Source organism: Paenibacillus sp. GCM10028914 (assembly GCF_042666275.1).
Taxonomy (GTDB): domain Bacteria; phylum Bacillota; class Bacilli; order Paenibacillales; family Paenibacillaceae; genus Paenibacillus_AQ.
The window spans coordinates 230,686-346,028 of the sequence record NZ_JBHTFO010000015.1 but is presented as its reverse complement, the minus strand read 5'-3'; the positions used below and the strand labels follow the sequence as shown (position 1 = coordinate 346,028).

Here is a 115,343-nt window from a genome sequence, read left to right as displayed (position 1 = left end):
TGGCAGCAATGTAAATAATAGCGCTCCAGCCAGTTTCTTTGAGAATATCGGAAAAATAGGTAATCCACCAAAAGTACTTCGGTTCGCTGTTAAACAAGATCTCACGGTCCTGAAATCCGAGTGCCATAAACAGCTGGTTGATCACCCCGCCTTCACCTAACCAATTAAGCATGATCCCGCCAAAAATCGTCCAGGCAATAAAATGCGGCAAATACGAAATGGTTTGTACCGTACGCTTAAACCTCATATTCCGAATTTCATTGAGCATCAGGGCAAATAAAATAGGAACAGGAAAGCCCAGCAGCAGTTTGATGGTGCTCATACCCAAGGTATTGCGAATCGAGCGCCAAAAGCGATCATCTGTCATAAAGTCTTGAAAGTGCTTCAGTCCGACAAACGGTGACTCCAGCATGGGTTTCGCAATGCTATAGTCCATGAATGCAATCACCAGCCAAAGCATGGGAATATAGCAGAAAATAAACATCCAGATAATACCTGGGATGACCATGCTTTGCAATTGCCATTGCCGAAGAATTGCTTTTAGTTGTCCTGTCCTGTATTGGAACATGTTCCGTGCCCCCTTCTACTTCATCGTAAGAAAATCAGCAAAGGAAAAAAAGGCCATCATTTTTGACCCTATCCCAATTTTTTAGATTTGTTCTAACCGATCTGTTCAATGAAGTATGCTGTGATTAAATGAAAGGGGTATTTGAAGAATGAACAAACTTATATGGGAGCAAGATTTTTTAAATCGTAATACCGATTTGAGTGCATGGAATATTCGTTCTGGCAATGACCTGCTTGATCATGAAGGCAATCCCATATCCCCTGGTTGGGGTAACGGAGAGTTGCAGTATTACACGGGACTCGCAGACAATCTGTTCATCAATGAATTTGGATTAAATCTCTGTGCACGCCGCGAAGTTATTGAAGCAGATGGGAAGCACTTTGACTATACCTCCGCCCGTTTGGACACAAAAAATCATTTCTCCTTTCGCTACGGCAAACTTATCGTGCGCGCTAAGCTCCCTGTAGGTCAGGGACTTTGGCCTGCCATATGGCTGCTTCCGCAGCATGACACTTACGGCTCTTGGCCCGCTTCTGGTGAGATCGATATTATGGAATCTAGAGGCCGCCTGCCACAGCAAATATGGGGAACACTGCATTACGGAAAGGACTGGGACAATAAAGTTATCGATGAATTCTCTTACGAGTTTAAGAACGGTACGATTAACGAGTTCCATGATTATGGGCTGGAATGGGACGAAGGTACGATCCGGTGGCTGGTTGATGGGTATTGCTTCGCTGAGCGTCAATTAGAAAATGGCATCATGCCGTTTGATGAGCCTTTCTATCTAGTCCTCAACCTTGCTGTAGGTGGTTGGTTTGATCATGTGCCTGTAGATGAAGCTGCATTTCCTGCAGTCATGACGGTTTCATCTATACAACTATATGAATAGCAGACTACATAAAAAAGCTCTGGTCTAGTAACAGGCCAGAGCTTGAGAATGTTTTACTTTTTAAGGTGATACGGAACTGTCGTAACAATAACATCTTTCCGATACAGCAGATAGGTACGTATCATAAAGCTGGTTTGATTATGAAGCAGGTTTTGCCAGCTTTTCTTCGGAATGAACTGAGGAATGACTACTGTTACTTGATAGTTCGATTCAGCTGCTTTCCGTTGTATGGTATCTATAAATTTGCTTAATGGATGTATGATGCTTCGATATGGAGAATTTATAGTCACTAGCCTTACATCAGGTCTCCACTTCTTCCATTTTTCCTCGAACCGAGTTAACTCTTCTCTTTCAAAAGGAATGTACACCGCGATAATCTGATCCGCCGATAAAGACTTCGCATAGTTTAAAGAATGCTCAACAACATGTGTAATACCTGATACCGGTAAAATTACAACATTACCTTTTATCTCAATGGGTGGTTCACAAGTGGTAATCCGTAATTGTTCACCAACGGCATCATAGTGCTTTTTAATGCGTAGGAACAAGTAAACGATTAATGGCAGGAATATCAGCACAGGCCAAATCTGCACAAATTTCGTTACGAAAAAGATAAGGAATACGGTAAAGCTGATCAAAGCGCCGATGGTATTAATAATTAATTTTGTCACCCAACCTGCTGTCTTCTCCCGAATCCATTTTACCATCATCCCTGTCTGGGATAGGGTGAAAGGTATAAACACCCCCACAGCATATAACGGAATTAAACTCTCGGTTTGCCCGTGAAAGACAATAATCAGAACTATAGATAATACCCCAAGAATTAAAATCCCATTTGAGTAACCAAGGCGGTCTCCCCGAACGGTAAACATTCTTGGAATGAATTTATCCTTAGCAAGATTGACTGCAAGGAGTGGAAATGCTGAATATCCCGTATTCGCTGCTAGGATTAGAATCAATGCAGTTGTCCCTTGTATAAAGAAATACATAATATTACGGCCGAAGGTTTGGCTCGCAATCTGGGATACGACTGTTTCCTGCGCTGTTGGCGTTATACCGTAATAATAAGCTAGGAATACGATACCCGAGAACAATACGGCGAGTAATATGCCCATGGCCATTAATGTTTTGGCTGCATTTCTGGGCGCAGGATCTTTAAAGTTCGGTATGGCATTCGATATTGCCTCCACCCCGGTGAGAGCTGAGCTACCAGATGCAAAAGCTCTTAGCAGGATGAATAAGCTTATACCTGCAACCGGAGTTCCGATTGGAGCATGAAACTCAGGAGAAGCGTTACCCATCAGAATATTGTACATATTTACTCCAAGTAGAATAAACAAGGCCAATACGAACAAATAAACGGGATAAGCAAGCACGGTAGCCGACTCGGTAACTCCCCTTAAGTTCAGTATCGTTATAAGGATGACAAACGCTACCGCAATGCCGACTTTATGCTCATGCAATATTGGGAAAGCGGATGTTAAAGCATCCGTCCCTGCCGAGACACTTACTGCAACAGTAAGGATATAATCTACCAACAGAGAACCACCAGCAACTAAACCGGGATATATTCCAAGGTTCTCTTTAGATACGACATAAGCTCCCCCTCCGTGAGGATAAGCAAATATGATTTGACGGTAAGATAAAATTAAAGCCGTTAATAGTACCAATACTCCAATCCCAATAGGAATCGAATACCAAAGTGCAGCCCCGCTGATCGTAATCAGAACAAGCAGGATTTGTTCTGGTCCGTATGCTACAGATGAAAGTGCATCTGAGGAGAGTATTGCTAATGCCTTTTTCTTGTTCAGTTTTTGTTCTCCAAGTTCATTCGATTTAAGAGGCCGACCAATCAATAGTCTTTTTATTGCTGCCATCGTTAATGTCACCGCCTAGAGTTATTAAATATATCGTTTGAATTCGCCCTCATCACGTCCTGCAACACGATTTAGGCATAACAAAAAAAGCCGCAGGAAAGCTGGAGCTTTCCCGTGGCTTGAAAAAATAAGACACGACAAATTCCTCTTTCTTAACGCTTACGAGGTTAGCTGACGGATTCGGGAAGGAAAGTATCCCTACACATGCAGTAGCTAGCCAAGTGATTCACCCCGGAGATGAGGATGGTCTCATCTTATTGGTTCCCCCGCTTCTGATTTCAGAATTAAGCGATTTAGGAATATTCGGTTTTCATTCCAATTTGTAATGCACATTCATGATTACGAATGAATCTTACTCCTTCTTGGCACTTACTGTAAAGAAGCAAAGAAGCACATTTCAGTCAAAAAAAACGAATAAAAAGTCCATGATATCGATTACAAATGGTCTTCACCATGATTATCTTGAATTATCTCTGCCTCACTCTATTTTCCAAGTATACAAAAAATTAAAAAGCAGACCTTAAGGTCTGCTCATTGTATTTATTCTCCCACTCATGTTATTGAACTAAATTTCTTCTTTTTAAAAGACCAAAACATGATTGGGATTAACATTATAGCGAGGATACTCCCGGCAAAAGAGAGTGCAGAAAAACTGGAGTGCGCAACAACCATACCAGATAATGCCCCTCCCGAGGCACCTGCCAGAGCTATTAGAACATCTACAGATCCTTGTACTTTCGCTCCATTAGTAGAGTTGGTTGAATCGACAATTAAAGCAGTTCCACTAATCAATCCCATATTCCAACCGAGACCCAGAAGGGATAATGCTACGATTAACATAACCAGTGAGTCGGCAGGTGCAAGCGCAGCAATTATTCCTGAAGTAAGTAATGTTACACCAGAAGCAACTGCCATGACCTTACGTCCGATTTTATCAACCAAAATTCCAGTAACTAAGGATGGGAGATACATGGAGCCTATGTGGAAACCTAAAACCAAACCTACTTCTCCCAACCCATATCCATGATGTTTCATATGTACAGGAGTCATCGTCATGATAGCAATCATGACAATCTGGGTTACAATCATAACCGAAGCGCCAAGGACTATACCTCTTCTCTCTGCATACATTTCTTTTGGCTCATCAATGTTTCTTGTAGCTTTAACGGAGCTTTTGGCAAGTTCATTCGCGATTAATAGTGGATCTGGACGAAGGAAAATCAGCAAGACTAATCCAGCTAGAATATATGCTGCCGCAGCTAAAATAAATGATCCTCCTAAACGAGGTACACCTATCGAAAGAGCGAAATCACCCATAATATTCACTAAATTCGGACCGGTAACAGCGCCCAGTGTTGTGAATACCATTGCCATACTTACAGCGGTTGCCCTTTGCTTTGATGTCGCTAAATCCGTACCCGCATAACGGGCTTGTAGATTTGTTGCAGTCCCTGCACCGTAAATAAAAAGTGAGGGGAAGAGTAACCAAATGCTATTAAGAATGACAGATATGATTACACCAATTGCTCCTATGCCACCTGTGATAAAACCTAAACCCAATCCGAGTCTTCTCCCATGTTTCTGTGAGAACCTTCCTACCAACAGAGCCGCGACTGCTGAACCCAACGTAAATAAGGCAGTTGGAACGCCAGTATAGTTATCTGTGCCCAGCATTTCCTGAGCTAGTAGTGCACCAACCGTTATTCCAGCTGCAAGTCCAGCACCTCCAAATATTTGCGAAAATATCACAGTCACAAGTGTACGGCGATAAAGATTTCGCTGTTTATCCGGGGAATGAATATAGCTTTGTATTATTTCTTGTTCTTTGGTTGATGATCGTGATAAATCCATCTTACACTTCCTTTCACAAGCTGAACTCGGATCAAAGATCAAAAGTAGTTTACCTTTCCAGAGAAAGGATATCAAACACTTTTTTCCATTTAATCATATTTTCTAATCGTGAACTCGATAATATAAAAAACGGCAACCAATCGATTCGGCTGCCGCATATTATTCGTAAAAGTTTATATATTTCATCACTTCTGCGATACCTTTCATTTGAAATAATAGTTGATTGTTTAGTTTCTCCAAAGCTAATTGAAAAGAATGTTCGATTCTACCGTAATTTTGCGTGTCTAAATCATTTAAAAGTTTCTTCATATTTTCAATATAATAAACTGTTTTTCTCAAACTCCTGATGACCAATATCTTACGCAGTTGCGGTATAGAAAACACTCTATATCCATTTTCATTATTTCTTTCTGAATGGATTAAACCTTCATTTTCCCAATAGCGGATAGCAGAACTATTTACTCCTGCTATTTTTGCTACCTCTCCAATACTCATAAATTCTTTTAATTTCATATTTTTATATTCCGTAAAATTGGAATCTTTAATCTTAGTAAGTATTTCTTCTACTCTTTGTTTCTCCACTTGTATATGAAATTGTTGTTCATTTACTAACCATAGAGCTTTTTCAAAATTCGCGTCCTTAATTATTCTCATGACCTCATAAACAACGGGGATATCATACCCTTTTAATAAGGCTCTAATGGTAATAAACGCTTGAACGTGTATCGATGTGTAAAGGCGGTGATTGCTTTTTGTCCTTGGCACATCAGGAATGAGATCTTGTTCTTCATACCTTCTCAAAGTTGTTGTACTAACTTTTAAAATACTTGCAATTTGTTTAGGGGAATATGTCTCCATTTCTGAACTCCTAACTTAAAGTCAAACCTTCAAGTGCTACAATAATATATTTTATTTAAAATCCCAATATATCAAGGACAAAAAACCGCAAAACTGAAAGATTGCATGAATGTTATATGATAATAATATAAACAATTTAGGAGTGAGAAACTTGGAAAAAGTCATAAAACTTATGGATGATTCAAAAATAAAAGTTGGTTTAGTTGGAAATTCAAATTCCAAAACAATTATGCTTCCAGTTGCAAAAGAATCTGTTTATGGCCAAGAAGCCGAAAACTTAAAGTTATGGGGAGTAGACCCTAAATTAGGAGAGCATTTTATTAATGGTTTAGTCAACCAGTTTAAGATATTATATTTTGACTACGAAGGGCATCGTTTAATTCACCCGAATCCAGATAATCTTACACCTGAAAATATTGTAAAAGATTTTTTATTAATTGCTGATGAAATGAATGTTGAGAAATTTAGCTATTATGGTTACTCATGGTTAGCTTTAGTTGGATTGCAATTAGCCATTCGGACTGACAGATTAGATAGCTTAATCATGGGTGGTTTTCCTCCATTGGATGGACCATATAAAGAAATGATGGTGGTGACAAATAAAACATACGAACAAGCTTTAAATAATCAAAAGTCCTCTAATATTGATCAAGATCATCTCAGTCCAGAAGAGGTTGATTGGGATAACATACAGGTAAAGATCGACACGAAACAGACTAAACAGTTTGTTACGATGTACAATAATCTAATGGAATTTAATGATCGTGACATTCAACATAAATTAGATATTCCAAAACTGGCGTTTTCCGGGGAAAAAGACACCATTGTTTATGGAGATAATTTTGGAAATGTAACAGTAGATATTATCGGTATTCTTCAAAAAAATAAACAAGAGCTAGAACATCATGGTTGGGATATAGAAATCTTAACAGGAGATGATATGAATCACACTAAAGCAATGCAGCCTATAACGGTTCTGCCATTGATTAAGCCTTGGTTGATTAAAAATTTGAATTTATCTCATTAAATTATTATTCTAATAGCCGTTTCTTTAAAATAGGCAATCGAGGCACCATAATGGCTATGAAATAAGCACAAACGGTACTAATCAGCGCACCAACGATGACATCTGCAGGATAATGAACACCAACCCATACACGAGAGAGGCCTACCAAGAAGGCCAGCGATATCCAAATATATCTCCATCTTTTATGAAAGATACAAAAAGTCACACAGAATGAAAAAAATAAGATGGTATGATCACTAGGAAAAGAGTTGTTGACTGTTTTTTCTATTAGTTGGTTAACATGAGGTAGCTCCACAAATGGTTGTTTATTCGAATGTAATTGTCCAGCTATCTTTCCTAATATCTCAGCAAGCATGAAACTAATCATCGCTGAGATGACCATCATCCTATTACTGAGTTTTCTAGAGAACCAGAACAGTATTGTTAATAGAGCTAAAATATAAACCATGTATTCAGCAAGAAAAATAAAAGTAGAGTTTAAAAAAGCATATTCCTTACCTATATCATTGATGAATCTGAATAACTCCACATTTATTTTCGATATGTCCATTATTAATACTTCCTCTCTTATGTTCATTTTCAGTTTCATATGAAGAAGTATAAATAAGCATCAGGCATTTCATAATCGATTAACCTTACACTCTCCTTACAATTTAGTAATAAAAGGAAATGGTGATTCTGTTAAAACCGCAACCTCTATAAAACAAAAAAAAGCAACCCCCTTCAAACCAGGATAGGTTGCTTTTACTCAGTTATTTCTTAACTTTGTTGTTTGGTGGATCATACAATCCCGAAGTACCTTTGAACCACTCGAAAATATGCGATATGCAAACCTTAAGAACGGCATAACCCGGAACGGCTAACAGAACACCAACCACTCCAAATAAATTTCCCGATGTCAGAATGACAAAGATAATGGTAATGGGGTGAATTTTAAGTGTTTTGCCCATGATCTGAGGCGATATGAACTTGCCCTCAATTAACTGGACGATCGTCCATACAGCAACCATCTTCAGCAGCATTATCGGAGATGTAACAAGTGCTACGATCATTGCTGGAGTAATCGCAATTGCAGGCCCTAAATATGGGACAATGCTAGTAAACGATGCAATAATCGCTAGGATAAGCGCATAATCCAGCCCAATGATCATGTAACCTATGTAGAGTAGAATACCGATGCAGAAGCTGACGATGATCTGACCACGGATAAACGAACTGATCTGGTGATTAATATCTTGAAGCACATGCAATATACCGGAGCGACTCTTCGTTGGCAGGAAGGATAATATTTTCTTCGGGAGCTTCTTGCCATCCTTCAACATATAAAACAGAATAAAAGGTACCGTTACGATAGCCAATACAGTTTCTGTAAAAGCGCCGAGAAATCCTCCTACTTTACTCCATGTTTGGTTAAAGAGTTCCGATGCTTTCTGAGTTATCGTGCTCCACCATTCTTGAGAGTTGAAGCTGACAGCCTCCTGAATCTGACTAAACAATTGGCTGCCCGTAAGTTCTTCAAATTGCTGCTGAACATTCTCACTATATTGCGGGAAATTGTCAATCAGCCCCGTTATCTGGTTGCGCAGCACGGGAATAACTGCAAGGACGACCACCGTCAGAATACCTGCAATAGCAAGATACAGGATTAAGATGGACCATCCCCGTTTGATATTTCTTTTTTCCATCAAATCCACAAGCGGGTTGAGCAGATAATATAGTATTCCGGATAAGATGATTGGCAATACGATTGTCTTGATCAACACTTGCAGCGGATACAGAACAAATGAAATTTTGCTCAATACCAGTACGTTGAGTCCCACCAGCAGCAGGATAAGCAATAGAAGTACAAACTTGTTGTTTAGAAATAATCTCTTGAAGCGATCCGGCCAAATGCGGGGTTGTTCCATAAATGTCCTCCCTCAGTTAGTATCTATATTAAATATTGTAATAACACACCATCCAAAGATACTTATTCATTTCACTTATTGATATTAAGTCATCTACTTCATTATACTGTGCTGTTTGTGAGAAAAGAAGACATCCCCTTCGGGATGTCTTCTTTTTAGTTCTCAATCATTAATCTCATTATTCCCATCGATACTGCAACAATTCAAGCATTTGTTCAATATAGACGAAATAAAAGAAATAGATGAATTAATATCATTTTCTCCGTCTATAAAAGAAAAATTGTAATAATGTTTGGAAGAACAAAAAAATCATAGCACTAAAAATTGAAACGGTCAGGTAATATGAAATGAAGTGAATCCTTAAAAAGAATATGCTGATCATAACTCCGCTCACAACACCCAGCAACAAATAAGCTAATATGATCGTTAAGAGACCTTTAACCCCTTTCAGTTTAAATCTCTTATAAACTATGCTATCAATCACAGGTGATAGTATTACGCCTACAATGATGAATACGAAAAAATTAGGCACAAAATTGACTGCGAATATACCACTATAAGAATAGTAATTAATATGGGGAAGCCTTTCATTTATAGGTGTATATATGATCCAAGATGCATATAAGGTAGCTGCTATAGCTGAAACAATAGCAGCAATTATTTTCATGAATACTAATCTGTAACTCTTATTAGGAATATAAATTTTGAATTTCCTCCTTCTGACTGCATTATTTATACTGTTTCTCTGCTCATATAGACGGAGGACTTGTTTATTAGGTTGCGATATAAAAGAAAAACGCTTATATACTAAGCGTTTTTCAGGAAAAATATATCTGAGATTATTTTCGGAGAAATCAGTATTAGCCGAGTACAGTCAATTGGCCTGCCGCTAACTCCACAACATCTGATTCGACGCTGATCCACACACTTTGTGCAGAAGGATTATGAACCATTCTGTAATCGGCAGAGAATCGGAGCTGCCTCAATGCATGTATATAAGATACTATTTCAGCATTAGTAGCAAACCAAATGTCTTCTTTCCCAGCAACAATCTCTCCAAACCGATCTAGCAGTTCCCAGTTGTTGTCGTCCTCAAATTCATAACTATGTCCCCAAACATACAGCAATGCCATCTTAGTAAAACTCTGTTTTAAATTGATCAATTGATTGGCATACTCTACCATATGCCAGTGGCGGCAGGTTGGATGCCATCTAAGGAAGTCTGACGGCATATCAAACCTATTATGGTGTTCTACAGTCCGAGCGTATTCAATCCCAAGCGAAGGTAATACCGAGACCAGTTGATCGTTATATGTACCAAAAGGATAACTCATACCACGCACGGGATAACCAACAAGGGATTCCAGCCCCTTTCTGTCCTCCATAATTTCCTGAACCATTTGCTCCAAAGGCGACTGTTCTAGAAAAGGATGACTGACGGTATGAGCAGATACTTCATGACCTGTGAACAGGGGACGCACCTCCTCCCGTGAAAGAAACCCCTCTGTTCCAAGCGTACCGCTGTTTAAGTGAAATGACCCTTTTAAACCATACTCATTGAACTTCTCGACTACTCTCCTGTCATGAATCTGTCCATCATCAAAACTAAGGGTGATAGCCTTATGAACTCCCCCCGGAAAACGATCATATCGAATTCGCATACAGATTTCTCCTTTTAAATGTTATAGACAAGCATATACTATATTTCTCAGTCTGGGATGTACATAAGGCTCCTGATTGTTCCGCATATGCTGGGCATACATGACGGTTAACTGACGCGATGGATCCATGATGGCCAAAGAGCCAGCAGCCCCGCTCCATCCAAACTCACCGAGTGAGCTAAGAGAACCACTAATCTGTCTTGAGATATGGGTTCGAACGCCCAATCCGTAACCATAACCGGCTAGCTGTGACCAGGAGAAATAGCCGCGTGTTCCTTCATTTAACTGGTCCGTTCGCATAAGGTTCACTGATTCCGGCGACAGAAGCCTTACTCCTTCAGGACTCGTACCCAAATTGGTTAGTGTATTCAAAAATAGAACATAGTCGCTTACAGTCGAATATAGTCCGGCTCCCCCGCTCTCATATTCCGAGCCCAGTTGATAATTGTTGCCCTCGTCGTATATTGGCTTACCTAGAGTATCGTTATATTCGTATTTGAGAGCCAAGCGGGTACGCTGCTTTTCCGAAAGATAAAAGCCGGTATCGTGCATACCTAGTGGACCGGTAATTTCTTCATAAACATAATCGCTGAATCTTCTTCCTTCCACCACCTCAACTAAAGCGACAAGAACATCATGACACAAACTGTAAATCCACTTGGTACCAGGTTCACACAGCAACGGCTCTTTCGCGAGCGCTGCCACAACATCACGGGTCGGAGCTCTGCCGTTCGTTCCCCTCACAACCTCTTCAATCGAAGGCGAATTAATGTCATAGGAGAAGCCTGCCGTCATGGTAAAGAGATCACGCACTAGGATAGGTTTCTTTGCCCTTTCAAATATGACCTCACCATGGGGCAATGTCTTCTTCACATTCATGTCTGTATATTCGGGAAGATAGGCTGAGATCGGGTCATTTAACAAGATCTTTCCCTGCTCCACTAGCTGAAGCGCTGCCGTACAAGTCATAATTTTTGTTAAAGAATAAAGATGGATTATTCGCTGGTCGTCAATAGGAGTAGTCATATTCAAGTCTTCATAACCACTACGGTAACGAAACACCTCTTTGTTTCCGTATAGAACAAGAACTTCTGCCCAGGGTATGCGCCAAGCTGTAATTCGGTCGATAAAAGTTGATAACGGTTTGAATTCCATCGTAGATAATCCTTCCTAATTAATAATTACTCATAATCAATAACCACCATCTGATGACACTCCAGCTTAGGAATCGTGTAATAGACCTTATCACTTTCGTACTTGAAAGAGAGCTCTTGGTTCTGTGGTGCTAGATATACATTCTTCACGCGATGGGTAGTACGAATAGATACCTGAACATCAAAGATCGGCACAATATCCTCAATCACTTCAATGTTGTTACCGCGGCGAACCGGTGATGCATATAACAAGTGATTGACTAGCCGTTTCTCTTCCTTCTGTTCCTGCAGGGTGGTCACGCCTTGAGCAGGCAGATTGGTGTTTAGCGCCTTGTCAGGCAATAGGCGGTTCAGCGCGTACAGGACCATCTCTTTCAAAATCAGACTTCCTTGGTTCGCGTAATCCTCAAACACATTCCAGGCCAGATAAATTCCGCTACTACTCTCTACCATGCCTGGTCCTCCATAAACCTCGCTGCATGGCGTATGCTTGTGAGAGCAGAAGGTAAAGACATCGCGATTAAAGTACGGGTCTTTCCTGCTTCCAAGCTCAGTTCCACCGACAAGTTCCAACTTCTGGCCTTCTGAATACATAACAAAAGAAGCTTCCCCTAAGCTCTCAGGCTTGAACAAAGGACTGAAATAATCAGGACGGTATGGGTTAACCCCTAGATACCTAGCTCCAAAGTCAATGGCGAAGGAAGTGCCGTCAAGATTTAGACCCGACCAACCTGTGGCTAGAATCTTGCCTCCCTGGTTCAAGAACATATTCAACTTAGTCTTTAGATCGTCATTTACCGCCACATAATCTGGCAAAATGATTACTTTATATGCCGAAAAATCATTTTCCATATCAATAACATCAAATAGGATTTTACCCTCCAGCAGCATTCGTACAGCACCTGCATCAGAATTGGACTGACTTACGTCTTCTTTCACTTTCGGGTGTACACCAGTTGCTTCCAATGACAAAAGTGCTACATCTGCAACGTTCGTTGCATTCACGCACCATACTTCTTTACTCTCGACCTCTTGATAAGCCTTGCCGATTAATTCATAAGTTGCAGGATCCATACGACCATTAGGATGCAGCTGATCTCCAATCGAACATTTTGCACCATTCGCGAGGCTGAGAGCGGTTTCATAACGGAGTGCGTTTGGATGTTTATACCCACCGAATTCTCCCCACGCCGTATGAAATTTTCCTGTCATACCAAGAAAATCGTACCCAAGCGTTTGTACATACCTGGCCGAAAGCGGGAAATGATCGTAACCCCATCCGCCCGTAGGCAGAGACTCTAGTTCCAAATGGGTATTCATAGCAGCCAAGTCACGGCGACCGCGCTTGATATGTCCGCCGTTATGGAAGATTGGCAATCCTGGCTTTAACGATTCTACGGTTTCCTTTACCCTAGCCGTGTAATTTGCGTATGTGCTCTCCCAAAGGATTTTCATCACTTCCTCTTCACGAGGATCATGCCCCTTACGACGTATAGCATCTACGCAGTTATGACAGTAACATTTGCGTATACCAACAATATCGAGAAACACTCCGTCTACATCATATCGCTGTACAACTTCCCGAATCTGTTCGAGCAAGATATCGAGATATGGAGAATTCATACAAAACTGATGATAGCCTGGCTCCATGAAGCCATCGGCCCAGTTCGTTCGATCGTTCTTGTCACGGATGAGCCACTCCGGATGGCGCCTTGCTAGTTTTTCATCCAATCCGGCCGATAGGTATACTGGCGTTTTTACGTTAATTTCATGGGCTGCCTCAATCTGGGCTGCAAGCAAATCATAGCTTAAACCCGGATGCATCTCATTAGCCTCAGATGGATGATACGCCCAACCATGATGACACTTGGAGAACACCGTTATGGAATCTACATGCCCTAGCTTCAGCATTTCTTGAAACTGTCTTTTGTCAAAACGGTCCCCGATTGGGGTAATGGCTTCGGATGTGTGGAAATCCAGATGAACTTGACGGAATCGCATGATTTCTCTTCCCTTCCTAATTCGTATATCCCTAATATATCCTTTATTAGGATTGAACGAATAGGTGCATAGACGACTTTTTATAGCACAATTTCGACCACTTATTATCACTTGTGCGTGATATAATGATAATATAAACGACTACTGGAAGGGGCTTCCTGTTATGATGTGCCTGGAGCTAACTATACCTCCGCTTCCTCAATTAGTGACCATCGGTCACTCAATCTGGATACCGGGGCAACAGCACCTAAGCCGTTCCTTTGATGTGTATGACATGCTGTTTGTGATGAAGGGTACCTTGTACATTTCGGAAGATGATGTGCCTTTCGAAATCACTGAAGGCACCATGCTTGTGCTCGAGCCAAACCGCTTGCATATCGGACACCGTCCTTGTGAGGAAGAGACCGAAATTTATTGGTTTCATATGGCCCACTCTGCGCCTGTCCGATCGATAGATAGTGGACAAATTCCATGGTCGGCTCCTTTTACGAAGGGTTCCAACCTTGATGTCACTCCGCACCAACAGGTCATGTATATCCCTAAATTTACAAACCTGCATATCCCAAACATTCTCCCGTTTCTGCAGCGAATGGTGGAACTTCATGAAAGCCTATCACCCGCAACATCCTTACCGCTGCAATTGCAGCTGACCGGCTTGTTGGCAGAATTGCAGGCCGCTGTGCGCTTGCAATATGCTCCTCGCTCCAGAATACTGTGTGATCAGACGATAAACTATCTTCAGCAGCATTTAACTCGACCCTTCGATGCTAAACACATGGAGGAGACGCTTCATTTCCATTTCGATTATCTCGCCCGCTGCTTGAAGAAACACACAGGGCTGAGTCCGCTTCAATACCTTCACGAGTTGCAGATCAATAAAGCTAAATCTCTATTGGCAAATACAGGTCTCCCCGTATCCGAAATCGGTATGCAAGTCGGTATAGAGAATACCAACTATTTCATACGCTTATTTCGTAAGAAGATGGGAATGACACCCGGGCAATTTCGAATCATCCGATTCGGCCGGACATGACAAAAGCAGCAGGAACGAATTAATGTTCCTACTGCTTTTTTTATTAAGGAACTTGAATATATTTTTCCCGGTACTCCGTAGGCGTACAGAAGTAACTCTTCTTAAACTGGCGAGCGTAATAATTCTGGTCCCGGAAGCCGCTCTCTTGAGCAACTTGTAAAATGGACAGGTCAGGATTACGTAAAAGCGTACAGGAGTAATCCAGCCTCCGCCGGATCACATAGTCCATGGGCGTCGTTTGAAAGTTCCTTGCGAATTCGCGAAGGAACTGCCTTTTTGATAAAAAGGCTTTTTCCGCGAGCATATCCAGATTCAAGGGCTGTTGAAAGTGTTCTTCCAAGTATGTAATGGACTCCGCAATTCGCAGCGCTTTATTCTCAGACCACCCATTGTTAGCCACATAATAACGTGAGAGAAGCCCAATGAGGGCGGTAAAATATGAGCGGATCATAGATCGATAACCTTCTGGTCTTTGATCATACTCATCCAGAACTAAATCAAGCAATCCAGTTACTTGCCGTAATTGTTCATCATTCAGGGTAAGCATTCCTTGAAAGTTCATTTCCTTCCGATAGAATGGTTCGAAATAAAATAAAGCTTGAAAACCGGGCATTAGCTTCAGTTCCTGTAGTTGAGCAATCTGATCGGGATGAAACATAACGTTGACATATTGAATATGATCCACATTCTTATATCCGTGAGATACATTGCCGTGTATAAAAAAAACTTGTCCAGCGGAGATCGGGTACTCCCTTCCTTCAATAATGTGAGTTGCGGTACCGCCAAGAATGACAACTAGCTCGGAATAGTCATGATGATGAATACTAAAATCATGGGTTAGAGGGCATTTCTCTATGCGAAAAATAAAATCTGGTTCCAGCCCTTGGTCTCGGTAAAAGCTTTTTCTATTCATGTCGCTATTATGCTAAAGAAGGTCACTATCGTCAAGGAATTGTAGATAATGTTGCAGTAACATTGGGGATGAAAGACATAAACCGGAGGTGCCTTATGCATCGTTATCAATTCCGCGCGCAATGCCGCGAATATATCGATCCAGTTCAATTGTTCAGCGAAGCACTGCCAGTGCTTCAGAACAGGATGAAAGAATTCAGTAGTAGTCATCTGAGTCTGTTCCATTTCGGCTCACAGCTGTTCCTCTATTATGAAAGCCCTTTCCTATCTGTCGATCCTCACGAACTTTTTCCTCACTGTGAAGACGGTTTGGAAACATGGCCCGGAACGGATAAGCCAAGAAAATGGGTACCGATGATAGATATTTTTCACTACCAGAAGCCGGTTAACGAGAGTCATTGGCTAAGGAAGAACCCCTCAGCTAAACCCTATGCCCGAATCGCACACCTCAAACAGGAGGAAATGGCTAGCTACGTATTTTATCATTACCAGTATCAAGAGGAGAAGCCAGGCGACGGTGATAAATACGGCATTATTGCTCTACATGAGAATCTGATGTTTTTCTACTCAGAAGATCCGGCTACTGTTGAAACGCCACCTTACTCAGGTAGTCTCTCGACTTCCAATACACCGTCTGACTGGGCGGGAACAATGGAGCCTCACTTCATTCCATGGGGCCAGCCTACAGAAGCAACCCAGATCTGGCTTCAAATTCCACTTATAATCCGGGCATAACAAATGCTAAACGAAAGGGGTATTCTAAATATGCGAATTGAACATTGCCTAAACGGCGAATGGGATTTCATGCCACTGTACGGGCACGGGACCGGTTACGAACTCCCTGCCGATCTTGTTTATGAAGAGCAAAAAGTTCAAGTCCCCTCCAGTTGGAGAAATTCTTACGAAAGACTTCCTGGAAAGATCTTCGGGGTGATTCCTGAGCACGAGTATGAACCATATGATTTATTCAATTATCCGAAAGAGTGGGCACAAGCAGACGCAGGAGTTCTTCACCGTACCTTCCGGGTGCCACAAGACATGGATGCTAATGGGATGCGTATCTTCCTTCGGCTGGACGGAATCATGCAGAAGGCTGCTATTTACTTGGACCATCACCTTATTGCCATGTGGGATGATGGTTACCTGCCGCTCTCTGTAGAAATCACCGAATTCGTCACTAGTGATACCGAACATGATCTTCATGTGGTGTGCGGCAATTTTGACAAGGTTGATATTCCGTCAGGGCAGAAAAAAATTACGGGGCTTTCCGGCTCTTGGTTCGGTTCTATTGCCAGAGGTATTTGGCAGGATGTATATCTGGAAAGTAGGCCCGATGTCTCGCTAGCGGATGTATCCATTCGCACATCAGTTCGAGAGAACCGGTTGGATGTAGATGCTGAAGTGATCCATCCTTCGGTGTCGACCTTGAAGACTTCCTATAAAGCTATTCTTTATGTTCGGGAGAACGGAGATTCGTTGTCCTCCCCTATTCTTCAAGCTGAAACGGACTCGTTAGTCATGAGTGACCAGGGAGATTCGAGCCGGATTACGTTCAACCTTGATTGGGAGGCCCCTAAATACTGGAATCCTGAACAACCAAATCTCTACAAGCTAGAACTGCTACTCCTCGACGGTGATGAGATCATTGATCGGCTGGAAGAAAGGTTCGGTTTCCGGGAAATTTGGACCGAGGGTCCACAGTTTATTCTTAACGGCACTCCCATCAACCTGCGCGGCGACTCCTGGCATTTCCAAGGCGCGATTCAACAAACGCAGGAATATGTACGTAACTGGTACGGCATGTGCAAGGAGGCTGGTGTTAACTGCGTTCGGCTTCATGCAGAACCCCACCCGACTTATTATCTTGATATCGCTGATGAGATGGGTATGCTGATTGTGGATGAAACGGCTATTTACGGTTCAAGCAAATCCATGGCAGCAGATCATCCGGATTTTATTGCGAACTGTAAAGCCCATGTTCGCAGACTGGTGGAGCGTGATCGTAATCATCCGTCCTTGATCATGTGGAGCGTACAGAACGAGATGCGCTGGGTTGATGGACGGGATATTTTCAAACAACATATTCCTTCTATGATGGACCTCATTCGTGAGTTGGATTCTACACGCCCGATCATCGTCGAAGGTGATAACCGTCTTCTCTCCAAAGGCCTCACTGAGGTTGAAAGCAGACACTATAACATTGATGGCACCATTGACGGGTGGGATCGGAAGGTACCTCTTGTGTTCGGCGAACATGGTGGATGGTGGTATGTCTGCCCGCAGAACAGCAGCATGTATGTCGGGCTAAGTGCATATCGGAATACAGATGAATGTGTAAAAGGTCTTGCGGAGAAAGAGCGGCTGTTCGTGGAATATGCTAGGCGACAAGGCGTTTCTGGAATATCCACCTTCAACTTTGCCCATTACTTCATGCGGGCCATGCCGGAACGGGATATTGTGCTTCCTCCATCCGATTTAAATACGGTGGGTCCGAAACCGAAAGTAATTCCAAAATACTCTCTAACGCTGAATAACGGCCTTCTTCCAAAGGAATATCCGCTATATATAAAGAACCCATCTTTCCCGATCATGGAAGCTTCTTTCAAGCCAGCCACCATGATACCAGCAGAATACAATCATTCGTTCTTCGATGATGAGCCGATTCTACGAAGCTTCGATGTGTATAACGATACATTCCATGCATGTAACACCCGAATTAAATTTGAGGTGCTACAAGAAGGCGAGTTTTTACACAAGGAACAATTAGAGTTCTATCAAGGGCCGGCAGACCACAGAAATATAACGGTCTCATGGAAGCCTGAGCCTGTCAGTGTTGTATCATCAATGCAGCTCCATGCCGTGATGTTTCACGATAACGAGCCTGTTCATGAGCTGAATTTACAGTATAAGTTATACCCTTCGTCAATGAAGACCGATCCCGTAGAGGTCGAGCGCCCTGTCGTGTTTATGGGACGTGATCAGGAGTTCCATATCATAAACACACTTGTACCAGGCTGCATACGAATCATGCCGAAACAGGTCAAAGACCTTTCCCAAGATCATCTGCTCATTGTGGGCAGCAGACTTGAGGATGAGGATGGCCTTGAAATGTCTCTCCAAGAGTACGTGGATACGGGCGGACGTCTCCTTCTGTTAGAACAGCAGCATCTGTCTCTAGGAACTCTGGCAATATCTCGGCAAGACTTTATAAGGGCCCATGCAGGAAGCTATGATCATCCTGTTCTTCAAGGACTAGATAATGATGATTTTATGTTCTGGGATGAAAAGATCCTTGAGAATGGCCCAACGCCAATCATCCATGCCGCTTTCGAGAAACCGATCAAGGGAAATTTCAATATGATCTTGGAATGCAGTGCGGGCGATTTCGGAGACGGCGGAGATCTATGGTCACCTCTTCTTGAATACCGCGGCGGAAGAGGTCTATTTATCGCCAATCAACTACAGATCATGGATCATTTTCATAAGGTTCCTGCAGCCGCCTGCTTGCTTCGCAATATAGTGGCCTACGCAGGAAATACGGAAACATCCACTGTCCGGACTGGTGCATTCGTAGAACCGGGAGGATCAGCCGAGCAATTTTTGCGAACCATTAGCCTTTCTTTCGATGTACTGGAGAGTATCACGAGCGACCTCCAAAAAGAATATGGTCTACTTTGTGTTCAGCCCGAGCTTCTGTTGAATTCAGTAACAGCCGATGCCTTAAGCGAATATGCGCACCAAGGCGGTAAAATCGTGGTTTTACCCGCAGAACCCGGACAAGAAGCCGCGCTATCTAAACTATTGAATCGTCCTGTCTCCATTACGCAGCACGAGACTTACCACCTGGAGGCGAATTACGATATACCAGCAACCCAAGGATTAAGCCCAGTTGATCTCTTCGGCTTTGACAAAGTGTTCCTATCGCCAAGAGAAGTCGTGAATCGTCCTCTCGCTTCTTATAGTCTGAAAGCTGACAATACTTTGGTGATTTGCACAAGTGTGGAAGGCACTGCCTGGAAGGATTTTTTTGTGAATGAGCATACTTCCGAATACAGCAGGCTGGCATTGGTCGAGCTCAACAAGGAGAAGGCTCGTCCTGCTGGAGATTTTGTTATTCAGGCAAACACGGAACAAGGGCTGATTGTGTTATCTCAACTGCTGCTTGACGTGAAGAGCGATAAATCCATTCGCCTGTATTCGCGTCTGTTAGCTAATCTCGGAGCTGCCTTCAACGACACGCTGCTAAGTGATACCAAAGGCGATAAGCATTGGTCTGTTGAAAAAGTGATGGCACTGCCTTGTAAGCCATGGGTAAATTTTGAGGAAATGAAGGCCTATTATACGGATCCAGAATTCTCCCTGAACAATCTGGGAGAAGGTCTTTACGGCTGGATGCTCAAGAAAGAACGAAGACCTTCGGACGGAACTTTTCGGATTGAAAATACCCATCAAGAACGCTGGTTCCTGAGCTGTTTCGTTCATTTACTGGATTCAGCATGCAATCCAGTCGATGGAATCCTAAGCGGAAAGCTTCAAGTGAACACGAATTGCCGATATGAGATTTATCTGAACGGAAGCCTTGTTCCCGACCCGGAGAAACATATTGAACTGCAGACCGGTATCAACCGACTCATCGCCATCATTCATGGATCTGCTGAGGAACTTCGATTCGGAATGGTATTTATGAATTCTGACGGTTCCTACATGAGAAACCTAAAGTATAGCCTGACCCTGGATGAAGTTGAGCCTAAATAAGATGTGTGAGGTTAAGGTTTAACTAATAACCGAAAGGCGGATTACTTGTTTATGAGTCATGAAACTGCAATTGAACGTCTGCTTACAGAGGCGAATGAAAGCTTGTTGTTTGACAATCATGCTGTCTCGTCATGGGACATTCCTGGATTTTATATGGATGCAGAGGGACATAGAGCAGCAAAATTATTAATGGAGAAGGACGCCAAGACAGCTTATACAACTGCGCTAGCTTATAAATTAACGGGAACAGCTGCCTACGCTAATAAATCGAAGGATATCTTGATGGACTGGGCACAAGTCAATAAACAAATCACAGGTCCTGATGGACCTCTTGTATCCGCCTATCTAGGGGTTGGTCTAATTTTAGCCGCTGACTGGATTAAAGGTTTCGAGGGCTGGAGCAATCATGATCGCAATACATTTAAGGAGTGGTTGACGCAGGTATGCTTGCCGGAGTGGGATCATATCCCCCTCCGCAACAACTGGTGGAGTTGGAGCTTATATGCTCAATTAGCTCTATATCGTTTTATGGATGATCATATCAGTTTTGCCAAAGAGGTAACTGCCCTTAAAGAACATCTCGACCATTCCCTTTCCATAGAAGGATTCATTCCGGAAGAAGCATCGAGGGGGAAACATTCCATGTGGTATCATTATTTCGCTCTTGCTCCGGTTACGGCAGGTGCTAAGCTGGTCCTGGATACGACAGGAGAAGATTTATTTCATTGGAAATCTCCAGGCGGTAAAAGCCTCCAGCATGCCATCGAACAATTCTTTCATTATGTCAATGGTCATATGAAGGAATGGCCGTATGACGAGGATCCGATCTATCCGGAACAGCTCTCTGCTGGCACTTGGCCACTCGATTTGTATGAGGCCATGGCTGTTGTGTATCAGAATCCCGACTTTGAACGTTTTGTCGCCCCATACCGCCCGATCAAGGGCAATGTCAATCTAAACAATGGACTTTATCATTCATACGCCTGGGTCTATCCGGAGCTGCAGTTAAAAGTTTAGATATAAGAAAAAGCCTTCCCGAATCTAATCGGTAAGGCTTTCTTTTATTGTCTATTCTTTCACTACTCCCTGCCCATCTCGAAGCAGGTAGGCCGCAGCTTCTACTGTAATATGTTTCCCGCTTTGGGCTTGAACCTCATTAAGGAAAGGCTCAATATTCCCGTTACTTAGCTTCTTAAGCAAACTGTTTACGATCCCATGATTATCAATCCAGGACTTTTCTTGGAAAAGTGTGACTAACGCTTTGAGCGAGCTGATGTCTGCATATGTTGAGAAATTAACCGTATATTCCTGTTCATTCCCGGCATCGTCTATGGCGGTTACCGTGAATGTGTGGGCTCCCAAAGGCAGCGTATAAAGCGGGACTACTTCTCCCTGCTCAATCTGCTGATCATTGAGCCTTGCAGTGACTTGCAATCTATCATCTCCAGACATTTCATCGACAACTGTCCATGACAGATTGAGGGACTCCGCTCCTGTATAGTCTCTATCAACCGGCTCTGTCACCGAAATAGTAGGAGCCGAAGCGTCAAGATTAAACTCTAGCGTTTTGGCAATCTCCACATTTCCGCTTTGATCCACCGATCGGTAGAGAATCGAATAACGTCCATCCTGACTAAATGTCAAAGAATCTTGATATGGCAGCCAGGTGGAGCCTTCATCTAGGCTGTATTCTGTAGAGATAGCTTCAGACTCTCCAGAAGTATTCAATGAGACATGAACGGGACTGTTATACCATCCGTTCAGTCCATCTGGTTCTGCTGGGCTCACCACAGCCGTCGTCTCGGGAGCGGTCTGTTCAATCCCTTCAATCAAAGAAAACTTGATGTCATCGAACCACATTTCACTGAACCCGCCTACATAGAAACCTACCGTTCCAGATGTATTATGACTAGTATCCGAACCTTCAAGTCTAAGCTCACCGTTCACATATACGCTAATGTCCGAGTCTTCGACGCGAATACGAATGTTATACTCCGTGTCCGGCTTCAGGTCCTGATTAGGCAGGTTCGTTGTTTTCAAAGCTACCCATGCTCCGTTATAAAGAATCCATTGTGACGTGCCGTCTGCCAGCTTCTTGTAAGCAATTTTACCTGATGTGCTACCGATGGAACGATCATACACATAGAGTGTACCCGTATCCGGCATGACAGCTGGCGTCTTCAGTGTGAAAGTAAGGTCATAATCCGTAAATAGTTTGGGATTATGTGCCGAGGCACCTTTTAGTATTTTATACTTTTTGTTGCCATCTACAGTTACGATACTGCGATTCGGATCCACCGGCCATCCGTTCGCTCCCGAATCAAAATCCGTAAAGTGCATCACATTGGATACCTGAATACGTACGGATGCAGTAGCTTCCGGGTTGGCGACCGATGTTACAGTGATTTCAGCCTCGCCTTCCCCTAAAGCGGTTACTAGTCCACTTTCGTCCACGGTAGCAATTTTCGGTTGTGTAGAGTGAAAGACAACCTCTTTGTTCTCAGCATCAGGCGGATCAAATTGGACTTGAAGCTGCTTTTGTTCCCCCATGACCATGTTGATATTACTCTCACTAAGTATCAGACCTGACACATTCATACTTGGAACCATGAATTTGATGTCATCGAATAGGAGTTCACTAAAGCCGCCGGCATAAAACCCAACCTTGCCAGATGCGTTGAATGTCGAATCACTGGCTTTTAGCTTAAGCTTGTTATCAACATAAACGCTAATCTCCGGACCCTTAACGATAACCTTCATATTATATATGGTATACGGCTGTAAATCTGGGGCATCCAGCATATTCTGCTTCACAGTACCCCAGGCCCCATTATACAAAAGCCAGGAAGAGGTTCCGTTCGCATACTTCCGATAGCCAATTCTACCACCGCTTCCACTAGGATTCAGCCGGTCAAACACATAGAACGTAGCGTCATCCGCAATGACTTTCGGTGTCTTCAGTTTGAAGGTCAGCTCATAATTATTATAGTCATTATCGTTTAGCGTAGTTGCTCCTTTGAGGAGCTTATACATATGGTTGCCGCCTTCTACCTCAACAATGCTCCGATTCGGGTCACTCGGCCAAGTGTTTCTACCATTCTCGAAATCGGTATAGTCGATAATTCCATCCCCGACTTCAACGGTAACTTGAACCTCATCCTTTAAGCTCGGAGTATCAGCAGAAACTGCAGTAACCGTAGCTTCTCCAATATTAACACCCTTCAGCTTGCCGTCTTTATCCACCTTTACAATGGAAGGATCGCTCGACGTATACTGAATCGCAGGGTTCGTTGCGTTCCAAGGAAGTACTGCTGAATACAAAGAGTACGACTTCCCAATCCCGAGAGTTACGTTGTCGTCATACAATTTGATACCATCAACAGCAATTCGATCTGGAGCCAAATATGGACCGACTTTACCTACCGTTCCCATCTCGCTGAAAGGGATCGCTTGGAATCCAGGGATCTTCTGGAACACTTCCGCATCTGCCTTCAAATTCAAGTCCCCATTAGCCAGATCAACGAAACCAGGATCATGATCTGTGATCCAGTTGTTCGCATACTGGAGCAAGTTACGCTTGTCGTTTGCTCCCTGCTCATTAGCTAGGCTGCTTAGTTTCCTCGTTGGGTTATAGATCACATTGTTCTGGAATGTATTCGTATCCGGGAAATAACGATTTTCCGTGAAGAAATCCGCCAGCTCCGGGTATTTCTCAAGATGTGGTGTTCCTTCGAAATTGTTGTTCTTTTCGAACAATGCTTTCCATTTTGGCATATAGTTTTTGGATATCTGCTGTTCCGGTTGATCACCTAAATACATGTCTGAATATTCATACGGCACTTTCGCATCAATAAAAAGGTTGTTCTTGGTCTTGATGTGAGCGCCTCCGTTATTTAAAATGGCATCGTTACCCATTCCGTTAAATATATTCTCTTCAATGGTAATCCCCATTGTAAAGTTATCTGGATATATGCCTTGAACCCCTTCTTTCCCTTCCCCTATATTATGAAAATAATTCCGACGAATCACCGATCCTCGTTCCTGAGGGGACTCACCCAGATTCATATAGATGGCACCGAGATCTGAGAAGGTTGTGCAGACGTCATAAATTTCGTTGTATTCCACGAGATGATCATTACCAAAGACCAGCATCCCTGGATGTGGAGCATCATGAATTTCGTTGTGGGAAACCTTGTTCCCTGCACCGGTCAGGAAGACACCAGGATTATAGGCTTTATGGTAGTAGGCAAAATCATGGATATGATTGTTATCTACTACATTATTGCCTGGCTCAAGCGTCTTTTTATCTCCCCCATTCAGAATGACCCCCGTACCTCCAATATGATGAATATGGGAGCCCGTCACCGTATGATTCACTCCGTCCACTTTTGCGAAGTCGTCATACAGCCAGCGGCTCTGGGTATTAATCAGTACGCCTCCATTGGAAAAATTCCGTATTTCTAAATGATCCAATTTGACCCCTTCACCGCCCATAATAACTGCGGCCGAGTCACGGCCATTCTCCAAAATCAGATCTTCAAAGGTCACATGCGAAACATTGACAGCATTGATCATCGGTGTTTTAAGCATAGTAACCGTGATCTCAGGTTGATCACCTTCAAAAGCAGCAGTAGGCATGAAGTAAAGAACACCCTGCTTCCGGTCAATGTAATACTCACCTGGCATATCGATTTCCTCAAGCAAGTTCTGTGCAAAATGGAAGTCCGGATACCAGTTGGTAAACAGACCACTCATCTCCCCATATGCCAAGGTAATCGTCTTTTTATTTGTATCGATTGCAGCGACTTTGTTGTACGACCATTCCCAGCTGTAACCAAAAATACCATCCAACCAAATGTCATCCGCTTCTTTCCAGAGATCTGGTCTTTCGTATGTGTAGGAAAAGGTACCTCCGCGTGTCTGCAAGTCCGGATCTTTGCGGGTAGGTCCAGGATCCGTGATGGTGCCCATCTGGACCGTTCCGTTATTTGGCCAGCGGGCAAGAGTCATGCCTTCACCTTCGACATAAAGTTCCATCGGAGGAACCTGACTGACATCATTAGCTAAATAATAACCGTGCCGGCTCATTACACCGTAATCGGTGATTCCCTGAGCCTTTAAGTCTGCCTGCAGAACCTTCGCTCTAGCATCAGGACTGATGATTCGATCCAGGACCTTCGTGTCAGTTACCGGAGTAAACCAGTCTTTTTGCAGATCCAGACCGCCGCTTAACCGAACGCTTTCCCCAGGATAAGCCTTGTAGGTTATCCGTTTATCTTCCGTGCCGGAATCCTGTTCCTCCAGAAGAAAACTTTCGCTTCTATTATAGGTACCGCCCCTCAAATAGACCGTAACACCGCCTTCTGGCAGTCCAGATCCCTTCTTTAATTGCCGGATAGCATCCCTTGCCTTTTCAAGTGTACGGAATGGAGCAGCTTCAGTTCCAGAATTAGAATCATCACCATTATTCGAAATATAAAAGACAGCACCAGGGTTCCCCGTATCCTCCGCATACGTACTCGTAACCGGCAAACAACCCACTAACATAACGATGATTAATGAAATGATGATCCTTCTTTTCATCATCTTTAATAATCCCTCCCTATTCATTTCATTTTTATAAAACGGAAAATTATATCACTACCCTTTCACAGACCCAATCATGGTTCCTTTTTCAAAATATTTAAGTAAGAACGGATACAATACGAGCACTGGCAATGAGCTGACAATAACAGCCGCCATTTTCAAACTCTCAGGAGCAGGCGGTTTTGTAATCGTTGCTGTAGTAAATGGGTCAAGCTTATTCTCGATAAGTATCTGGCGGACAACCTGCTGCAACACGAATTTGGATGAATCGGTGACATAAAGCAAGTTATCCATAAAAGCATTAATATGATAAACCAGATTCCAGAGCCCGACTGTCACAAGAGACGGAATGGAAAGCGGGAGCAGAATACGGAAAAGTATCCGCAAGTCCCTTGCCCCATCAATCTTAGCTGCTTCGATAAGTGCATCTGGAATCGAACGAAAGAACGAGATCATAACAAGCACATGGAAAGCATTGGCTGCTGAAGGCAACACATAGACCCAGTATGAATTAAGAAGATGCAGTTCTTTCATTAATAGATATTGAGGCACAATTCCACCATCGAAGATCATAGTGAACAACAGCAGCATGATAAGTAATTTTTTCATAGGTAATTCAGGTCGGGAGAGCGGATAAGCCGCACAAACGGTAACAAGAAGTGTTAACGTAGTCCCTACTACCATCCGGAACAGCGTATTTGCATATCCCGACCAGATTAAAGGATACTCGAGGAGCTCGCGGTATGCTTGCCATTCAAAATCCCGGGGGTAAAAATGAAATCCGCTTCGAAGAGCTTCTCCCCTTCCGCTGAAAGAGACGGATATAACATGAATGAACGGGTACACGACAATGAGTGCCAGCATCGACAACGTAAGGTAGATCATGGCGGGTGCAATTAGATCTTGCCATCTTTTTGTTTTCATGACTGTCTTCCTCCTGCCTTTACCATAGACCGCTCTCACCACGGCTCAATTTTCGCACGGTAAAATTAGCTCCCAGAATCAGCAGAAGTCCAACCAGCGATTTAAACAATCCTATGGCCGCCGTATAACTGTACTGGAACTGTTGCAGACCGACCCGGTAGACATAAGTATCGATAACGTCACCGGTTTCATAATTGACCGGGTTTAGCAGATTGATGATTTGTTCGAAATTTGCACTTAAAAAACCACCCAGACTCAGGATGAACATAATAGCGATGGTTGGCATAATGGATGGAATATTAATTCGAATGATTCGCTGCCACCGATTGGCTCCATCGATTTTGGCCGATTCATGAAGCTCCGGGTTGATAGCCGCTAATGCAGCAAAATAAATAATCGAGCCCCAGCCGATATCCTTCAGGATCGAGGAAATGACCACAATCGGACGGAAATACTCCTTCTTTCCCATAAAAAAGATGGGTTCCCCTCCGAACCATTTCACAATTTCTCCTACAACGCCGGACGTTGGAGAGAGAAAATAAATAATCAATCCGGACATGATTACCCACGATACGAAATGGGGCAAATACATGGTCGTCTGGATAAATCTCTGGAAATATCTTGACCCGACCTCGTTAAGCAAGATCGCAAGAATGATCGGTGCCGGAAAAGAAAAGATCAGTTGATACAGGTTCAGGAGCAAAGTGTTTTTGAGCAATCGATAAAAATCGCCATTCTGAAACAACTCCTGAAAATGGGTGAATCCCACCCACGGACTTCCCCATATTCCGTCGACTACCCGGAAATCCTTGAAGGCAATGACGACTCCGTATAAAGGGCCGTATTTAAATACGAAGAAGAACGCGAAGGCGAATAGAAATAGTAGGAGCAGCTCTCCGTGTTTTTTTATCGTTTTCATGTCGCACTTCCTTGTAAACCGAACGACTAGACCTTCCCGTAAGGGCAGTTTCAGCCCTTACGGATACTTAGGCCAAGTTCGAGTTATTTTTTGAATTGAGCTTGGTACATTTCATTGGCTTCCTTAGTTAATTCATCGCCGCCTTTTGCCTTCCATTCCGTTACAAATTTATCGAAATCATCCAGAGGGATTTCACCACTGATAATTTGCGCAAAATATTTTTGCATGAGTGACGTAAGATCTTGTTTGTATTTTCCATCAGAAGGCAACGCCGAGAACAGCAGCGCATCAGTCCATCCTGGAGCTGACGAATAAGTTCTAATCGCCTCATTCAGCTTCGGATCGGAATATTTGTCGCGATAAGCCTGGGTTGTAATGTTACCGAGAGAGAACAAACGGACTCCAAGTTGATCACGCTGCTCCTGCTTCTCAAAACCAGGCAGGAATTTAGTAGCTCCAGATGTAGCACCGCTCTCGACAAAATCCCATTGGGTTCCTTTAACACCTAGGCTGGTCATATTGATCGTCTCTTCATCACTGCTCTGTGCCTGTAAAATTTCAAACAGCTTTTCAAGCTTCTCAGGCTGATCCTTCACTTTATTACCGATGACAATAAAGTTGCTCTTAATTCCCCAATCCCATGAGCCATCACCACCAGGTCCTTTTGGATTTCTGGAAATTTGCAGCTCAGCATCCGGATTCAATGACTTCATTTCTACAAGTATAGGAGAGTCCGGTAACGCACCTTTAGCAACCTGCTCTTCAATGACGCCAATCCGGTTATTATAGAGTTTCTTACGATATGAATCTTGTGTATCCGTGATAAATTCCGGATCAATGACACCGTCCGCATACCACTGTTGCAGCTTCGTTAAAGCTTCCTTTGTCTCAGGCATGATCGATCCATTTACGATCTGACCATCCCTTTCCATCCACATGGTCGGCTCCACGCCGAATGCCCCGAAGATGGAATAGAAACCTGAAGACCACGTAGAAGTAGCCGTTCCTGTCAAACCATAAGTATCCTTAACGCCGTTACCGTCCGGATCCTTTTGTGCGAAGGCATAAACAGCCTCCTCGTATTCATCCAAGGTCTCAGGCAGTTTATTGATACCGACTTTATCCAGCCAGTCCTTACGCCACAACGTAGCTAGATCATATGGCTTCAAATCGATAAACATCGGGATAGCCCACAGCTCGTTATTTGTTGTAACTGTTTGGAACAACTCTTTCTTTTTCTCAATGTCTGCGTAATACTCTGGCATTTTCTCTTTCAACATGTTCTGATCTATACTCATTAACACACCTTGGTTTTGGTAAGCGATTACATTAGAAGGATCACCGAGCATAAATATGTCTGGTACTTCCCCGGATGCGATACTGGCATCCGTTACCTTCACTGGTTTGATCTTTACATTAAACTTCTGCTCCAGCCACTTCTGAACCTCTGAGTCATTTACAACTCCTTCAGCCGCGAAATGGATGCCCCAAGTGATTTCGATCGGCTTGGAATTTGCTTCCGGCGTTCCCCCTGAATTTGGAGTCGGGCTTGCGCTCTCTGTCTTGGAAGTACACCCAGAAAGTAAGCTTGCCGCTAAACTCACTGTTAGCAAGATGGCGCTTACAAATTTGATTCTTTTATTCAAAAGAACCTACCCCCTGTTATTGGATTATTGATATTAAATTCGATGTTACGCACCCCATGTTAAGACCCGGCCGGGTATTGGGAACGGTTTTTACATACCTAACATTAAGCTTTCACCATGCCGTAACACAATCCTCTCATTCGATTATTTTTATGTTTTTGGCTTCGGAAGCCATTTTGAGCTTCTGACGTTATTCCGTTTTTTGTATGTTTTTCAATTTCTATCTGTGCTAATCCCGCTTTTGTGATATATAATTGACTGCACACTTCTTTTTACGAACAATCACACTTTATATTTGTAAGCGCTACCAGATAGAGAAAGGGGGATTGCTATGCGGGGAATTATGGCTATTAAGAATAACTCCATGTTCGTCAAACTACTCCTATCCATGACCGCCATTGCCTTAATTACGGTTGTGCTCATTTCTACAATCATTTACATGATTTCAGCCGATAACAGTGTTCGTAACGCCATCGGGTATAACGAATCCGTCTTGACCCAGCAGCAAGAGTTGATTCATAAAGAACTAACCACCATTAGAAATGCAGCAAACAACCTACTTATGGCTCAATCCTACTTGTACAAGACAATCGGAGGCAAACTGTCCGTGAGTTCACTAATCGATTTATCTACCCTTGTGGAAGAGCAAAAAAAGCTTAGTCCATATATCGATTCCATTTATTTGTACTACGAACCGCTCGAGCTTATCCTGACATCACGCCCGGAGGTCAAGACATCGTCAATATCAAACTTTGCTGATCAATCCTGGCTTTATATCTTAGAACAAGACTCAGGATCTCGTACAGTTTGGTTAACCGGAAGGGACAATGGTTTTTCTTCCAATAATCCTGCGACTTCCCTAGTTCAAAAGATGCCACTAATCGGCAATGTGGAGGGCGCCATCGTCATTAATTTGAATCTGGATCGACTCTTCGCTGATTACTTAAGTCATTACAAGAACAAAAAAGGCACAACCATGGTGATCGGTCCACAAGGTGAACTACTGTATTCCGATGCTCTTGACAGAGAAACGCTCCTTCAGCACTTGGATACTGAGCAGATAACATCAGATGACGGCTACTATATCAGCGAATCCAATCAGATCTTAACCTATACTAAATCGAATATTACAGGTTGGCGATTCATTGATATCACCGAACGTTCCGTCCTTCTACAAGGCATGGACCGTATTAAAATCATCGTTTGGAGCGTAGCCATCATATACATAACAGCTGCTGTTGCTATTTCCTATTATTTATCGAGAAGATTATATCGTCCGCTTCAAAATGTGATTTCCTATATCGTAAGCTCTGAAGAATCCGAACGGCGTGACAAATCTGGCACTCCAAGCAGCACTGACGAGGCTGGCTTTATCCGTCATTCATTTGAGCAGATGACCCGTAACCGCGACATCTTAATGAAAGAGAAGCGAAAAGTGGATGAACTCCTTAACGGCAATCGTACGGCCATTAAGGAAAAGTATTTGAACGATCTAATCCAGGGCGTCGGCTTTGAAGAGCCTTCAAGCGGTCCCGATCATGCAGCAGAGCTGCTTGGATTAAAGCTTAATTTCGATCGTTTTGCCATCCTGACCATCGAACTGGAAGAACATGATCCGATGAAAGGATCGGAGGATATATTCCATTCCCATCTGCTCCAATACGGTCTGATGGAAGAGCTGGGAGAAGATATCGACGGAGAGGTCTTTGTCAAAGACAGCAGGCATACGGTTATTCTACTATCGTTACAGCCAGATGCAGATGACAACTTTCCGTTAGAACAAGCGAGCAGACTCAAGTTATATTTCCTTAGTCATTATGATATCTCTGTGACCATCGCTGTAAGCCGCGTTCATTCCGGTGAGCCGTCCGTGAGTGTGGCTTACAACGAGACTCAAGAGGCACTTAATATGAAAATATACATTGGTAAGGGCGAAATTCTACCCTTTTCTATCCTTGATGAATGGAAATCAGAAGAAAGCTCCTACTATTATCCTTATGAACTTGAATCAAAGCTGCAACAATCCCTACTACAGACGGATAAAGAGGAATGTACTGCAGTTATTAGGGCCATTACCCAACAGGTGCTAGAGCAAAGGCTGAGTAGAGCCAATATTCAACAGCTATATGTGCAATTAAGTGGTGAGCTGATTAAAACACTGGTTCAGACCGGTGGTGATGTGTCCGCTGTTTTCGAAGAAAGATCATCCTATACAGATACACTAGCACGCGCAGAGACCGTTCAGGATATGGAAGAATGCGTCTTGTCTATATGCAGTAAAATCATCGACTATCATAGGGAGAAGCGCTCCAAAATGACGGATGTGACGCTTCTATTGGCAACGGAATTCATGGACAACAATTACAACAAGAATATATCTGTAGATATGGTGGCGGAACATGTAAAACGCAGCTCGTCTTACCTGGGACGCATCTTCAAGGAATCAAAAGGCATGACCGTTAATGATTATCTCATCCAGCTTCGTATAAAACGAGCTATGGAGCTATTGAAGCAGACCGATGCCTCAGTTGAGGAGATCTGCCGTGAGATCGGTTACGCGAACGTCAGCTATTTTAACAAAATCTTTAAGGCCAGAACAGGACTTACCCCGGGACAATTCCGACACCAACAAGCGACGGAACAACGCTTAGCCGAGGGAAAGGGTCCGAAGACATCCTAATCCCGGTCTGTTAAAGAACTGTGCCCAAAAGAAAAAGCGGTAGAATCAAGTAAAGATTGATTCTACCGCTTTTAGTATACTTGGTGTTTTATAGAAGATGCTTTGCTTCTACAGAAGGATAGCAATTGCAGTAAGGTCAGCAATATCTATCTTACCGTCTTTATTAATATCTGCATGTTTTACCTTGTTCCAATCTGGGCTTTGTTCATTCTTACCATAATGACTTGCAACAATGGCTAAATCTCCAATGGATATCTTGCCATCGTTATTCACATCCCCTGTAATACCTCCTGCATCGATCGAATTAATGGTGATCTTTACAGCAGCAAGTGCCGCATTTGTTTCTATCCCTTCACGATCGCTAAGAATAGCTTGTGTTACAGCAATATCACCTGTGGTCTGTTCTGAAGTCGCTTTTGCAACCAAAGTCATCTTAATAAAAGGCTCATTAGTCGAAATTGCATGTTCTGTCCCTAAACTAGCGATAAGTAAGTGAACCTTGCCATCCGTCTCTCCTGCTTCAACAATACTAACATTCTCGAGTAAAGACTCAGCGGATTTAAATTCGAATTTCTCTGCGTCATAACTGATTGTGATGTCATGTGCTTGCACAGGGACAGAAACCTGTTTCAAGCCTAATAAAACGTCGAATGATTCTCCCATTTGCACCTGCGCTGGGCTTTTCAAGGTTACTTGATTTTCTTTGACAGGTTCGCTACCTTCAGTTGTGATATGCAGTTGATAACTCTTCTCCGCAGTACCATCTTCAGATATAACAACTACATCAATTTGATTATCGCCATTAGTCAAATTAACGATTACGTCCCCTTTGGAATTCGGTTCATTTCCGTTTACAGTAACCTTGGCGTTGGCCTCAACAGAAAAAGCATTAACTGTAGCAATATTAGTAGAAACGGAAGCGGTATATTCAAGCGTATTAGCATCGAAGTCAAATGGCACCTCTGCTTCCTTAACCTCTAAAGTTAGCAGGTCGGCATTTGCAGACAAGGCAGACGATTTTTTGTTTTCTTCCCAGTAAAACAGTTCTGCCTCTCCGCCACCAAGATCTAAATTGATGGTGTACTTATCGTTGCCGATTGAAGTGAGCTGCACCGACTCTACTTCTCCAGTATGCTTATTTATCTTTTTAAGATCCGCAGTCGGGCTGGAGAAAGTTAATGTAATTTCCTGGCTAGTATCCTCTAACGAACCATGCTGCATCTCTGGCCGTAAACCATTGCCTGTAACAAGTCCATTTACAACCATAAAATATTTAGGATCCGTTGCGGTGAAGAAGTCTGTCGTATCATAGCCTGGAAGAGCTTTGAAGTAACCAACTGCCACGTCTCCTTTAAGTCCATCATTTTGAGTCCCCGTATTGACAGAGGATATATCGGTTAGATGATATTCCGGATTGGAATTAGATGTGAACTCTCCAAGCTGCCAACCAGAAGGCGAGGTATTATTTACAACTGAACCGTTACTCATATACTGTCCTGGTTTTACCCTCACATCTATATTATTTAAACGAACTAGGTGAGGACCCCAATTTTGTGCTTGTTTGAAAATCTCAGCATATTCGTCATAATGATGTGTCGGATATCCATATTCATCGAACAGAAAGGCATATAAATGATCGAACTCAAATCTAAATAAATTCAGCCATTTCATACCCATCGCCAGGCTTAAGTTCGTTACAGCATATTTCTGCGATTCTGTCATTTCATACCAACCGGATGAGAACTGCTGAATGCCTATTTTATAACTTCCGAGATATTGGCCGAATCCGATTGGCTTTTGCCCTGTTCCATCTTGACCTAATAGTGCCAATTTTCTTTGATAGTTTGCCAAATCCAAGATTGTTTTGGTGGAATTATAATCTTTGACTAATCCTTGCGTATCCCAAATGTAGTAATCGAATGTTAGTAAATCTGGATTTGCATTCTCTAGGAAGCTTTTTAATTGTTGCTGACTCCACTGATTATAATATTGATTGGAATGAACAAGCACTCTTGGATACAATTCTTTACTCAGTTCAAACCAATTTCCAAAATATTCTTCTTGCTTGGTGGAATACTCTCCTTCATCTCCAAAATTAAAGCTAACCGCATTATCAATGTTCGCGATTTGCTCCGGTGTTAGGAAATGGTCTCGATTCTGCGGATTGCCCGTCATCGAATTCGTTCCAGTAGGAGCTTTAGCCAAATTCCACTGAGCCCCTGGAAGTTGATCTTGCAAATAACTGTTATATAATGGAGGATCATAATACGTCGTACCTGTTAGGTTCATTCCGTAAAATTCACTGGCAGTCGGAACTTCTCTGCCATATCCATCTGAAGGCATCCATGTTTGAATTTGTAATCCTTTCTCGATCAAGACTTGACTAGCTAACGATAATCTCGGATTCACGTAAAGTTCCGATGCTGGAATCGGTTCTCCCTTACCTTCTGGTTCTCTCGTATCACGATAAACGTTCATTTCACCAATCACAGGCAGGGAGGAAGCATTGGTTGTAAGTACTTCAAGCTTCACAAATTTTGCTTTAACCGGTGCAAAGAAGAAAAATACTTTCTCATCAGCAACTCCCAATGCATTTCTAATAAAATGAGACGGCTTTTGAAAATTTCCTTCTGGAACAATTTCTGTATAATTGCTTCCGTCTGTGCTGACATATAATTTATACGCTACAATACGATTGGCAATGTCAGTGATATCTGCCAAGTAGTCCATTTTGCTAATGGTATAGGTATCACCAAGTCCAATTGTAATGGTTTGCCGATCTGCTGCCGCTGCAATCCATTTTGTTGCAGGGTCGCCATCAAACGCTTTGCTTATTTCATTACCTGGCTTTTCGCTCGAAGCGCTTACATTTAATTTGGATTGAGGAATCAACACTCTGCCTCTAGCGTCTTGTTCCGGTACTACCTTGACTGTACGGGTTTTGGACACCTTAAATCCTTGGCTATCTGTTACCGTATAGGTTATGGTATAGGTTCCTTGATTGCCCGTATCAACAACGCCATTCGTCACAATACTGCTCGTTAGATCGCCATCAACGAGGCTAAATGCCGTTGCGCCAGGCTCATTATAGGAATCTCCGAAATAAACGGTCATTAAACTTTCTCCATTTAAACGAAGAAGTGGGTCCATCATATCAGACATATCCGAAGCGCTAAGTGTCTGATTAAACAATTTCAGTTCATCGATGATTCCATCCCAATAACCTCCGGAGCCTTTAAATGAACCAACTCTATAATCACCATCAGTCGGAGTAATCGTTGTTGATCTCTGTGTTACCAGTTCCCCATTGATATAGAAGCTTAGGTTTTTGGCTAGGTAATCATAGGTCACTCCTACGTGGTACCATGCACCCATGTCAACATTTGTAGGAATAACGATCTCTGTCCCACCCAGAAGGGAGTAAAATTTACCTGATGAATTAATTCCAAGCCAATTTCGTCCCGTTCCATTCTTATCTTCCTGCGATAAAATACTGTTATTTGTTCCATTCGGCTTAACCCATGCGCTTAATGTGAAACTTGATGTCCCTGGATTGAGTATGTTCGGAATCTTAACGAAAGCACTGTTTTGCTTGTTTAATAGTAAACCCTTTCCCTTTCTACCATCGGTTAAGGTCGCATTTCCCTGTAATACACCATCATGTTGACCTAAAGTATCAGGTGCCGTTGTCCCCGTTAATGAATCAAACCTCCACTCTCCTACTAAATTACCTTGCTCACTAATTCCCTCCCTGTTTGTCGTAGAATCCTCACTTGTTTCTGATCCAAAAGCCACACTCGACTGTGAAATGCTTGCTACCGTCATCATTACAGCTAGGATCATACTCATAAATCGTTTCTTCATCATTACCTCCTCGATGAATTTGATATATTATTCAATCGAGTTCAGTCTAACCTTCAAGTGTTCAATAAACTACACAGCGTGATGACAAGTTATATCACAAATATGACTATTTTGGGCTTTTTACCAGCGATACACTTCAGCAGATCGAAAAAACAAAAAAACCGCAAATTATGCGGCTTCAATGCTTATATGTTCTTGTTAGTGACGAACTACTCTTTAATGTTAGATAACTTTAAGCTCTTTTCTACACACGTTATTCATGAAACGCTCGATTCGTTCAAGTGCCTCAGACAGCTTATCTGTTGATGTTGCATAAGAGCAGCGAATATGCCCTTCTCCCCCAGATCCGAACACATGGCCTGGAACAGCAGCGACGCCAGCTTCACTCAGCAGCAGCTTAGCGAATTGCTCGGAAGTAAACCCAGTGTGTGCAATGGAAGGAAATGCATAGAACGCACCTTGCGGCTCATGACATTTCAGTCCGATTTCATTAAGCCCCTTCACGAACATCTGCCTGCGCGCATCGAACGTCGCTTTCATCTCTTCCTTCGCTTCCAAACCGCTTCGCAGTGATTCGATTGCAGCGATTTGTCCGAGGACGGGCGCACACATCACTGTATATTGATGGATCTTCAGCAAAGCCCCAATAAGCTCCTTCGTGCCGCAAGCATAGCCGACTCGCCACCCAGTCATCGCAAATGCCTTGGAAAACCCATTAATGACGATTGTCCGATCCTTCATTCCTGGTAGGGATGCAATGCTTACATGTTGCTGACCATAGGTCAACTCAGCATAAATTTCGTCCGAGATGACGATCAGATTATTCTCAAGAACTAGCTTGGCAATCGGTGCCCAGTCTTGCTCAGACATCACTGCACCGGTCGGGTTACTCGGATAATTCAACATAAGCACCTTCGAACGTGGTGTTATTTTCTCCTGTAACGCTTGAGCAGTAAGCTTGAATTGTTGATCTGCCGATGTCTCAACTTCCACCACCTTCCCACCATACAGGTGGGTAATCGGTGCATAGGCAATGTAGGTCGGCGAGGGAACAAGAACCTCATCCCCAGGAGAGATAAAAGTCCGTAAAGCCAAATCTACCGCCTCACTGCTTCCGACCGTTACGAGAATCTCACTTGCCGGATCGTAACGGAGGCGAAATCCATTTTCAAGATATGACGCAATTTCTTCTCGCAGCTCCATGAGGCCGGCGTTAGGTGTATACTTCGTCCTTCCCTCATTTAGTGCGCGTATGCAGGCTTCTCGAATATGTTCCGGTGTCACGAAATCCGGCTCACCTACACCTAATGCTATAATATCTCCGTTTCCTTGAGCCAGATCGAAAAAGGCCCGGATTCCAGATGGCGGTATCTCCATAACCCGCTTCGTAATCAGTTCATTCGACATGGCACATCTCTCCTTGCTTTTTTGATCGTTCCTCCAATGAGCAGGCAATGATCCGATTCAACAGCTCGCTGAAAGTGATCCCAGCCGCTATAGCGCTTTTGGGAAGCAAACTGTTCTTGGTCATACCAGGCAGTGTATTCACTTCCAGAACATATGGAATGCCATCTTTTAATATCATGTCCACACGTCCATATACGCTGCAGTTTAATAATCTATAACATGCAAGCGCTGATCGTTTCACACGTACATCCAACTCGGTTGGTAATGTGATAACTCGCTCTTCAGCGCCTCCATCCTCGTATTTAGCCTTGTAATCGAACCATTCCGAATGTGAAGATCGAATTCCGATGATAGGTAGTAGATCTCCATCCAGAATGGAGCACGTGATTTCTTCACCCTTGATATATCTTTCAATCAGAACAGAATTATCCCAGCGAAAAGCTTCCTCAACTGCTGCCCGCAGCTCTTCTTCACTCAACACTAGCTGCATACCAATGCTGGATCCGCCGGAATTCGGCTTTACAATTACCGGATACCCCATTTTTATAACAGCCTCAGGCGAGAATTCATCTATACTGTTCCAGCTAAGCCAATCCGGTGTTTGAATACCTTCCGCACGAAGTAACTTCTTCGACAAATCTTTATTCATGCATAAGCTGCTGGATAATACACCGCTTCCCGTGTAGGGTATGCCGAGTGTCTCAAGTGTAGCTTGAACCGTACCATCTTCGCCATAAGAGCCATGAAGCGCAAGCAGGGCAATATCAATGCCTTTCACCTTGTCAATTAACTCTTCTCGTGTCGTTAAGACAATAGGCGTTATCTCATATTTATCTCTGTCTAAATGATCAAGCATAACTTGACCTGTCAAAAGCGATATATCACGTTCTGATGAAATGCCCCCCATAATGACGCCAACCTTCACTTTAAGCACCTCTATCCCATAAGTTGTTTTGCGGTATCTCCTATAATTCGAATTCCCTTGCCGATGTCTTCGTCTGTTACCCTGGAAAAGCCTAATCGCATCGTATGTCTTCCTTGACCATTCTCGGTAAAGAAGTTGTCACCTGGTGTGAAGATGACTCCTTGACGAGAGCAGGCTTCGAGTAATTCCCTGGTATCAAAACCTTCGTTGAAGGTAACAAAGAGATGAAGGCCACCATCTCCCGATAGCCGCTCGTAGGGAATGAACGCTTCGCAGCAATGTTTCGTCCATTCATATTTCCGTTTGTATTCCGCTCTTGCCTTCTTTAAATATTTATCTAGATTGCCATTATACAAATATTGATAAAGGATCGACTGATCCAATGTAGATGTATGAATGCTGCGTGCTCGCTTAATGCTTTCCAGATAATTGATCAGTTCCCGGTCTGCTAACACCCATCCGACTCGGATTCCAGGGAACAATACTTTTGAGAAGCTTCCAAGGTAGATCACACCATTACCCTGTCCCGCAGTCGCCATCAACGGAGCTACGTGGGAACCAGAGTAACGGAGTTCTTCATTAAATCCATCCTCGATCACAGGTACCTGATACTGCTTCATTAGCTTCATTAACAACTGCCTCTTCTCAGGTGACATCACGATACCTGTCGGGTTGTGATACGAAGGAACGAAATATGCACAGTCAAAAGCCTTTTTAAGTAATGCTTGCTCCAGCTCCCGGAGATTGATACCATCTTGTTCCATCGAGATTCCAGTTATGTCGAAACCATGGAGCTTTAGGCTCTTGATTGCAGTATTGTGGGTAGGATTCTCACAAATCACCGAACCATGCTTCTTGTTCAAGGCTGATAATACGATATCGAACCCCTCTGTAAATCCGTTGGTAATCAACATATCTTTGCCTTTTAGATCGACACCTTTGTGATCCATATATCTAAGCAAATAATCTATTAATGGCTTATATCCCTTGGCATAACCATAGTTAAGCAGCACGTTTCCCTCTACTGACATTCGGTCCTGAAAAGCACGCTTCACATTAGCAAGGTCAAACAGCTTCTCATCAGGTGCAATACTTGTGAAGGAAATCATGTCCTTCTTTGCGCGAATACCGCGCTTCATCAGATCAAGTTCAACTGCCTTCCGAGCATGATCATTTACAAGAGAACTCCAATCCATATTCCATGATGCATCTGGAACACTGTTTATAGTTTCTGCAACATAGCTGCCTTTTCCATGTACTGTATAAGCAAATCCATCTTCCTCCAAGCCCTCGTAGGCGGTTATAATCGTATTTCGACTCATATTCAAAAGCTTGCTGAGCTCTCGCGTCGATGGGAGCTTCTGATGGGCTTGCAGCCCGCCTTTTATAATTAACCGTTGCATATATTCCTTCACTTGGATCGATACTGGACGGTCATCCATGAGCTTGAAGTCGTTAAACACCTGTTATCGCCCCCACAATCATTTTTGCATAGAAGAACAAGTAACAAAAGAACCACTCCCCGCGTTTTTTGTTCAGGGTGTGGTTCTATGCATAGGATAAGATGCCCCCCTATGTATGGTCAAAATTTGAATTCTTCGGTTCTACGAACTTATATCAAACTATTAATAATATAGCACACTGGTCTAAGTGCCTCACAGATATTAAGCTTAAAATAAAAGAGAGTGTTCGGGAGTATTTATCCCGAACACTCTCTCTTCTCTTTAATCCTAATCGGCAAATTCTTTGAACCATTCAAGGGTGCCAGCTTGTTGTACTATTAAAGTTCTTCGCCTTTAAGATATACTGGTTCTGATTTGTTACCTGCGTAATCTTCCATGATGACATACACATTTTGCGCGGTTGAGGTAAAGCTTAGGCTCGCCTTCGTCGTTCTTCCGCGTATGATTCGATCTTTGTTACCAACACTATAAGTTGTTGGGAATGACTTCAACTCACCGTCCTCATAGACATACATATAGCGCCAGTCACGTGAATTTGGCATCGGCAAATTCAATGTATTTCCATTCCAAGACCAAGCTTCTGCATAAGGTTCTGCAACTTTATCAATGAAATTGCCGCTGACTGAGACTGCTGTTGATTTGTCAGAGGTTAGTGTGACAATGAAATCATCCCCGTTAGTAGGCATTCCATTGAATAAGGCTGAGGTTTCTCCTTTGGATACCGTGATTTGCTTGGACACCGGTTCAGTTGTTGTAATCTTATTCAGTGACTCTACCGTTACTGTAATGTTCTTTGCTACCTTTTTCGGATTCTTCCAGCTTACTAAAAGATCACCATTCTCTTGGGAGTCGACAGTGATATCTGATGGTGAGTCAGACAAGTTGAACTTTAACTTCGCAACTTTGCCTTCACGTCCATCGGCTCCTACTGCTGCAACCTTGATCACACCTGAACGACTTGGTACATCTTTAATGTAGAAGATATTGTCGAACTTCCCGCCTACGAAAACATCATCTACATAAACATTGTACTGTTTAACCTCGGAATAGTCCGTATTCATATCCCACTTGATAACCATTTCCTCTGTATCTGTGTATGCTTTGTCGATGGTTAAACCCGTTGGAGCATCCAGTTTACCTGCCGATTTGTCATACACACGGATTTGGCCGATGTTCATCTGATAATTCGATATGCTTTCATTACGAGGATCAAATACAAGCCCTAAAGCTGCAATTGATTTACCTGCATAGTCGCTCAAATCAATCTCGGTCGTAACCCAACCTTTTGTTTTCTTTCCACTTCCTTTTACTGGAACGTTCACCACAGTATTCGGATCATCTTTCAAGATCAAACCGATATTCATTGTAGATTTATCATTAGCTGAAGGTTTGTTGTACGTAATCGACAGCTTGGAGTCTTTGTTAACATTCAAATCTGTCTTATACAAGCGTAGGAAATTCTCTGCGTCCAACTTACCGTTTACAACGAGTGAACTTCCGCCCTGGTAAGCTCCTATTTGCTTATAATCATAACGCTCCGTAGAGTCGATGTTATACTCTGGTCCATAATCAAAATCAACAGTCAGCTTATTACCGGTCGTGTCTTGCCACCATTGCCATGTAACCGGAATATCTTGCAGACTCATATTAGACCATTCGTCCACATTGGAAACCGAGCCGTTCACATAATAAGAAAGACCATGACCCGTATTGAAATTAGTATAGAAATTAGAATCGCCAATGACGGAACGTTCCGCAATCACGGATGCGATCCCAGGCCAATAACGGGTATCAGCATACACATCCGAAGCTGTATTCGTCTCAGACACCGCCGTATTCGTTGGATCAATGTTGGCCCCGGACCACCATAATTGTTCACGCACATTAGTCATCCACTGATAATCATTGTCCGCGCGGCGATTTACAGGCCAAGATTGTCCCATATCTTCATCCAGACCCGCATGAACAAAATCGGCTCCGAGTGTTGCTATGCTAAGCTGAGACTTTCCATTGCTGTCCAGCTTGTTCGCAAGAGCAGTACCCTGAACACTCTTGAAACGGTCGCGTCCGGCTTCTAGTCCAGCAAAACCGATGTCGTAAACATCAAAACTAGTTCCAGATTTTTGATTGAGCTTCTCGATATAATCTTTAGCAGTTGTTATCTGATTCTTTCCCATCCCGTAATCGAAGAAAAAGGATTGTGACACCTGCTCATCCTGTTCGCTATCATATAAAAATGAGATATTGTTATCGTTGAAAGTTCTTGCAAAAGTATTCTGTCCCGTGGAAGTATCTAAGGAATCATACCACTGTACATATAATCCGCCTTCTTGCAGTGCTTTCATAAAAGCTATGTAATCTGGAATATCATTTACAGCAACATTTGGTTTTTGTTCTTCCTGATTCACGAAATATCCGTCATATCCATAATACTTAGCCATTTCTATCAATTTCTCGGCTACTGGATAATTCCCTGATTGATCTTTAACGATCATTTGCTTATAAGTTTGCTGTCCACGATCGTTATTAGAGAAGAATATACCTGCTAGAGAAAGGACACCGTTCTTGTGGGCCGCATCCGTATAGGTAGGGTTAGGGATATTCAACATTCCGAATTCGAACCATTTCTGCTGCCAGTCACTTTGCGCCAAATCATCATAGTACTCCGGTGGAGTATAGGCGGTGGCTGTTCCATGCCAGTATGAATAATAATCGATATATTGCCAGAAGTTAAAATGATATTGCGCAAATTTGTTGGTGTAAGGGGCGTTTTCTATAAAAGCGTTACCATAATCGCCCGAAACGTTCATCATCTTAACATTAGAATCTAGGTTGGGATTAGCCTGGGTTGCCGCAAGTGGATCGATCCGTTTTTGTAACGGAACACGCGATCTCAGCAGTTCAGCATACGGGTCCGTTTCAGGGCTCCAGTCCAAGACATGACCACTAGTATAGCCATGTACGCTGGGCTGATTTTTCCCGTGTGCACTGTCTCCTTCAAATGGCCAAGTGTCTCCCGCATGAGCAACCAATGGAAATGCCGAGACTAACAATGCTCCCGCCAGTACAGTCGACGTTATTTTTGATAATGCCCCTGTCTTTCTTTGAACTTTCATAAAGTTATCCTCCTGTGCAGTTGTCATAATGTTCCCTTATGAAGCTAAGCAGACATGAAACCTTATTTTTCACCTCCCAAATGTTACTATAATCAATCTATACGATGAAAACCTTTACAAATAGGATTCAAATTAAAGATCCAACGTACAAATTAAAGAAAATGCAATGAACTCTACATCTTTTGTAATTTTTCATTTGTTCTTATAAATGAAGTTCATTCTTATAAAAAACCTCCACAACCAATTGATCGGGAAGATATTTTATCCCTAAAAGGTTGTGGAGGTTTAGTATCACTAGTATTAAATCTGTGTAAATCCCATGTGAATCAGAAGGGATTAATGTTGCTTAGACTGCTTCTGTTCCTGTGTTATTCTCAGTTTCTCAGGGGTTACATCGTCACCGTTCGGGTCGACAACTTTCAAACTAGACATGGTTGATAGGACCTGCCCACGAATGTCTTTTAAATATTCCTGACGAAGCTTTTGCTGTTCGGCATGTTCTTCTGGGGTTAGACCTTTTGTCTTCTGCTTACGGCTGAGCTCGTTTATTCTATTCAATGAAGGAATAGTCATATTTATTAATCTCCTTCCTATAATCAAGATGTAAAGTACAGTTTACTGTAAAAGATATGCCGTTGCAATACATCAAGACTATACCGTTAATTAAGATCGTCTCTTAATGACAAAGTCTACCAGGATGATAATTCCGTCCTCTTCCAGTTATTCTGATTAACACAAACATATACATATTCGTCGTCCCAAGCCATTTCTCCTTGGCTGCAAGCAGCAGTAGAAGAAGCGGGTGTATACTTGTCGCGGATACGAAGCTTGTCTCCGTTTATATCAAGTTTGGTGTCCGGATCTTTTGTGCCAATTCCAACATTGCCGTCACTCCGTTCTATAGTTAGTGAGGAATCAACAACTTCGCCGTCATCGCTGTAACGAATGAACTGCAGGTTGGCTCCAGTATTGTCGCCAGCTTCCTTTGTGTTATCTGCTCGAACAGCCCATCTTGGTGTCGTCTCATTATTCTTACCGGATACACTTAACTGAATGTCCCGGTTAGTTTCGCTTTCGCCTGCTACCCGCAAGATTCCACTCATTACATTGAAATTGGACGAATGCGTACGAATTTCGCTTATATCGGTATCGAACGGGATTTCAAATCGGGTGAACAACTGATTGGCATATGGACCTGTCGGAGACATCGTCGTTTCGAATGAGATATGCTTATGGTCGTGCTGCTCTGGATTGTTTGCCTTATCATGAGATATAATCGCTGTCTTATTCTTACCATTCTCGTCCATCCAGACGATCGCGGGTTTGGCTCTTTCTGCCGTCCATTGTAGACGGATCATATCGGACTGATGTCCTTCCTGTTCGATCCACTTCTTGTCAGTGGATAATAACAGCCGTTCATTGTGTGGAATACGGATATTATCACCGTCTTGTTCCGCTTTTTCGAGTGTAAATTGCTCTTCCTGTTTCTTCTCTGCACAGCTCATTCCCATCAAGCATACACTCCCAAACAACACCAAAATTATCCTGATTAATTTCATATTGTTTCCCTCCAATTATCTTATCTAGTCGCCATGATCTTGCATAATAACTTTTTTTGATCGTATTATACGGAACGCCCGGCGTATACCCATTTGTTCAAAATTCCCGAAAAAATGATTCTTTACGTCTATAAATTATGGAGGAACAATTTCCGATTAATATGATTCAATTTAGCAACCTTTAAGTCCTATTTAATTAGGACTTTAGTGTCTTATCTTTCAACTTAAAATTTAGGTCTCAGAATCTTCTATTAGTCATTCTCATAACAAAAAAAGCCGGCCAAATTCGCCGACTGTTTCAAATGATTAACTGGATTAAGTTATTTTAAAGGGGATCTATTTCCTCCCATTGTCCAGTAAACACATCTACCTTAATTGTTATATGACTATCTGAACGTATAACCTCACCAACTAGATATCCGTCATCTAGAAAGCCGGTGATCCACTCTTTGCTTGCCGGTTTCATGCCAGCGGCTGATAATATATTCTCTGCCGATCTGGAAAGTTCGATCTTATACTCTTCCTCATTTGTAATCTTTAAAAGTTCAAGTGCATCTTCATTTGTGAGACTCTTAATCGGTCTGCCCGATGCTTTATCAAATACCGTTCCGGTCAACGGATTAATCATCATTTCCTTCGATTCGTTGTTCATTGATGAATACTTAGCAGAAAATAGATTGTCCACCTGACCGAGAACCCAATCTCCTTCAGGTAACCATCGCTCAAGAATATACTTTAGATCTATTTCGTTAAGTGGAGGTTGTAAAAATGAGTTATAAAATAAAGTCGAGTTCACAATCGTGAGATCACTATCGTACTCGGCGACAATCCTCACTGGGAATTCGCTCATTGACGCTTGCCCTGAGAGGCTGGCAATCAAATGACCATCAACAATTTCATAATATATAATGGATCCAAAACCCACCTGATCTCCCCAAGATCCACCTTCGTAGTCGTATACTCTGCTTAAATGCTTACCATTTAGCTCTGTATTTATATAAGTCTTACCTGAGCGGTGAGTAACAGATGATTTCAGATCACCATTTAATTTTGAAACGGGATCCTCAACGATCATTTCCTCCAGCGTGTCTGGATTTAAAACATGAATGTTATTAACAGCAACCCCTGTTCCGCTTCCAGTATTTATATGAATAACAATCTCCTTGATACCATCCGAGTTTACATCGACTTCATCAATTAAGGGTGCACGTGAAGTATCCACTACCGCTTCCCATAAAAATGTATTCTGTTTCTCTCCCCGCTTATCTACAGTAATCTCACGCAGCAGATCACTTTTCTCCGTTATGGGAGTAGTCACAATAATTCCATTCTTCTCAGTTAAAATCATGCTATTCATTATATCGGTTTCTCGTTCTTTATTCTCTGGCTGGATAAGTGCCGAATCATCAACAATCACAGTAGTACTCGGTTTAGATAACGTGCAACTACTACAAAGGATAATAAAGGAGAGTCCAAGCAGGCTTCCTTTTACAATGTTTCGTGTGGCTATTGAAATCAAGATCGTCATCTCCTTTCTTTCTCTTATATGAACACCTGCTCATCGGAGAAAGTTCGTGCTCAATTTTTCAGAAAAACCTAATAACTGGTGAGAACAATACAATTAATAGTCACATAACCGTAGTATGAATGCTAGAGAGATTCATTTGATTACACAACTATGTTACTCTGTTGTATAGATTATTTCTGCACAACTAGGAGGAAGTTTAGGATGCATGATGAACAAAATTTAACTCGAACTAAGCCCAAACGAAAAATTGGGAGATGGGTTCTCATTTCAGTAGCTTCACTTGTAATACTTCTTACATTAGGCATATTGATTGCCTATCCGATTTTGAAATACGAACCGCTTGAGGAAGCACAGGAAGCAATGTTAAGTAATTCAGCAGTCGAGGTGAAACTGGGAGAAAACAACTTCCTTTTCGAACCCGCTGATAAGCAAGTAATACAACCAAGTGTAATCTTTTACCCCGGGGCTTTGGTCGATGCAGAAAGCTATGCGCCGCTTGCCAGAAAGCTAGCTGAAGCAGGTCACCGCGTTTATATCGCTGAGATGCCTTTCGATATGGCTATCTTCGGAAAAAACAGAGCTTCTAAGCTGATTGAAGAGCATCCAGAAGACAGCTATGTCATTGGTGGACACTCACTAGGTGGAGCGTTTGCTGCGAGATATGCAGCTGAGAACACAAGTAAACTTGCTGGTGTGTTCTTCCTTGGCTCTTATGCGGATGAGGGAGGCAGCTTGAAAGATTCAGGTTTGGATGTCCTGCAAGTTACAGGTACTAAGGATGGTGTATTGAATTGGAGTGTGTGGGAAGAAAGTAAGCAGAATTTACCTGCTAACTCTACACAATATGTATCCATTGAGGGTGGCAATCATGCTCAGTTCGGAACGTACGGGAAGCAAAAAGGTGATTCAGATGCAACGATTTCACCACAGCAACAGTTGGATGAGGTTAGTGAGGCATTAATTAATTGGATGCAGGCAATCAATAAATAATACGAGTACTTCAAATCAATATAACAATAAAGCAGTCTTGACCTTTTCCATAGCTCAAGACTGCTTTTTTATGTATAAGAGATCACCGAATTCCTGAATTGTTTGATGTTATAGTTAATGAATAATACATTCGTACAATATTGAAAGGAAGCTTTAATCATGACAACTAAAGTTAAACGTAAGTTAAATGACGGGCCCAAGATTCGAAAAGAACAAGAAATTGTTACTAAAATGATTCGAATATATTGTAAGAAAAAACACCATCAGAAAGAGTTATGCGAGACTTGTCAGGACCTAAATGCTTATGCATTCAAAAGATTATCTCTTTGCCAATTTGGTGAAGAAAAAACAGCTTGTGCAAAGTGCCCTGTCCATTGCTACAAACGTGATTATCGTCAAAGTATTAAAGAGGTTATGCGTTTCGCAGGTCCCTGGATGCTGATCTATCATCCTATTGAATCTATAAAACATATTCCACTACCCGCTAAGTTAAGGAAATAAACTTTTTATCTTTGAATTTTTAATTTCCTGGGTGTAGTTCATGTATTTTGGAGACCAGATCTTCTGAATTGGTATGGAATACCTCGTTTGAATCCGTCCAATCCGACTTTAGAAAATATGAGGCATGAAACCGCCAGCCCTGATGATTCGGATTAAATTTCATCTGAATTATACGCCCCGGCTTACCTCGGTACACTCGAGAACCAGGCCTTTGCCAACCACCAATTTGTGTAATGCGATCTAGCTTTTGACCCGTGATATATGTAAACCTGCTATTGTATGGGATGTCTTTCAAATAAAATTTAGGGCAACCTACCGCAAATACCTGAATTTGATTGACCCCATACTCCGCCTCCAAATATAGCCCTGTCCGATATGCGACTACACCTCCAGCACTATGCCCGATAAAGATCAGGTTGGCGGCATCTACTGCATGCTCACGGATAATTTCCGATGCGCTTATTATTCGCCGGGACTGCTCACGGGTTAAGTCATATCCGACTTGAGTAAGCTGACGGGCCAATAAACCGAATAATGAGGAACCCGAAATGCCGTTAGCCATTCCATAAGGGAAGATCATCACAATCTTGGCATTATCATATCTTTTAGCAATCTCACTGGCCGCAGCTTCAAAGTTATTGCGATACGTAAGTACACCCGCAAAAAAGACTACAACCGTACGGCACTTTAATGTGCATGTGCTATTGGAGGATATGAACGTCTCTGTCATAGATCTCCATTCCCCCTCCCTGTTCTGCTTCTAGTTCTATAGATTAACCTTTATTGTAATTGATTAAAACTCTTGCGATATTCATTTGGAGTTACACCATATTCCCTTTTAAAGACCCGATAGAAAGAACGTAAGCTATTGAACCCGGAATCAAATGCGATATCGGTGACAGGATTAGTAGTAGATAACAGCAACATATGAGCATAAGCCGCCCGCTGCCTGTTTATATAATCACGAAATGATATATGAAATAAATCGGAGAAAAACCGAGAAATAATAAATTTACTGATGCCAAGCTCTTTTTCAAGTGTATTTAGATTTATGGGGTCTAAAAAATGAGTGTCGATGTAAGTAAGAATTTTTAGAATGACATCCATGTCTTTCTTGTAATCTACTTTCTTTATTAATAATAATGGTAAAGCATGTCCTAATATTAATGAGGTGTACGCTTTAAGCAAGCGATCGTCACATTGTTTTTTATATAATTGATATAAGGTTGTTAGGTGATCAGCCAGCTCCTGATGCTTTGGAACTATCGGGTTGTCAGGTACATGATTTAACAAATCCACTGTATAATCTCCCGGAAAAGTAGCCTCGAAAAAGATCAATAAGATCTGATTGTTCTCCACGGTTGTGTAACTGTGTGGTTGATTGGGAAATATAATCGCCATATCTCCCTCAGACAATATATACTCTTTTCCATGAATTAAGATATGAATACTTCCGGATAAGACCAGCGCAATCTCTACATTCTTATGAAGATGAAGTGGATAAGTGTTGTTGGTAGAAATAAAGGAATGAAACTCTTGGTCACGATGCTGATATTTAATTCTCATATTTCCCTCCTATCCGCTTTGAATCATAAGCATTGCAGTTTCTAATTACTAAAACATAATATGGATTAATCCATGTGCACAAGAATCAAAAGCAATAGTTGGCATAAAAAAAATCTGTTTTTGGCAGGTAAATAAGAACTAGAAGATATAGAGTATTAGCAGTAGACCAACATTCCCTTGAAAGGAGGAAGTGTAACGGGGACACATTTATGAACAGGATGATCTCCTTGTTATACGACTAAAGATGAATTGGAAGAGTTTTAAACTCAGCAAGGTATCTGCCGTTTTTTTGAGTTTTTCGGTAGCGCTTACAATGATAGAGGTCCCTCCTCTCGATGCCTCGGGGCAGGCAAATGAACAATCAAATGTTACCGTTAGTACGCCTGTCCTCGCTTTTCCAGGTGCCGAAGGAGGCGGAGCCTATACCAGTGGTGGTCGGGGCGGTGACGTTTACATTGTAACGACCTTAGAGGATTACAACGAAAAAGACACACCGATTCAAGGTTCACTTCGTTATGGGGTTTTAACTACTCCTAAAGAGGGACGTACGATTGTGTTTCATGTTTCCGGAACGATAGAACTGCAAAGCACTCTCCGATTCAAAGATATTAAAAATCTGACCATTGCAGGGCAAACTGCACCAGGAAACGGCATTACTCTTGCAGGCTGGGACACCAATATCAGTAATTCAGAAAATATAATCCTTAGATATCTTGCTTTCCGTCCGGGTGCAACCAATGTGTATAGTGGAAGTGATTCTATGGATGCGCTTTGGGGAAGGGACAATAATACCTTTATCATTGACCATTGTTCATTCAGTTGGAACACGGATGAAACTCTGTCGTTATACAGGGGTGAAAATGGTACCGTTCAATGGTCCATTATTTCGGAGAGCCTAACACTATCCGGACATTCTAAAGGAAGACATGGTTATGGCGGGATTGCCGGTGGAGATAAAACCACCTTCCATCACAATTTGTACGCGAACCATACTTCACGTAATCCAAGGCTCGGCGGCGGGTATGCCGGTGCTGCAGATGCTGATCATGTAGCAGTTGTTCAATTTTCTAACAATGTTATTTACAATTGGGGTTTCAACGGCACTTATGGCGGGGGCTTTACCTTTACTAATTTTATGAACAATATCGAAATTGCTGGACCAGGTACGAGAGATAACGTAACGAATAGAGTTCTCGACGCTGGAGAATCCACGAAGCTCGGCGGTTTCTACATCGCTGGAAACAGAATCAATGGCAAACTTACTGGGGTACTAAATGAATCTTCCGAGCATGTGCAATTTTCAGGTGTCACGAGTGGTGACCAAAAAACAACCATTGCAACCAAGCCATATCTTTCGGCGGACAGCATGGGGGTTAATCACGGCATTACCAATAAAGCATTTGATGATTACATTCAATCTGGCATCCAACATGCAAATGAACCATTGTTAAGAAGCATTCTGCAGAAAGCAGGAGCTACTTATCCGCGGCGCGACGCGATTGATGCAAGAATTGTAGCGGAAGTTGAGCAAGGTATGGGAAGATATATTAACACGGAGCACGAGGTCGGCGGATATATTTCGGACTTTGGTGTTGTAGAAGAACAGCGTGATACTCAATTTGACACGAATCTAAATGGAATTGACGACAATTGGGAAAAGAAGCAAAAGATCTGGGACATCAAGGATGCGTATAAAACAGTAACGGGAAGCGGTTATACCTGGCTTGAACTTTATATTAACGGTCTAGTTGATATGAATCACACGCCTGAAAACCCCGATGCTAAACTTTTGGCACCAGACAATAATGCTCAATATGCAGCAGGGGAAGATATCGAAGTAAAGATCAAGCCTTCAACCAAACACGGGAATAAAATTAATAAAGTTTCTGTATTTAATGGATCTGAATATCTTGGGGATGCTGTGAAAAAAGGCAGCACATACACGTATACAATCAAGGGCTTAGAGGATGCTTCATACTATATATCTGCAAGAGTGATTGATACGAAAGGAAATGAGACACAAACCACTGCTGCTAACATTCATGTTAATGCTAATTCCACTGCCCTTTCTAGGGACGGCTGGACTTCTGCGGATATCGGCAACCCGGACATTAACGGATCAGGGATATTAGAAGATAATGTGATTACTGTTAAAGGTAATGGAAAGCTTGGAATAAGTGAAGGTAGCAAGGAACAATCTGAGATGAACAATGCCGCCAAAGACGACTTCCACTTCGTCTATAAGGAATTAGATGGAGATTTGGAATTCACCGCAAAACTGGACGAGATTGGTTCTGTTGACAATCACGCCTTCACAGGTCTAATGATTCGTGATGACTTGAATGAAGACAGTGCCACCGCGGCCCTTGGTCTCTCCTTTGTGAAGATCTTTAAGCAAACCAGCTGGTCATCCTATCTGGCAGGAAGAAACGATACAGGTGGAAAATTCGACGAAATGACCGAAACTTTAGACAGCCCTTCTGCTGCAGAAAAGGCTGGTATACAACTCATTGCGGACATTCCATTCAAAATTAATGGTGCTACACAAGGCTATTGGCTCAAACTTGGCCGTAAGGGAGATACGTTCTATGCTTACGGATCCACCAACGGAAAAGATTGGACACAGATTGGCGAGCGAACAATCGTGATGCAAGGTTCCATATATGTTGGATTCGCTGTTGACAGCAATGATGTTGCCAATAAGATCGAGCGACTTAACTTTGCAAAGTTCTCTAATATTACGCTGGAGAATAGCTTTGATGAGACACAACTTTTAACAAATGAGCAACAATAAACATAATTAACAACATTTTATGCGTATATCTTTCTTAATCAAGAACAACCCAGCCTCCGTTTTTGCAGAGGCTGGGTTGTTCTTGATTTTGTAACTGTATGTTATATCTTCTCATCTATTCTTGGCTTATCTAGGTTACATTCTGGATCTGGAACCATATCTAACTGAGCGAGCTTCATTAAATAATAGCACTCTTCGCGGAGCATATGATCAGGCATGAATTATAAGGATATCTTAAGAATAATAACTACTAACCGCCATCTCTGGTCTATGTAAATCTATTATTGTATGGATGTCCTTTAAAAAGTAAAACGAATTGTAAAACCTTGTTCTCTATAAAACGCTGCCTTTCTTCTGAACCTCATATACTCATTCCAATTAGACTCTAACAAATATGTATCAATAATTATCGATTTTCCACTTCTCTCAGATCCCTCATCTTTACTCTCCTCCATGTAGTGACTGATTATTTCATCCATTATTTTTTCGCCGTCACACGTATCCTGTGAACCATTTTCTAACGTTATATAATAACCTCTTTCAATATTTTCCCACACGCTTCTTATCCCTCAATTCACTCTCTACACTATTTTCGATATCAATTCTAACATAATATTGGATTGTTGAAATTTTGGTTGTGACGACGATTTTTCTAGATGATCATTTCATAAAGATCAATCGAAAATTAAAGTATCTAACGTTTGTTGACTATAGTATCAAGTTTGTTATCTGGAAGTATCAAATCCACTTCTTATACAATGGAACTAATAAGTACACTGCAAGCGACATAACACCGGAAGGAGAGACAGTCATGAGTTCTAAAGCCGAATCAACAGTTAAAAGAAAGCGCTTACGTTCGCGTTGGCACAAACAGGATACGGAACTAACCCTCTTGGCGCTGCCAACAACGATTTGGTACATCCTGTTTAGTTTCTTACCGATGTTCGGAATCATTATTGCCTTCAAAAACTTCAAGATTAGTGGCGGTTTCCTCAGCAATGTGTTTAACAGTCCCTGGATAGGCTTCAAAAACTTCGAGTTTCTATTTAAGTCAAATGATGCTTGGATTATTATTCGAAATACGATCGGTTACAATATTATCTTTATCATTCTAGGCATCGTGCTGCCCGTTCTATTCGCAATTATGATCGGACTTCTACATAGCCGGAAAGCAAGTAAAGTCTATCAGACTATGATGTTCCTCCCCTACTTTCTATCATGGGTTGTCGTATCTGCTGTAGGCTGGGCATTCCTCAGTTTTGATAAAGGGATTGTGAATCAAATGCTCGTCAGTATGGGCAGCGACCCTATTAACTGGTATATGGAGCCACAATATTGGCCTTACTTTCTGATCCTCTTAAATGTCTGGAAAGGTTTAGGCTATGGAATGGTCATTTATCTGGCAACCATAACGAGCATTGACAGCACCTATTATGAAGCCGCTGTGATTGATGGTGCATCCATCTGGCAGCAGACGAGATTTATAACACTCCCTCTACTCAAACTGGTAATCGTCATGATGTTTATTTTGTCTGTTGGACGAATCTTCTATACAGATTTTGGCTTATTCTATCAGGTCACGCGAGATTCCAACTCTCTCTTTAACGTCGCTACCACAATTGATGTGATGGTGTATAAACAACTGAAATCAGCAACAGTGGGAATGGCATCTGCTGCTGCATTTGTTCAGTCTGTTCTTGGATGTGTAACTATTCTGGTCGCTAACTGGATTGTTCGCAGAATTGATCCAGATAGCGCGATGATGTAAGGAGGTCAGAGCGATGACACAAAAATCCACCTATGAGACGGGCCTTGATAAATTTAACCGTACCAACAAAATCGTTAACTTGTTTTTCAATCTGATCTTTATCATCTTGGCACTGTTATGTGTCATACCCGTAGTCGTTGTTCTATCCATCTCCTTCTCCAGTGAGGCGTCCATTCGAGAGACCGGATATCATCTACTTCCCGTTGCTCTATCCTTAGATGCATATGTCTATATCATCAAGCAGGGAACAATGATTCTCAGAGCGCTCGGCGTATCCGTACTTGTTACCGTCGTCGGAACCGTGCTCGGTGTATTACTTACTACCTCCATGGGTTATGTGCTCTCTCGTCCAAACTACAAACTGAGAGGTTTCCTCACCTGGGTGGTATTCATCCCGATGGTATTCAATGGCGGCTTGGTATCCAGCTACTTCATTAATACGAATCTGCTAGGGTTAAAAGATAGCATCTGGGCACTTGTTCTTCCACTGGCAGTTTCATCGTTCAACGTAATCATCTGTAAGACTTTCTTTAAAAGCACGATTCCCGATGGATTAATCGAATCTGCAGAAATCGATGGCGCGAGTCAACTGCGAATCTTCTTCTCCATTATTCTGCCGATTTCTCTGCCAGTCATAGCAACCATTGGACTCTTTCTCTGCTTTGGTTATTGGAACGACTGGTTTCAATCGATGCTGTACATCGACAACCAGAACCTTTATTCACTCCAAGCACTGCTTAACAGCTTAATGAGTAATGTTGATGCACTGGCCAAGAATGCCGCGAGTATGGGTGTAAGCTACGCCCTCCTCGTCGCAACGATGCCTAAGGAATCCGCCCGTATGGCTGTCGCCATTCTCATTGTACTGCCAGTAGCATTTGCCTATCCTTTCTTCCAGAAATATTTCATTTCCGGGCTAACGGTTGGTGCTCTGAAAGGCTAATGACGAAGTAAGCCAAGTTAACTTGGTTTATGATAGATCACTTTGTACAACTTACAATGATTGAATTCAAAAAGGGGGAATTGGAATGAAGAGAGCGTTAAAGTTCATCTCTACACTGTGTGTACTGACACTCATGTTGACTGCACTGGCTGCCTGTGGCGGCTCGAAGACACCAGCCGATTCAGGTGGATCAACCACGCCAGACACACCGAAGGACAACACCGAAGCTAAGAAGGATATTCCAACTTTGGTCTGGTGGACCATCGGTGGTCAAGTGCCTAATAACTTCAGCAAAGCAATTGATGCGATGAACGAGTATACAGCCGAAAAGATCGGCGTAAAAGTTGATATCAAGGTAGCTAGCTGGGGCGAATGGGATACCAAAATAAATACGATCGTGAATACCGGCGAGCCATTCGACATCATGTTCACGAATAGCGGCAAATACAGCAAGCAAGTTGCTATGGGAGCATTTGCGGATATTACAGACCTCGTCCAAAGCGAAACGCCTGAATTATTCAAATTCATCCCTGAAAAAGTGTGGGAAGGAACAAAAATCGGCGGCAAGTATTACTCTGTCCCAACTTATAAGGATTCAGCACTGACACAGTACTGGGTATTCGATGATAAGTATGTACAAAAGTACAATATCGATATCAATAATATCAAGACGTTGCAAGATCTAGATAAACCATTCCAAGACATTAAAGCTGGTGAAGGCAAAAGCTTCTACCCTCTGCCAATGACACAAGGCGAAGGCTTGAACGGATTCTTTAACAGCTATGACGATCTCACCTTGGGCTTTGCTCCAATCGGTGTAAAAGCTGACGATGCTTCTCGCACGGTTGTCTCAGTTCTCGAGCAACCAGATGTTATGACAAATCTGAAGCTCTTGCATAAGTGGTATCAGGAAGGTATTATCAACCCGGATGCCCCAACGAAAACGGAGAACGATAAAGGCAGACCTTTCTTTGCAGCACAGGCTTTTCCAGGAGCGGAAATCAGCTGGCAAATCAATGACGCTATTGAAAAGTATGATATGTTCCAGCACTATGGACCTATTTATACCACAAGTACGATTCAGGGCTCGCTAAACGCGATATCTGCGAATTCGAAGTATCAAAAGGAAGCATTGAAATACCTCGAATTAGTAAATACAGATCCTAAGCTTCGCAATATGCTTGCATTTGGAGAAATAGGTGTAGACTACAACAATGTCGACGGAGAAAAGGTAATTGAACGTATATCTGATACTTGGCCGCTGGCTGCCTACACGCAAGGTACATTCTTTAATATGGCGGTTACAAAAGGCGCTCCTGAAGATCAATGGGAACAAGTTAAAAAACTGAATGATGCAGCGACCTCCTCCACTGTTCTCGGCTTTGCGCTCGACATCACTGAACTTCAAACGGAAGTAGCGAATTGTCAAGCTGTGTGGGATAAATACAGATATGAAATCATTACAGGCGCATCTGATCCAGAAAAAATGGTTCCTAAAATTACAGCTGAGTTAAAGGCGGCTGGCATGGACACGATTATGCAGGCTGCTCAAGATCAAATTAACAATTATTTTAAGTAAGCTTGAATTCAAACGCATCCCCTAATGGGTCACTATTATGGGATGCTTTTTCTTTATTATCTATGAAGTTTGCTGTTAATCGTGATACATTGAGATATATCAACGCTTATTTCAGCCGACCAGATGCAATTGAGGTGTCGTATGGGATCATTTTTACAAATCAAAATTTATCGTCAAAAGTTTATCGCCTATGTCATTTTTGTCGTGGCCATTGGACTTACAATCGGTATATTGACCAGTGCTATGCTTCTGAATCAATGGGTTGGCAATGCCCGTATCGAAGCGGCTAATGCCTTCGCACGCGTTGAGAATGAACTGCAGTATGATGCTGATCGTATTGAGGCTTATATGCAGCGTATCTATTCCAATCCTGGACTAATGGATGATGCTCGGAGTTTTTTAAGCAGTAGCGCCGAAGGCTATCTTACCAGCAGGCTGAAAAACAGTCATTACTCACAACCTCTCGTTTCCTTTCCGGAAGATGTTAAGACCTACCTATACAGCTGGGCGCAGGGAGATATCACTCAGATTAGTCTTCACAGTACCCAGTATGGTAATGTTGTCCGCTTTAACAACAACGGAATCGCAAGCTTCACCTTCGGAGTTCCGAATATGGATGAAGCCTTCCGTGACACGTTGATGAAGGGATTCGTCTATCGCAAGAAACTATCGGATACAACAATAGGCTCCCATGAATTCGGAGAGCTCCGCTTCTTGGTCAGCAGTGATCAAATCTTTAAATCGGTACAAAATTTTCGACTGGGGAACGCCGCTGCAGTCAGTGCATCCGGCGATATCTACCTCATTGGTAACGGACAGAACCAAGACTTGGTGGAATTATCACGTCTAGCTGCTACGAATGGTCGTAGTCATGGATTTATATCGACAGGTGTTTTGAACCATATCTTTTTCGTCTCGTTTCCATCCACAAAGTTCAATTTTAAATTCGTCAGTATGATTGATTTATCCATGCTAATACGTCAACACGCGGTAACGCTATTCACCATTTTCTTAATCGTGCTTACAGCCATGATATGTGTACTTCTTCTTATTGCATATAATATGCGAGACGATGCCCTCTTCTTACGTCGCATCATTCAATCGATTGGAAGGGTGAAAACAGCAAATTTTACGCCGAACCGCCCTGCTCGCTACCGCCGCAATGAATACGGCATGATCGCCCGGGAATTAGACGATATGATTCAGCAGTTAAATAAGCATATTCGTAATGAATATCTACTAAAGATAAAGCAGCAAGAAACAGAAATGAAAGCGCTTCAACATCAAATCAACCCTCATTTTTTATACAATACGTTAGAGGTTATCCGATCTACTGCTCTAGTGAATCAGGACAGAGATACTGCTGACGCTATTGCGTCATTAGGAGCGCTATATCGAGAGATTGTTAAAAAGGAAAATATCATTTCGATTGGAAGTGAGCTGGAATTACTGAAGAAGTACCTCGAAATTATGGAGTTTAAGTATCCGGAGCGTTTTTATTATCAAGTCAATGTAGAACAATCGCTGCTCTCGCTCCCTACCGTGAAATTTTGGATGCAGCCATTGGCCGAGAATTTCTTCATACATGGCTATAATGCGAATCATGAATTTAATCTGTATGTCGTTAATGGCTTTGAAACAGAAGATCATTATGTATTGGAATTCGTGGACAACGGTCATGGGATTACTGAAGAACGTTTAAATACCGTTCGTAGTACGATGTTCAACCATGATGATACATCTTCAAACAGCATTGGATTACGCAATGTATACACCCGCCTTCACTTCTTCTACGGGAGCGGCTTTTGTATTGAGATTAATAATAATGAAGAAGCTGGAGTCAAAATTTCGGTGCGTCTTTCGAAAGAGGTGATGATGGAACATGTACAAACTGATGATTGTGGATGATGAACCTCAGATTTTGGAGGGAATGAAGCGAATTCTGGATTGGAAGCAATATGGATTTGGCCGAATCGAGACCTGCGAATCTACGGAAGAAGCCATGTCCAAGGTTATAGACTTAATGCCCGATGTTGCCATTTTCGATGTTTGCATTGGCAAGCAATTCGGATATGATGCGATCCGCCGACTCAACGAAATACAAATCCCTACAAATTACATCATCATGAGCGGTTATAGTGAATTTAAATATGCCCAGGAAGCCATTCGTTGTGGCGTCAAAGACTATTTGCTCAAGCCTGTCGACCGCATTAAGTTGCAGCAAGTCATTGAGAAGATCATCGTAGAAGAACTTGGTGGTACGGTTGATAATATGAGTAGCGATCACTTGAACAAAGATCCAGTACTGGGCGTTAGCTATGACAGTTTATCCAAACTGGTTAACCGCATTCTGCTGATGATCAAGACAGAATATACCCAGAACATAACCTTAAAATCAGTAGCAGAGCGTTTCCAGATGAACAGCACTTACCTTGGACAATTATTCCTTAAAGAAACAACTATGAAATTTTCAGAGTATCTGATGGCTTATCGAATGCTCCTTGCACAGGAACGAATTCAATCGACAGATGAAAAAATATCCTCCATTGCGTTTTCGGTCGGCTATAACAATCTCAATTATTTCTATACCCATTTTCACGGTTTCTTCGGAAAATCCCCTTCTGATCTTCGAGGAAAAGGTTAACAACGACACAGTTAATAGGAGGATCTCAATGGTTAAGCACCCAAGAAACAGACGCATCTTGATGGCCATCAGTCTTATATTACTGCTCACATCATATACAACCGGCTGCTTCACACAACCTAGAGATAACGACGATCCTTTTGATGGTGAGACGGTAAACCTTATTTACTATACAATTGGAGAGCCTGACAAAGATCTTAAACTCGTCAATGATAAGATCAATGAAATCATAGCCCCAAAAATCGGTGTGACGATTACCTATATCAAGGTTGGCTGGCAGGAGTATGAAGATCGGCTAAACACGCTTATATCGGCGGAAAGCCCGTTTGACATCGCTTATGCACCCGATTATGCAGCCACAGCTATGCGCGGTGCATGGTTGAGACTTGATGACTACCTAACTGGCATGGGCAAAGAAATGTACGACACCATTGACCCAACCTTTTGGCAAGGAGTACGTATGAACGATGGCAGCATATACGGCGTACCAACCAATAAAGAATTAGCCGTCCGTGATCATTGGATGTACCCCGCTTCCATCGTGGAAAAGTACCAGATCGACATCACCAAGTACAATACACTGGAATCGCTTGAACCATTGCTCCAGATGATTAAACAGGAAGAGCCAGCATATACTCCTATGGAATTGGATCGGGATTCACATAACTTCTTCGCACTTTATGGTTATGAATATATCATGAATCATAAAGTGCCTTTGATGATAAAATCACTGGACACGGGTGCGCAGGTCATCAATATTTTTGAGACAAAAGAAGCTGGGCAGGTATTGAATACATTACGACGTTATTACATAGCAGGCTTCATTAATAAAGACGCCGCACTTCGTGAGCCTGGAGGACTTAGACGGGGAGCTAAAGTGTTCTGGAAGTCTTCAGGAGGTGGTCCACTCCCAGAAACATCATGGAGTAAAGATCGCGGCTACAAGATTGTAGCGAACCCTGTCACCCCTACAACCGTCACCACGGAATCCGTCCGTGGAGGTATGATGACGATAAACGCTAACACCAAGCATCCGATCGAATGTATTAAATTCCTGAATTTACTCAATACAGATCCTGAGATTCGTAATTTATTCAACTATGGGATTGAAGGTGTGCACTACACACTAGACGAACAAGGACAAGTCGATCTCATTACAGACAAAGACAAAGATGGCCAACCGATCCCGGATACCCCTGCAAGCAGCTATTCAGGTGTGCAATACACACAGGGAAATTGGTTTATTCTGAAAACCATGGGCGGCGATAACCCCGACCCCCTCGACAAATGGGATCAGTTCCGTAATTATAACGCTGGAGTCATCAAATCAACCATCCTTGGATTTACGCCTGATCTAACTAATTTATCTACTCAAATCGATAAGATAGAAATGATCTGGAAGAAGTATTATCCTAGTCTCATGACTGGCTCTGTCGATGTTGATTCGATCCTACCCAAGTTTAACAAGGAACTCAAACAAGCTGGTATAGACGATGTGCGACGGGAAGTGCAGAAACAGTTGGATGCTTGGCGGACAAAAGGAGAGTAAGTCCTACCTTCCCTTTCATCCACGGCAGCTAACTCCTCTGAGTCATTGTCGTCTTATGAGAAACTCACAATGAATGAAGCGGGAGATTAATGTTTTATGGACATTTCAAAAAAACTAAGAATTAAAGCTTTACAAGACCGTTTAGATGAGCATTTTGAACATGAGGTATTAAATATTTTAAGTGGGCAAGCGATGTTTGAAGAATTCAGTTCTCAGCAATTAATGGGAGAAAGTGATTACATACCCTTTAACGAGGCAATGTGTGTACATGAGACTACGAGATCAATTTTTAGCGACGAGTTCAATAAGGTTCGATCAAAGGGGCATCAAGTATCATTAAGTGAATATGCATCTATTACCCTTGCCCCACTTGAAAACCTATTTTCTAAAAAGTATCCATGCATCGTTCTCTGGTTCGGTGAGGATATGTTCTGTCAGATGAATTTAATAACCGTTTTAGCCTATTTAGAACAAGTAGCATTTGAAGGAACGGTTTATTATCATGCCGTGAGAGAACAAACATACGATGTGAAAGAAACCGAGATTATTCTAGGTAACTATCAGGATATATACGAAGCCGTACTATGTCAGCATCGATTACCCGATGTAGAGACCATACCTGTTATGTATCAAGGTATCACAATGTATTTAGAATGGTTGCAAAAGGATAACGATATCACTAGATATATTCGGGACCATCAAAATCAACCTGAACATGAACTGATCCAAAGCTTACTGCATCTCTTCCCTCATTATGGATTAGGAGATACTCAATATATAGAGTTGATCAAGGCATCGAAGAATCAGAAAAAGTAACTTGCGCTCTTCTCAAATACTTGCATTATTAATACAAAGAAGCCGCCAATTTGGCGGCTTCTAAAATAGACAGTCATTAGGTATATCTAGAATATGCTTTATTTGTTGCTATCTACCGGAATCGATATGCTCTTATTATAAGTTTTAATATAATAAAAACCGTCTATCAACAAGAATTCAGGTTGGTCCGTTGTGTTAAAAGAATAGGTCTGCTCCCACAAAATATTTCCATTTTGTAGATCCCATTGGCGTGAGCTAGAAATCGATGAGACAGGAACTTTTTTGCCACCAGCTTGAATGGATAAATGTTCTGTTTCAGGAATTGTAAATTGTTTTCTTGCGATAACAATATCATAGCCAGTTTCCGTTTTTGTGACACTTCGAATCCATACCTTTTGATCACCGATTTTGAAGGATTGATCGGATGGTGAGGCTAGGGAGATGGGTTTTTCTACTTTCTGAAATCCAGCGGACGTTTCAAGTACCAGTTCAATAGTCTCAATCTTGTCTGTTGGAAACACATCAAATTCAAGTTCATATCCCGGAGCGCCCGTTTTAGTGAGATAACCCGATCGCCCTCCCCAATACTTCACTTCTGTACCATTGACATAAAGCTTAGTTTTACCAAAAAACATCGGATATCCGCCGTTTCCATTCAACTCATAGTGCCCTTTTACTATGGTTGAAGAAGGAGAAGCCGTAATGGAATCATAATGTATAGACCCCTGATCTACAGAAATGGACTTTGAAATATCCTCTTTTATGATACTATTCATCGCTTTATTCGCTTCAAACTTGAAGGAGATCGGATATAATGCCTGTTCCCCATTATCTAGCGACTCACTGAATGTAACCGTTAATGTTCTGGAAAATGGACTAACCGGTTCAAATTTATATACTCCCTCGTAATGTGTCTCGTTTTTCCGATCAAAATTGCCATACCCTTCTTTCGGATATGAATCAGTTAAAAATCCTTTGATGTTGTCAACACTGTAGCGCAAACGGAAGTATTCATCATCATTAGATACTGAGCCTGTAAGACGATCAATGGTGTAATACATTAACATTCCGTTATCGTCAGCAATAACCCCATTAATTGTAATAACCGTCCCATCATCCAGGGTTGTGCTTTTATTGACGGTTTGTCCGTAACCTTTTTCTGCAACTTCTGTAAAGCTAAGAGAAGACAACTCGTTTCTACTAAGCAGCTTATCTCCATAATAAGCTAATGCAGGATATTGATACGTACCTACAATTAGAAGGAGTGCAGCAGCTGCAGATGCAAACCATGTCAACTTTCGGCTTTTATTCTTTTTCTTAACTGGAACTTGTCCAAGTGCACTACGAAGTCTGTCTTCGAGCTCTAACGGAGCCTTGAGCATATTCATTGTCTGCTTGCGCTCCTCTAATGTCTCCTCGATCGCTCTCATAACGGTCACCTCCGAGTATGGATTTCAGTTTTCGTATTCCTTGAGAAATTCTTGATTTAGTTGTACCTAGCGGTACGCCTGTCATGTCTGCAATCGTCTGGTACGGAAGATCATGAACATAACGAAGTTCGATCGCCTCTCGCTGCAGTCCTGTAAGTTGAGACAACAGTATTTGGATGTCTATATCCGACTCTGTAGAGCGATATGGATTATCGTCAGATAATTCAGCAATCGATGATTCTCCCTCATCTTCCAGTGGGAGATAACGTTCTTTTTTACGTAGTAATGTTTTGCACCGATTCACGAGAATGGTTTTGCTCCAGCTGTAGAAAGCTTCATTCTTCTGTAATTGATCAATCTTTTCATAAAGCGTAACAATCATATCTTCCATTGCGTCGAGCGCATCATGTTGATTTCCCATATATGTATACGCAAGTCGATAATAAGCATCCTGATCCGCTAAGATGAGCTGTAACAATGCTTCTTTGTTGCCTTTTTTAGCTTGTTTGACAAGTCGCTGTACATTCATGTTCTCCCCCCTTTCATAGATAAGAGACTGTAGAAGCTGTAAAAGTTCATTTTGTACTAAAAAATGTTTACAGCACCTTCTATAAACCAAAAAAAGGAGCAGTGCCGTAGCATACTCCTTTGTTAGAAATCGCTATTCTCCGTCTATATGTCTTTCCTTGAAAACAAATATACCGTTAAGAAATAAGAAGTTATGAATAACAATAGGATACCACCTGGAATAAGCAGCAACGTTTGATTACTAAAGACATCTGTCTGATGAATCATAAATATAAATGAAGCTGCGGGCTGTGCCAAGATAATTAAAGCTACCATAAATACGGCATTTATAATTCCAGCACCCTTTTTACTTAATGCGTAAAAAAGTGGCATATAGATAGAAATTAAAACCAACACAATTCCTACTGAGATCATTATGGCTAGTACTGAATTGTCTGGCTTATTAAGCTGTGGGAATACCAGTTTCACGATCCAGTGAATCCCGTAAGAAGCTAAAACCCCGAAAAGTGTATATATGATCGCTGTTATGTATTTGGCTTGCACAATCTGTTTACGGCTTACGGGCAATGTGACTAGAAAATGGTGATGATAATTTTTAATATCGATCATCGTAATTAGAATAACAGAACCGAAAGCTGTATAGATACCTACAAAATAAATGGATAATTCGCTTTTTGGAATAAAAGCCAAACTGAATACTGCCAGATAGAGAGCAACCGTCCATAGCGAGCTTTTTAAAGCGATAAAGTCTTTACGAAGCAAATTAAGCATGTACTCGTCCTCCCTTGGCGGTAAAATACATAATATCTTCTAAGGAAGGTTGATCCATAATGGCATAATTGCCAAACAACATTTCAGCTTCTTTCTTGTTATCGACTAAGCCTTCAAAGCCAACCGAAGTCTCGCGAATTCCGATGAATTTTTTTCGAATATCCGAGTCCAGCAGCTCTTGATCACCCTTCACAATAGCATATTTCTCAAGTAGATCTTCTTTCGCTTCATTAAATATGAGCTTTCCTCGATTTATAAAGGTGATGTAATCAGCAATGCGGTCTAAATCCGTCGTAATATGGGTCGAGAAAACAATCGTGTTTCTTTCATTTTGCATCATCTCCGCTAGCACATCGAGCAGCTCTCTTCTAAAGATCGGGTCAAGACCAGAGGTTGGCTCATCCATAATTAGAAGCTCAGCCTCATGCGATAATGCGATAGCAAGAGAAAGCTTGATCTTCATCCCCTTAGATAAATCTTGAACTTTTTTCTTTGGTGACAATTCGAATTGTTCAAGGTAGCTCTTAAACTTGTTTACGTTCCAATTCATATAAAAAGGCTCGATCATATTCATGGTGTCACGAATCGTTAAATGCTCGTAATAAAAACAGTCATCCGAGACAATACCGATGCGCTGCTTAATGTCAATTTCATGTTTAGGCATTTCACAGCCAAGTATTTTTATACTGCCAGAGTCAGGATGAATCATACCTAGCATCATCTTGATCAAAGTACTTTTGCCAACACCATTCGGACCAATGAGACCTGTAATATAACCCTGTTTCACATCCAAGGATATGTTATCTACTTTAAATAAAGGGTATGACTTTGAAAGATTACGTAATTCAATCGCATTCATGGAGACTGTTCCTCCTCAAATAATAGTGTCAGATGCTCGATTACTTCTTGCCTAGTCAAGCTTAATTCCTTGCTATCACGAATGATATCCATCATTTTCTCTTCCAATCTCTTCATACGCTGCTCCCGAATAAACTCTTTATTGGCCCCGGATACGAAAGAACCCTTTCCTACAACTGAGTCAATTAGCTTCTCTTTCTCCAGCTCTTCATAAGCGCGCTTTGTTGTAATCACACTGACTTGCAAGTCTTTGGCAAGCTGCCTAATGGAGGGAAGGCTATCTCCTGCACTCAATTCACCACTTAAAATGCTCTGTCTAATCTGATTCATAATCTGTATGTAAATGGGATCGCTTGATGCGTTGGATAATATAATTTTGATGATTCTTCACCTCGATAGTGAGTGTTATTTGAGTATATACCGTATATATATAATATATACACTTGGTGAATGGAAGTCAATTCATAAAAATCGAGCCTAATAACAAATTTCAAAACAACATAAAAAAGCCACAAGGTATAAATTAGAACCTCATGGCTTAGTTCATATTCTGTTATTGAGTTCGTGCAGGGATGAATTACCCTAGACCTGTATTATGCTGAAATGAAGTCAATTTGTTCTACGATATTATCTAATACTGAATTGATATCCGCATAACCATAGTAACGAACATAGATGACAACTTTTCCTTTCGAAGCAAATACTTCTTTAAAACCAACTTCCTCATGAATCACTAAATGATCGAGGCCTTCATGCTTTGTTTCAACATATGTATCAGCGCTATATTCATACCTGTATCTCTTTATTAAATCAGTTATTAGATTATCCGCCAAAGCTGGTACACGCAACTGAAAAAGCCTTGTATAAATACTAGGGGAATACTCGCCACTGCCATCCCTCCACATTTCTCCGGGAACAATCCCGCTTTCATCTGATTCATATTGAACTGGTGCTAACAGGCTCCAACTATATGTATATCGGTTGCCCCAATCAACATTGTCTCTAATATGTGAGGATTCTTGCCGAACCAAGTTAGGATTCTGCTCTACATCTGCTAATCTTACAATCGGTAAACCGACGCTTGCTTCTGGCAATGTCTTCACATAACCTTTTGCAAGCTGCGTGAATGGAAGTAAAGCACTCAATCCAACAACGATTGTAAACACTAAAGCAATAATAGAATTTATTCGATGGTGCAACTTCCATGGAGCCCGATGATTAATTGGTTTTCCTTCAATAAGATTTTTTCGCAAAGTACGAATAGATATGGCTGCCTGTAGTGAAGTATAGGCCTGAAATCCAAAGAAAATGGTTAATATCGTTTGTTGAATGGCCATCCCTTCGACCAATACAAAAGTAGGTGTTCCATTAAGAAACCAAGTAGCGAACAACATACCGCTCATTAAGATAATTGCTATAGCAAACATAACAGCACTAGAGGCTAATTTCTTGTCCAATTCCCTTAGTGTAAAAGATTGCTCAGCAGGGTCTGTATGCAGCTCTGGTGCATCAAGCTCAACAGGTGATGAAAACACTTGAAAGTATTGATAGCCGGTCACATAATCCCATCCACTATCCGCATACATCTCGATCTGTTCTGGAGTAAGCTTCTTATTCAATGATACATCTATTCGGTATCTCATTTCTCTCGGTTCACCTTTTACAAAATGAGCAAAAAAGAGCCCCATCTTTTTTAGATGAAATCCTCTTGCCGCCATATCTGTAAACCAGCTTTCGTGCTCACCAATTCGCCAATAATCACTTGGACGAAGTTTACGAACTGACTTATTCATTCTCAGCACCTACCTCTAATATATATCCGTCTTGGATCATGGACTTTAAACGAGCGTACTCTATACGCAGAGCTTGTTCTCCATCAGGTGTAATTTGATAGGTTTTTCTTCTGCCGTCATCTTCCGCTAATAAAATCAGGCCGTCTTTTTGCATCCGGGAGAGTACTCCGTAAAGTGTCCCCGGCCCCATTTTTAATCTGCCATTCGATACTTCTGTGATTGCATGCATAAGCTGATACCCATGGTTGGGATGCATTAATGCCAGCAGTACATAGTACATTGCTTCAGTCATTGGTCCCCCATTATATGCCATTACTACATCCCCTCTTTTGCTATTCAAGATATTATGCGTCACGATATATCGCATGACATAATAATACTTCGTATAATACCGTTTTGTAAATACGAAATAATAATTCATTATGTAGAAACAATGACGCAACAAAAAAATAACCATGAGTCATCAATAGCTTATGACCCATGGTTTTATAAACTTCAACCTCTTTTTTGTCTTGAACACAGAGTCCTTTACAGACCGAACTACATTTCCATAGCTCCAAGGTGTAGCTCTTCTAAAAAAACTATCTAATCCGGTTCTAGCATTATCAACTCCAAGGCTCCAGATGTAGATTCCAAGGTAGCGTATTCCAAATATGATCGGGATTCGCTAGCTGATCATGGATCATACTTAAATGTTGTTCCGTATAGTCATCATCCAGTTCTTTTCGCCAAAATTGACGCCCAATGATAAAAGCTGAGCCAAATTCCTCCCAGCTGGAGTATGCACTTTGAATTTGAATTGCATTTTGCATAAGATGAGCCCATGCTTGTTCGTACGTTATATATCCAACTTGATAACACAGATGGCAGATAAAGGCTGACCTCCCTGCATCCCAGGCAAGTATTTCTGAAGGTGGGAGAAATGGATAGTACCTTTGTACAACTTTCATTTCAGCAATATGATGTTTATCTTGAAGGGACTGGATATACTCGTCCTGCTGTTTCGGTGTCAAGATGGAGATCATTCGTCTCAAATGATTAAATTCAGTACGATGACCTCCTCTTTCCCCTAGGAAATTCAAAGCACGAAAAGTCGATTGTTCGTCTGTTACATCCCAGCTATCGTCTAGAATTTCATTTTTAATAATTTCTGGATTTTCCCCGCAAGCTTCCATATCATAGTCATACTCAAACAAAAATCCATTCCTTCTAAGAAGGATATCGCCTGCTGCTAGTGCCCAAACCTGTCGCTCATTTAATTTTGTATTCATTCTCTATCACGACCCCTGGAAGTTCTAATTGAAGCTGCTCATCGTCAAGAATATTCGGAAAATCCAAATATCTTGTTGGCTTCTTCGTGTATTTGAATGTCATAAATCCCATTTTGGCAAATAATCGGTTTCGCTTCTCGAAGTGCTCTTCCATCGCTCTTAACCGATCCATATAATCCGGATGTCCCGGTCTTTCATTAAGCGCCTCCCTTGTCATATCCATACCGCCATGATAATCACCCGTATGGAATAAAGCCAGACCATAATAACTGCTTATATCCCCTCTCAGCCCTAGGTTATAAGCTGTTTTGAAGAATTTGACCGCATCTTTATATCGCAAAACTTCCATCATGTACAATCCGCTATAGAAAAAGATGTATGGATCCGTATGTTCGTTGGACTTGTTGTCAAAATATGCTATCAGAGCTTTGTCTAGCGCTGTCCATTGCTTAAGCTCAGCATGTACTCTTACGATCTGAAGCTGTGTCCATGAACAGTGTTCATCGATTTCAAGCGATTTCCGCAGATAAATCAGTGCCTTATCAAACTCCCTGGTTGCTAGGAAAGCGGCAGCATATTGTTTAATGTAGATCTTAAGATTACTCTCATCTGCAAAATGCAATAGTTCCTCTGTTTTCAAATAATGTCTGGCTGCATCCTCCCACTTATTAAAGTGCATGAAACAGTTAGCCTTTATAAGATACGCATAAAAAACAGAGGGCTCACCTTCGAGATCATAAGAAAGATATTCATTCATTAAATCGATGGGCGCCTCGTACTCTTTCAGATGATAATGTGCAAGAGCATTGTAATAATAAATCATAATGGGATAGTCATCACATTCAAGAACGGTCTGAGCAATATCCAGCACCTCGTGGTATCTCGCTGTATTCAATAGCGCACAAGCATAATAGGTATAATCAAACCCATTAATATAATCATCTAATTCAGCATGTCTATAATGCTCAAGAGCCTCATGACAATGTCTCATCTCCGTAAGACATTTGGCAGCTCCTAAGTAGTACAAGCGGTTATTCTCCTGTTCAAGAGCCTGTTTGAAATATGAAAGTGCTCTATCGTAATTCTCTAATGCAAGCAATGACTCTGCCATATAGTAAAGGGCATCTAGATGGCCCGGATTGAGAGACAGAATTTCCTCATACTTGCTAAGAGCAGTATCATAATGGGATTGATCATATGAGATTTTGGCTTCAAGATATAGTCGTTCCTGTCGAAATGCCTGCTCATTACCAGATAGTTTACCCGCTAGAAGATAATAATGCTCTGCTTCCTCATACTGTTCTCGCTCACCTAAAAGCTTGGCCAATTGACTGCACTCCAATAACGATAACTCCCCAGCTTTCTCCAGATGTTTAAGTGTTGTGATGTAATGTTCATACTGATTGGTTTCATAATACATTTCAGCAAGCAGTTTCAAACTGAATAGATGTGCTTGGTCCGATCCTTTAGACATGTAACGCTGAATATGCAGATCTAGATCCCGATTTAATTTAAGGAGCTGCATACGGGAAATCATATTCCAGGATTCCTGCTTTGTAATTTGTGAGTAGAGCAGTATTGCTTCGATTTCTTTACCTATCTGAACAAGGCAAGCAGCTTTTCCTAGGAGAGCTTCAATAGGATGTTCATGATGAGCAAGAATACGATCGTATAAATCTAGCGCTTCTTCGTTACGTTTCAGTTTGGATAACATGTGGGCCAAATGCTGGATATTATTCATGTCCTCCGCGTTCAACATATATATCCTTTGGTAAGTCTTTAGCGCTTCACTCCAGTTCCCTCTTCGCAACCAATACTCGCCCATCAATCTATATATCTCTATGTCATCCGGTATTAGCTCAGCAGCCTCCATGAGAAATTGCTCCGCACTTTCGAGATCACCATAGGATAAAGCCTGCCTAGCATTAAATTTACAGGATAGATAACGGTCTATATCATCTGGTAACTGAACATGCTCCGCGAAGCTGTAATCCATATCCCAATACGGAGTTAGCTGCATCATAATATGATCAACGTAAGCTTTAGAGAAATGCTCTTGAAGCTCCAGCTCCATGTGGCTCCAGAAAAATACCTCATCAAACATTCTCCATATATATCCCGGCGACCAAGGCCTGTCCATAAACAATCTTAACAACTCAAATCCTAAACGATAGCGTAATTCGATTCCTTCATAACGATCGTCTTCAAGTAGTTCTCTCCAAGACTCAGGATTAATCCGACTTTTAATATCATCATAATTCCCCGCTGTTTTGTGTAAAAAATCTAAGATCAGCCTTTCAGTTGGGCCTAGAGGAGTATCATCATATTCTTCTTCCTCAATCGGAAGTTGTTCGTAAACTTGTTGATTTGCAAAATCGTTTTCCATTTCGTTTTCAAAAGCTGGCATGCTAAACGAATCAGTCTCATCCTGTGAATGCTTCGCATAATCCAATGCTGACTCGTATGCCGAACGAAGCATCTGAAACCCTTCCGGATCTTCTTCCGGATGATAGATCTTCAACTTTGCAGCATAGGCTCTCTTTAATAGAGTACGATCGCTTGTTGGCTCGATCCCCAAGTAGTCCCATATACCTATTCTCATAATTCTCTAAACCTCTCCACTTCTTCCAGCCATTCTTTGAAGTCCTTGGCGGCAGCGCGGATTTCTTTTTCTTTTTGACTATTTAATACACCTTCAAACTGTCTCAGCACGATACTGATATGTTCGCGGAAGTTACCGAGAGACTCTTCATATAAACGTTCCGCTTTAGCGATGAGAAGCTTTATTTCCATTCGTTCTCGCGGATGAATTTTAATAGCAGACAACTCCTTGAATCTCTGCTCAATTTGCTCTTTGGAGAACTGTCCCGGATTCTCTTCAAATATAACCTGCTTCTTGGTTTTGGTTGATACTACACATGTTTCAACCTCAAGAATACCGTTAATATCATAAGTAAATCTGATATCTACGGCTTGTTCGTGCTTTGGCCCCACAGGCAATTCGACTTCGAATTCACCAAGCTTTATATTGTTCATGGTCAATCTGCTTTCCCCTTGGTATACAGCGATCGTTAATACCTTCTGACTGCTCTCAATCGGGTAATACGTTTGAACTTTACTTACAGGTACCACGGAATTCCGCTCAATGATTGGACTGAAATGTCCCGAATCATAAGTTCCCTTTTCATTTTCTACGGCTACTCTGATGCCGAGCGTGTAGGGACATACATCGGTTAGCACGATATCATTCAGCATCCGATTCCTCGCTTTCATGCCAGCTTGAATAGCCGCACCAATCGCAACGGATTCATCAGGGTCGATGTGAGCGGAAGCCAGACGTCCAAACATTTTAGCAATAAATGAAGATATAATCGGCATTCTTGTTGCGCCGCCTACCAGTATGATGGCATCTAATTCAGCAGGTCGTACTGCTGCGTCTCTGATTGCTCTTTCAATTGGCTGTCGTAACCGATGCAACAGCGGCTTCGTTAACTCCTCAAACTGAGTGGAACTCATTGACAATGGTTTCAAGTGTTCCTGAGAAGGGATTTCAATTGTTGCAGTCTTCCCTTGAGACAACGAGCGTTTAGCGATTTCCGCCTGTTTCCTGATCATGCCCATGATCTGGACATTTTCTTTATCGACTATGCCATCATCCTGCAGATTTATGTATTCTTTGATCACCAAATCTGTAAAGTCTTCTCCGCCTAAAAAATTATCACCAGCCACCGCCTGTACTTCCATTAAATCTTCAAATCTCTCAAGAATAGACACGTCAAATGTACCGCCGCCAAGGTCAAATACTAGAAAACGCGTGTTCGGATCTTCTAAATGAAGACCATAAGCAACCGCAGCTGCGGTAGGTTCATTAATCAACCGCTCTACTTTCAATCCTGCCAATTGTCCTGCACGTTTTGTTGCATTCCGCTGAGTATCATTGAAATAGGCAGGAACACTAATCACCGCCTCTGTCACCGTTTCGCCAAGAAAAGCTTCAGCATCCTCTTTTAGAGCTCGTATAATAAATGACGATAAGTCCTCGGGAGTGAATTCATAATCTCCTAACTGGAACGTTTTATTCGTACCCATATATCTCTTAAATATGGATACAGTTAAATGAGGATGGCTTACCAGTCTCTGCTTAGCAACCTCTCCAATGAGTATCTCTCCATCCTCACCAACACTTATTATAGACGGTGTTAGATGCATCCCTAGTGCGTTGGGAATAACTTTTACACCTTGTTCTGAATATGCAGCAACTACACTGTTTGTTGTTCCCAAATCGATTCCTATAATCGTCATCAAAATTCCTCCAGTACCTTTCATTCAACATCCAAAGAGTCTCCTAAAATCAAAGACATATAATGTTTTATCGGTTCTTTAGTCCAGGTTCTAAATATCTATATCCTTTTAGGTAAGTATAACTTACTTCCTTATCCTATTATCGATAATCATAAAAAAAAGCCGCGATTTCGCGACTTTATCCACCAATAAAAGACATGTTAATCTTCTTTCGATTTGAGGCTGCAATTTGTGCTCGTTGATCCGAATAACGATCAGTTCTGCCTTCCCATACACTGCGTATGAACGCTATAATTTCTTCATCCTGATAATCACCTCGGAGCATATCTCGCAGATTATGGCCTGTCGTAGCAAACAGACAAGTATAAATGCTGCCATCGGATGATATACGTGCACGCGTACATGAGGAGCAGAAAGATTCTGAAACCGAAGTAATAAACCCAACCTCTGATGAGTTGTCTTTATAACGATAGCGCTTGGCTACCTCCCCAAAGTATAGAGGATCAACAGGTTCAAGTTCATATTGTGAGTTTAATATATCGAACATTTCACGTCTTGAGACTACTTTTTTATAACTCCAGCCGTTATCATTACCTACATCCATAAACTCAATAAAACAAAGCGTGATACCTCGTTCTTTGAAATAGGCGGCAAGCGGCAAGATTTCTTGCTCATTAACGCCTTTTTGAATCACAGTATTTACTCTTATTTTAAAACCCATATTTTTCGCCAAATCGATATTGGATAATATAATCTCAGGTGAAACCCCTCGACCGTTCATCTTAGCAAACAGATCAGGATTCAGCGCATCTAGACTTATATTTAATCTTCGTAATCCCGCTTCATATAAACGATCCGCATATTGCTTCAATAAAAGACCATTTGTAGTCATACCGATATCCTCTATACCTTCAATACGTATCAGTTCACGAATGAGCGGAGCCAAGTCACGACGCAAGAGCGGTTCACCACCGGTTATTCGAAGTTTCTTAACGCCTAATGAAGCAAACATCCGTGCTACTCGCGTTATCTCATCATTTGACAACAGTTCTTCTCTTGGTAGAAAAGCATAGTCGTCTCCAAATATCTCCTTAGGCATACAATAGGTGCAGCGAAAATTGCACCGGTCTGTAACAGATATTCGAAGATCACGTATCGGGCGCTGTAATTGATCGCTCACTGGTTGTGTATTCATCGCTTTCCCTCCTAATTGCTAAAGCTCTGCTGTATCACGAGATCTCAATATTGGTGTTCAAATGTACCCCACGATTTGTCTCACTTTCAAATTATACAATTGCTTTGCATAAGATGATAACATCTATTGATATTTTTATTTTATTATTACTCCATGTTATACACAAAAGGGAAGTTCCCTCAATGGGTTATGTGGTTTTTTCAAAGTAATTATAATACACAAATAAGAGTTGTCTCTTTTGCATTTATGTGTGCAGAAAGACAACTCTTATTCAGTGATACAACTTTCAATTTCACTTAGCTTTCTTTATTTATCTCTTTCCGACTGTCTTCGATAACCAATTCGTGAACGGTATTGAATCGGTGCACGCGTTGGGTACCTTGCCGGAAATGAGAACATGTGCACGAGACTTGTGAATGGTATGCTCGCAAACAACAGAAATGCTACAACGATATGTAACTGAAATACAAACGGAACTGTGGTCATCAGTTCATATTTCGGTTGGAAATAGAACAAACTTCGAAACCATGGACCTATCGTCGTTCTGTACTCATAAGCGATTACAGTTGTATTGTAAATGATTGTCATATACACTCCGAGTGCTGAAACAATTAGCACAAACAACACGGAAACGTAATCGCCGGTGCTCGATTGTGTTCGCAGCCGCTTCACCGTCAGTCTGCGAATCAGCAGGATAATAAGTCCTGCTAAGACCATCAATCCAGCTATTCCTCCCCCTAGAATCGCAAGCACATGATACATATGGTCCGATACGCCAATTCCTCTATAGAAGCTGATCGGAATCAGAACACCCATTAGATGCCCGATAAAAGCAAACACTATTCCCCAATGAAATAAAGGGGAGCCGATACGCAGCCATTTTTTCTCTAATAATTCAGTTGATGGAGCTGTCCAGCTGACCTGATTAAATGTGAAGCGATACAGCAAGCCTACAATCAATATGGTCAACATCATATAGGGAAAAACGACCCACCAAAATATTCCTGCCATTATTATCATCTCCTGCATGTCGGCTTATTAGAATAATCTCTACTGCAAATAAGCATTAATACATCAGTGGAAAAGGCATAGGGTCCGTATCCGGTTTCTCACGCTTTTGTTCAAGATCCTTCATTGCCTCTTCTGCAGGAGTCTCAAACACACTGTTCATCAACATCTCGAAAACATGCCTGTAGGGATTGTGATCGGGTAAATTTTGACGAATTCGCTCCGTGACGAGTCCGATCCTGCCGATCAGTTGGTTTGCTTGCTCATGTTCCGGTGCAGCAGCAATCCATTCATAGAGCAGCGGCACATAGTCCGGAAGTTCATTTTCAATCGGCTGAAAGCCACTGTTCCGGATATGTTCACGAAGTTCAAGCATCGCTACGCCTCGTCTGCGGCTGTCTCCTAATTCATGTGCAGTCAGGTACAATCCTGTGCGATCCTTTAAATCAAAAGTAGCGACATACTGCTCCTGTGCTTCTCGAAGGGATAAGGCTTTTAACTTATTGGCTGTTGTGCCTATAGCGCTAAGAGCTTTCTGAACGGACTGTTCCAGCTGCTTAAATGGTTCTGATGGATCTACCATATTCGTATCAAGCAACTCTTCGGCAAAATTTTCGATCTCCGTCATCTCTTCGTGAAACATGCTCGATGGATACCCGATCATTCGGGCTGCTGCAGCAAGCAGCAGCCTGTTATCATCATTCACCTTGTTCCCTCCTCGAAAGTGGTTTGGTTATCATGCCTTCTTCCGGAGCAATGTCTTCTAAGCTGCATGAACCCTGGCGATAGTAAAGATTATCTTCCATTTCTCTTCTGCCAGTTGGGATGACAAAACGCTCATTATATTTTGCTACGGCCAGCAACCGTACCATGTCCTCAATCTCCTCAACCGTAAGCCCAGCCTCTTGCAATAATTGACTGTGAGCAAGCTCGTCCATTCCACCAACCGTTGTTTGGCGCATATGAACTCGCATCGCAGTCAGCTTGAGCAGAACGCGTCGGATGACGTCAGTATCTCCCGCTGAGAGCAACGATGCCAGATATTCCATCGGAATACGCATATGATCTACGGCTGGAATATAGTTATCTGTCTGCAGATCGGCTTCATCAATGTGATTCATGATAGGGCTAAGCGGTGGTATATACCAAACCATGGGTAATGTACGATACTCTGGATGCAGCGGTAATGCCACCTTCCACTTCATCGCAAGTTTATAGATCGGTGAGTCCTGGGCACTTTTTAGCCAAGATTCGTTGATCCCTGCTTTACGGGCCTCAGCAATTACCTTCGGGTCGAATGGATCAAGGAACACAGATAGCTGTGATTCGTACAGATCTTTCGGATCTTCAACAGATGCTGCTTCTTTCACACGATCTGCATCGTATAATACAACTCCTAAGTATCGAATCCGACCTACACAAGTTTCGGAACAGACTGTCGGCAGACCAGCTTCGGTTCTTGGATAACAGAAATTGCACTTCTCTGCTTTATGTGAGTTCCAATTATAATACACCTTGTGATAGGGGCATCCGTTCATACAGAAACGCCAACCGCGGCAGGAATCCTGATCAACGAGCACGATCCCGTCTTCATCTCGTTTGTACAATGCCCCTGATGGACAAGACGCCACACAAGAAGGATTCAGACAGTGCTCACATATTCTTGGCAAGTAGACCATAAACGTCTTCTCATACTCCATCGAGATATGTTCTTGTAGCTTCTGGACGTTAGGATCTAACGGTACAATCTCCTTACCTCCAGCCAGATCATCGTCCCAGTTCGGGCCCCACTCCGGCTTATCAATATATTCACCCGTAATTTGCGACATCGGGCGAGCTACCGGAAGTTGATTCGTTCTCGGACTGTGGATGAGATTATCATAATCGTAGGTCCACGGTTCATAGAATTGGTCGAGATCGGCCATGTTCGGGTTATAGAACAGGGTCGCAAGCTTCGTAATAGGTCCTCCAGCACGGAGTGATAGCTTCCCATTTTTAAGTACCCAACCGCCTTTGAATCGTTTCTGATCCTCCCACTGTTTCGGATATCCTGGGCCAGGCCTTGTTTCCACATTGTTAAACCATACATATTCGGTTCCTGGTCTATTGGTCCAGACGTTCTTACATGTAACAGAACATGTGTGACAGCCAATACATTTATCCAGATGCATGACCATAGCAACCTGTGCTTTAACTCTCAATCCAATTCACCTCCTTCAGAGGACGAACAACAGCCATCGTATCTCGCTGGCTTCCTGTCGGACCATAGTAATTGAAACCGTAGCTTAGTTGGGAATATCCGCCGATCATATGGGTTGCCTTCATCGTGATACGAGTTACGCTATTATGTGTACCGCCACGCTTATTCCCCACTGCTGTTAGAGGCACACCCATAGTACGATCCTGCGCATGATGCATATAAGCAATTCCTGGTGGAATTCGATAAGTGACAACGGCACGTGCAGCAACTGCGCCGTTTCGGTTATATACTTCAATCCAATCATTATCCTTAATACCGATTGAATCAGCGTCTTTATCATTCATCCATACCGTCTGCCAGCCTCGGAATAATGTCGACATGATTGTCGTATCCGTAAACATGGTATGAATACCCCATTTCTGATGGGGAGTCATATAGCGAATCTCAATGAATTTACCTTTATTCTCCACTTCCTTCTCTCCTTTGAGATAAGGACTATGAGACAATGGAGGTAAATAGAGAGGCAGCGCTTCACCATAATCAAGGATAACCTCATGATCCAAATAGAAACTCTGACGACCAGTCAGTGTACGCCAAGGTACACCGTATTCCGTATTAACCGTGAAAGGCGAATAACGTCGGTTATCTTTCTCCAGTCCGCTCCATACCGGAGCCGATATCGCTTGACGAGGTTGGGCCGTGATGTCTAGTAAAGTAAATGCGTCTTCTTCACGCCCTTCTGCAATCGTATGCAGCGTCTTACCCGTCTTCGCTTCCATCGACTTCCAACCTTCTACAGCTCGCTTCCCGTTGGTTGCACCGGACATGAGCAGTATAGCTTCGATTACCTGCTTGTCAGTCAATAACTCCGGGTAACCTTTGCCAATGCCTTCGCGTCGTGAGATTCCTAATCGATCTTTAAGATCTTGATAGACCGGATCACCTGGAATCTTAATACCCTTAGATCCATATCCGTTCTTTATGTTCGGACCAATCGTAGTCATCTGACCATATACATTCGGGTAGTCCCGCTTTATCACTTTCATATTTGGCATGGTCTTTCCTGGCTTTGCTTCCACTTCACCTTTTCGCCAATCCAGCACTTTACCGAAAGGCTGTGCCATTTCATCAACCGTATCATGAGCAAGAGGTGACATGACTAGATCATCACAAGCTGGCAGATGCTTCTCTGCGAGCTCAGAGAACGTCTGGCTGATTTCTTTGAACGTATCCCAGTCGTTCTTCGCCTGCCATGGAGGTGATATCGCAGCATTAAACGGATGGATGAACGGATGCATGTCAGTGCTGCTAATATCAAATTTCTCGTACCAGGTTGCTGCAGGCAGCACGATATCCGAATACAGACCGGAGCTTGTCATCCGAAAATCAATGCTGACAAGTAAATCAGCTTTGCCGCGAGGAGCCTCAACATCCGTCTTCACACTCTCTGGCTTCCATGAATGTTCCGTATCCGTTAACACCTGATCTTCACCACCTACAAAGTGACGAACGAAGTATTCATGTCCCTTTCCACTGTCACCGAGAAGATTCGAACGCCAATTGAAGAAGACGCGCGGAAAATTCCGTGGGTCATCTGGGTTTTCAATCGCCCATTCAATCTCACCTGAAGTGATTCGAGAGACCACATTGTCGACAATCTCCTGCTCACTGCTTGCCCCTTTATCCCGTGCTTCTTTAACGAGGTCAAGCGAATTCTGTGAGAATTGTGGAAATGATGGAAGCCAGCCTAGACGTGCCGCAAGTGCGTTAAAATCAGCAGGATGCATCTGGCTGTAACGTCCACCCCAGCCTTTCTGCTCCTGTTTCACTGTGCCTTCATAACGGAACTGGTCTGTAACGAAATAGAAGAATGATGTTCCGTTCTGCAGACGCGGAGGACGAACCCAATCGCCTGCAAAAGCAACCTGTTGCCACCCTTCTAACGGGCGTACTTTTTCCTGTCCAACATAATGCGCCCAGCCGCCGCCATTCACACCTTGAGATCCTGTCAACAAGATGAGATTCAAAATGCTGCGATAGATCTGATCACTATGGAACCAATGGTTCGTCCCGCCGCCCAGAGCTATCATGGATCTGCCGTTCGTGCGGGCCGCATTATCTGCGAATTCTCTCGCTACTTGAATCGCCAGTGCCTTGCGAACGCCAGTCATCTGCTCCTGCCAAGCCGGAGTGTATGGACGTGGATCATTATAGTCGATTGGGTAATCACCAGGTAGATTCCGATTGACTCCAACATGCGCCATCATCAGATCATAGACTGTCGTAACTACAAACGTAGTTCCGTCCATTCCCTTAAGATGCTTAACCGGCACCCCTCGCTTAACATCTGTCCCTCCATCCTCTTCACCGAAGTAAGGGAAAGATACAACCAACGTATCATCCGATTGTCCGAGGAAGGTTAACTGCGGGTCTATCACTTCGCCGTCTTCGTTCTTAAGATCAAGATTCCATTTATTTTCCGAATCCCAGCGAGAGCCCTGGCTGCCGTTTGGAATGACCGGTTTGTCTGTATTCGTATCCCACACGACAGTCTTCCATTCACCATGCTCATGAGATTCAAACAAGTCCGAAGCACGAAGAAATCTTCCGGATCTCCACTCGTTTTGTTCCTTCTCTTGGTCAAGAACAATAAGAAACGGTAAGTCGGTGAACTTCTTAGCATAGGATATAAAATAAGGTGTCTCTTTATCCACATAGAACTCTTTAAGAATTACGTGAGTCATGGCCATCGCAAGGGCACCATCAGTACCAGCCCTAGCAGGCAGCCATATATCTGCAAACTTATCATACTCCGCATAATCGGGGCTGACTCCAATAACCTTTGTTCCGTTGTATCTTGCTTCAATCATAAAATGAGCATCTGGTGTCCTTGTTTGCGGCAGGTTCGTACCCCAAATTATGAAGTACTTTGTGTTATACCAATCGCCACTCTCCGGGACATCCGTTTGCTCTCCCCAGATCTGAGGTGATGCGGGTGGTAGATCCGCATACCAGTCATAGAAGCTAAGCACGGTGCCGCCGATCAACGATAGAAACCGTGCTCCCGAAGCATAGCTAACCATGGACATTGCAGGAATCGGGCTGAATCCAGCTACTCGATCCGGTCCGTATGTACGAATCGTATGAATAGACGCAGCTGCTATCATCTCTTTTGCATCTTGCCAATCTGCTCGGACAAAACCGCCCTTACCTCGTGCTTTCACATATCTGGCTCGCTTATCAGGATCACTAACAATTGCAACCCATGCTTCAACAGGATCTAACCCCCGCTTGCGTTCATCTTTCCACATTTCAAACAAGTCGCCGCGAACATACGGATACTTTACACGAATCGGGCTGTACGTGTACCAAGAAAACGTAGCGCCACGAGGACAACCTCGAGGCTCATATTCAGGAAAGTTATCACCTGTCGATGGATAATCCGTCTGCTGCGTTTCCCACGTAATAATGCCATCCTTCACGAAGATCTTCCAACTGCATGATCCTGTGCAGTTTACCCCATGGGTGGACCGTACAACGTTATCATGCTGCCAGCGATCACGAAACCAAGCTTCGGCATTACGTGATCTGGGATTCTCTTCTGTCCATCCGTCGTTTATACGTTCTCCACGCTGAAGATGTTTGAAGGTACTGAGCCATGACTTACCTTGTTTATTCATTACGATCATCCCTTTCATGCTGAGCTAACGGAGAGAACCGTTCTCCAACCAGCTTGAATGACTCATCGTCAGCGTATAATTCTTCTACAAATATGGGCCAATCGGCTGCATTAGCACCCGCTAATATTAATCTTTCCAGACGATCTATCTTCTGAATGCGATTAATAGCAACTACAACCTCTTCAGGAACATCACCGAATCGAATTTGCAATAAAGCAAGCAAATCCTCTCGATCATTCGCAAGCCAAATTTCCTCTTGATGAGCATGTTGAGAAGACATATGCTTCATACCTCCCGGGACTTCATAAATTGATAGTAATCAGCAATAATTTTCTTCTTGCATTCTTCCACAGTATTTCGAAAAAACTCATTCAATTCCTCAGCTTGGCCTACTTGTTCAGCATCTGCATTCATTGTCAGAGATCTCTCGCTTGCAAATTCTTCTCCATAACGAAGGCTGATCGACATCTCCTCACCGTTCTTAATCACAACTGCTTGTATATCAAAAAGGTGTAGATGTTGATCTTTCATTTGTTCTTGGAGTAACTGATAATAATCAGGCTTGACGAATCGAAGAGGTCTCTCCGATGGTAATGAAGTCATACGCTTACTCATGATCAATCCCCAAGGAAGCAAGAAGACTTTCCTCATCATGATTATGTACTTCATCAATTAGAATCATTGTTTCGAATCTGTTCAACACCGCTTGATTAACCTCTTCAGTTGCCAGGATGCCACGAATATCATCTGCCATTCTCCGCATTAGATCATGGTCTCTAATCAAACTGGCGATTATTACATTCAAGGCAGGATCCTGTTCCACAATCTCTTTGTATAATCCCTCTTCTTCCGCATCTGCATGAGCAAGTGTTCTTGTTTCCCAATGTTCAAGAGTAATACATGCCGCTTCAAATGCTTTATCGTGTTCCCCTGCTTCCAAGCATCTCCGCAGCAACTCCGTTAATTGTGCTGCTTCACCAAGCGCAGCATCATGTATAGATGAATGGCTGTCAACCTTTCTTAAAGCCGGTCCGGTCATACGAATTTCATCTCCATTTCAATTAAGTAGTATGTTTCAATCCATATCCTCACAGCAAAAAATAAATATTTTGCTTTAATCACCTTAATATTCATTATTTATCATTTGTCTTTCATCCTATACCTATATGTTTTTCTCAATGAATCAAAAAGAAGTCCCATTTACATGGAACTCCTTTACTTTTACTAAATCACTCGTCTATAGATAGCTAACTAGTCATATCTTCTGAGCTTTTTTATTATCAAAATACATCCACAAGATCAGGATCAGGCTGGCAAGAGATACTTGTGACAATGCCATAAAGCCAATCGAATACTGTCCCGTGAGATTGTGAATAGAAGACAGCATGAGCGGTGGGAAGAAACCTCCAAGCCCCCCCATCATTGCAACGATTCCATTAACTGTTCCTAGTTGTTTGGTAAAATACTGTGGAACCAACTTGAATAAGACTCCATTTCCTAGTCCCGCACTCACAGCAACGCCTAGGCAACCAACCGTGTAAAGTGCCAAGTTAGGAGAGAATGCGAGAATAATTGCGGAAATCGTAAGACCGGCAAATACCCCCATCATTAATTTATAAGCATTAAATTTATCTCCCAGCCAACCTCCAGAAGGTCTTCCTGCAGTTGCGATAACGATAAATATCGCTGTTCGCGTACCTGCATCCACTTTAGAAAGACCGAAGCTCGTAACTAAGAAATTCGGTAAAAATACAGTGAAAGCAACAAATGCACCAAAAGTGATGAAATAGAAAAAGGAGAACAACCATAGTTTCTCGTTTTTATACACCTCTTTAATTTGCTGCATTAAAGGTGTTTTCATCCTAGGTTCTTTTTTATCCCCAAGGAAGAAGTTAAGTACAATAAAGAACAGCAGCAATACGAGATAGATCTGAACTGCAGTTCTCCATCCAAATTGAGCAGCAAGTACAGGTAATCCAAATGTACTTACTGCTGTACCTGCATTACCGATACCGTAAATCCCATTTACGAACCCGCTTCTTTCCTTCGGATAGTATTTCGGAAGTGAGGTAACTCCAACAGAGAACACGGCACCCCCAACCCCTAAGAACGCACCGCTGATGATTAAATCGAGGTAACTGTTTGCCACACTTAAGTAAAATACAGGGAATAGCAACACGATAAAACTAATTGTAAATATCCATCTAGCCCCCAGGACATTGGTATAATACCCGAGCGGAATGCGTAGGATTGATCCAAGCACTACTGGAATTGCGGTTAAAAGCGCAACACGTTCCTGAGGAATTATAATATCCTCTCGAATGGATGGGAGGAGAGACGATAGTGTAACCCAAACCATAAATCCAAGAATTAAATTAATGGTCTGCAAAGGAAGTTGTATCTTTTTAATCATTAAGGAGTCACCTATTCCTTTACTTTGTATGTAAAACATCGAAATATTCTTACGATTAGGATGAACCTAAAACTTTGAAAATATTCCCTATATTCATCGACTAAAAGACTAAAAAATAAAAAAATCGCCAAAATGGCGACTTCTTAGGATATGTCAATTGTCTCACTTAAATGATTAAAAAATAAAAAAGACTGACCCTGTACCTAGAACAGGCCAGTCCTTATTGTATATCGTCTGACTTATCTGGAACTCTCAATTAGTACACGGAAAAATACAGTATATAACTAATAACAATACCAAATACCGCCCCCATAAATACTTCGATCGGTTCATGCCCAAGGAGTTCTTTCAAAGTCTCTACAGGTTTGTCTAATTCCGATTTGTCTAGTTTTATGGGCTTTCCTTCCTTCAGTAAGCGATTAATATGCTTTGCATGGATACCCGCATGTCTTCTTATTCCTGTGGCATCGAACATTGTAATGGCACTCAAGATTACAGCAATGGCGAAAGAAGATGATGATAATCCATCTTTTAGAGCGATGGCAGTCGACAGCGAACAAACAGCAGCCGAATGTGAGCTTGGCATCCCTCCAGTGCTAAATGCAAGCTTAATATTCCAGCTGCGATGGCTGATAAAATGAATGGGAACTTTCACAAACTGTGCTAAGATGATGGACAGAAGTGCTGCGATTAACGGAAAGTTGTTCCAAATTGAATTCAATAATAGTCACACCCTTAATTATATCATGTAATATTTATACCCTTAGTTTGACTAAGTATCTCTATTTCAAACATACTTATAGCTTATTCCCTCCTAAAAATTGATCAATCATATTACAAATTCCCCTTTTCGTTTTCTATTCTTTTAACCATTCAACACCAGCAGCTGTAAACTTATAATATTTCCTTCTTCCCCCACCGAACTAAGCAGGATGGAATCGATATGCCCCTTCATCATTGCTATATTAAGTAAATAGTATTGTAAGGTACTTAATAGTGCAATGATTTTACATTATATTAAAAAGAACCCTGGAGCATTTAACTCCAAGGTTTCTTTCATTCATATTTCATACAATTAATAATGATTACTAGATCAAATTATTCTACAGTAATATACTTAGCCTCAGACATATTCCCTTCATAATCCTCCAATGTAATACTTATGACGGACCCCATTTCAGGAACTGTGATTCCAATCAAATCATGATAGCCTCTAATAAAATAGTCTGTTGTCATGTCGTTATACTTTTTCGCAGGTTTTACCGCCTCACCATTGATTGTAACGTACATATGCCACCAGTCTTTTGAAGAAGGTACGTCAATCCTTAATTTATTCCCATCAATATAGTAGCCGCCATCGAAAGGCTCAGAATATACATCTTTCATTTTACCTGTAGTACTAACCGTATCTATGACTTTACCTGCTGCATCCAATGTAGAGATTTTCAAGAGGTACCGATCATCGTCTTTGACAGGCACTTCAAACTTGGAAGAAGCCAATTTTTTACCTACTGTCTTCGTGTACGTATCCTTTCTGCCATCAGTAAAGCTTAAGTCAAATCGAATTTCACTGCTGCGGTTTTCTCTGCCCCAGCTAATGTCAAATCCTTCACTAACTTCCTTCACCTTCACATTTGAAATTAAGTTCTTTCTGTCAAGTTGTATGATAGCAGGTTCACTTTCTGTATGGTCGGGACCAACAGCAGTCAATTTAAGAGCCACAACATGTTTATCAAGATTTTTCACATAGAAATTGTCGCCGTAAATGCCTCCTAAAAACACCTCTTTGCCATTATTCAATTGTGCGTAGAGATGGTACTGTTGTACTTTGCTATATTCTTCTCGATCCCACACAACGTTGATTTCATCCGTAAGGAACCTATTATCAATTTCAAATCCACTTGGCTTACTAGGTGTATAGTCTTGTCCATCCGTAACTTTCAACTCACCAATATTCACTTGGTAACCTGAAACAGTCTCTCCCTTCGGATCAAACGCAAGGCCGAGCACAGCAATTTCCCGATCCACATATGCGCTTAAATCCAGTTCTGTTGTCACATAACCTTTTGTTTTCTTTCCGCTATTAGGTACCGTAATATATTCAATTTGATCAGGAGCATCTTTAAAGATCATTCCTAACTGAATCTCAGAACGATCATTGGCCGATGTTTTGTTATAGGTAATGGAAGCCGCTGATGTACTCTTTATGTCTAGATCTGTTTTATAGAGACGCAAGAAGTTTTTTGCATCTAATGATCCATTAACAACGAGTGAGCTTCCACCTTTGTAACCTCCAATGGATTGATAAGTAAATTTATCCCCTTTTTCTACAGCATCCCCATAATCAAAGTCTGCTTGCAATTTCGTACCTTTAGTATCGATCCACCACTGCCACGTAGGAAGAATATCCTGTAAGTTGATGTTCGTCCATTCTTCGTCATTTGATACCTTACCATTCATATAATATTTCATGCCGTGCCCCGTATTAAAGTTCGTTACAAATGTACTGTCATCAATGACGGAACGTTCTGTGATGTATCTGGAAATACCTGTCCATTCGGACGCATCTTGTACCCCAACATCGGGTCTTGCGTACCCTTTCTGTTCTTCCGTAACGGTCGGATCAATCTTAACGCTGGTGTACCACATACGCTCACGTTCAGCGATCATCCATTGATGATCGTCATCTCCTCGAAGGTACTTGCTAGCGTCTCCTAGATGTTCGTCTAATGCAGACTGAACAAAATTCCCTCCCAATGTTGCAATCGATGTTAAAGGATTTCCGGTCTCTTCATCTAATATTACATCTATATTTCGAGTCGAGTTATGGGCACCTCCAAAGCTACCCATTCCGGCCTCTACACCAGAAAAGACCGTTTTCAGAGGATCTATACCTCTTTGTTTCGCTTCTTCAACGGTTTTCTTAATATATTTTTGATCTGTGCTATCTCCGTTATTCCAACCATCCGGCGAATTCCAGTTATAGTTCATAAAGACGGAGTTGTTAATCGTTCCACCCATTTCATCATCACGAATGAACGAACTGTGTGAAGGGATCAGAGAAGGCTGATAAGTCAGTTTCCCTTGCTGATCGTCCACCGTGTCATACCACTGTGTGTATACTCCTGCATCCACCAACGTATTTGTAAATGCTTTATATTTCTTAATATGTTCCGGTTTGATTGAGGTTTCCTGGTTGAAGAAATACCCGTCAAAGCCGAAATATTCTTTTATCTCAATGAGCTTCTCGGCGACTGGAAAAGTTCCGTCTTCCCTTTGTTTGAGCAATATATCATAAGGTTGGCCTACGCGGGGTATAAAAATAGTCCCTATGGATTTCACGCCATTTTTGTGCGCTGCGTTCGTATAAGCCGGATTAGGCAAATCCAAAACACCAAATTCAAATGCTCTTTTCTCCCAAGATTCCGTAGGGTCATATAAACCGTTAGGTACATCCTCTGTCGCTTGTCCGTGCCAACCGCCATAGTAGTCTGTGTACTGCCAGAAATTATAAAGATAATTTGAAAACTCGTTATTGTAAGGTGTTGCCCCAAAGAAATAAAAATCATAATCCCCGGTTAAGTTAAAAAACTCAGTTTCAGGACTCAACTTTGGATTCGCTTGCGTTGCTGCAAATGCTTGATTTCGCTCTTGTAGAGGTACATGTGCTCTCAATCTTTCCGCATCCGGATCTGTTTCGGGAGACCAATTCTCTATATCCACAGCTCTATATCCGTGAGTGATCGGTTGATTCTTCCCAAAAGCAGCATCGCCAGTCGGAGGCATGGAGTCTCCTGCAAACACTTGAAGAGGAGATATTGTAAGTGCCATCGTTAATGTTGTTGCAAGTGCTATGTTTTTTTTATTCACTACTCTTTCCTCCTTGTTTGTAATTACGATAGATTTAAAATTTGTTATTTCCCTCCTTCCATGAACAGAATCAGCTTTTTAAATATAAACCGCTTTCAAAAAAATTCAAAAGCACCTATGCCAACATTTTACTGAATACAGTGTACTCGGTCTTTGAAATTTACAGTCATTTTTTTGTACGATTAGGACAACTGGATTCACATCGTGTTCAAATCGTAGCGACAAGACGTTCTAATCGACCAATAACAACAAAAAAGAAGCCGCAAACAGGCGGCCTCTTACTACAAATAGATCTTATTCATCATTTCTTCTTTGATTTTTTACGTTCCGCTTTGGCAATATTCTCAGCCACTCTAAACTTTACAATCTTAGTTATCAGTTCATAAGGGATGGGTTTATTTAACGGAAATTGTACCGTTCCTTTGCCAGTGATATAAGGTGCCAAATCATTCTCGAACTCTGCGATTCCACTAGGAGCCGGATAGAAGCCAATATGATGTTTAAACGCTGCAAAATGCACTACATTGCCATGCTGTGCAAACGTAGGCATTTGATAACTGATCTTTTCCGTAGCTTCAGGTGCGGCTTCTCGAATGACCTGCCGGATTGATTCTAGTTTCTCCTGAATCTCCAGCGAAAAAGTTGATATATAATGATCAATTGACTCGTATGAGGTTTTGTTACCGTCCATATTGCATCTCCTCTTATCATCATTCTCATCAGTATTACAATGTCATGGCTTGCCCATACTTGGCCAGGAAAGCTTCCTTCGCTTTGTAATCCTTCATCACGCTCCCGACCCGCCGCCAAAAGGAACGATCATGGTTCATGTGCAGCAGATGACAAAGCTCATGAATGACCACATAGTCAATGACCTCAATAGGTGCCATTGCAAGACGATAATTGAAGGTGAGATGCTTAGCTGAGTTACAACTCCCCCACTTCGTTTGTGACTCCTCAATAACGAAAGATTTCGGCGTAACTTTCAGCTGCTTTTGATAGATTTTGATACGTTCCCCAATCACCTTCTTGCAACTTGCAAAATAAAATTTCTTCAGATCATGTTGAAGTTCTTCTTTCGTACGTCCACTCGTTTCTATTAGCTCATGAAGTTTATAATATTTGCCAAGATGAAGGAATTTACCTTCCTCTTCATATTCTCTGACCATCGAATTAGAGCGAGCTGCTTCAATCGCCTTCAATTGCTTCAAGATCACATCCCCCTGCTGCCTAACGACGCTTAACACGATATCATCTGCTGTATGGGTCGGCGCCTTTACCGTCACTAGTCCAGAAGGATCGATATGGATCGAGAACTTTTTGCGTGGTCCGTATTCTACGTGAAACTCTATTTGTTGTTGTTCTATTTCAATCTTCATCATCAACATCATTTCTGTAAGTATTTTATTTAAAGTATAGTTAACCAAATATATAAACCGAATAGGGTGATAAATAATGTTGGAATAGTCAATATAATTCCTGTTTTGAAGTATGTTCCCCAGCTAATCTTCACATTTTTAGTAGAAAGAACATGGAGCCATAGTAATGTTGCTAGTGAACCAATCGGTGTAATTTTAGGACCTAAATCGGATCCAATGACATTCGCGTAAATTAATGCCTCTTTAATGGCAGCTGAAGTGTTTGTCGCATCGATTGCTAACGCATCAATCATGACGGTCGGTAGATTGTTCATAATCGATGAAATCATCGCAGCGATAAATCCCATTCCCATCGTTGCTGCAAACAGACCTTGATCAGCTATACTCTGTAGGATACTTGCTAGAAGATCCGTCAGACCAGCGTTACGCAAACCATACACTACCACATACATACCAATAGAGAAGAATACGATTGCCCAAGGAGCACCTTTAAGTACTTCTTTAGTCTGTACTACAGGGCTTCTTCTAGCCATGAGCAAGAAGAGGATCGAGATAATTCCAGCGACAATGGAAACCGGAATACCGACAAACTCGCACACAAAATAGCCAACTAACAGTACACTTAATACGATCCAGGATAATCGAAACATGGTAGGATCTTGAATCGCTGTTGACGGTTGCTTGAGCTCTGTTCCATCAAACTTGCGCGGAATACTCTTGCGGAAGAACAAGTAAAGCACCAGAATACTGGCTCCTAAAGAGAACAAATTGGGAACAATCATACGACTAGCGTATTCGCTAAACGTAATCCCAAAGAAATCGGCCGATACGATATTTACCAGATTGCTAACCACCAAAGGTAGAGAAGTTGTATCCGCTATAAAACCACTTGCGATGATGAACGGGAACACCTTTTTTTCATCAAAGTTAAGTGCACGAACCATCGCCAGTACAATTGGTGTTAGAATTAGAGCTGCACCGTCATTTGCGAAAAAGGCGGAGACGACTGCTCCTAGTAAGGATACATACACAAACATTCGGAGGCCGTTCCCATGAGCAGCTCTAGCCATATGTAATGCAGCCCACTCGAATAAACCGATTTTATCCAGGATGAGTGAAATGATAATGATCGCCACAAAGGCAAGTGTAGCATTCCAAACAATCTGAGTGACATCCCACACATCCTGAAAATCAACGACGCCTGCAAGAAGTGCTAGAATAGCACCACCGCAGGCTGTCCATCCAATAGATAAATTTCTAGGCTGCCAAATAACAAAAACTAAAGTAATAAGAAAAATAACACTAGCCAACACAACAGAAACCAATGTAGAAACCCTCCAAATTCATGATGAATACTCCCGACAAGTTGTTAATCACAAATACAATTAATAATTTAATGTTTATATGCTAATCTAGTAAACATTGCCTACTACCATGTTTAAATATTTTCTCAAATCTTCTTTTGCTTTTGAATCACTAGCCCAAGTTCCTAAATTCCAACTCATATATCTTAGCCCAAGATAACGAGCAGCGGTAGTATACAGGTGGTAGAAACGATGATCAGAAAATTCCAGTCCTCTTGCAGCTAATAAGACTCTATAACTCTCAATTTGTTCTGGTGTGCTGCAACGCAATGGAATGTCAAAAAATAAAGATCCGTATCTAGCATCTTCCCAATCAATAAAGAATACATCAGAATTGTTATGTACTAATACGTTGCCAGGATTTAAATCATTATGTATTAGGGTATAACTGTTCTCATCTATCATTACGTCTACGATGTCTTGAAAAATCGTGGCTGCAGCTGCTTCAACTGAAGGAATGTAATCACCGAAAATGTCCAAAAACTGCTCGTTCTTTATAGCAGCTTGCCATTGTGGTTTCCACCTTATATTAATCATGGCTTCAATATGATCCCTGTCTACCCTAGGCAGCCAAGTAAGGTCATTTTCATGACCAAAATTAGAAGTGTGAATATGCGATAAAGCCTTGATTTCTTTTTGCTGAAGAGCCTCAATATTTAAGTTGGAATAATCTGATGTATAATCAACATCTTGAATACAAACAAGAGCCCTTTCTTCTTCCTCAGAGCCATTTGTCAACATAAATGGTACATTGGCTTGTTGTAAATAGAGCCTGTTCAGTACACGACGTTCTAACCGAGTTGCATACTTAGTCACAAGAGATATTGGCATACTTTCGCGGTTTTTCAGATGAATTGAATGACGATGTAACGCTACTGCTTGTAATCCAATATGAATCGGCTTAGATTCTATGCTTAGAATATCTGCACTTGGATCCATATATTTCTTTATAGTCTCATGCAACAAATGTTCCAACATCAACTCCTCCTCTCACTGGATGTTTATTTAATTAGAAATGATCCTCAAATATACCCCTCTTGTTGCTTTATCGAATGCTTCCTTACTCATATTTCTGATTTCATTCGATAATTCGGACGCAGGAATTAACCGGTTATCACTCCATACAGATGGATCGATCATACGAACTTTGTTTTTAAGATGTATGTCGTATTGATCCCGATCTTCTATTACTTGTACATTCTGGTTCAGTTTTTTCAATAGAGTTACCAATTCTTTATCTTCAACCGACTTTATCTTATCTATTAATTCATCATCTTCCATAAGAAAATCATCCAAACTAATTATACCTTTATCTATCGATATCTTAAGTATCTTTGCTAACATACCATTCCCATATATATTTAGAGGATCCATAAAAAAGTCAATGACTTCTTTATAATATGTTCTAACAAACCATTCAGCGATGTCAGTGTTTTGAACATACATTTTTCCTTCTACAACAATTAAGTGATCTAAAAAACGATGCACTTCTTCTAAAGAGATATGTCCATATTCATACATATCCCGCAGCGTATAATCCACTCGATCTGCACATAATTCTGGTGCTGGTTGCTCTAATAGTGTCCACTTACTATCATCCTGCAATATATCCTTATAGTTGTACCCGTACTTCTCAAGAATCGATGGGATTTCGGAATTTTGGACCACTGAGGTATATATTTTCTCATGATAGTCCTCATCTTTATTATCAAGAACAAAATCAATAACATGAGAGAAAGCTGTATGAGACACATCGTGCAGTAATCCTGCAATTTGTTCCTCTATTGAACCACCCAGCCTCTTTATTAAGAGCATGACACCGACCGAGTGGTCAAAGCGTGTAACGTTCCATCTCGAATTAATTAAGTAACTTGCACCGCCTTGATGGATACCTTTCAATCTTTGAACCGGTTTAGACTCTATTAATTCCTCTAATACATTATCAATTTCATACACACCGTAGATCCGATCAGCAATACGCACCATTTTTCCTCCCTCATATGTAATTCTCAATATGTTGGCTCCTTTTCTTTAACAATAAAATAAACCTGTAATGATGTGCAATCAAGCGATTCCGATTCCTGATTTTAAGACCTTGTTCTAGTATACGCAGCATCTCCAATATTTCCTCATCGTTATCGGCAGTAAGTCCGGTTATAACGGTTTTACAGGAACACATATCTCACAGTACTCGTTGTACATCATATCACCTATATATCTTTCCATCATCGGTTTGTCGTCGATACGATACCCAGCGTTCTGTATAAACGGGAATAATTCAGCCCATGCTTTTTGAATATCTTCAGCTGTGTGTTTGACTTTACAAACAACATATCTTCCATTGAATGTTTCGCTTTCGTTCATTGAATCATCTAATTGATAATCGAGTGGAATGACGATACAAGCATCAAATCGACAGTTCTCAGGATGTGTCGTTTCTGGGTTATCTTGAATAATGGCAAGTAATATTGTTGAATCATTGAGTAGATCCTTGCTAGCAGCCCATTTTTTCAACTTTTCCATTGCTTGAATGTTCCCCGCTCCATAAGGTCCTACTTGTCTCACATATGCGATGCGATATTTGGGGAGGTTTTCGATACTCATTTTCATATTATTCATCCCTTCAGTAGCAGTATGGTTTGCATTTGGAATGTAACATGATATAAAACTATATTCATTATTTTCTTTTATTTTCCAATTAAATAGATACAAAAAGAACCTTCGATCTAAAGCTAAATCAAAGGTTCTCTGTTTATTTACAATGAAAAATATGAATTAATGAAGGACCAGTTCTTTTTCGCTAAGTCCCAGCGTCTCCGCCGTTGAAGTATAAATATCCTCAAAAAACCTTGTGTTCTCAACTAGAGACACGCCATATGAAGGAATCATTTCTTTAATTTTCGCTTGCCAATTTTTCTTATGTTTAGGGAAGCATCTATCTAATACCTCAAGCATGACATGAACAGCCGTAGAAGCTCCCGGAGAAGCGCCGAGCAATGCGGCTACCGAGCCATCAGCAGCACTTACAACTTCTGTACCAAATTGTAGGGTTCCTTTTCCTGCATCTGTATCTTTAATTACTTGCACCCGCTGGCCTGCGACTACGATTCCCCAATCTTCACTCTTGGCATTAGGAATAAACTCACGTAATTCATCCATGCGCTTTTCATTAGATAACATGACTTGCTGGATAAGGTACTTTGTCAAAGCCATTTCCTTAACACCAGCAGCTAACATCGTAATCACATTATTAAGTTTTACAGAATTGATCAAATCCATGTTTGAACCCGTTTTTAAGAACTTCGGTGAGAAGCCGGCGAATGGTCCGAACAGTAGTGACTTTTTGTTATCGATATATCTTGTATCTAGGTGTGGAACTGACATAGGAGGAGCTCCAACCTTCGCTTTTCCGTATACTTTTGCGTGGTGCTTCGCTACCACATCTGGGTTGTTACACACTAAAAATAGCCCGCTTACCGGGAACCCACCAATATGCTTTGATTCCGGTATGCCGGTTTTTTGTAGCAAAGGTAGACTTCCTCCTCCACCTCCGATAAAGACGAATTTAGCAGTATGGTATTCGATTTTTCCGCTCTCGATATTATGCACTTTCACTTCCCATAAGCCGTCACTGGTACGTTTCATATTCTTTACACTATGTTTGTAGTTTATCTCAACATCTTTACTCTTCAAGTGTTCAAATAAAATCCGTGTTAACGCACCGAAGTTGACGTCCGTTCCTGAATCAATTTTTGTTGCCGCAATCGGTTCATTCATCGTACGGCCTTCCATAATCAGTGGAATCCATTCCTTCAGTTTTTTAGGATCATCGGAATATTCCATTCCTTGGAACAGAGGATTTTTTGATAGCGCTTCAAATCTTTTTTTCAAAAAAGCTACATTTTTCTCCCCTTGTACCAAGCTCATATGTGGAATCGGCATGATAAAGTCCTGCGGATTGCGAATCAGATTGCTCTTAACAAGATAAGACCAAAACTGTCTAGAAAGCTGGAACTGTTCATTAATCTTCACGGCCTTGCTAATATCTATAGATCCATCGGGTTTTTCGGATGTATAGTTAAGTTCACACAGTGCGGCATGGCCGGTACCCGCGTTATTCCATTCATTAGAGCTTTCTTCTCCTGCACTTGCGAGTTTCTCAAACACTTTAATTTCCCATTTAGGTTCTAACTCTTTCAGTAACGATCCCAGAGTAGCGCTCATTACGCCCGCACCAATTAAGATAACGTCTGTTTTTTTCTGTATGTTGCTCATTATAACCCTCCCTATCCCTATGTTCGCAAAAAAGAGTAGGTGCTCCTGCTTAGATGTCATAAAAAGCAAGTTGTCATGTAGGAACATACCTTTTCTGTGTCAGATAATGCCACATCTTAGTCTATTATAATGATTTATAGATTAAAATATCTACTACAATCTAATCATTATAAACCATTTAATTCGGGTTAAAAAGAGAGAATTCCACTTTGGGCCCAATCCAAAGCGTTCGAGTGTGCGAAGAATGTTATGAATGGTTTATGTATCGTTTACTGCGAATAGAACAACAAGACCACCAAAATGGCAGTCTCGTATCAGATCATTACTTATTTATCCTATAATGCATACACTCTTTCTTCAGCCATGGCATCTTTCTTCGTTTTGTGAACGGTCCCGAATGGATGCTGGGGAGGAGCATAGATTACATATACTTTCATCGGCTCATCACCGGTATTGGTTACATTATGCCATGTTCCAGCGGGTACCATAATCGCATATCCGTCTTCTACCTTTTCTACAAAATCTAACTTTTCTTTGCTGGATCCCATTTGGACAATTCCTTGACCTTCTTCAATTCGAATAAATTGATCTGTTGTTGGATGTACTTCTAAACCGATATCACTTCCAACGTCGATACTCATTAAAGTTACTTGGAAGTATTGTCCTGTCCACAACGCAGTTCGGTAGTTATTATTCTGCTCTGTGACCTCTTCAATATTGACTACATATGGTTTTTTTCCCATATCGGTTATTTTGTCATTCATCGAAGCAAAACGTGTTGCATTCGCGATTTCACCGGATGATGCTTGCAGAAATATTTTTTGAACGATCGGGTCTTGAGTAAGGTAACTCCCCCTACTGTATTCCTTATAACCCTCGATCCCAGCTTCGTGCGCTTTCATTAACCCTTCTCTATAACTGGTAAATGTGATCGAATCGAACTGATAGTCAGGCTGCCGGTTATTCAGTTTACAATAAATATCAATAAATTGATTAAAATATTCTTCTTTAGCTTGCAGAGCATTTATTATGTGTTTTTGATCCTCAGAATTTGTTGTACTCTCCGCTAAACGTCTATAGAGTTCGATAGTAGACGCTTCTTTTTTTATCCCATTCATAAGAGCATCTGATACTCTTTGATTCATTTCATAATCGTAATTAGACATAATGAAGTTGTTCAGTCCTTCCGCCGGAATTTAAAACCATCATATGCCTATATTTATCAAACGTTACACAGGCTTATCACTTCTGCTCTAGATTCGCCTTATTAAGATCTACTTGCTTTACCATTCATAAAATTGATCCTCGATCAGCGCTTCGAATGAATCCGCTAACAATCTGATCTCTGCTGTGTCATGATAACCGATATATACCTGTCCGGACGAATTCATCATAATTGGATCACCAGATCCATCCATCGAAATGACATAGCTGGTTTCTAAGATTTTAGCAAACGAATGTTCCTTGAATTGTTCTCGGTATCTTAATGTCAAATCGATGACCGTCTCTTTTCCAATACTGGAACCGTTAGCGAATGCATGTACAGCAATTCCTGCATAGGCTCCTCCGAACGTCTGGATAAACTTCACATAATCCGTATGGAAGCTAACATTCAACAACTGCTCCGCTTGTGAAATTTCCTCTTGGCTCGCAGGATGACCTACGAGTGTAAGATTATCCTCCCGATATAGAAATAACTTTAATCTCTCAATTAATGACTCTTTCATAGTATCCACCTTTCCCGGAAGAGTGGTTTCCTTTCAGGTCAATAAATTGTTATAATATCTTGGAGTTAGTTAACATTTAAATGTCAGTCAAGATGATTGTCGGGGAATTCGTTTATCAATCAGCTGCTCAAGGAATGCGGCAAACGAAGGGGCATATTCGAAGATCATGTCATTCATCAGGTCATAGCACATCACGGGGAACTCGCCTTGCTCATCTCTTGCTGATGTATCAAAATAATACAATTCATCCTCATCTGGCACGAACAAATCCAATCTATTCGGAAATTGGTTACGCCATTCTTCATCTGCGATATTCAAACGATGAATGTACAAGATGTCAGTATCAACATATTCTCGTAGTTCTGGTGGGGCAAGGTTTAATATCCACGTACCTGAAAGATGCGCATTACCATAGTTCTTAAGCCACCAACAATAAGATGGCGGCAGAGTTAGGCCCAGTTCCGCCTCAGCATCAACGATCCAGGCATCTTCAGCACCACGTCCCTTAAACCACTTAATACCTGCGGGGTTCTCGAGTTTTTCTGCTAAGCGTTCATACATAAAAGCAACCTCCTTTCTTTATCTGGTATAGTCCGTAAATAAAGCTTACTGATTACAATTTTACCTATTTTATACCAATTCATCAAACATTGGAATATTGATATCTAATAAAAAAGAAAGCACTCGCAATTCCAAACGAGTACTTTCTTCATTAATTACTTTTCCATGTATGGACTGAATTTGGACCATTTATGGTTACATGACTGGTATTACCGCTTATTACGAATTTCTTCTTTTATCAACTCGGCAATCTCATTCACACTTTGTAAACCAAGATCCCCTTCGCCTCTTTTCCTAACAGATACCTGACCGAAATTTTTCTCTTGCTCACCTAGAACGAGCATATAAGGTACTTTTTCAAGCTGAGCTTCCCGAATTTTGTAACCAAGCTTTTCGTTTCGCATATCTACCTCTATACGAATCCCACTCTCCTCAAGGAATTTCTTCACTTGGTAAGCATAATCGATATAATTCTCCGAAACAGGCAATAACTTGACTTGAACAGGGGCAAGCCATATTGGAAATGCACCAGCAAAATGTTCCGTTAATATCCCTATAAATCGATCAATCGATCCGTATACCGCACGGTGAATCACTACGGGTCGATGTTTCTGATTGTTCTCACCAATATAAGAAAGATCAAAATTCTCGGGCATCTGAAAATCCAGTTGTATTGTCCCGCATTGCCAGCTCCGTTTAAGCGCATCTAAGATATGGAAATCGATCTTTGGACCGTAGAAAGCCCCATCTCCTTCATTCACTCGATAGTCAATACCTCGATTATTAAGAACATTCCGTAAGGAATCCTCAGCCTTCTGCCACAGCTCTTCAGAACCCATATAATCTTCCGGCCGTGTAGAAAGCTCGATCTTATATTCAAAACCGAATACTTGATAAATGTGATCGATCAGTTCGATTACACGGCTAATTTCTTCCTCGATCTGATCAGGTAAGACGAAGAGGTGGGCGTCATCCTGGCAGAATGTACGTACTCGCATCATTCCGTTAAGTGCTCCTGAGAATTCGTGCCTATGCACTTGACCGAATTCCGATATACGAATAGGCAATTCGCGATAGGAATGCAGGCTGTTTTTGTAAATAAGCATATGCCCCGGACAGTTCATCGGTTTAAGAGCAAATTTCGTTTCGTCCACATTAGTGAAGTACATATTGTCTTTATAATGATCCCAATGTCCGGATTGCTCCCATAGTCGATTATTCATCATGAGCGGAGTGCGTACTTCCTCATAATCCCGCTGTCGCTGTAACTCTCGCGCATAGTTCTCTAGCTCTGTTCGAATTGTCATTCCCTTTGGAAGATAGAATGGCATGCCCGGTGCTTCATCTGAGAACATAAACAGCCCAAGTTCTTTGCCGAGCTTGCGGTGATCACGCTTCTTAGCTTCCTCCAGAAGATGTAAATGCTCTTCAAGATGTGCTTTTTTTAGAAAAGAAGTTCCATAAATCCTTTGCAACATCTTGTTATCGGAATCACCTCGCCAGTATGCTCCAGCTACATTCATCAGCTTAAACGCCTTAACTTTCCCTGTTGAAGGAAGGTGCGGCCCACGACACAGGTCACAAAATTCACCCTGATCATAAATGCTAATGACTGCATCTTCCGGAAGATCATGAATGAGCTCTAATTTAAGTGGTTCACCAAGCTCCTCAAATATTGAGATAGCATCCTCTCTTGTAACGACCCGTCTTACGATTGGCAAGTTCTCTTTAATAATCTGTGCCATTTCTTTCTCGATGGCGGCAAGATCATCTAGAGACAATGGATCTTCTATATCCACATCGTAGTAGAATCCGTCCTTAATGACAGGCCCAATCCCGAGTTTAACAGCTTCTTTTCCATAAATACGTTTAATGGCTTGAGCCATGATATGAGCCGTACTGTGTCTATATATCTCCAGACCATCTGAGCTATCCAGCGTAACAATTTCGATCAGGCTATCATGGTCGATCGATTCGCGAAGATCAACGAGCTTGCCATTTATCTTTCCAGCTATGGCATTTTTCTTCAGACTGGTACTAATCGACTCCGCAACTTGTTCAATTGTCGTTCCTTGTTGATACCTCCTAATTGTTCCATCTGGTAAGTTCACATTGATCTCCATGATTTAGCCTCCATTCCTGAATTTATCGATTTTATTGAACGCAAAAAAACACACTCTCCCAAAAAGGGACGAGTGCGTTCAGCTCGTGGTTCCACCCTGATTCGACCCTAAATCCTATCGTGTCTCACTGTTCAGCGAAACATGAAGATTCAAGGCCCTCATTAGTATCCAGTAACGGGGATAAGACGGTGACGCTTACTGTCGCGAATACGGATCAACGGGTTCAACGTAACGGCTACAAAGGGGTAATTTCACAATCGGTACTGAAGAAGCTTTCAGCTAATGCTTCTCTCTCTGAACAGCTCGTAAAGGAAATCATGTCTTTGATCCTTGCCACATTTGTAATTCTTGGATTGAATCTTAACTCATAACAATCATTAAAGTCAAGAACAGAAATTTATATTAGATGTAAGTCACCCTATCTTAGCTCCATGAGAAAGAGCAAACAATACGGATTGCTCTCTATCCATTCTAAGCCCAGTAATGATTATATTTTTGAAATCTACACCTTCCATTTTTGCCCCTCTTACATCAGCACCCTGTAACTTCGATTTTGCCAGTGAAGTCATAGTCAGATCACAATCTCTCAGATCAGCTTTTTCTAAATTAGCTCCAGACAAGTCTGCCTCAAAAAATTTAATTCCTCGTAAATCTTGTCTAACAAGTCTGGTATTTCTCAAATTTGTGTAAGACCAATCTCCTCGCTCAATGGTGACTCCGTCCATATTCGCACCCGAAAAATCAGAACCGGTCATTTTGCATTGTTCAAATTTTGAAACGAAAAGATTAGCCCCATTAAAGTTGCAATTTTCAAATGCAGATTCTTTATGTAGTGACCCGTTTAATGATGCCCCGCGAAAATCACACTCTATAAAACGGCAGTTGCTGGATGTTATCTCCTCTAGTGATCCGTTTGCGAAAGAGCAGCAAGTAAACGTACAACTGATTAGTTCCCCGTACCTTAAATCTTGTGTTCCGAAGTTTATATTTTCATAGTTTTGATTGCTATACTGAAACATGATATTCCTCCAATGTGTGGGTGCCAAGTTAGTTGTATTGAGAGTGAGAAACGACACTTTATCTCTCTTCACCCGTAAAATTCACTTCTATTAATATAGCATAGGGGCGTCAAGTACCTGTATGATCTCAACAAAAAGTCAAGTATTTTATTTTTTGTTCTTCCTTCCGGTGAAAATTCGTAAATATACGCAAAAGAAAATGCCCCAAAAAGGGGCATTTTCCAAAAATAAATTCAGTCTTATGAATAGGTATTTCACAGTCAAGCTTCCCAAACCAATAGAAATTCTTTGGTATCGGTCACTCCATAATTTTTCTTGCGACGGCTGCAAGATCAGCGACATCGATTCTGCTGTCTTTATTCACATCTGCACGTTTGATTTGTTCCCAATCCGGACTTGTGGAATCCTTACCGTATCGGGCTGCCACAATGGCGAGATCGCCAACTGAAACTTTCCCATCTCCGTTTAGGTCCTCTGAAATAGAAGGATCACCTGTCACAATTTTCATTTCAATCTTAGATGTATTGGCATTCATTTCAAGACCATCCGCATCGGCAAGAATTGCTTCTGTTACGGATATTTCGCTAGTTATTTCTCGAGTAAAGTCCTTCACTTTCACTTGGAACTCAAGCTCAAGCATATTCGGATTTCCCTGTACAGCCTGCTCGATGCCTTGACTGACAATAATAAGACGAACACCTCCGGATGGATCCTGAATGGTCTCCAATATACGGACCCCATCAATCACAGTTTTGGCAGAAATAAATGTGAAAATATCGGAATCATAGTTAAGACGGATATCTTGAGCTAATATCGCTTTCGTCAACCCTTCAAATCCCAAATGAATAGTGAAGAGCTCATCGCTAGTCACTTCAGCAGGTCCCGTCAGAACACTGTTCGGCTCTTCGGGTGAATCATCAGGAATGTTATAGACCTCAATTTCCCTTATGGTTACGCCTTTGGTCCCCTTCGGCTTAAAGTTAAATCTTAGCTTCTCTGCCGAGATTCTGTCCATATCGATTTGTCTAAATTCTCCTACTCCGTTTCCACTAAATACAGGGTGCCAAGCTCCTTTATTCCAGGCTTCAATCTGATAGTCGGCTATTCTCTCGCCTAATCCCTGATCCGTTGCTTCTTGGATAACAATCTGGTTGACTGAAGTTGTGGCTTGCAAATCAATTTCTAGTATATATTCACTCTTATTGTCATTGGTGGCCCATCTTGTATCTTTCTTACCATCCGTTGCTTGATTGGCACTGTAGCCTGGTAATGGGGTATAGGTGTCGTTCGCGGTAGTCGGCTTGTTCAACGCAAGATTCTGAACCACTGGAACAGAAGAATCTTTCAGCGTAAAAACTTTAAATTCGCTCCATTCAACAGCGGCTCCTGAAGAATAATCACTTTTCTCAGCAACTACTATTTTAATCGTGTGTTTGCCGAAAGGAAGATCTGTTTTCCGATAAGCAAGGGTGTTTCCCGTATTAGTTGAGTAAAAATCCACATCGCGATCATAAACACCATCGATGTATACTTTCACTTTTCCTCGGTTCGCCCCCCTAACCCCATACCACTCGATGATTTCTCCTTCAAATTTATAAGTGATTGTGTCACCCACTTGCGAAGTGGACGCAGATGAGTTTCCATTCGTCCATGCTCCTTCTTTGTTAACCAGCCTTGAAGCATGGGATACTCTATAGGATTGGTGACGATCCTCTAGCTGTCGTCTTGCCTTCTGCAATTCTGTTAAAATCGTTTGAACACGATCGTCGGTAGTATCTTGATCTGTGCTCATGAATTCTTTTGCATCGTCTACAGCACGATCTAGAGTAGCCCAGCTTTCATTAGAATAATCCCGGGCAAGCAATCCAAACGTTCTATAATATTCCCGTATTAAATCATCCATGATTGTCGTCTTCCGGTCTGACTGGATTACATTAACAATCTCGGAAGAATCTTTGTTGCCATCCGACAATGTTAATACTTCTGAGCCTGAACCAGACGTGAAATCTGCTGAGGCTGGAGTTATGGTATAGCTTGCTCCCTTTACAGTATCAAATGATATTTGGTCATTCTGATCTACTGTATAGTTGACCCGATTACCAGTTTGGTCCTTAATCACAGCACCGTTGATGTTTTGATATCTCAAAACTATTTTTTTACCACTATTTGAATCAATCGTTAACCTCCGTAGAGTTCCATCGGACCATTCCGCACCGACTTCAAAATTTCCTCTTGCAACAAGTCCCTCATAAGAACCAGATTTCCATGCCGTAGGCAAAGCCGCAAGAGGCTGGATATAGCCTGCATGACTTTGTAACAGCATTTCTGCCACGCCTGAAGTTAAGCCCAAACTCCCATCAATTTGAAAAGGTGGATGGGTATTAAACAGATTGGACATCGTCCGTTCCTTAATGATACCTTGATACATCCGGTGTGCCTTATCCCCTTCCTGCAATCTGGCCCACATATTCATTTTTTTAGCTCGTGACCACCCTGTTCTTTCATAACCGCGCTTCTCCAATGATATTTTAGCTGCTTCGAAATAATCCGGTGTCTCCTTCGTTACATGCCTGCCAGGAAAAAGACCGACAAGATTAGATACGTGACGGTGCGTAGGAGCTTCGCCAACGGGTCGTATAATAGGGACAATGTCTTCCTCCTTCCACTCTTTAATTTGTCCCCAGCTTCCAATATCAATAGGATCAATTTGGGCTAACTGCTCTTGCAACAGGTCAATGAATGCTTGGTCCGTTTCGCCGACAATTTTGGATGCGCTGATCATATCCGTATATAACTGCCATACAAACTCCTGGTCGTAAGTTGTACCAACCGTCATAGGTCCATGCTCGGAAGAATAAGAGGGTGCCACAACTAATTCGCCGTCTCGCGGATCTTCAACAAGTGTTTTGGAGAAAAATTCAGCTGTCTCTTTCATAATGGGATATATTTTTTTGACAAGCATCGTCTCGTCCTGTGTATATTCATAATAGTCCCACAAAGCCTGACTGAGCCAAGCATTGGCCGTTGTATCCCAACCCCATTCGTAATTGTCTAGAGGAGAGGTTAGTCCAAACGGTGTGCTTGCTACGTTGACCATCCATCCGCCGTCTTCAACTCCCATGTACTCCCTTGCTGTTATCCTCCCAGGCTCTCTTAAAGAATCCACATAATCGATATAAGGTAGAAATGTTTCAGCGATATTTGTATTCATGGCTGGCCAATAGTTCATCTGCAGATTAACATTGGTATGATAATCTGAATTCCATGTAGGGTTATTAGAATGATTCCAGACACCTTGAAGATTGGCAGGTAAAGATCCTTCCCTAGAGCTTGCGATCAACAGATATCTCCCATACTGGAACATTAAAGATTCCAATGCCCTTGCATTTTCATTATTGGAATTCAGACGATAAGCCTGCAGCAATTCATTCGTAGGAATCGTCATGTCCAATGATCCGATATCGAGAGATACCCTTTCGAATAAAGACTTGTAATCCTGAGTATAAGTGTTTAACAGCTGAGAGTATGATTTTGTAGATGCTGCATCCATCGTCTGCTTAACCTTCTGAACAGGATCGCTCCCTTTATATGTAGGGAAATCATTCTTGTAATCGGTGGCGCTTGTGAGTAGGATGGTAACTGCATCCGCGTTAGATACACGTATATTATTGTTATCAACAGTAGTTATGTTCCCACCCTCATTAATTACCTTCACTTCGGAAGCGAATTTCATGCCGTTATTGCTGACATATCCGTTCATCTTCATCGTATCGCCTTCAACAACCTTCGTGTGCCTGGACTGTGCTAGGTCTATTTTGACGTCAAAAGTAAGCTTGGCCGCTGCATTCGCTGTTAATCTCATCACCATGACATTATCAGGATAGCTAACAAAATATTTTCTGTCGTAATTCACTCCGTCATAATTGTATCTGACACCAGCGATTCCTGAATTCAAATCCAGATCACGAACATATTTTTTTACATTTTTTGAGTCAAATTCGGGAAACTGAAAATATAAGTCCCCGAAGTTTTGGTATGATCCAAAGGCGCTTGTATCCCCCAGCATTTGTCCTACCATTCCTTCAATTGCGCTTTGCTCGTAATTAAAAGCGTGTTCTCTGAAAGCGGGAAGAAGCTTATTCGCTCCTTCCGTTTTGTTGCCAAAGTTGTAGTAAGGACCGGTACCAGGACCTCCTGTCCATAATGTTTTCTCATTAAACTGAATATGCTCGCGATCTATACTGCCATAAACCATACCGCCCATATAACCATTACCAATGGGAAGCGGTAGTTGCATGGATGTGTTGGGTGTTGCTCCATCATCCTTCCACATGGTTGCCGGCGCATTGTACCATAACCGTAGTTTGTTCTCATCGATCGCAGAAACAGATTCAAGCTTTTCTATATCCGCATACGCTTCCGATGAAGCGCTTACAAAAATAGTTTGCAAAGTTATTATTCCTGCTAAAAGCATAACAAGGCTGGTTTTCTTAGACCTTCGTTTGTTCATAATACACCCCTTTTAATGTATAATTTCGAATCCTCAACATGATCATTGAGTGAACCCCAATTCCTTAAGAAAACACCGCCTCCTCTATTTCTAATTTGTAATACTTACATTTTAAGATTATTAAGAATTAGCTTATATAGAATATCCTACTGAAGTAGTTAAAAATTCACCGAATTAATACTTCAGAAATAGTATTAGTTTTAACCCATATGAGCGTTCACTACACTGCTAGATCAATAATTACAAAAGTGACCCACAAGAATACTCTTTAAAAGAGAATTCTTGTGGGTCACATTTACCTAATATTCTATCGAGGATTCATGATCCAAGCATGGTTGGGATCATTATGGAACTTCCATGTTCTTGTTGGTCCCGCCATCACATTCAGATAATATACATCATACCCAGGAGGCGCACACACCGGATGATATCCTTTTGGAATAAGAACGGTTTGCCCGTTAGCGACAACGAGTGTTTCGTCCAATGAACGATCATCTGTATACACTCGTTGGATAGCGAAACCTTGCTCAGGTTCTACGCGAAAATAATACGTTTCTTCAAGAAGCGATTCATTAGGCAGTTCATCTCGATCATGTTTATGTGGCGGAAAGCTAGACCAATGTCCTGCAGGTGTGAACACTTCTACGACTAGTAAACTATCAGCATCTTCCGTCTCCGGTAATATATTATGAATCTGTCTTTCCAATGTTTCATAACCTCGTGATTCCACTCCTACTTCACTTGGTGGAATCAATCTTGCTGGATAATTTCCTTTGCCGGGAGCAGAGCAAATGGCTAGCTCCAACTCCGTTAAAGCTATAACTTCATATTTATCTTGATTGGGCACATATACGGAATACGGTGGGATTTTTTCGAATACAGACATGCGTTTGCCGATGTTCTCCCATTCTGCTTGTTCAGTTTTTATACTTGCTTTCCCGCTTATCAATACAAGACAAACTTCCTGATCCAGTGTGCTACGACTAAACTTCTGACCAACTTCTAATTTGACTACTTGAAAACCGACATACTCCCACCCTGCAGTAGCAGGTGTTACTGTTATGACGACCCCATTCTCTTGAGACTCAATACTCGGCTGAATAATAAGTTCTGACATCGATGTTCTACTCCTTTCGATTCAAAGAGTCTTTGTTAGGCTTCTATGAATTGATAGATTTCATCTAATCGAACTGGACGATCTAAACGAGCTGATAGTTTCGCAGCATAAGCAATTCGTTCTGCTTGAAGCCCATCATAACCATCCACCGCCACAGGGGTATCATGTTGGATACTTTCAATAAACCTACTCACCTCGAGCGCATAGGCTTTCTCATAACGCTCAAGAAAGAAATGCAAAGGCTTATCGGATATAATTCCTTCTGACGTACTAATAACGGCTGTATTAGGATGATCATTGGTTACAGCAACGCTACCTTTTGAACCGAATACTTCCACACGTTGATCATATCCATAAACCGCTTTCCTACTGTTATCAATGACACCTAAGGCCCCATTAGCAAAGTGAAGCATTACCATAGCCGTATCAACATCTCCACACATACCGAACACAGGGTCAATTAATACATTACCTTTCGCGTATACGCTTTCAATTTCACTACCGCTTACATAACGAGCCATATCAAAATCATGAATCATCATATCCATATAAATTCCGCCGGATGAGCGAATATAATCAGGATCAGGAGGATTTGGATCACGAGATGTTATTTTTATAATATGTGGTTCGCCAATCGTTCCTTGCAGGATATGTTCTCTCAAGCGTATGAAATTATGATCAAAGCGTCGATTAAATCCAACTTGGAACTTTATATTTGCCCGAGTTACTTCTTCCAGTGCTTCATTCGTTTCATTTAACTCTTGGCTAATAGGCTTCTCACAGAAAATATGTTTACCTGCCTTCGCAGCTTTACGGATTAAAGCAGTATGCGTATCTGTCGGTGAACAGATAAATATCGCATCAATTTCTGAATTGCAAATCAAATCATCACCGTTGTCTTGATAATAAATAATCCCTCTTTCGTTACACCAAGAAGCAAGCGCCTCGCCACCGAATAGGTCGGCTATGCCTATTATTTGCACACACTGCAAACTTCGAAGGTGATCGGCGTGAATTTTTCCAATGCGACCTCCACCAATGATTCCGATTTTCACTTTTCCCATTCCCTCTCACCTTTCATCTTACCTTGGAATACACGACATAAACTTCATAACTCGTGATTTAAGTTATATCTCAACAAGTTATCACCAACGGGATGTGACCATCTTTTTACGTGTGTAAAACTCGACACCATCGTTGCCATTAGCATGTAAATCACCGTAAAATGATTTTTTCCAACCTGAGAAAGGAAAGAAGGCCATTGGAGCGGGAACACCTAAGTTAACACCAAGCATGCCGGCATCAATGTTCTCACGGAAGTAACGAACGCTACTGCCATTTTGCGTAAATATACAAGCACCATTAGCGAAGTCAGAAGCATTCGCAACTTCGATAGCACCATCTAATGTCTCTGCACGTATAACTGCAAGAACAGGTGCAAAGATTTCATCTTGCCATATTTTCATGCCGACTTGTACATGATCAAATATCGTAGGACCAATGAAGAAGCCTTCACCTTCTGTAGCCTTATCAACTCGCCCATCACGTACCATTCGCGCGCCCTCTTGCTCTCCAATTTCAATGTATGATTTCGTGCGTTCTTTATGCTGATCTCTTATAACAGGACCCAGAAACACTCCTTCATTCAGTCCATTGCCAATTTTGATATGATCAGAGGCTTCTTTCAAACGAGCAACAAGCTCGTCAGCAACATTTCCTACAGCGACAACAACCGAGCATGCCATACATCGTTCTCCTGCGGAACCGAAAGCAGCATTAATAATTTCTTTCACGGTTAATTCTAGATTTGCATCAGGCAGAACAATCGAGTGATTTTTAGCTCCTGCGAGTGCCTGCACTCTTTTTCCATGAGCAGATGCTGTCTTATAGACATACTCCGCAACAGGTTGAGAACCGACAAAGGAAACAGCTTTAATATCTTTGTGTTCCAAAATCCCGTTTACAACATCATGTGCACCATGTACGATATTGAATACGCCATCAGGCAGGCCTGCTTCTTTTGTTAACTCTGCAAGACGATTTGCCAAAAGGGGAGTACGTTCGGAAGGCTTTAATATAAATGTATTGCCACAGGCAATCGCGAGCGGAAACATCCAACATGGAACCATCATGGGAAAGTTAAACGGAGTAATCCCACCTACAACACCAATGGGGTAGCGATACATTCCAGACTCTATATTTGTAGCGATATCAGGTAACTGCTTGCCCATCATAAGCGAAGGTGCACCTGTTGCAAATTCAACACATTCTATCCCGCGTTGTACTTCTCCGTAAGCTTCGCTTAGACTTTTCCCATTCTCACGAGTTATGATTTCTGCAAGTTCTTGCCAATGATCTACGAGGAGTTGTTGGTATTTAAATAATATTCGAGCTCTCTTAGGTACAGGCGTCTGACTCCAAGCTTTGAACGTTTCTGTCGCTATACTTACAGCTTGATCCAAATCGTCCCTTGTTGATATGGGTACTTGTGCTAATACTTCATTAGTCGCTGGATTGTATACCACTTCGGTCGATGTGGTTTTTGAAGCAACCCATTCCCCATTGATCCAATTTTTTAATGGCTGCATTTTTGTCTCTCCTTATTCTCTTATTCCCTTATAAAATAAACGGATGAACCCGTAATCCCTTCCCTTAAGTAGCTACGATCTCACCCTTCTGGCATCGCTCCATATAGTCTTGGATTTGAGAATGCGTTGGCATTGCATCTGAGCAACTATGACTCGAGATCACAATACTTGCAGCAGCACTTCCATATTCCATACTTTTCTCAATCGTCCATCCTTGCATCACACCATATAGGAATCCAGCTGCATACGAATCACCCGCTCCAAATGTCTTGATCACTTTCGCAGGAAAAATCTGAGCCTGATGGCTTAGACCATCTTCCGTGTAAGCAATTGAGCCGGCTTTGCCATGTTTAATAATTACAATTTTCGCAGAGTAATTAAACCATTTCTGTGCAGTCACCTGATCGGAATGTTCAACATTCTCTTCAAATCTTTCCATCGTATCGAATTCTTCCCGTGTTCCGATTATGATATCGCTCTTCTCCGCTGCAAGATTATAGTAAACTGCAGTTTCTGCTTCAGATGCCCATGTGTATGGTCGATAATCTATATCAAGAACAACCACGGTTCCGTGCTTTTTCGCATACTGAACTGCTAAGAATACAGCTTCACGTGAAGGACTTTTAGCAAGCGCAGTTCCTGAGATCAGAAGCATTTTAGAACGAGCAATAAGTTCTTCTTTTACTTCCCCGGGTTCTAATCGTAAATCTGCGACATTGTCGCGATACATTAATATGCTGCATTCCGTGGGACTTTTGATCTCCGTAAAAGCGAGCCCCGTCACGGCACCAGTCTGATCGGTCACTACATTGGAGGTTTCGATATCATTACGTCGTAAATAATCTACGATGAATCGTCCCATCTGATCATTAGCTACTTTTCCTATAAATGCGGTCTTTTGTTCTAATCGAGACAACCCAATCGTGATATTGGCGGGTGAGCCCCCTACGTACTTCGTAAATGTCATTGTCTCTTCCATAGGTCGATTCGTTTCATTGGCATTCAAATCGATACAAAGTCTACCAATGGCGACAAAATCGATTGGACGGTCGGGGTGGAACGATACATAAGTCACCGTAACAAGCCCTCCTTCATTGAAATTCATACTTTATGCGGTGTGATTCTGATAGTTAAGCAGCGAGTTTATATACTGAAGGGAACGCTCGGCGTACACTCGAGCTGGGTGCTTATTAGGGTCTTGTTCACCTTCAATCAATGCCCAGCCATTATAGTTCGTTCGAAGTAATTCTTCGAAAATAGGCGCGAAATCAATGTTTCCATCACCTGGCACTGTAAATACGCCTCTTCGAATACAAGTTACAAAATCCGATTGTTCCGTGCGTGCTTCGTCTAATATTGAAACGCGAACATCTTTGAGATGAATATAAGCAATTCGCTCCCGATGTTTCCTTAAGAGTGTCAGGGGATCTCCACCACCATAGTAAGAATGTCCCGTATCGAACAGTAAATGTACTAGTGATGGATCTGTCATTTCCATTAATCGATCAATTTCATCTTGTGACTCCACTACCGTCCCACCGTGGTGATGATATGTGAGTTTTAAGCCAATTTGCTTGGCGATTTCACCGGCTTGATTTAATCCTTCGGCTAAGTTAGCCCAGCCATCTGCATCTAGATTAATTAGTTCTTTCTCAAAAGGCGTTCGACGTGGATCAAAATGAAGCGACCCTCCGACTTCACAAGTGCTAATGACCTCGCATCCCATTTCTTTTAAAAACTCGGCATGTCGACGGTAGTTCTCTAACTCCATAGCTCTAAAGGATGGGTCTGAAAACAATACTGATTTCCATTGGGATACAAGCTGAATGCCTCTAGCACTCAATTCCTGTTTGAGAACAGTCGGATCAGTCGGAAACTTGCGTCCCATTTCAGTTCCTGTAAGTCCTAATGCCTGAATTTCATCCACAATTTGGTGAAAGGTGGTGTCGTCACCAAACTCCTTGACGTCTTCCCCCACCCAATTTATTGGATGAATCCCTAATCTGAAAGGCAATGACTTCATATCCATCACTTGACGCCTCCTTGTAATCCTAGAAAATCTGATATCTTATCGGCCTCTAAGTCCATCGACCATTCGTTTCATTTTCAAATGAGCATTGGTTACACTTTCATTCGAAGATACTTCAGGCACACCAACATTCCACCATGACTCATAACCAGAAGAGTTTGTTCCGGGTACAACAGGGATTTCAATTAATGTTGAAATGGATTCTTGACGAGCTTGCTCAAGAGCTGATTGCAATTCTTTCGCTGAGGATGCGCGATAAGCAACTGCACCTAGACTTTGTGCGTGTTTTACAAAATCCAAGGCAATATAGTCTCCATTTAACTTACCGTCTAGAGGATTACGATATCTGAATTCATTCCCAAAACCGTCACTACCGTGTTCGCGTTGCAGATTATGAATACATTGATAGCCATGATTATTGAATAATAAAATGGTAATTTTCCGACTTTCTTGAATACTAGTGATAAACTCTGAGTGCAAGAGTAGATAGCTTCCATCTCCAACAATTGCATAGACCTCTTTATCAGGTTCAGCAAGCGCAACCCCAAATGCGCCACTTACTTCATACCCCATGCACGAAAAACCGTATTCCATATGGTACGTTTTCGGGTAAGCTACTTTCCATAAACGGTGTAAATCTCCCGGTAAACTTCCAGCTGCGCAAACGATAATCGCTGATGGGTCAATCCATTCATTGATTATTCCCAGCGCTCTAGTCTGAGCCAAGCCCGTCGGATTTTCTATAGCGTATAAACGGTCTATTTCGCGATTCCATTCCTCTTTATGTGCATATATATCTTCGGTTTGAGCCGTGCCCTGATAACCGGATTGGTTCAGTTCCAAAGCTAAGGCTAACAAGCCCTTCTTGGCATCGCACACCATATTTAATCCATTTAACTTCACAGCATCTAATCCATTAATGTTGATATTTATCATCTGAACATCTTCATTGGCAAAAGCAGATTTCGACGCTGTTGTAAAATCTGAGTATCGTGTTCCGATGCCGATGATTAGATCCGCTTCCTTTGCAAGGAGATTTGCTGCAAGAGAACCTGTAACCCCGATCGCACCGACATTGAGCGGATGATTCCAAGGCAATGATCCTTTACCTGCCTGTGTTTCAGCGACAGGGATATCATAAGCCTCTGCAAAGCTTATTAATTCTTGCTCTGCGTTTGCATATAAAACACCGCCACCAGCGATAATCAATGGTTTTTTCTTTTTTTGTATAAGCTCAACTGCACGACTCAGCACCTCGTTAGATGGTGGCCTTCGATCCATTACATGCACTCGCCGTTCAAAGAACGAGTTCGGATAATCATAGGCCTCTGCTTGAACATCTTGAGGCAAAGCTATCGTGACAGCCCCTGTCTCTGCTGGATCCATAAGGATTCGCATCGCTTGTTCTAGAGCGGTGATAAGCTGCTCTGGACGAACTATCCGATCCCAGTACTTGCTTACCGATTTAAAAGCATCTGTCGCAGAAATATTATAATCACTGACGATTTCCAATTGCTGCAATACGGGATCGGGTTGTCTAGAAGCAAAGTTATCTCCTGGTAACAACAGCACAGGAATTCGATTAACAGTTGCCGTTGCTGCCGCGGTAACCATATTGAGTGCTCCTGGTCCAATCGAAGTCGTACAAGCGTAGATTTCACGCCGATTTTTTTGTTTTGCAAAGGCTGTCGCGGCATGAACCATCCCTTGCTCATTTTTTCCCTGGATGAATGTAAGTTCTGTCTTCTCTCGCTCTAAAGCTTCACCAATCCCGGTCACATTTCCGTGTCCAAAGATCCCCATCACTCCACGTACGAATTTTATATCTTGACCATCAACTCGAATGTATTGCTGATCTAAGAAGCGCAGAAGCGCTTGTGCCATCGTTAATCGAGTCGTACTTGCTTCCAGTATCATGAGTTCTCCGTCCCCTTTATACGTAGCCTTAATTTAGACAATCTAATAAAGATTCATGAACCTGGCCATTAGTTGATACAATATGCAACGTGTTCAAGCTGTAAGGATTCCCGCTCGTATCGCTGACTTGACCTCCTGCTTCTTGCACGATGAGCACACCTGCAGCCACATCCCATGTTTTCAATCCGTTCTCCCAAAATCCATCAAGTCGCCCCGCACCCACATAAGCGAGATGACGAGCGGCAGAGCCAAGCGAACGAATCGTCCTACACCGTTGGATCAGCTTGCCAAGTCCGTTATAGACAGCTAGTCTAGCATCCATCTGAGATGGAAATCCCGTTGCTATTACACTTGTATGAAGTCCTGCCTTGTCAGATACATGAATTTGCTTACCATTGAGATAAGCACCTTCGTTCTTAACCGCGTAGAACATTTCATCACTGCAAGGATCGTAAACCACACCTAACAATATCTCCCCATTGTAAGAAAGCGCGATGGAGACAGTAAATCCAGCAATCCCTTGCACAAAATTATTCGTTCCATCAAGCGGATCAACAATCCACATATAAGTATCTTTTTTTACAGCAGTTAACACATCTTCTAATAGTTTCTGGGCTATAAAAGTGTCCTCTTCCCCTAAAATTTCATGATCCGGATATTCAGATAAGATGCCCTCACGAATGAGTTGCTCAGAATCTTTATCGACTTGTGTAACGACATCGAAACTAGATGATTTTTCTTCTGCTAACACTTGTTCACCCATTCGTGAAAGAATAAGTGTCCCCGCTTTTCGTGCAAGTGATTGCGCTAGCGTAATAAATTCCATATGAAAGTTCACTTCCTCAATTTATTTTCATACCTCTAGTTTCATTAGTTTCTCGATAATATCAGCAATAGCGTGTTCTTCATGATGAACAGTTACATTGTTCGCGTGGATTTTTAATGTGGGATGAGCATTTTCAACGGCATAGCCGTCATCTGCTTGTTGTATGATCGTGAGGTCGTTTAGTTGATCTCCAACTGCAATGGTACGCAAGTCTTTGTGTGGTAATAGTTGAAGTAGAATTCGAAGTGTGTTTCCTTTAGAGGTATGAATAGGGAGTATTTCAAGATAATTATATTCGGAGTATACAAGCTCAGCTTCAAGTCCCGTCGCATGTATTGTCTCCTCTATTGCTAATAGTTCTGCTGGATCATTCGCTATTAAAAGCAATTTGGTCACGAACTGTTCAAGTGTGTCTAATGGAAAATCCAAACTAACGACACCATCTTTTTGTTCATGGGATTCCAATAATGCGCTTCGATGCGGTGAATATACCTGACCATCTCGATATATTAAGAGTGCTAAGTCTTCTGATAGTTTCGAAAAAATATATTGCCAGAACGACACTGGTATATTCATCGTTTTTTCATAAATAACTTTTTGAGTAACAGGACAATAGATTTTAGCACCATTATATAAGATCATTGGTGTAGTAATATTTAATTCCTCAACGAATTTGGCGACGGCCTGTTCCGTTCGCCCAGTTGCCAAAGTAAACAATCCGCCTTGCTCTTCAAAACGGCGAATCGCTTCAACATTTTCTGCACTAATTTTCTGTGAAGTAGTTAACAACGTACCGTCGAGATCGCTTACAAATAAAATATTTTTCAATTGTATGCTCACCTTGCTTCCCCTTAATTGCTTGTAATTACATGGTCATCGATTGATTGTTTGCACTTTGAAGATTCACCTTAGTAAGTGTTTCTCCCTTCATGCTGGTTTCAATAGATTCAACCGCATTCATCATCATAATTTCTTCTAATGCACGCATACATGTCTCTACATGAGGAGCAAGCACGTTTAACTTCAGAGTCATGCTTGGCTGAACTGATGCTTCTATCTCAGTGACATCTGTGTGATGCATTTTGATATCTGTGATCTTAATGTCAAAGTCCTGAAATTTTGATAAAATTGCACTTACCACTCCCTGCTGATCTTGTATGACCATTTCGATATCATGATATCGACGTTTCTTTGCCCATATACGCTCCCACTTGTTAAAGACAAATAAATTAATAAGAACGATGAGTGTGCACATGATCGCACCTAAGAAGAAGCCTGCACCGACACATAAACCTATCGCCGCGACGACCCATATACTTGCTGCAGTCGTCAATCCTTTAATCATATTTCCATTCCGAAGGATAGCTCCTGCACCTAGAAATCCAATACCACTGATAACTTGTGCCGCTAATCGAGCAGGGTCAATTCTAACGTTCACTTCATCAACAAATTGAGAAAATCCATAAATAGATAACAACATGATACTTGCCGAACCAAGACAAACTTGTATATGTGTTCGAAATCCTGCTGCGTGATTACTCCATTCTCGTTCAAACCCAATTAATCCGCCAAGGACTGCCGCAAGTAACATGCGAAGGATCAGCTCCCATGGTGTAATCACCCAAATATTTGAGGTTGGCAAGATCACTCAGTCCTTCCTTTAATAAGAGACATGTTTTTCATCGGAATGAGATTGCTGTAGTGAGGTGTGCAGCCTTTTAATCGATGCACTAACATGCTCTAAAATTGTACGATCACTGTTTTTAAACTTTGGCATCGTAAGCTCAAGATTATAAATACCTCTATAATTCAAAGTCTGTAAGTTTTCCACGTAATATTCCAAAGGTAAACTTTCCTTTGTTGTTAGAGGTTGATGGGTTCCAAGATTGACAATGCCATGAATATGGGTGTGAATAACTTTCTCTAAAAAAGTGCGGTTTGGCAAGGTCATACACGTCTGACCTTGAAGGTGACTATTCTCAATTGACTTGATGAGGTCAGAATAATAATGTCCCGTGTCCCAAGTAATTCCCATTAAAGGACTATCGATGATTTCTACCATCTTCACGATGCCTTCTGTTGTATCTCCAGGATCAACTTTGGTCATTTTTTTGCGATTGTTCTCAAGGGCAAAGCGTATAGGTATATTCTCTGTTGCAGCCATAGATGTCCATTGCTTGAACAACTGGATGGTACGATGCATTAATTCTTCTTCAGATCCCTCTTTCGCATCGAAAGCATGAACAGCCATCATCAAATCAGTCTGATAATGATCAAATTGACGCAAAATGGTTCTCATGGAGGGATAGATATCTTCGAATCTGCTTCCCTCCATTTCCCCTTCTACATGACCGTGAATTGTTATTTGAAGCCCAGCCTTCCAAATTTGCTGAATGACTTTTATATATGCCTCGTCATCTACATTTCGTGGAAGAATTCTCACTTCAATCGATTTAACACCATTCTCTTTTAAAATCTCTAGAAACTGATCAATATGCTCACAATTTCCGATTAAATCATGATGTGTATGTCGACGAAAATCACTAAGAAACACAGGACTTTGAATTGAAAATCCGATCATGCCATACTCCTCCAAACTATAAGTTGACGGGTGCGCAAGTCCGGCGAATAATAAGTTCTGTATCAAATAATATAGAGGATGGCTTTGAGCCCTTCTCTTGCACCATCGTCATTAACAATTCGGCTGCTTTCATCCCCATTTCTTTTCGAGGTTGTGCAACTGTCGTTAATTTGATCCAGTGTAAGTTACTAACCTCGAGATTATCGAATCCAACGATACTCATTTGTCCAGGGACAGAAATCTGCTTCTCCGACAACCATTCTAATGCTCCAATCGCCAAAATATCATTGGCTGCAAATACGGCAGTCATTTCAGGATAGGATGATGCAAGCTGTTGCATGGACTCATATCCGCTCTTATAGGATCTTTCACCAAAGATAGTTGCTTCTTCAGCTACATGAATACCGTTTTTCTTCATCGTATCGCAAAATGCACGATAGCGTTCACGGCCGGTGTAAGAGAAGTCTGGCATTCCGATGAATCCGATGTGACGATGATTAAGTGAAAGTAAATACTCTAAAGCCCGGCATGCACCTTGATAATGATCAACGTCCACGAATGGCATATCGAGTTCTGCTGGTGGTCTTCTCCTCAAGAAAACAATGGGGATTTCTAAATTTCGAAGTAACTGCATCATCTCTTCATCCATATAATCCGAAGTAATAATTAGACCATCCATTTTCCTCTGTGCGGCACTTAGTAAGAAACTTTCTTCTTTTTCACGTATGCGAGAGGTATTACCATA

87 protein-coding genes, 1 pseudogene and 1 riboswitch (2 of these 89 only partly in view) are annotated in these 115,343 nt (G+C 41.8%); of the genes and pseudogenes, 18 read left to right on the top strand and 70 right to left on the bottom strand.

The genetic code is table 11. The features are described 5' to 3' along the window. Positions 1–568, bottom strand: partial view of an ABC transporter permease gene (locus ACFQV5_RS14995; RefSeq protein WP_379248149.1) — the 5' portion only. 353 nt of this gene lie to the left of the window's left edge; the window shows 568 of its 921 coding nt (coding positions 1–568); the start codon lies at positions 566–568; its stop codon lies beyond the left edge, outside the window. Between the two features lie 148 nt (positions 569–716). On the opposite strand from ACFQV5_RS14995, the gene ACFQV5_RS14990 reads away from it, so the two are divergent. Beyond that, on the top strand, positions 717–1,460 hold the full coding sequence (locus ACFQV5_RS14990) for a glycoside hydrolase family 16 protein (protein ID WP_379248148.1): 744 nt from the start codon (positions 717–719) through the stop codon (positions 1,458–1,460). A gap of 53 nt (positions 1,461–1,513) precedes the next feature. Here ACFQV5_RS14990 and ACFQV5_RS14985 read toward each other — a convergent pair whose 3' ends face one another. The 3 genes from ACFQV5_RS14985 to ACFQV5_RS14975 form a co-directional block, all read right to left on the bottom strand. Beyond that, on the bottom strand, positions 1,514–3,337 hold the full coding sequence (locus tag ACFQV5_RS14985; protein ID WP_379248147.1) for an APC family permease: 1,824 nt from the start codon (positions 3,335–3,337) through the stop codon (positions 1,514–1,516). Positions 3,338–3,477: 140 nt separating this feature from the next. Continuing rightward, positions 3,478–3,638: riboswitch (cyclic di-AMP (ydaO/yuaA leader) on the bottom strand. A 251-nt stretch (positions 3,639–3,889) separates the two neighbouring features. Continuing rightward, a complete protein-coding gene (locus ACFQV5_RS14980; RefSeq protein ID WP_379248146.1) occupies positions 3,890–5,188 on the bottom strand; it encodes an MFS transporter in 1,299 nt (432 codons plus the stop codon). 159 nt (positions 5,189–5,347) lie between these two features. Then, entirely contained in the window at positions 5,348–6,046 is a 699-nt protein-coding gene (locus tag ACFQV5_RS14975; RefSeq protein ID WP_379248145.1) for a MerR family transcriptional regulator, read from the bottom strand. A gap of 151 nt (positions 6,047–6,197) precedes the next feature. Here ACFQV5_RS14975 and ACFQV5_RS14970 point away from each other — a divergent pair, with 151 nt between their 5' ends. Then, positions 6,198–7,073, top strand: coding sequence for an alpha/beta fold hydrolase (locus tag ACFQV5_RS14970; RefSeq protein ID WP_379248144.1), 876 nt, complete (start codon positions 6,198–6,200; stop codon positions 7,071–7,073). A gap of 4 nt (positions 7,074–7,077) precedes the next feature. Here the strand turns inward: ACFQV5_RS14970 and ACFQV5_RS14965 are convergent, their stop codons facing one another. From ACFQV5_RS14965 to ACFQV5_RS14945, 5 genes are all read right to left on the bottom strand, one after another. Further along, entirely contained in the window at positions 7,078–7,623 is a 546-nt protein-coding gene (locus ACFQV5_RS14965) for an undecaprenyl-diphosphatase (RefSeq protein WP_379248143.1), read from the bottom strand. 202 nt (positions 7,624–7,825) lie between these two features. Beyond that, entirely contained in the window at positions 7,826–8,980 is a 1,155-nt protein-coding gene (locus ACFQV5_RS14960) for an AI-2E family transporter (protein WP_379248142.1), read from the bottom strand. An 860-nt stretch (positions 8,981–9,840) separates the two neighbouring features. After that, positions 9,841–10,641, bottom strand: a complete 801-nt coding sequence (locus ACFQV5_RS14955) for a polysaccharide deacetylase family protein (RefSeq protein WP_379248141.1) — start codon at positions 10,639–10,641, stop codon at positions 9,841–9,843. 21 nt (positions 10,642–10,662) lie between these two features. Continuing rightward, entirely contained in the window at positions 10,663–11,796 is a 1,134-nt protein-coding gene (locus ACFQV5_RS14950; protein ID WP_379248140.1) for a serine hydrolase domain-containing protein, read from the bottom strand. 26 nt (positions 11,797–11,822) lie between these two features. After that, a complete protein-coding gene (locus ACFQV5_RS14945) occupies positions 11,823–13,796 on the bottom strand; it encodes a beta-galactosidase trimerization domain-containing protein (protein WP_379248139.1) in 1,974 nt (657 codons plus the stop codon). A gap of 163 nt (positions 13,797–13,959) precedes the next feature. On the opposite strand from ACFQV5_RS14945, the gene ACFQV5_RS14940 reads away from it, so the two are divergent. Next, on the top strand, positions 13,960–14,829 hold the full coding sequence (locus ACFQV5_RS14940; RefSeq protein WP_379248138.1) for a helix-turn-helix transcriptional regulator: 870 nt from the start codon (positions 13,960–13,962) through the stop codon (positions 14,827–14,829). A gap of 43 nt (positions 14,830–14,872) precedes the next feature. Here ACFQV5_RS14940 and ACFQV5_RS14935 read toward each other — a convergent pair whose 3' ends face one another. Continuing rightward, on the bottom strand, positions 14,873–15,742 hold the full coding sequence (locus tag ACFQV5_RS14935; RefSeq protein ID WP_379248137.1) for a helix-turn-helix domain-containing protein: 870 nt from the start codon (positions 15,740–15,742) through the stop codon (positions 14,873–14,875). 95 nt (positions 15,743–15,837) lie between these two features. Between ACFQV5_RS14935 and ACFQV5_RS14930 the strand changes: the two genes are divergently transcribed. From ACFQV5_RS14930 to ACFQV5_RS14920, 3 genes are read left to right on the top strand one after another with little or no spacing between them, the layout of a single operon-like run. Beyond that, a complete protein-coding gene (locus tag ACFQV5_RS14930) occupies positions 15,838–16,476 on the top strand; it encodes a hypothetical protein (protein WP_379248136.1) in 639 nt (212 codons plus the stop codon). Positions 16,477–16,506: 30 nt separating this feature from the next. Next, entirely contained in the window at positions 16,507–20,496 is a 3,990-nt protein-coding gene (locus ACFQV5_RS14925; protein WP_379248135.1) for a glycoside hydrolase family 2 protein, read from the top strand. Between the two features lie 51 nt (positions 20,497–20,547). After that, the gene (locus ACFQV5_RS14920) at positions 20,548–21,513 is read left to right on the top strand and encodes an alginate lyase family protein (RefSeq protein ID WP_379248134.1); all 966 of its coding nucleotides are present in this window, start codon (positions 20,548–20,550) and stop codon (positions 21,511–21,513) included. A gap of 51 nt (positions 21,514–21,564) precedes the next feature. On the opposite strand, the gene ACFQV5_RS14915 is transcribed toward ACFQV5_RS14920, so the two are convergent. The 4 genes from ACFQV5_RS14915 to ACFQV5_RS14900 form a co-directional block, all read right to left on the bottom strand. Then, positions 21,565–26,082 carry an Ig-like domain-containing protein gene (locus tag ACFQV5_RS14915; RefSeq protein ID WP_379248133.1) on the bottom strand — a complete coding sequence of 1,506 codons (4,518 nt, stop codon included), beginning with the start codon at positions 26,080–26,082 and terminating at the stop codon, positions 21,565–21,567. A 54-nt stretch (positions 26,083–26,136) separates the two neighbouring features. Beyond that, positions 26,137–27,006, bottom strand: coding sequence for a carbohydrate ABC transporter permease (locus ACFQV5_RS14910; protein ID WP_379248132.1), 870 nt, complete (start codon positions 27,004–27,006; stop codon positions 26,137–26,139). Between the two features lie 19 nt (positions 27,007–27,025). Further along, positions 27,026–27,925, bottom strand: coding sequence for an ABC transporter permease (locus ACFQV5_RS14905; RefSeq protein ID WP_379248131.1), 900 nt, complete (start codon positions 27,923–27,925; stop codon positions 27,026–27,028). An 83-nt stretch (positions 27,926–28,008) separates the two neighbouring features. Continuing rightward, positions 28,009–29,571 carry an extracellular solute-binding protein gene (locus ACFQV5_RS14900; RefSeq protein WP_379248130.1) on the bottom strand — a complete coding sequence of 521 codons (1,563 nt, stop codon included), beginning with the start codon at positions 29,569–29,571 and terminating at the stop codon, positions 28,009–28,011. Positions 29,572–29,902: 331 nt separating this feature from the next. Between ACFQV5_RS14900 and ACFQV5_RS14895 the strand changes: the two genes are divergently transcribed. After that, positions 29,903–32,251, top strand: a complete 2,349-nt coding sequence (locus ACFQV5_RS14895; protein ID WP_379248129.1) for a helix-turn-helix domain-containing protein — start codon at positions 29,903–29,905, stop codon at positions 32,249–32,251. Positions 32,252–32,359: 108 nt separating this feature from the next. Here ACFQV5_RS14895 and ACFQV5_RS14890 read toward each other — a convergent pair whose 3' ends face one another. From ACFQV5_RS14890 to ACFQV5_RS14855, 8 genes are all read right to left on the bottom strand, one after another. Further along, on the bottom strand, positions 32,360–36,118 hold the full coding sequence (locus tag ACFQV5_RS14890) for a LamG-like jellyroll fold domain-containing protein (protein WP_379248128.1): 3,759 nt from the start codon (positions 36,116–36,118) through the stop codon (positions 32,360–32,362). Between the two features lie 219 nt (positions 36,119–36,337). Beyond that, positions 36,338–37,522: an aminotransferase class I/II-fold pyridoxal phosphate-dependent enzyme gene (locus tag ACFQV5_RS14885; RefSeq protein WP_379248127.1), complete on the bottom strand. Its 1,185-nt coding sequence runs from the start codon at positions 37,520–37,522 to the stop codon at positions 36,338–36,340. Continuing rightward, positions 37,512–38,447, bottom strand: a complete 936-nt coding sequence (locus tag ACFQV5_RS14880; RefSeq protein ID WP_379248282.1) for a D-alanine--D-alanine ligase — start codon at positions 38,445–38,447, stop codon at positions 37,512–37,514. Before ACFQV5_RS14880 ends, ACFQV5_RS14885 begins: the two co-directional genes overlap by 11 nt. Before the next feature lie 11 nt (positions 38,448–38,458). Further along, complete coding sequence (locus ACFQV5_RS14875) at positions 38,459–39,910, bottom strand: aminotransferase-like domain-containing protein (RefSeq protein ID WP_379248126.1); 1,452 nt, start codon at positions 39,908–39,910, stop codon at positions 38,459–38,461. 317 nt (positions 39,911–40,227) lie between these two features. Next, the gene (locus ACFQV5_RS14870) at positions 40,228–43,026 is read right to left on the bottom strand and encodes an endo-beta-N-acetylglucosaminidase (RefSeq protein ID WP_379248124.1); all 2,799 of its coding nucleotides are present in this window, start codon (positions 43,024–43,026) and stop codon (positions 40,228–40,230) included. A 336-nt stretch (positions 43,027–43,362) separates the two neighbouring features. Further along, on the bottom strand, positions 43,363–43,599 hold the full coding sequence (locus tag ACFQV5_RS14865) for a DUF896 domain-containing protein (protein ID WP_379248122.1): 237 nt from the start codon (positions 43,597–43,599) through the stop codon (positions 43,363–43,365). Between the two features lie 116 nt (positions 43,600–43,715). Continuing rightward, positions 43,716–44,585 carry a hypothetical protein gene (locus ACFQV5_RS14860; protein WP_379248120.1) on the bottom strand — a complete coding sequence of 290 codons (870 nt, stop codon included), beginning with the start codon at positions 44,583–44,585 and terminating at the stop codon, positions 43,716–43,718. Between the two features lie 325 nt (positions 44,586–44,910). Continuing rightward, the gene (locus ACFQV5_RS14855; RefSeq protein ID WP_379248118.1) at positions 44,911–46,104 is read right to left on the bottom strand and encodes a hypothetical protein; all 1,194 of its coding nucleotides are present in this window, start codon (positions 46,102–46,104) and stop codon (positions 44,911–44,913) included. Between the two features lie 210 nt (positions 46,105–46,314). On the opposite strand from ACFQV5_RS14855, the gene ACFQV5_RS14850 reads away from it, so the two are divergent. Then, positions 46,315–47,103 (top strand): alpha/beta hydrolase, encoded by a 789-nt coding sequence (locus ACFQV5_RS14850; RefSeq protein WP_379248116.1) that lies wholly within the window; start codon positions 46,315–46,317, stop codon positions 47,101–47,103. A gap of 159 nt (positions 47,104–47,262) precedes the next feature. Continuing rightward, positions 47,263–47,604 (top strand): nitrous oxide-stimulated promoter family protein, encoded by a 342-nt coding sequence (locus tag ACFQV5_RS14845; RefSeq protein ID WP_379248114.1) that lies wholly within the window; start codon positions 47,263–47,265, stop codon positions 47,602–47,604. Positions 47,605–47,623: 19 nt separating this feature from the next. Here ACFQV5_RS14845 and ACFQV5_RS14840 read toward each other — a convergent pair whose 3' ends face one another. Together ACFQV5_RS14840 and ACFQV5_RS14835 are read right to left on the bottom strand one after the other, a co-directional pair. After that, positions 47,624–48,334 carry an alpha/beta hydrolase family protein gene (locus ACFQV5_RS14840; protein ID WP_379248112.1) on the bottom strand — a complete coding sequence of 237 codons (711 nt, stop codon included), beginning with the start codon at positions 48,332–48,334 and terminating at the stop codon, positions 47,624–47,626. Positions 48,335–48,384: 50 nt separating this feature from the next. Next, positions 48,385–49,170, bottom strand: coding sequence for an AraC family transcriptional regulator (locus tag ACFQV5_RS14835; protein WP_379248110.1), 786 nt, complete (start codon positions 49,168–49,170; stop codon positions 48,385–48,387). Positions 49,171–49,414: 244 nt separating this feature from the next. Between ACFQV5_RS14835 and ACFQV5_RS14830 the strand changes: the two genes are divergently transcribed. Further along, positions 49,415–51,964 (top strand): pectate lyase family protein, encoded by a 2,550-nt coding sequence (locus ACFQV5_RS14830; RefSeq protein ID WP_379248108.1) that lies wholly within the window; start codon positions 49,415–49,417, stop codon positions 51,962–51,964. Positions 51,965–52,065: 101 nt separating this feature from the next. Here the strand turns inward: ACFQV5_RS14830 and ACFQV5_RS25575 are convergent. Next, positions 52,066–52,182, bottom strand: a pseudogene (locus tag ACFQV5_RS25575) (DUF2935 domain-containing protein); the annotation flags it as partial. 593 nt (positions 52,183–52,775) lie between these two features. Here ACFQV5_RS25575 and ACFQV5_RS14825 point away from each other — a divergent pair. The 7 genes from ACFQV5_RS14825 to ACFQV5_RS14795 all read left to right on the top strand — a co-directional run bounded on the left by ACFQV5_RS14825 (position 52,776) and on the right by ACFQV5_RS14795 (position 61,263). After that, positions 52,776–53,732 carry an ABC transporter permease gene (locus ACFQV5_RS14825; protein ID WP_379248106.1) on the top strand — a complete coding sequence of 319 codons (957 nt, stop codon included), beginning with the start codon at positions 52,776–52,778 and terminating at the stop codon, positions 53,730–53,732. A gap of 13 nt (positions 53,733–53,745) precedes the next feature. Next, a complete protein-coding gene (locus ACFQV5_RS14820; RefSeq protein ID WP_379248104.1) occupies positions 53,746–54,675 on the top strand; it encodes a carbohydrate ABC transporter permease in 930 nt (309 codons plus the stop codon). Positions 54,676–54,760: 85 nt separating this feature from the next. After that, the gene (locus ACFQV5_RS14815) at positions 54,761–56,254 is read left to right on the top strand and encodes an ABC transporter substrate-binding protein (protein WP_379248102.1); all 1,494 of its coding nucleotides are present in this window, start codon (positions 54,761–54,763) and stop codon (positions 56,252–56,254) included. A gap of 141 nt (positions 56,255–56,395) precedes the next feature. After that, a complete protein-coding gene (locus tag ACFQV5_RS14810) occupies positions 56,396–58,162 on the top strand; it encodes a sensor histidine kinase (protein WP_379248100.1) in 1,767 nt (588 codons plus the stop codon). Further along, complete coding sequence (locus ACFQV5_RS14805) at positions 58,137–58,898, top strand: response regulator transcription factor (RefSeq protein ID WP_379248098.1); 762 nt, start codon at positions 58,137–58,139, stop codon at positions 58,896–58,898. Before ACFQV5_RS14810 ends, ACFQV5_RS14805 begins: the two co-directional genes overlap by 26 nt. Positions 58,899–58,926: 28 nt before the next feature. Continuing rightward, positions 58,927–60,447 (top strand): ABC transporter substrate-binding protein, encoded by a 1,521-nt coding sequence (locus ACFQV5_RS14800; protein ID WP_379248096.1) that lies wholly within the window; start codon positions 58,927–58,929, stop codon positions 60,445–60,447. Positions 60,448–60,543: 96 nt separating this feature from the next. After that, positions 60,544–61,263 carry an AraC family transcriptional regulator gene (locus ACFQV5_RS14795; RefSeq protein ID WP_379248094.1) on the top strand — a complete coding sequence of 240 codons (720 nt, stop codon included), beginning with the start codon at positions 60,544–60,546 and terminating at the stop codon, positions 61,261–61,263. 98 nt (positions 61,264–61,361) lie between these two features. Here ACFQV5_RS14795 and ACFQV5_RS14790 read toward each other — a convergent pair whose 3' ends face one another. From ACFQV5_RS14790 to thrS, 32 genes are all read right to left on the bottom strand, one after another. Next, positions 61,362–62,693: a DUF4179 domain-containing protein gene (locus tag ACFQV5_RS14790; RefSeq protein WP_379248092.1), complete on the bottom strand. Its 1,332-nt coding sequence runs from the start codon at positions 62,691–62,693 to the stop codon at positions 61,362–61,364. Next, entirely contained in the window at positions 62,605–63,222 is a 618-nt protein-coding gene (locus ACFQV5_RS14785) for an RNA polymerase sigma factor (RefSeq protein ID WP_379248089.1), read from the bottom strand. The genes ACFQV5_RS14790 and ACFQV5_RS14785 overlap by 89 nt, the downstream gene beginning before the upstream one ends. Positions 63,223–63,365: 143 nt before the next feature. Then, a complete protein-coding gene (locus tag ACFQV5_RS14780) occupies positions 63,366–63,992 on the bottom strand; it encodes an ABC-2 transporter permease (protein WP_379248087.1) in 627 nt (208 codons plus the stop codon). Then, positions 63,985–64,851, bottom strand: coding sequence for an ABC transporter ATP-binding protein (locus tag ACFQV5_RS14775; RefSeq protein ID WP_379248085.1), 867 nt, complete (start codon positions 64,849–64,851; stop codon positions 63,985–63,987). The genes ACFQV5_RS14780 and ACFQV5_RS14775 overlap by 8 nt, the downstream gene beginning before the upstream one ends. Next, positions 64,848–65,180, bottom strand: a complete 333-nt coding sequence (locus tag ACFQV5_RS14770) for a GntR family transcriptional regulator (protein WP_379248083.1) — start codon at positions 65,178–65,180, stop codon at positions 64,848–64,850. The genes ACFQV5_RS14775 and ACFQV5_RS14770 overlap by 4 nt, the downstream gene beginning before the upstream one ends. 263 nt (positions 65,181–65,443) lie before the next feature. Continuing rightward, the gene (locus ACFQV5_RS14765; RefSeq protein WP_379248081.1) at positions 65,444–66,643 is read right to left on the bottom strand and encodes a DUF2812 domain-containing protein; all 1,200 of its coding nucleotides are present in this window, start codon (positions 66,641–66,643) and stop codon (positions 65,444–65,446) included. After that, positions 66,636–66,956 (bottom strand): PadR family transcriptional regulator, encoded by a 321-nt coding sequence (locus ACFQV5_RS14760; RefSeq protein ID WP_379248079.1) that lies wholly within the window; start codon positions 66,954–66,956, stop codon positions 66,636–66,638. The genes ACFQV5_RS14765 and ACFQV5_RS14760 overlap by 8 nt, the downstream gene beginning before the upstream one ends. A 292-nt stretch (positions 66,957–67,248) precedes the next feature. Continuing rightward, positions 67,249–67,914, bottom strand: coding sequence for a DUF1266 domain-containing protein (locus ACFQV5_RS14755; RefSeq protein WP_379248077.1), 666 nt, complete (start codon positions 67,912–67,914; stop codon positions 67,249–67,251). Next, entirely contained in the window at positions 67,895–70,516 is a 2,622-nt protein-coding gene (locus ACFQV5_RS14750; RefSeq protein ID WP_379248075.1) for a J domain-containing protein, read from the bottom strand. The genes ACFQV5_RS14755 and ACFQV5_RS14750 overlap by 20 nt, the downstream gene beginning before the upstream one ends. Further along, complete coding sequence (locus ACFQV5_RS14745) at positions 70,513–72,216, bottom strand: Hsp70 family protein (protein ID WP_379248073.1); 1,704 nt, start codon at positions 72,214–72,216, stop codon at positions 70,513–70,515. The genes ACFQV5_RS14750 and ACFQV5_RS14745 overlap by 4 nt, the downstream gene beginning before the upstream one ends. 178 nt (positions 72,217–72,394) lie before the next feature. Then, entirely contained in the window at positions 72,395–73,411 is a 1,017-nt protein-coding gene (gene moaA / locus ACFQV5_RS14740) for a GTP 3',8-cyclase MoaA (RefSeq protein WP_379248071.1), read from the bottom strand. A 306-nt stretch (positions 73,412–73,717) separates the two neighbouring features. Then, the gene (narI, locus tag ACFQV5_RS14735) at positions 73,718–74,422 is read right to left on the bottom strand and encodes a respiratory nitrate reductase subunit gamma (protein WP_379248069.1); all 705 of its coding nucleotides are present in this window, start codon (positions 74,420–74,422) and stop codon (positions 73,718–73,720) included. Between the two features lie 55 nt (positions 74,423–74,477). Beyond that, positions 74,478–75,125: a nitrate reductase molybdenum cofactor assembly chaperone gene (gene narJ, locus ACFQV5_RS14730; protein WP_379248067.1), complete on the bottom strand. Its 648-nt coding sequence runs from the start codon at positions 75,123–75,125 to the stop codon at positions 74,478–74,480. Next, positions 75,118–76,620, bottom strand: coding sequence for a nitrate reductase subunit beta (gene narH, locus ACFQV5_RS14725; protein ID WP_379248065.1), 1,503 nt, complete (start codon positions 76,618–76,620; stop codon positions 75,118–75,120). The genes narJ and narH overlap by 8 nt, the downstream gene beginning before the upstream one ends. Further along, entirely contained in the window at positions 76,610–80,299 is a 3,690-nt protein-coding gene (locus ACFQV5_RS14720; protein WP_379248063.1) for a nitrate reductase subunit alpha, read from the bottom strand. The genes narH and ACFQV5_RS14720 overlap by 11 nt, the downstream gene beginning before the upstream one ends. Beyond that, entirely contained in the window at positions 80,292–80,579 is a 288-nt protein-coding gene (locus ACFQV5_RS14715; protein WP_379248061.1) for a hypothetical protein, read from the bottom strand. The genes ACFQV5_RS14720 and ACFQV5_RS14715 overlap by 8 nt, the downstream gene beginning before the upstream one ends. Positions 80,580–80,584: 5 nt before the next feature. After that, positions 80,585–80,914 carry a hypothetical protein gene (locus ACFQV5_RS14710; protein WP_379248059.1) on the bottom strand — a complete coding sequence of 110 codons (330 nt, stop codon included), beginning with the start codon at positions 80,912–80,914 and terminating at the stop codon, positions 80,585–80,587. Next, entirely contained in the window at positions 80,907–81,338 is a 432-nt protein-coding gene (locus ACFQV5_RS14705) for a hemerythrin domain-containing protein (RefSeq protein ID WP_379248057.1), read from the bottom strand. The genes ACFQV5_RS14710 and ACFQV5_RS14705 overlap by 8 nt, the downstream gene beginning before the upstream one ends. 216 nt (positions 81,339–81,554) lie before the next feature. Next, entirely contained in the window at positions 81,555–82,712 is a 1,158-nt protein-coding gene (locus ACFQV5_RS14700) for a nitrate/nitrite transporter (RefSeq protein ID WP_379248055.1), read from the bottom strand. Positions 82,713–82,968: 256 nt separating this feature from the next. Beyond that, positions 82,969–83,433 (bottom strand): divergent PAP2 family protein, encoded by a 465-nt coding sequence (locus ACFQV5_RS14695; RefSeq protein ID WP_379248054.1) that lies wholly within the window; start codon positions 83,431–83,433, stop codon positions 82,969–82,971. Positions 83,434–83,810: 377 nt separating this feature from the next. Next, complete coding sequence (locus tag ACFQV5_RS14690) at positions 83,811–86,582, bottom strand: endo-beta-N-acetylglucosaminidase (RefSeq protein WP_379248052.1); 2,772 nt, start codon at positions 86,580–86,582, stop codon at positions 83,811–83,813. Between the two features lie 301 nt (positions 86,583–86,883). After that, positions 86,884–87,273, bottom strand: coding sequence for an iron chaperone (locus ACFQV5_RS14685; protein WP_379248050.1), 390 nt, complete (start codon positions 87,271–87,273; stop codon positions 86,884–86,886). Positions 87,274–87,307: 34 nt separating this feature from the next. Further along, complete coding sequence (locus ACFQV5_RS14680) at positions 87,308–87,961, bottom strand: M48 family metallopeptidase (RefSeq protein ID WP_379248281.1); 654 nt, start codon at positions 87,959–87,961, stop codon at positions 87,308–87,310. 29 nt (positions 87,962–87,990) lie between these two features. After that, positions 87,991–89,286 carry an arsenic transporter gene (locus tag ACFQV5_RS14675; RefSeq protein ID WP_379248048.1) on the bottom strand — a complete coding sequence of 432 codons (1,296 nt, stop codon included), beginning with the start codon at positions 89,284–89,286 and terminating at the stop codon, positions 87,991–87,993. A gap of 87 nt (positions 89,287–89,373) precedes the next feature. Next, positions 89,374–90,303: a phosphotransferase gene (locus ACFQV5_RS14670; protein WP_379248045.1), complete on the bottom strand. Its 930-nt coding sequence runs from the start codon at positions 90,301–90,303 to the stop codon at positions 89,374–89,376. 27 nt (positions 90,304–90,330) lie between these two features. Then, complete coding sequence (locus ACFQV5_RS14665; protein WP_379248280.1) at positions 90,331–91,308, bottom strand: HD domain-containing protein; 978 nt, start codon at positions 91,306–91,308, stop codon at positions 90,331–90,333. Positions 91,309–91,479: 171 nt separating this feature from the next. Further along, positions 91,480–91,935: an AraC family transcriptional regulator gene (locus ACFQV5_RS14660; protein WP_379248043.1), complete on the bottom strand. Its 456-nt coding sequence runs from the start codon at positions 91,933–91,935 to the stop codon at positions 91,480–91,482. 165 nt (positions 91,936–92,100) lie between these two features. Then, positions 92,101–93,660, bottom strand: a complete 1,560-nt coding sequence (locus tag ACFQV5_RS14655; protein ID WP_379248041.1) for a malate:quinone oxidoreductase — start codon at positions 93,658–93,660, stop codon at positions 92,101–92,103. 275 nt (positions 93,661–93,935) lie between these two features. Then, on the bottom strand, positions 93,936–94,745 hold the full coding sequence (locus ACFQV5_RS14650; RefSeq protein ID WP_379248039.1) for a cupin domain-containing protein: 810 nt from the start codon (positions 94,743–94,745) through the stop codon (positions 93,936–93,938). 138 nt (positions 94,746–94,883) lie between these two features. Then, entirely contained in the window at positions 94,884–95,327 is a 444-nt protein-coding gene (locus ACFQV5_RS14645; protein WP_379248037.1) for an SMI1/KNR4 family protein, read from the bottom strand. Between the two features lie 87 nt (positions 95,328–95,414). Then, positions 95,415–95,888 carry an SMI1/KNR4 family protein gene (locus tag ACFQV5_RS14640; protein ID WP_379248035.1) on the bottom strand — a complete coding sequence of 158 codons (474 nt, stop codon included), beginning with the start codon at positions 95,886–95,888 and terminating at the stop codon, positions 95,415–95,417. 209 nt (positions 95,889–96,097) lie between these two features. Then, positions 96,098–98,011 (bottom strand): threonine--tRNA ligase, encoded by a 1,914-nt coding sequence (thrS, locus tag ACFQV5_RS14635; protein ID WP_379248033.1) that lies wholly within the window; start codon positions 98,009–98,011, stop codon positions 96,098–96,100. 119 nt (positions 98,012–98,130) lie between these two features. On the opposite strand from thrS, the gene ACFQV5_RS14630 reads away from it, so the two are divergent. Then, positions 98,131–98,382 (top strand): hypothetical protein, encoded by a 252-nt coding sequence (locus ACFQV5_RS14630; RefSeq protein ID WP_379248031.1) that lies wholly within the window; start codon positions 98,131–98,133, stop codon positions 98,380–98,382. A gap of 42 nt (positions 98,383–98,424) precedes the next feature. On the opposite strand, the gene ACFQV5_RS14625 is transcribed toward ACFQV5_RS14630, so the two are convergent. From ACFQV5_RS14625 to ACFQV5_RS14565, 13 genes are all read right to left on the bottom strand, one after another. After that, positions 98,425–99,030 carry a pentapeptide repeat-containing protein gene (locus tag ACFQV5_RS14625; RefSeq protein ID WP_379248029.1) on the bottom strand — a complete coding sequence of 202 codons (606 nt, stop codon included), beginning with the start codon at positions 99,028–99,030 and terminating at the stop codon, positions 98,425–98,427. Positions 99,031–99,328: 298 nt separating this feature from the next. Next, on the bottom strand, positions 99,329–103,540 hold the full coding sequence (locus ACFQV5_RS14620; RefSeq protein ID WP_379248027.1) for a glycosyl hydrolase family 95 catalytic domain-containing protein: 4,212 nt from the start codon (positions 103,538–103,540) through the stop codon (positions 99,329–99,331). A 307-nt stretch (positions 103,541–103,847) separates the two neighbouring features. Beyond that, the gene (gene iolB, locus ACFQV5_RS14615; protein ID WP_379248025.1) at positions 103,848–104,657 is read right to left on the bottom strand and encodes a 5-deoxy-glucuronate isomerase; all 810 of its coding nucleotides are present in this window, start codon (positions 104,655–104,657) and stop codon (positions 103,848–103,850) included. Between the two features lie 35 nt (positions 104,658–104,692). Then, a complete protein-coding gene (gene iolG / locus ACFQV5_RS14610) occupies positions 104,693–105,721 on the bottom strand; it encodes an inositol 2-dehydrogenase (protein WP_379248023.1) in 1,029 nt (342 codons plus the stop codon). Between the two features lie 81 nt (positions 105,722–105,802). Further along, positions 105,803–107,245: a CoA-acylating methylmalonate-semialdehyde dehydrogenase gene (locus ACFQV5_RS14605; protein WP_379248021.1), complete on the bottom strand. Its 1,443-nt coding sequence runs from the start codon at positions 107,243–107,245 to the stop codon at positions 105,803–105,805. 64 nt (positions 107,246–107,309) lie between these two features. After that, positions 107,310–108,320, bottom strand: a complete 1,011-nt coding sequence (gene iolC, locus ACFQV5_RS14600; RefSeq protein WP_379248019.1) for a 5-dehydro-2-deoxygluconokinase — start codon at positions 108,318–108,320, stop codon at positions 107,310–107,312. A gap of 33 nt (positions 108,321–108,353) precedes the next feature. Further along, positions 108,354–109,268 carry a myo-inosose-2 dehydratase gene (iolE, locus tag ACFQV5_RS14595; protein WP_379248279.1) on the bottom strand — a complete coding sequence of 305 codons (915 nt, stop codon included), beginning with the start codon at positions 109,266–109,268 and terminating at the stop codon, positions 108,354–108,356. A 45-nt stretch (positions 109,269–109,313) separates the two neighbouring features. After that, positions 109,314–111,191 carry a 3D-(3,5/4)-trihydroxycyclohexane-1,2-dione acylhydrolase (decyclizing) gene (gene iolD / locus ACFQV5_RS14590; RefSeq protein WP_379248017.1) on the bottom strand — a complete coding sequence of 626 codons (1,878 nt, stop codon included), beginning with the start codon at positions 111,189–111,191 and terminating at the stop codon, positions 109,314–109,316. Between the two features lie 28 nt (positions 111,192–111,219). Beyond that, complete coding sequence (locus tag ACFQV5_RS14585; RefSeq protein WP_379248015.1) at positions 111,220–112,017, bottom strand: inositol monophosphatase family protein; 798 nt, start codon at positions 112,015–112,017, stop codon at positions 111,220–111,222. Between the two features lie 27 nt (positions 112,018–112,044). After that, complete coding sequence (locus ACFQV5_RS14580; protein WP_379248013.1) at positions 112,045–112,857, bottom strand: HAD family hydrolase; 813 nt, start codon at positions 112,855–112,857, stop codon at positions 112,045–112,047. Positions 112,858–112,882: 25 nt separating this feature from the next. Then, positions 112,883–113,608: an MgtC/SapB family protein gene (locus ACFQV5_RS14575; RefSeq protein ID WP_379248278.1), complete on the bottom strand. Its 726-nt coding sequence runs from the start codon at positions 113,606–113,608 to the stop codon at positions 112,883–112,885. Positions 113,609–113,677: 69 nt separating this feature from the next. Then, positions 113,678–114,598, bottom strand: coding sequence for a sugar phosphate isomerase/epimerase family protein (locus ACFQV5_RS14570; RefSeq protein ID WP_379248011.1), 921 nt, complete (start codon positions 114,596–114,598; stop codon positions 113,678–113,680). Positions 114,599–114,614: 16 nt separating this feature from the next. Then, positions 114,615–115,343, bottom strand: partial view of a LacI family DNA-binding transcriptional regulator gene (locus ACFQV5_RS14565; RefSeq protein WP_379248009.1) — the 3' portion only. It continues 330 nt past the right edge of the window; the window shows 729 of its 1,059 coding nt (coding positions 331–1,059); the start codon falls outside the window, past its right edge; the stop codon is at positions 114,615–114,617.

Coding starts and splice junctions, on each gene's coding strand:
- ACFQV5_RS14945 (WP_379248139.1), bottom strand. CDS start 13,796: ATGCGATTCCGTCAAGTTCATCTGGATTTCCACACATCCGAAGCCATT.
- ACFQV5_RS14645 (WP_379248037.1), bottom strand. CDS start 95,327: ATGAAAGAGTCATTAATTGAGAGATTAAAGTTATTTCTATATCGGGAG.
- ACFQV5_RS14850 (WP_379248116.1), top strand. CDS start 46,315: ATGCATGATGAACAAAATTTAACTCGAACTAAGCCCAAACGAAAAATT.
- ACFQV5_RS14990 (WP_379248148.1), top strand. CDS start 717: ATGAACAAACTTATATGGGAGCAAGATTTTTTAAATCGTAATACCGAT.
- ACFQV5_RS14770 (WP_379248083.1), bottom strand. CDS start 65,180: ATGAATCAGATTAGACAGAGCATTTTAAGTGGTGAATTGAGTGCAGGA.
- iolB (WP_379248025.1), bottom strand. CDS start 104,657: ATGTCAGAACTTATTATTCAGCCGAGTATTGAGTCTCAAGAGAATGGG.
- ACFQV5_RS14785 (WP_379248089.1), bottom strand. CDS start 63,222: ATGAATGTACAGCGACTTGTCAAACAAGCTAAAAAAGGCAACAAAGAA.
- ACFQV5_RS14705 (WP_379248057.1), bottom strand. CDS start 81,338: ATGACCGGACCGGCTTTAAGAAAGGTTGACAGCCATTCATCTATACAT.
- ACFQV5_RS14975 (WP_379248145.1), bottom strand. CDS start 6,046: ATGGAGACATATTCCCCTAAACAAATTGCAAGTATTTTAAAAGTTAGT.
- ACFQV5_RS14755 (WP_379248077.1), bottom strand. CDS start 67,914: ATGAATACAAAATTAAATGAGCGACAGGTTTGGGCACTAGCAGCAGGC.
- ACFQV5_RS14655 (WP_379248041.1), bottom strand. CDS start 93,660: ATGACATCTAAGCAGGAGCACCTACTCTTTTTTGCGAACATAGGGATA.
- ACFQV5_RS14570 (WP_379248011.1), bottom strand. CDS start 114,598: ATGATCGGATTTTCAATTCAAAGTCCTGTGTTTCTTAGTGATTTTCGT.
- ACFQV5_RS14815 (WP_379248102.1), top strand. CDS start 54,761: ATGAAGAGAGCGTTAAAGTTCATCTCTACACTGTGTGTACTGACACTC.
- ACFQV5_RS14925 (WP_379248135.1), top strand. CDS start 16,507: ATGCGAATTGAACATTGCCTAAACGGCGAATGGGATTTCATGCCACTG.
- ACFQV5_RS14745 (WP_379248073.1), bottom strand. CDS start 72,216: ATGACGATTATAGGAATCGATTTGGGAACAACAAACAGTGTAGTTGCT.
- ACFQV5_RS14710 (WP_379248059.1), bottom strand. CDS start 80,914: ATGAGTAAGCGTATGACTTCATTACCATCGGAGAGACCTCTTCGATTC.
- ACFQV5_RS14905 (WP_379248131.1), bottom strand. CDS start 27,925: ATGAAAACGATAAAAAAACACGGAGAGCTGCTCCTACTATTTCTATTC.
- iolD (WP_379248017.1), bottom strand. CDS start 111,191: ATGATACTGGAAGCAAGTACGACTCGATTAACGATGGCACAAGCGCTT.
- ACFQV5_RS14575 (WP_379248278.1), bottom strand. CDS start 113,608: ATGTTACTTGCGGCAGTCCTTGGCGGATTAATTGGGTTTGAACGAGAA.
- ACFQV5_RS14930 (WP_379248136.1), top strand. CDS start 15,838: ATGCATCGTTATCAATTCCGCGCGCAATGCCGCGAATATATCGATCCA.
- ACFQV5_RS14820 (WP_379248104.1), top strand. CDS start 53,746: ATGACACAAAAATCCACCTATGAGACGGGCCTTGATAAATTTAACCGT.
- ACFQV5_RS14670 (WP_379248045.1), bottom strand. CDS start 90,303: ATGTTGGAACATTTGTTGCATGAGACTATAAAGAAATATATGGATCCA.
- ACFQV5_RS14960 (WP_379248142.1), bottom strand. CDS start 8,980: ATGGAACAACCCCGCATTTGGCCGGATCGCTTCAAGAGATTATTTCTA.
- ACFQV5_RS14890 (WP_379248128.1), bottom strand. CDS start 36,118: ATGATGAAGAAACGATTTATGAGTATGATCCTAGCTGTAATGATGACG.
- ACFQV5_RS14775 (WP_379248085.1), bottom strand. CDS start 64,851: ATGAATGCGATTGAATTACGTAATCTTTCAAAGTCATACCCTTTATTT.
- ACFQV5_RS14795 (WP_379248094.1), top strand. CDS start 60,544: ATGGACATTTCAAAAAAACTAAGAATTAAAGCTTTACAAGACCGTTTA.
- ACFQV5_RS14650 (WP_379248039.1), bottom strand. CDS start 94,745: ATGAATCAAAGAGTATCAGATGCTCTTATGAATGGGATAAAAAAAGAA.
- ACFQV5_RS14715 (WP_379248061.1), bottom strand. CDS start 80,579: ATGTCTTCTCAACATGCTCATCAAGAGGAAATTTGGCTTGCGAATGAT.
- ACFQV5_RS14920 (WP_379248134.1), top strand. CDS start 20,548: ATGAGTCATGAAACTGCAATTGAACGTCTGCTTACAGAGGCGAATGAA.
- ACFQV5_RS14830 (WP_379248108.1), top strand. CDS start 49,415: ATGAATTGGAAGAGTTTTAAACTCAGCAAGGTATCTGCCGTTTTTTTG.
- ACFQV5_RS14810 (WP_379248100.1), top strand. CDS start 56,396: ATGGGATCATTTTTACAAATCAAAATTTATCGTCAAAAGTTTATCGCC.
- ACFQV5_RS14720 (WP_379248063.1), bottom strand. CDS start 80,299: ATGAATAAACAAGGTAAGTCATGGCTCAGTACCTTCAAACATCTTCAG.
- ACFQV5_RS14865 (WP_379248122.1), bottom strand. CDS start 43,599: ATGACTATTCCTTCATTGAATAGAATAAACGAGCTCAGCCGTAAGCAG.
- ACFQV5_RS14800 (WP_379248096.1), top strand. CDS start 58,927: ATGGTTAAGCACCCAAGAAACAGACGCATCTTGATGGCCATCAGTCTT.
- narI (WP_379248069.1), bottom strand. CDS start 74,422: ATGGCAGGAATATTTTGGTGGGTCGTTTTTCCCTATATGATGTTGACC.
- ACFQV5_RS14805 (WP_379248098.1), top strand. CDS start 58,137: ATGTACAAACTGATGATTGTGGATGATGAACCTCAGATTTTGGAGGGA.
- ACFQV5_RS14895 (WP_379248129.1), top strand. CDS start 29,903: ATGCGGGGAATTATGGCTATTAAGAATAACTCCATGTTCGTCAAACTA.
- ACFQV5_RS14965 (WP_379248143.1), bottom strand. CDS start 7,623: ATGGACATATCGAAAATAAATGTGGAGTTATTCAGATTCATCAATGAT.
- ACFQV5_RS14885 (WP_379248127.1), bottom strand. CDS start 37,522: ATGTCGAATGAACTGATTACGAAGCGGGTTATGGAGATACCGCCATCT.
- ACFQV5_RS14780 (WP_379248087.1), bottom strand. CDS start 63,992: ATGCTTAATTTGCTTCGTAAAGACTTTATCGCTTTAAAAAGCTCGCTA.
- ACFQV5_RS14985 (WP_379248147.1), bottom strand. CDS start 3,337: ATGGCAGCAATAAAAAGACTATTGATTGGTCGGCCTCTTAAATCGAAT.
- ACFQV5_RS14640 (WP_379248035.1), bottom strand. CDS start 95,888: ATGTATGAACGCTTAGCAGAAAAACTCGAGAACCCCGCAGGTATTAAG.
- ACFQV5_RS14910 (WP_379248132.1), bottom strand. CDS start 27,006: ATGAAAACAAAAAGATGGCAAGATCTAATTGCACCCGCCATGATCTAC.
- ACFQV5_RS14860 (WP_379248120.1), bottom strand. CDS start 44,585: ATGAAATTAATCAGGATAATTTTGGTGTTGTTTGGGAGTGTATGCTTG.
- ACFQV5_RS14845 (WP_379248114.1), top strand. CDS start 47,263: ATGACAACTAAAGTTAAACGTAAGTTAAATGACGGGCCCAAGATTCGA.
- ACFQV5_RS14955 (WP_379248141.1), bottom strand. CDS start 10,641: ATGCGAATTCGATATGATCGTTTTCCGGGGGGAGTTCATAAGGCTATC.
- ACFQV5_RS14765 (WP_379248081.1), bottom strand. CDS start 66,643: ATGAATAAGTCAGTTCGTAAACTTCGTCCAAGTGATTATTGGCGAATT.
- ACFQV5_RS14680 (WP_379248281.1), bottom strand. CDS start 87,961: ATGAAGATTGAAATAGAACAACAACAAATAGAGTTTCACGTAGAATAC.
- ACFQV5_RS14750 (WP_379248075.1), bottom strand. CDS start 70,516: ATGAGAATAGGTATATGGGACTACTTGGGGATCGAGCCAACAAGCGAT.
- ACFQV5_RS14980 (WP_379248146.1), bottom strand. CDS start 5,188: ATGGATTTATCACGATCATCAACCAAAGAACAAGAAATAATACAAAGC.
- ACFQV5_RS14835 (WP_379248110.1), bottom strand. CDS start 49,170: ATGAGAATTAAATATCAGCATCGTGACCAAGAGTTTCATTCCTTTATT.
- ACFQV5_RS14825 (WP_379248106.1), top strand. CDS start 52,776: ATGAGTTCTAAAGCCGAATCAACAGTTAAAAGAAAGCGCTTACGTTCG.
- ACFQV5_RS14940 (WP_379248138.1), top strand. CDS start 13,960: ATGATGTGCCTGGAGCTAACTATACCTCCGCTTCCTCAATTAGTGACC.
- ACFQV5_RS14685 (WP_379248050.1), bottom strand. CDS start 87,273: ATGGACGGTAACAAAACCTCATACGAGTCAATTGATCATTATATATCA.
- iolG (WP_379248023.1), bottom strand. CDS start 105,721: ATGGGAAAAGTGAAAATCGGAATCATTGGTGGAGGTCGCATTGGAAAA.
- ACFQV5_RS14700 (WP_379248055.1), bottom strand. CDS start 82,712: ATGATTAAAAAGATACAACTTCCTTTGCAGACCATTAATTTAATTCTT.
- ACFQV5_RS14935 (WP_379248137.1), bottom strand. CDS start 15,742: ATGAATAGAAAAAGCTTTTACCGAGACCAAGGGCTGGAACCAGATTTT.
- ACFQV5_RS14660 (WP_379248043.1), bottom strand. CDS start 91,935: ATGAAAATGAGTATCGAAAACCTCCCCAAATATCGCATCGCATATGTG.
- ACFQV5_RS14605 (WP_379248021.1), bottom strand. CDS start 107,245: ATGCAGCCATTAAAAAATTGGATCAATGGGGAATGGGTTGCTTCAAAA.
- ACFQV5_RS14840 (WP_379248112.1), bottom strand. CDS start 48,334: ATGACAGAGACGTTCATATCCTCCAATAGCACATGCACATTAAAGTGC.
- thrS (WP_379248033.1), bottom strand. CDS start 98,011: ATGGAGATCAATGTGAACTTACCAGATGGAACAATTAGGAGGTATCAA.
- ACFQV5_RS14790 (WP_379248092.1), bottom strand. CDS start 62,693: ATGAGAGCGATCGAGGAGACATTAGAGGAGCGCAAGCAGACAATGAAT.
- ACFQV5_RS14625 (WP_379248029.1), bottom strand. CDS start 99,030: ATGTTTCAGTATAGCAATCAAAACTATGAAAATATAAACTTCGGAACA.
- moaA (WP_379248071.1), bottom strand. CDS start 73,411: ATGAATACACAACCAGTGAGCGATCAATTACAGCGCCCGATACGTGAT.
- ACFQV5_RS14620 (WP_379248027.1), bottom strand. CDS start 103,540: ATGAACAAACGAAGGTCTAAGAAAACCAGCCTTGTTATGCTTTTAGCA.
- iolE (WP_379248279.1), bottom strand. CDS start 109,268: ATGAAGTCATTGCCTTTCAGATTAGGGATTCATCCAATAAATTGGGTG.
- ACFQV5_RS14870 (WP_379248124.1), bottom strand. CDS start 43,026: ATGAAAGTTCAAAGAAAGACAGGGGCATTATCAAAAATAACGTCGACT.
- ACFQV5_RS14760 (WP_379248079.1), bottom strand. CDS start 66,956: ATGGCATATAATGGGGGACCAATGACTGAAGCAATGTACTATGTACTG.
- ACFQV5_RS14585 (WP_379248015.1), bottom strand. CDS start 112,017: ATGGAATTTATTACGCTAGCGCAATCACTTGCACGAAAAGCGGGGACA.
- ACFQV5_RS14950 (WP_379248140.1), bottom strand. CDS start 11,796: ATGGAATTCAAACCGTTATCAACTTTTATCGACCGAATTACAGCTTGG.
- ACFQV5_RS14915 (WP_379248133.1), bottom strand. CDS start 26,082: ATGATGAAAAGAAGGATCATCATTTCATTAATCATCGTTATGTTAGTG.